Origin of the sequence: Brevundimonas sp. UBA2503, assembly GCF_002341485.1 — a bacterium.
Classification (GTDB): Bacteria; Pseudomonadota; Alphaproteobacteria; order Caulobacterales; family Caulobacteraceae; genus Brevundimonas; species Brevundimonas halotolerans.
In genome coordinates, this window is record NZ_DDOD01000010.1 from 27393 (window position 1) to 139073 (window position 111681).

General features: G+C 66.1%; 111 protein-coding genes, 3 tRNA genes and 2 pseudogenes. 47 read left to right on the forward strand and 69 right to left on the reverse strand.

Annotation, left to right across the window (positions count from 1 at the left end; all coding sequences use genetic code 11):
- Nucleotides 1-522, forward strand: a pseudogene (gene glnA, locus B4K74_RS04840) (glutamine synthetase); the annotation flags it as partial.
- Nucleotides 523-591: 69 nt separating this feature from the next.
- Here the strand turns inward: glnA and B4K74_RS04845 are convergent.
- The 6 genes from B4K74_RS04845 to B4K74_RS04870 form a co-directional block, all read right to left on the reverse strand.
- On the reverse strand, nt 592-831 hold the full coding sequence (locus tag B4K74_RS04845) for a hypothetical protein (RefSeq protein ID WP_286691991.1): 240 nt from the start codon (nt 829-831) through the stop codon (nt 592-594).
- Nucleotides 832-889: 58 nt separating this feature from the next.
- Nucleotides 890-1777, reverse strand: a complete 888-nt coding sequence (gene tatC, locus B4K74_RS04850) for a twin-arginine translocase subunit TatC (protein WP_286691992.1) — start codon at nt 1775-1777, stop codon at nt 890-892.
- Nucleotides 1774-2274, reverse strand: coding sequence for a Sec-independent protein translocase protein TatB (gene tatB, locus B4K74_RS04855; protein WP_286691993.1), 501 nt, complete (start codon nt 2272-2274; stop codon nt 1774-1776). Before tatB ends, tatC begins: the two co-directional genes overlap by 4 nt.
- 29 nt (nt 2275-2303) lie before the next feature.
- Nucleotides 2304-2510, reverse strand: coding sequence for a twin-arginine translocase TatA/TatE family subunit (locus tag B4K74_RS04860; RefSeq protein ID WP_123286613.1), 207 nt, complete (start codon nt 2508-2510; stop codon nt 2304-2306).
- Between the two features lie 94 nt (nt 2511-2604).
- Nucleotides 2605-3000: a type II toxin-antitoxin system death-on-curing family toxin gene (locus B4K74_RS04865; protein ID WP_123286614.1), complete on the reverse strand. Its 396-nt coding sequence runs from the start codon at nt 2998-3000 to the stop codon at nt 2605-2607.
- A complete protein-coding gene (locus B4K74_RS04870; RefSeq protein WP_123286615.1) occupies nt 2997-3224 on the reverse strand; it encodes an AbrB/MazE/SpoVT family DNA-binding domain-containing protein in 228 nt (75 codons plus the stop codon). Before B4K74_RS04870 ends, B4K74_RS04865 begins: the two co-directional genes overlap by 4 nt.
- Nucleotides 3225-3304: 80 nt before the next feature.
- On the opposite strand from B4K74_RS04870, the gene rnhA reads away from it, so the two are divergent.
- The gene (rnhA, locus tag B4K74_RS04875) at nt 3305-3754 is read left to right on the forward strand and encodes a ribonuclease HI (protein WP_286691994.1); all 450 of its coding nucleotides are present in this window, start codon (nt 3305-3307) and stop codon (nt 3752-3754) included.
- Nucleotides 3755-3763: 9 nt separating this feature from the next.
- Here the strand turns inward: rnhA and hutI are convergent, their stop codons facing one another.
- Both hutI and B4K74_RS04885 read right to left on the reverse strand, forming a co-directional pair.
- Nucleotides 3764-4969: an imidazolonepropionase gene (hutI, locus tag B4K74_RS04880; RefSeq protein ID WP_286691995.1), complete on the reverse strand. Its 1206-nt coding sequence runs from the start codon at nt 4967-4969 to the stop codon at nt 3764-3766.
- On the reverse strand, nt 4966-5859 hold the full coding sequence (locus tag B4K74_RS04885; protein ID WP_286691996.1) for an arginase family protein: 894 nt from the start codon (nt 5857-5859) through the stop codon (nt 4966-4968). The genes hutI and B4K74_RS04885 overlap by 4 nt, the downstream gene beginning before the upstream one ends.
- A 24-nt stretch (nt 5860-5883) precedes the next feature.
- Between B4K74_RS04885 and hutU the strand changes: the two genes are divergently transcribed.
- Genes hutU through hutH form a run of 3 tightly spaced genes read left to right on the forward strand, consistent with a single transcriptional unit; the run spans nt 5884 to nt 9987 of the window.
- Entirely contained in the window at nt 5884-7554 is a 1671-nt protein-coding gene (hutU, locus tag B4K74_RS04890; RefSeq protein ID WP_286691997.1) for a urocanate hydratase, read from the forward strand.
- 37 nt (nt 7555-7591) lie between these two features.
- Nucleotides 7592-8464: a bile acid:sodium symporter family protein gene (locus B4K74_RS04895; RefSeq protein ID WP_286691998.1), complete on the forward strand. Its 873-nt coding sequence runs from the start codon at nt 7592-7594 to the stop codon at nt 8462-8464.
- Nucleotides 8461-9987: a histidine ammonia-lyase gene (gene hutH / locus B4K74_RS04900; RefSeq protein ID WP_286691999.1), complete on the forward strand. Its 1527-nt coding sequence runs from the start codon at nt 8461-8463 to the stop codon at nt 9985-9987. The genes B4K74_RS04895 and hutH overlap by 4 nt, the downstream gene beginning before the upstream one ends.
- On the opposite strand, the gene B4K74_RS04905 is transcribed toward hutH, so the two are convergent.
- From B4K74_RS04905 to dusB, 9 genes are all read right to left on the reverse strand, one after another.
- On the reverse strand, nt 9984-10751 hold the full coding sequence (locus B4K74_RS04905) for a hypothetical protein (protein WP_286692000.1): 768 nt from the start codon (nt 10749-10751) through the stop codon (nt 9984-9986). The two genes, hutH and B4K74_RS04905, sit on opposite strands and share 4 nt — an antisense overlap.
- A 52-nt stretch (nt 10752-10803) precedes the next feature.
- Nucleotides 10804-11568, reverse strand: coding sequence for a hypothetical protein (locus B4K74_RS04910; RefSeq protein WP_286692001.1), 765 nt, complete (start codon nt 11566-11568; stop codon nt 10804-10806).
- Between the two features lie 752 nt (nt 11569-12320).
- Nucleotides 12321-13460 carry a GNAT family N-acetyltransferase gene (locus B4K74_RS04915; RefSeq protein WP_286692002.1) on the reverse strand — a complete coding sequence of 380 codons (1140 nt, stop codon included), beginning with the start codon at nt 13458-13460 and terminating at the stop codon, nt 12321-12323.
- A 69-nt stretch (nt 13461-13529) separates the two neighbouring features.
- Nucleotides 13530-14846 (reverse strand): GTPase HflX, encoded by a 1317-nt coding sequence (gene hflX / locus B4K74_RS04920; RefSeq protein WP_286692003.1) that lies wholly within the window; start codon nt 14844-14846, stop codon nt 13530-13532.
- A gap of 91 nt (nt 14847-14937) precedes the next feature.
- Nucleotides 14938-15180, reverse strand: coding sequence for an RNA chaperone Hfq (gene hfq, locus B4K74_RS04925; protein ID WP_286692004.1), 243 nt, complete (start codon nt 15178-15180; stop codon nt 14938-14940).
- Nucleotides 15181-15293: 113 nt separating this feature from the next.
- A complete protein-coding gene (locus B4K74_RS04930) occupies nt 15294-16157 on the reverse strand; it encodes a D-amino-acid transaminase (RefSeq protein WP_286692005.1) in 864 nt (287 codons plus the stop codon).
- Complete coding sequence (locus tag B4K74_RS04935; RefSeq protein ID WP_286692006.1) at nt 16157-17569, reverse strand: sigma-54-dependent transcriptional regulator; 1413 nt, start codon at nt 17567-17569, stop codon at nt 16157-16159. Before B4K74_RS04935 ends, B4K74_RS04930 begins: the two co-directional genes overlap by 1 nt.
- Nucleotides 17570-17578: 9 nt before the next feature.
- Entirely contained in the window at nt 17579-19840 is a 2262-nt protein-coding gene (locus B4K74_RS04940) for a sensor histidine kinase NtrY-like (protein ID WP_286692007.1), read from the reverse strand.
- An 89-nt stretch (nt 19841-19929) separates the two neighbouring features.
- On the reverse strand, nt 19930-20919 hold the full coding sequence (gene dusB, locus B4K74_RS04945; RefSeq protein ID WP_286692008.1) for a tRNA dihydrouridine synthase DusB: 990 nt from the start codon (nt 20917-20919) through the stop codon (nt 19930-19932).
- 63 nt (nt 20920-20982) lie between these two features.
- Here dusB and B4K74_RS04950 point away from each other — a divergent pair, with 63 nt between their 5' ends.
- Nucleotides 20983-22152 (forward strand): bifunctional 2-C-methyl-D-erythritol 4-phosphate cytidylyltransferase/2-C-methyl-D-erythritol 2,4-cyclodiphosphate synthase, encoded by a 1170-nt coding sequence (locus B4K74_RS04950; RefSeq protein WP_286692009.1) that lies wholly within the window; start codon nt 20983-20985, stop codon nt 22150-22152.
- Here the strand turns inward: B4K74_RS04950 and B4K74_RS04955 are convergent.
- Nucleotides 22149-24416, reverse strand: coding sequence for a spermidine synthase (locus B4K74_RS04955; RefSeq protein WP_286692010.1), 2268 nt, complete (start codon nt 24414-24416; stop codon nt 22149-22151). The genes B4K74_RS04950 and B4K74_RS04955 overlap by 4 nt on opposite strands.
- A gap of 78 nt (nt 24417-24494) precedes the next feature.
- On the opposite strand from B4K74_RS04955, the gene B4K74_RS04960 reads away from it, so the two are divergent.
- The gene (locus tag B4K74_RS04960) at nt 24495-24983 is read left to right on the forward strand and encodes a CinA family protein (RefSeq protein ID WP_286692011.1); all 489 of its coding nucleotides are present in this window, start codon (nt 24495-24497) and stop codon (nt 24981-24983) included.
- On the forward strand, nt 24980-25225 hold the full coding sequence (locus B4K74_RS04965) for a sulfurtransferase TusA family protein (RefSeq protein WP_286692012.1): 246 nt from the start codon (nt 24980-24982) through the stop codon (nt 25223-25225). Before B4K74_RS04960 ends, B4K74_RS04965 begins: the two co-directional genes overlap by 4 nt.
- On the opposite strand, the gene B4K74_RS04970 is transcribed toward B4K74_RS04965, so the two are convergent.
- Nucleotides 25191-26141, reverse strand: a complete 951-nt coding sequence (locus B4K74_RS04970; protein WP_286692013.1) for a YihY/virulence factor BrkB family protein — start codon at nt 26139-26141, stop codon at nt 25191-25193. The genes B4K74_RS04965 and B4K74_RS04970 overlap by 35 nt on opposite strands.
- Before the next feature lie 173 nt (nt 26142-26314).
- On the opposite strand from B4K74_RS04970, the gene B4K74_RS04975 reads away from it, so the two are divergent.
- Entirely contained in the window at nt 26315-27649 is a 1335-nt protein-coding gene (locus tag B4K74_RS04975; protein ID WP_286692014.1) for a diguanylate cyclase domain-containing protein, read from the forward strand.
- 179 nt (nt 27650-27828) lie between these two features.
- On the opposite strand, the gene mfd is transcribed toward B4K74_RS04975, so the two are convergent.
- Complete coding sequence (gene mfd / locus B4K74_RS04980; RefSeq protein ID WP_286692015.1) at nt 27829-31266, reverse strand: transcription-repair coupling factor; 3438 nt, start codon at nt 31264-31266, stop codon at nt 27829-27831.
- Nucleotides 31266-31574 (reverse strand): succinate dehydrogenase assembly factor 2, encoded by a 309-nt coding sequence (locus tag B4K74_RS04985; protein WP_241153139.1) that lies wholly within the window; start codon nt 31572-31574, stop codon nt 31266-31268. The genes mfd and B4K74_RS04985 overlap by 1 nt, the downstream gene beginning before the upstream one ends.
- Before the next feature lie 96 nt (nt 31575-31670).
- Here B4K74_RS04985 and recG point away from each other — a divergent pair, with 96 nt between their 5' ends.
- Nucleotides 31671-33758, forward strand: a complete 2088-nt coding sequence (recG, locus tag B4K74_RS04990; RefSeq protein ID WP_286692016.1) for an ATP-dependent DNA helicase RecG — start codon at nt 31671-31673, stop codon at nt 33756-33758.
- On the opposite strand, the gene B4K74_RS04995 is transcribed toward recG, so the two are convergent.
- Genes B4K74_RS04995 through kdsA form a run of 4 tightly spaced genes read right to left on the reverse strand, consistent with a single transcriptional unit; the run spans nt 33704 to nt 38234 of the window.
- Entirely contained in the window at nt 33704-34876 is a 1173-nt protein-coding gene (locus tag B4K74_RS04995; protein WP_286692017.1) for a DUF3089 domain-containing protein, read from the reverse strand. The genes recG and B4K74_RS04995 overlap by 55 nt on opposite strands.
- On the reverse strand, nt 34873-35874 hold the full coding sequence (gene rfaD, locus B4K74_RS05000) for an ADP-glyceromanno-heptose 6-epimerase (protein WP_286692018.1): 1002 nt from the start codon (nt 35872-35874) through the stop codon (nt 34873-34875). The genes B4K74_RS04995 and rfaD overlap by 4 nt, the downstream gene beginning before the upstream one ends.
- Nucleotides 35871-37319 (reverse strand): D-glycero-beta-D-manno-heptose 1-phosphate adenylyltransferase, encoded by a 1449-nt coding sequence (rfaE2, locus tag B4K74_RS05005; RefSeq protein WP_286692019.1) that lies wholly within the window; start codon nt 37317-37319, stop codon nt 35871-35873. The genes rfaD and rfaE2 overlap by 4 nt, the downstream gene beginning before the upstream one ends.
- A gap of 48 nt (nt 37320-37367) precedes the next feature.
- The gene (gene kdsA, locus B4K74_RS05010; RefSeq protein WP_375782288.1) at nt 37368-38234 is read right to left on the reverse strand and encodes a 3-deoxy-8-phosphooctulonate synthase; all 867 of its coding nucleotides are present in this window, start codon (nt 38232-38234) and stop codon (nt 37368-37370) included.
- A 102-nt stretch (nt 38235-38336) separates the two neighbouring features.
- On the opposite strand from kdsA, the gene B4K74_RS05015 reads away from it, so the two are divergent.
- From B4K74_RS05015 to sseA, 3 genes are read left to right on the forward strand one after another with little or no spacing between them, the layout of a single operon-like run.
- The gene (locus B4K74_RS05015) at nt 38337-39782 is read left to right on the forward strand and encodes a cryptochrome/photolyase family protein (protein ID WP_286692020.1); all 1446 of its coding nucleotides are present in this window, start codon (nt 38337-38339) and stop codon (nt 39780-39782) included.
- 36 nt (nt 39783-39818) lie between these two features.
- Nucleotides 39819-41039 carry an SAM-dependent methyltransferase gene (locus B4K74_RS05020; protein WP_286692021.1) on the forward strand — a complete coding sequence of 407 codons (1221 nt, stop codon included), beginning with the start codon at nt 39819-39821 and terminating at the stop codon, nt 41037-41039.
- A gap of 4 nt (nt 41040-41043) precedes the next feature.
- Entirely contained in the window at nt 41044-41871 is an 828-nt protein-coding gene (gene sseA / locus B4K74_RS05025) for a 3-mercaptopyruvate sulfurtransferase (protein WP_286692022.1), read from the forward strand.
- 4 nt (nt 41872-41875) lie between these two features.
- On the opposite strand, the gene B4K74_RS05030 is transcribed toward sseA, so the two are convergent.
- The gene (locus B4K74_RS05030) at nt 41876-43189 is read right to left on the reverse strand and encodes a dicarboxylate/amino acid:cation symporter (protein ID WP_286692023.1); all 1314 of its coding nucleotides are present in this window, start codon (nt 43187-43189) and stop codon (nt 41876-41878) included.
- A gap of 30 nt (nt 43190-43219) precedes the next feature.
- The gene (locus B4K74_RS05035) at nt 43220-44350 is read right to left on the reverse strand and encodes an amino acid ABC transporter substrate-binding protein (protein WP_286692024.1); all 1131 of its coding nucleotides are present in this window, start codon (nt 44348-44350) and stop codon (nt 43220-43222) included.
- A gap of 127 nt (nt 44351-44477) precedes the next feature.
- Here B4K74_RS05035 and B4K74_RS05040 point away from each other — a divergent pair, with 127 nt between their 5' ends.
- Nucleotides 44478-44894, forward strand: coding sequence for a hypothetical protein (locus B4K74_RS05040; protein ID WP_286692025.1), 417 nt, complete (start codon nt 44478-44480; stop codon nt 44892-44894).
- Nucleotides 44895-44924: 30 nt separating this feature from the next.
- Here B4K74_RS05040 and B4K74_RS05045 read toward each other — a convergent pair.
- The 6 genes from B4K74_RS05045 to B4K74_RS05070 form a co-directional block, all read right to left on the reverse strand.
- A tRNA-Arg gene (locus B4K74_RS05045) sits at nt 44925-45001 on the reverse strand.
- 37 nt (nt 45002-45038) lie between these two features.
- Nucleotides 45039-45344: an ETC complex I subunit gene (locus B4K74_RS05050; protein WP_286692026.1), complete on the reverse strand. Its 306-nt coding sequence runs from the start codon at nt 45342-45344 to the stop codon at nt 45039-45041.
- Nucleotides 45345-45432: 88 nt separating this feature from the next.
- Nucleotides 45433-45509, reverse strand: a tRNA-Pro gene (locus B4K74_RS05055).
- A gap of 51 nt (nt 45510-45560) precedes the next feature.
- On the reverse strand, nt 45561-46061 hold the full coding sequence (locus B4K74_RS05060; protein ID WP_286692027.1) for a DUF192 domain-containing protein: 501 nt from the start codon (nt 46059-46061) through the stop codon (nt 45561-45563).
- 4 nt (nt 46062-46065) lie between these two features.
- Nucleotides 46066-46557, reverse strand: a complete 492-nt coding sequence (locus B4K74_RS05065) for a DUF192 domain-containing protein (RefSeq protein ID WP_414630917.1) — start codon at nt 46555-46557, stop codon at nt 46066-46068.
- Between the two features lie 17 nt (nt 46558-46574).
- Entirely contained in the window at nt 46575-47285 is a 711-nt protein-coding gene (locus tag B4K74_RS05070; protein WP_311716671.1) for a cold-shock protein, read from the reverse strand.
- 178 nt (nt 47286-47463) lie between these two features.
- Here B4K74_RS05070 and B4K74_RS05075 point away from each other — a divergent pair, with 178 nt between their 5' ends.
- From B4K74_RS05075 to B4K74_RS05115, 9 genes are all read left to right on the forward strand, one after another.
- A complete protein-coding gene (locus tag B4K74_RS05075) occupies nt 47464-49260 on the forward strand; it encodes a DUF6538 domain-containing protein (protein WP_286692029.1) in 1797 nt (598 codons plus the stop codon).
- An 18-nt stretch (nt 49261-49278) separates the two neighbouring features.
- Nucleotides 49279-50931 carry a terminase large subunit domain-containing protein gene (locus B4K74_RS05080; protein ID WP_286692030.1) on the forward strand — a complete coding sequence of 551 codons (1653 nt, stop codon included), beginning with the start codon at nt 49279-49281 and terminating at the stop codon, nt 50929-50931.
- A gap of 46 nt (nt 50932-50977) precedes the next feature.
- Nucleotides 50978-52273: a hypothetical protein gene (locus tag B4K74_RS05085; RefSeq protein ID WP_286692031.1), complete on the forward strand. Its 1296-nt coding sequence runs from the start codon at nt 50978-50980 to the stop codon at nt 52271-52273.
- Between the two features lie 14 nt (nt 52274-52287).
- Nucleotides 52288-52659 carry a hypothetical protein gene (locus tag B4K74_RS05090; RefSeq protein ID WP_286692032.1) on the forward strand — a complete coding sequence of 124 codons (372 nt, stop codon included), beginning with the start codon at nt 52288-52290 and terminating at the stop codon, nt 52657-52659.
- Nucleotides 52660-52729: 70 nt separating this feature from the next.
- Complete coding sequence (locus B4K74_RS05095; RefSeq protein ID WP_286692033.1) at nt 52730-53638, forward strand: major capsid protein; 909 nt, start codon at nt 52730-52732, stop codon at nt 53636-53638.
- 191 nt (nt 53639-53829) lie between these two features.
- Entirely contained in the window at nt 53830-54351 is a 522-nt protein-coding gene (locus tag B4K74_RS05100) for a DnaT-like ssDNA-binding protein (RefSeq protein ID WP_286692034.1), read from the forward strand.
- Nucleotides 54348-55355, forward strand: a complete 1008-nt coding sequence (locus tag B4K74_RS05105) for a phage minor head protein (RefSeq protein WP_286692035.1) — start codon at nt 54348-54350, stop codon at nt 55353-55355. The genes B4K74_RS05100 and B4K74_RS05105 overlap by 4 nt, the downstream gene beginning before the upstream one ends.
- A gap of 96 nt (nt 55356-55451) precedes the next feature.
- The gene (locus tag B4K74_RS05110; protein ID WP_286692036.1) at nt 55452-55850 is read left to right on the forward strand and encodes a hypothetical protein; all 399 of its coding nucleotides are present in this window, start codon (nt 55452-55454) and stop codon (nt 55848-55850) included.
- Nucleotides 55851-55982: 132 nt separating this feature from the next.
- Nucleotides 55983-56150 carry a hypothetical protein gene (locus B4K74_RS05115; protein ID WP_286692037.1) on the forward strand — a complete coding sequence of 56 codons (168 nt, stop codon included), beginning with the start codon at nt 55983-55985 and terminating at the stop codon, nt 56148-56150.
- Here the strand turns inward: B4K74_RS05115 and B4K74_RS05120 are convergent.
- Entirely contained in the window at nt 56147-56689 is a 543-nt protein-coding gene (locus B4K74_RS05120) for a recombinase family protein (RefSeq protein ID WP_286692038.1), read from the reverse strand. The genes B4K74_RS05115 and B4K74_RS05120 overlap by 4 nt on opposite strands.
- 327 nt (nt 56690-57016) lie before the next feature.
- On the opposite strand from B4K74_RS05120, the gene B4K74_RS05125 reads away from it, so the two are divergent.
- On the forward strand, nt 57017-57448 hold the full coding sequence (locus B4K74_RS05125; RefSeq protein WP_286692039.1) for a hypothetical protein: 432 nt from the start codon (nt 57017-57019) through the stop codon (nt 57446-57448).
- Here the strand turns inward: B4K74_RS05125 and B4K74_RS05130 are convergent.
- Nucleotides 57441-57995 carry a hypothetical protein gene (locus B4K74_RS05130; protein ID WP_286692040.1) on the reverse strand — a complete coding sequence of 185 codons (555 nt, stop codon included), beginning with the start codon at nt 57993-57995 and terminating at the stop codon, nt 57441-57443. The genes B4K74_RS05125 and B4K74_RS05130 overlap by 8 nt on opposite strands.
- 260 nt (nt 57996-58255) lie before the next feature.
- On the opposite strand from B4K74_RS05130, the gene B4K74_RS05135 reads away from it, so the two are divergent.
- The 3 genes from B4K74_RS05135 to B4K74_RS05145 all read left to right on the forward strand — a co-directional run bounded on the left by B4K74_RS05135 (nt 58256) and on the right by B4K74_RS05145 (nt 59913).
- Nucleotides 58256-58774, forward strand: a complete 519-nt coding sequence (locus B4K74_RS05135; protein ID WP_286692041.1) for a hypothetical protein — start codon at nt 58256-58258, stop codon at nt 58772-58774.
- Nucleotides 58775-58867: 93 nt separating this feature from the next.
- Nucleotides 58868-59377, forward strand: a complete 510-nt coding sequence (locus B4K74_RS05140; protein WP_286692042.1) for a hypothetical protein — start codon at nt 58868-58870, stop codon at nt 59375-59377.
- 317 nt (nt 59378-59694) lie between these two features.
- Entirely contained in the window at nt 59695-59913 is a 219-nt protein-coding gene (locus B4K74_RS05145; RefSeq protein ID WP_286692043.1) for a hypothetical protein, read from the forward strand.
- Nucleotides 59914-59974: 61 nt separating this feature from the next.
- Here B4K74_RS05145 and B4K74_RS05150 read toward each other — a convergent pair whose 3' ends face one another.
- Complete coding sequence (locus B4K74_RS05150; RefSeq protein ID WP_286692044.1) at nt 59975-60454, reverse strand: hypothetical protein; 480 nt, start codon at nt 60452-60454, stop codon at nt 59975-59977.
- Nucleotides 60455-61068: 614 nt separating this feature from the next.
- The gene (locus B4K74_RS05155) at nt 61069-61530 is read right to left on the reverse strand and encodes a hypothetical protein (RefSeq protein ID WP_286692045.1); all 462 of its coding nucleotides are present in this window, start codon (nt 61528-61530) and stop codon (nt 61069-61071) included.
- 787 nt (nt 61531-62317) lie between these two features.
- Between B4K74_RS05155 and B4K74_RS05160 the strand changes: the two genes are divergently transcribed.
- Nucleotides 62318-62959 carry a hypothetical protein gene (locus B4K74_RS05160; protein WP_286692046.1) on the forward strand — a complete coding sequence of 214 codons (642 nt, stop codon included), beginning with the start codon at nt 62318-62320 and terminating at the stop codon, nt 62957-62959.
- A gap of 130 nt (nt 62960-63089) precedes the next feature.
- On the opposite strand, the gene B4K74_RS05165 is transcribed toward B4K74_RS05160, so the two are convergent.
- The 4 genes from B4K74_RS05165 to B4K74_RS05180 all read right to left on the reverse strand — a co-directional run bounded on the left by B4K74_RS05165 (nt 63090) and on the right by B4K74_RS05180 (nt 66531).
- Nucleotides 63090-63164, reverse strand: a tRNA-Glu gene (locus tag B4K74_RS05165).
- A gap of 70 nt (nt 63165-63234) precedes the next feature.
- Nucleotides 63235-65046, reverse strand: a complete 1812-nt coding sequence (gene recJ / locus B4K74_RS05170) for a single-stranded-DNA-specific exonuclease RecJ (RefSeq protein ID WP_286692047.1) — start codon at nt 65044-65046, stop codon at nt 63235-63237.
- Between the two features lie 7 nt (nt 65047-65053).
- Nucleotides 65054-66013 (reverse strand): class II fructose-bisphosphatase, encoded by a 960-nt coding sequence (gene glpX / locus B4K74_RS05175; RefSeq protein WP_123286650.1) that lies wholly within the window; start codon nt 66011-66013, stop codon nt 65054-65056.
- A 59-nt stretch (nt 66014-66072) separates the two neighbouring features.
- Entirely contained in the window at nt 66073-66531 is a 459-nt protein-coding gene (locus B4K74_RS05180) for a hypothetical protein (RefSeq protein WP_286692048.1), read from the reverse strand.
- Nucleotides 66532-66625: 94 nt separating this feature from the next.
- On the opposite strand from B4K74_RS05180, the gene phaC reads away from it, so the two are divergent.
- Nucleotides 66626-68587: a class I poly(R)-hydroxyalkanoic acid synthase gene (gene phaC, locus B4K74_RS05185; protein WP_286692049.1), complete on the forward strand. Its 1962-nt coding sequence runs from the start codon at nt 66626-66628 to the stop codon at nt 68585-68587.
- Nucleotides 68584-68958 carry a hypothetical protein gene (locus B4K74_RS05190; protein WP_286692050.1) on the forward strand — a complete coding sequence of 125 codons (375 nt, stop codon included), beginning with the start codon at nt 68584-68586 and terminating at the stop codon, nt 68956-68958. Before phaC ends, B4K74_RS05190 begins: the two co-directional genes overlap by 4 nt.
- Here the strand turns inward: B4K74_RS05190 and msrB are convergent.
- From msrB to B4K74_RS05215, 5 genes are all read right to left on the reverse strand, one after another.
- On the reverse strand, nt 68955-69455 hold the full coding sequence (msrB, locus tag B4K74_RS05195; protein ID WP_286692051.1) for a peptide-methionine (R)-S-oxide reductase MsrB: 501 nt from the start codon (nt 69453-69455) through the stop codon (nt 68955-68957). The two genes, B4K74_RS05190 and msrB, sit on opposite strands and share 4 nt — an antisense overlap.
- A gap of 33 nt (nt 69456-69488) precedes the next feature.
- Complete coding sequence (gene argC, locus B4K74_RS05200; RefSeq protein WP_286692052.1) at nt 69489-70421, reverse strand: N-acetyl-gamma-glutamyl-phosphate reductase; 933 nt, start codon at nt 70419-70421, stop codon at nt 69489-69491.
- 451 nt (nt 70422-70872) lie between these two features.
- Nucleotides 70873-71394 (reverse strand): 30S ribosomal protein S9, encoded by a 522-nt coding sequence (rpsI, locus tag B4K74_RS05205; protein WP_286692053.1) that lies wholly within the window; start codon nt 71392-71394, stop codon nt 70873-70875.
- Between the two features lie 2 nt (nt 71395-71396).
- On the reverse strand, nt 71397-71873 hold the full coding sequence (rplM, locus tag B4K74_RS05210; protein ID WP_286692054.1) for a 50S ribosomal protein L13: 477 nt from the start codon (nt 71871-71873) through the stop codon (nt 71397-71399).
- Nucleotides 71874-72058: 185 nt separating this feature from the next.
- Nucleotides 72059-72454: a hypothetical protein gene (locus B4K74_RS05215; RefSeq protein ID WP_286692055.1), complete on the reverse strand. Its 396-nt coding sequence runs from the start codon at nt 72452-72454 to the stop codon at nt 72059-72061.
- Nucleotides 72455-72693: 239 nt separating this feature from the next.
- On the opposite strand from B4K74_RS05215, the gene B4K74_RS05220 reads away from it, so the two are divergent.
- From B4K74_RS05220 to B4K74_RS05230, 3 genes are all read left to right on the forward strand, one after another.
- A complete protein-coding gene (locus tag B4K74_RS05220) occupies nt 72694-74277 on the forward strand; it encodes a DEAD/DEAH box helicase (protein WP_286692056.1) in 1584 nt (527 codons plus the stop codon).
- A 126-nt stretch (nt 74278-74403) separates the two neighbouring features.
- On the forward strand, nt 74404-75459 hold the full coding sequence (locus tag B4K74_RS05225) for a GGDEF domain-containing protein (protein ID WP_286692057.1): 1056 nt from the start codon (nt 74404-74406) through the stop codon (nt 75457-75459).
- The gene (locus tag B4K74_RS05230) at nt 75443-76276 is read left to right on the forward strand and encodes a lysophospholipid acyltransferase family protein (protein WP_414630918.1); all 834 of its coding nucleotides are present in this window, start codon (nt 75443-75445) and stop codon (nt 76274-76276) included. Before B4K74_RS05225 ends, B4K74_RS05230 begins: the two co-directional genes overlap by 17 nt.
- Here the strand turns inward: B4K74_RS05230 and B4K74_RS05235 are convergent.
- The 12 genes and pseudogenes from B4K74_RS05235 to B4K74_RS05290 all read right to left on the reverse strand — a co-directional run bounded on the left by B4K74_RS05235 (nt 76264) and on the right by B4K74_RS05290 (nt 85006).
- Entirely contained in the window at nt 76264-76656 is a 393-nt protein-coding gene (locus tag B4K74_RS05235) for a HesB/IscA family protein (RefSeq protein WP_286692058.1), read from the reverse strand. The two genes, B4K74_RS05230 and B4K74_RS05235, sit on opposite strands and share 13 nt — an antisense overlap.
- 5 nt (nt 76657-76661) lie before the next feature.
- Nucleotides 76662-77048 (reverse strand): SUF system Fe-S cluster assembly protein, encoded by a 387-nt coding sequence (locus B4K74_RS05240; RefSeq protein WP_123286662.1) that lies wholly within the window; start codon nt 77046-77048, stop codon nt 76662-76664.
- Nucleotides 77049-77050: 2 nt separating this feature from the next.
- Entirely contained in the window at nt 77051-78433 is a 1383-nt protein-coding gene (locus B4K74_RS05245) for an aminotransferase class V-fold PLP-dependent enzyme (protein ID WP_286692059.1), read from the reverse strand.
- On the reverse strand, nt 78412-79434 hold the full coding sequence (sufD, locus tag B4K74_RS05250) for a Fe-S cluster assembly protein SufD (RefSeq protein ID WP_286692060.1): 1023 nt from the start codon (nt 79432-79434) through the stop codon (nt 78412-78414). The genes B4K74_RS05245 and sufD overlap by 22 nt, the downstream gene beginning before the upstream one ends.
- Complete coding sequence (gene sufC / locus B4K74_RS05255; protein WP_286692061.1) at nt 79431-80180, reverse strand: Fe-S cluster assembly ATPase SufC; 750 nt, start codon at nt 80178-80180, stop codon at nt 79431-79433. Before sufC (B4K74_RS05255) ends, sufD begins: the two co-directional genes overlap by 4 nt.
- Nucleotides 80181-80477 carry a hypothetical protein gene (locus B4K74_RS05260; RefSeq protein ID WP_286692062.1) on the reverse strand — a complete coding sequence of 99 codons (297 nt, stop codon included), beginning with the start codon at nt 80475-80477 and terminating at the stop codon, nt 80181-80183.
- A 5-nt stretch (nt 80478-80482) separates the two neighbouring features.
- Entirely contained in the window at nt 80483-80743 is a 261-nt protein-coding gene (locus B4K74_RS05265) for a hypothetical protein (RefSeq protein WP_123286667.1), read from the reverse strand.
- A 38-nt stretch (nt 80744-80781) separates the two neighbouring features.
- Nucleotides 80782-80898, reverse strand: a pseudogene (gene sufC, locus B4K74_RS05270) (Fe-S cluster assembly ATPase SufC); the annotation flags it as partial.
- A 628-nt stretch (nt 80899-81526) separates the two neighbouring features.
- On the reverse strand, nt 81527-81826 hold the full coding sequence (locus B4K74_RS05275; protein ID WP_286692063.1) for a GIY-YIG nuclease family protein: 300 nt from the start codon (nt 81824-81826) through the stop codon (nt 81527-81529).
- Between the two features lie 98 nt (nt 81827-81924).
- A complete protein-coding gene (gene sufB / locus B4K74_RS05280; protein ID WP_286692064.1) occupies nt 81925-83391 on the reverse strand; it encodes a Fe-S cluster assembly protein SufB in 1467 nt (488 codons plus the stop codon).
- A complete protein-coding gene (locus tag B4K74_RS05285) occupies nt 83391-84515 on the reverse strand; it encodes a cysteine desulfurase family protein (RefSeq protein ID WP_286692065.1) in 1125 nt (374 codons plus the stop codon). The genes sufB and B4K74_RS05285 overlap by 1 nt, the downstream gene beginning before the upstream one ends.
- Nucleotides 84512-85006, reverse strand: a complete 495-nt coding sequence (locus B4K74_RS05290; RefSeq protein ID WP_286692066.1) for an Rrf2 family transcriptional regulator — start codon at nt 85004-85006, stop codon at nt 84512-84514. The genes B4K74_RS05285 and B4K74_RS05290 overlap by 4 nt, the downstream gene beginning before the upstream one ends.
- Nucleotides 85007-85166: 160 nt before the next feature.
- On the opposite strand from B4K74_RS05290, the gene B4K74_RS05295 reads away from it, so the two are divergent.
- Complete coding sequence (locus B4K74_RS05295) at nt 85167-85817, forward strand: alpha/beta hydrolase (RefSeq protein WP_286692067.1); 651 nt, start codon at nt 85167-85169, stop codon at nt 85815-85817.
- Between the two features lie 6 nt (nt 85818-85823).
- Here the strand turns inward: B4K74_RS05295 and B4K74_RS05300 are convergent, their stop codons facing one another.
- Entirely contained in the window at nt 85824-87026 is a 1203-nt protein-coding gene (locus tag B4K74_RS05300) for an exo-beta-N-acetylmuramidase NamZ family protein (protein WP_286692068.1), read from the reverse strand.
- Entirely contained in the window at nt 87023-87652 is a 630-nt protein-coding gene (locus B4K74_RS05305) for a DOMON-like domain-containing protein (RefSeq protein WP_123286674.1), read from the reverse strand. The genes B4K74_RS05300 and B4K74_RS05305 overlap by 4 nt, the downstream gene beginning before the upstream one ends.
- 75 nt (nt 87653-87727) lie before the next feature.
- On the opposite strand from B4K74_RS05305, the gene tyrS reads away from it, so the two are divergent.
- The 4 genes from tyrS to B4K74_RS05325 all read left to right on the forward strand — a co-directional run bounded on the left by tyrS (nt 87728) and on the right by B4K74_RS05325 (nt 91385).
- Entirely contained in the window at nt 87728-88984 is a 1257-nt protein-coding gene (gene tyrS / locus B4K74_RS05310; protein ID WP_286712026.1) for a tyrosine--tRNA ligase, read from the forward strand.
- A gap of 10 nt (nt 88985-88994) precedes the next feature.
- The gene (bcp, locus tag B4K74_RS05315) at nt 88995-89459 is read left to right on the forward strand and encodes a thioredoxin-dependent thiol peroxidase (RefSeq protein WP_286692070.1); all 465 of its coding nucleotides are present in this window, start codon (nt 88995-88997) and stop codon (nt 89457-89459) included.
- A gap of 212 nt (nt 89460-89671) precedes the next feature.
- A complete protein-coding gene (locus B4K74_RS05320; protein ID WP_286692071.1) occupies nt 89672-90817 on the forward strand; it encodes a M23 family metallopeptidase in 1146 nt (381 codons plus the stop codon).
- Nucleotides 90807-91385 carry a bactofilin family protein gene (locus B4K74_RS05325; RefSeq protein ID WP_241153142.1) on the forward strand — a complete coding sequence of 193 codons (579 nt, stop codon included), beginning with the start codon at nt 90807-90809 and terminating at the stop codon, nt 91383-91385. The genes B4K74_RS05320 and B4K74_RS05325 overlap by 11 nt, the downstream gene beginning before the upstream one ends.
- 52 nt (nt 91386-91437) lie before the next feature.
- Here the strand turns inward: B4K74_RS05325 and prfB are convergent.
- From prfB to B4K74_RS05340, 3 genes are all read right to left on the reverse strand, one after another.
- Nucleotides 91438-92560 (reverse strand): peptide chain release factor 2 gene (prfB, locus tag B4K74_RS05330; protein ID WP_123286678.1). Its coding sequence is split into 2 segments (ribosomal slippage): nt 91438-92490 and nt 92492-92560, totalling 1122 coding nucleotides; the frame shifts between segments, so codons are not numbered across the junction.
- Between the two features lie 77 nt (nt 92561-92637).
- Nucleotides 92638-95022 (reverse strand): penicillin-binding protein 1A, encoded by a 2385-nt coding sequence (locus tag B4K74_RS05335; protein ID WP_286692090.1) that lies wholly within the window; start codon nt 95020-95022, stop codon nt 92638-92640.
- A gap of 117 nt (nt 95023-95139) precedes the next feature.
- Nucleotides 95140-96381, reverse strand: a complete 1242-nt coding sequence (locus B4K74_RS05340) for an N-acetylmuramoyl-L-alanine amidase (protein ID WP_260155127.1) — start codon at nt 96379-96381, stop codon at nt 95140-95142.
- A 479-nt stretch (nt 96382-96860) separates the two neighbouring features.
- Here B4K74_RS05340 and B4K74_RS05345 point away from each other — a divergent pair, with 479 nt between their 5' ends.
- The 3 genes from B4K74_RS05345 to B4K74_RS05355 all read left to right on the forward strand — a co-directional run bounded on the left by B4K74_RS05345 (nt 96861) and on the right by B4K74_RS05355 (nt 101796).
- Nucleotides 96861-99404, forward strand: coding sequence for an Rne/Rng family ribonuclease (locus tag B4K74_RS05345; protein ID WP_286692072.1), 2544 nt, complete (start codon nt 96861-96863; stop codon nt 99402-99404).
- A 141-nt stretch (nt 99405-99545) separates the two neighbouring features.
- The gene (locus B4K74_RS05350) at nt 99546-100961 is read left to right on the forward strand and encodes a M48 family metalloprotease (RefSeq protein WP_286692073.1); all 1416 of its coding nucleotides are present in this window, start codon (nt 99546-99548) and stop codon (nt 100959-100961) included.
- Between the two features lie 7 nt (nt 100962-100968).
- Complete coding sequence (locus B4K74_RS05355) at nt 100969-101796, forward strand: DsbA family protein (protein ID WP_286692074.1); 828 nt, start codon at nt 100969-100971, stop codon at nt 101794-101796.
- On the opposite strand, the gene B4K74_RS05360 is transcribed toward B4K74_RS05355, so the two are convergent.
- From B4K74_RS05360 to B4K74_RS05370, 3 genes are read right to left on the reverse strand one after another with little or no spacing between them, the layout of a single operon-like run.
- Nucleotides 101793-102575, reverse strand: coding sequence for a HisA/HisF-related TIM barrel protein (locus B4K74_RS05360; protein WP_286692075.1), 783 nt, complete (start codon nt 102573-102575; stop codon nt 101793-101795). The genes B4K74_RS05355 and B4K74_RS05360 overlap by 4 nt on opposite strands.
- 52 nt (nt 102576-102627) lie before the next feature.
- Nucleotides 102628-102825 (reverse strand): sulfur carrier protein ThiS, encoded by a 198-nt coding sequence (gene thiS, locus B4K74_RS05365; RefSeq protein WP_123286893.1) that lies wholly within the window; start codon nt 102823-102825, stop codon nt 102628-102630.
- A 57-nt stretch (nt 102826-102882) separates the two neighbouring features.
- Nucleotides 102883-103734, reverse strand: a complete 852-nt coding sequence (locus tag B4K74_RS05370; RefSeq protein ID WP_286692076.1) for an ion transporter — start codon at nt 103732-103734, stop codon at nt 102883-102885.
- Nucleotides 103735-103926: 192 nt separating this feature from the next.
- Here B4K74_RS05370 and aroQ point away from each other — a divergent pair, with 192 nt between their 5' ends.
- Genes aroQ through aat form a run of 4 tightly spaced genes read left to right on the forward strand, consistent with a single transcriptional unit; the run spans nt 103927 to nt 106968 of the window.
- Nucleotides 103927-104388: a type II 3-dehydroquinate dehydratase gene (gene aroQ / locus B4K74_RS05375; protein WP_123286685.1), complete on the forward strand. Its 462-nt coding sequence runs from the start codon at nt 103927-103929 to the stop codon at nt 104386-104388.
- A 27-nt stretch (nt 104389-104415) separates the two neighbouring features.
- Nucleotides 104416-104919 carry an acetyl-CoA carboxylase biotin carboxyl carrier protein gene (gene accB, locus B4K74_RS05380; RefSeq protein WP_123286686.1) on the forward strand — a complete coding sequence of 168 codons (504 nt, stop codon included), beginning with the start codon at nt 104416-104418 and terminating at the stop codon, nt 104917-104919.
- Between the two features lie 4 nt (nt 104920-104923).
- Nucleotides 104924-106279 carry an acetyl-CoA carboxylase biotin carboxylase subunit gene (accC, locus tag B4K74_RS05385; protein ID WP_286692077.1) on the forward strand — a complete coding sequence of 452 codons (1356 nt, stop codon included), beginning with the start codon at nt 104924-104926 and terminating at the stop codon, nt 106277-106279.
- Between the two features lie 20 nt (nt 106280-106299).
- Nucleotides 106300-106968 (forward strand): leucyl/phenylalanyl-tRNA--protein transferase, encoded by a 669-nt coding sequence (aat, locus tag B4K74_RS05390; RefSeq protein ID WP_286712058.1) that lies wholly within the window; start codon nt 106300-106302, stop codon nt 106966-106968.
- On the opposite strand, the gene B4K74_RS05395 is transcribed toward aat, so the two are convergent.
- The gene (locus tag B4K74_RS05395; protein ID WP_286692078.1) at nt 106935-107636 is read right to left on the reverse strand and encodes a DUF2155 domain-containing protein; all 702 of its coding nucleotides are present in this window, start codon (nt 107634-107636) and stop codon (nt 106935-106937) included. The genes aat and B4K74_RS05395 overlap by 34 nt on opposite strands.
- Nucleotides 107633-108043: an NADH:ubiquinone oxidoreductase subunit NDUFA12 gene (locus B4K74_RS05400; protein ID WP_123286690.1), complete on the reverse strand. Its 411-nt coding sequence runs from the start codon at nt 108041-108043 to the stop codon at nt 107633-107635. The genes B4K74_RS05395 and B4K74_RS05400 overlap by 4 nt, the downstream gene beginning before the upstream one ends.
- A 149-nt stretch (nt 108044-108192) precedes the next feature.
- On the opposite strand from B4K74_RS05400, the gene B4K74_RS05405 reads away from it, so the two are divergent.
- Together B4K74_RS05405 and B4K74_RS05410 are read left to right on the forward strand one after the other, a co-directional pair.
- Complete coding sequence (locus B4K74_RS05405) at nt 108193-108705, forward strand: pentapeptide repeat-containing protein (RefSeq protein ID WP_123286691.1); 513 nt, start codon at nt 108193-108195, stop codon at nt 108703-108705.
- Nucleotides 108706-108767: 62 nt separating this feature from the next.
- Entirely contained in the window at nt 108768-109742 is a 975-nt protein-coding gene (locus B4K74_RS05410; RefSeq protein ID WP_286692079.1) for a pentapeptide repeat-containing protein, read from the forward strand.
- 9 nt (nt 109743-109751) lie between these two features.
- On the opposite strand, the gene aspS is transcribed toward B4K74_RS05410, so the two are convergent.
- Complete coding sequence (gene aspS / locus B4K74_RS05415; protein ID WP_286692080.1) at nt 109752-111593, reverse strand: aspartate--tRNA ligase; 1842 nt, start codon at nt 111591-111593, stop codon at nt 109752-109754.
- Nucleotides 111594-111681 lie beyond the last annotated feature (88 nt).

Sequence of the window (111681 nt, forward strand, 5' to 3'; positions counted from 1 at the left end):
TGGTACATCGGCGGCATCATCAAGCACGCCAAGGCCATCAACGCCTTCGCCAACTCGACGACCAACAGCTACAAGCGCCTGGTCCCGGGCTATGAAGCCCCGGTCAAGCTGGCCTATTCGGCCCGCAACCGCTCGGCCTCGATCCGTATTCCGTGGGTCAGCTCGCCCAAGGCCAAGCGTATCGAAGCCCGCTTCCCCGATCCGATGGGCAACCCCTATCTGACCTTCACCGCCCTGCTGATGGCGGGCCTCGACGGTATCGAGAACCGCATCGATCCGGGCGCCCCGGCCGACAAGAACCTCTACGACCTGCCGCCGGAAGAGCGCGGCAATATCCCCGAGGTCTGCGGCAGCCTGAAGGAGGCCCTGGACGCGCTCGACAAGGACCGGGCCTTCCTCAAGAAGGGCGGCGTCATGGATGACGACTTCATCGACAGCTATATCGAGCTGAAGATGGAAGAGGTGATGCGCCTGCAGCTGCATCCCCACCCCGTCGAGTTCGACATGTACTACAGCTGTTGATCAGCAGGCTGAATTGACGACGGCCCCGGCGAGCGATCACCGGGGCCGTTTTCATGTCTGGAGACCGACCTAGCGGTTGGTCGTTTCGACCTCGATACCGTCCGGACCGGCGCGGACGGTGGTAGAGTCCCCGGCCTCGCGTTCGACCACGACCGGGGGCGGCGCTTCACGCTCTACGACGACCGGCACTTCCTGGACGACCGTGCGGGTTTCAGGCTCCGGGGTCGGTTCGGGCTCGGCGGGGGAGCAGGCGACGGCACCGGCCATCAGGGTCGCGGAAGCCATCAGGCTGAAGGTAAGGCGGGACATGGACGTCTCCTGTGGTGAAAGGTCCACGACTAACGGCCCCACTTCTCGTCGGTTCCGGTCAGGCGGTCAGGCCGTCCTCGACATCACGCTTGCGTCGACGCATCTCGATCAGCCGCACACACCAGATCGAGACCTCGTAGAGCAGCACCAGCGGGATCCCCAGCATGATCTGGCTGAGCGGATCCGGCGGCGTGACAAAGGCGGCGACCACGGCGATGGCGACGATGGCGTATTTGCGCCCCTTGGCGAGGGCGCTGGAGCTGACAATCCCGGCCATGCCCAGCAGGGTCATGACCACCGGAAGCTGGAAGCAGAGGCCAAAGGCCAGCAACAGGGCCATCACCAGGTTCAGATAGTCGGAAACGCGCGGCAGCAGCTCGGCCGATATACCGCCGCCGGTCACCTGCTGGCCCAGCGAGAACAGCATCACGAAGGGCAGCATGACGTAATAGACCATCGCCGCGCCGAGCAGGAACAGCATCGGGGCGGCGACCAGGAAGGGCAGAAAGGCGCCCTTCTCGTTGCGATAGAGGCCGGGTGCCACGAACCGGTAGACCTGAAAGGCCAGCACCGGGAATGTGACCACAACCGCGCCGAAGGCCGCCAGCTTCATCTTGGTGATCAGGAATTCGAGCGGCGCCGTGAAGATCAGATTCACGGTCTCGCCGTCACCCCGGGGCACGGGGACCAGCCCGGCCGTCCCGAGGATCAGGTCGAACGGTGACACACTGCCGCCGGGCCCGGCGGCCTCGCGGAACTGGGCCGCCACAGCGAAGGGCTGGACCAGAAAGACATAGATCGGGTCGGCGACGATGAAACAGCCGATGAAGCCGACGATAAAGGCCGCGACGCAGATCATCAGCCGCCCGCGCAACTCGATCAGGTGATCCATCAAGGGAGCGCGGGACGATTCGATCTCGTCTTCGTCGCGATCAGGACGGCTCACAGGTCCACCGCCTTCTTGCGGGTGACCCTGGCCCGGGTCGGGGTGGCCGCCTTCGTTGCGGGAGATTTGGCGGCCTTCGCCCGGGGCTTGCGGGCCGCCTTGGGCTTGGTGGCGGCCCCGGACGCTTTCGCTTCAGGCTTCGGAAGAGCTTCTGGCTTCGCCTCCGGAACCGGCGTCGGCACGGACGGCGGGACAGCCAGCGGTTCCTTCAGGCTCTTGTCGATGTCGCGGAAGGCTTCCTCGGCCTCGGCGCCCAGCGGCACGGCCTGGGCGTTTCGCAGGGCCTCGACCTCCTTGCGCAGTTCGTCCAACTCGGCCTGCCGGGCCATTTCGTCAAAGCTGGAGCGGAACTCGGAGGCCATGGCCCGGGCCCGAGCCAGAAACTGGCCCACCTTGCGCATCATCAAGGGCAGGTCCTTAGGGCCGACCACGATCAGGGCCAGCAAACCGATTACAAGGATTTCCAGCCCGCCGATGCCGGGACCCAGACCACCCATGGATCACACGCTTCCGTTCTGAAGGACGTTCAGTGCTTCAGATCTTCTTTTTCAGCATCGGTGCGGGGCAGAACGCTCTCACCGGTCGACTTGTCGTCTTCACCCTTCAGGCCTTCGCGGAATGCGCGGATGCCCTTGGCGGCATCGCCCATCAGGCCGGAAATCTTGCCGCGTCCCCCGAACAGCAGGAGGGCCAGAGCAGCGATAAGAAGAATTTGCCAGATGCCGGGCTGCATGATTCCACGTCTCAACACGAAGGGCGGCGGGATTGCCGATGATCTTTGATCACAGCCCATATAGGCCTTGTAATGGCCATGCGCCAAGCGCCGGTTAGGTCTTGCTGCTGTTTGCCCTGATCCACCGAGCCAATGGATCAATGTCGATCTGCCCCGCCGCCACCGCCCGCATGGTCAGGGTGGCGTCCACGCTATCCGCCTGTAGAGGCTGCCCATTCAGTGCCAGAAACAGCAGTAGCGCCTGATAGGCCGCGCGTTTGTTGCCATCGATAAATGGATGATTGGAGGCAATGCCCACGGCATAGGTCCCGGCAAGCACCGAAAGATCAGTTACCTGTTGATACAGGAACCGATTGATTGGCCGCTGCAGAGCAGACTCAAGCAGCCCCTCATCGCGTATCCCGGCAGGGCCGCCATGAAGCGCGAGAGTGCGGTCATGCAAGGAAACCAGAGCTTCCCTGCGAATCCAGACCGGCTCGCGGGCTGTCATTTTGCCAGGGCGCGGAAGACGTCTCGATTCTGATCCATCAGTTGCTCTCCCAGTTCAATCTGGCGCCGGACCTCGTCATCATATGCCGTGACACGCATCGACCCATCCGGCCCCTTGGTCAGATACAGGGTGTCGCCCTTGGTCACACCGAGCTCGTTCAAGGCCTCTTTGGGAAAGACGGCACCGACCGAATTGCCGACCTGGGTCAGTTTGATTGCGATCATCACTGGTCTCCTTGCGCGCCTCCTGTATAACAGATGTTATAACGTCTTACGAGCCCCCTGCCCTTTTGAGCCCTCCCCCTGTGTCAGACCTCTCCCATGTCATCATCCACACTGACGGGGCCTGTCGGGGCAATCCCGGCCCGGGAGGCTGGGGCGCGATCCTGCAGACCGGGACGGGACAGAGCCGCGAGTTGAAGGGGGGCGAACCCCGCACCACCAACAACCGCATGGAGATGACGGCTGCCATCATGGCGCTGGAGGCCCTGAAACGGCCCTGCCGCGTCGATCTGCACACCGACAGCCGCTATGTGATGGACGGCATCACCAAATGGATCAGCGCGTGGAAATCCCGTGGCTGGAAGACAGCCGACAAGAAGCCGGTCAAGAACGAGGACCTGTGGCGCCGTCTGGACGAGGCCCGGGCGCGTCATCAGGTGAAGTGGCACTGGGTCAAGGGTCACGCAGGCCATGAGCTGAACGAGCGGGCGGATACCCTCGCCAATGAGGGCATCGACGGCCTTAAAGCCTAGGGCAGGCGCTCAGCAGCCGCCGACATACCGGCGGTTGAGCAGCGGCTTGCCGAGCCAGTAGGACAGTTCTGCGGGGCGGGTCACATCCCAGACCGCCAGATCGGCGGCCTTGCCGACCGCCAGCGTGCCGACCTGATCGGCGATGCCGAGGGCCTGGGCGGCGTGGCGGGTGGCTCCCGCAAGCGCCTCCTCTGGCGTCAGGCGGAACTTCATACAGGCCAGCGCCATGGCCAGCGTTACGGAGGCCAGCGGTGAGGTGCCGGGATTGCAGTCGGTCGCCACCGCCATGGGGACGCCCGCGTCGCGGAAGGCCTGCACCGGCGGCAGTTGCGTCTCGTCCAGCATGACGAAGGCGCCGGGCAGCAGGACGGCGATGACACCGGCCTTGGCCATGGCGGCCACGCCGTCATCTGAAATGTATTCGACGTGGTCGGCGGACAGGGCCTGATACCGCGCGGCGAGCGCTGCCCCTCCCCCGTCGCTGAGCTGGTCGGTGTGCAGCTTGACCGGCAGGCCCAGCTGTCGCGCCTTGTCGAACAGCCGCGCGACCTCCTCGGTCGTGAAGGCGATCGGCTCCAGATAGGCGTCGACCGCATCGACCAGCCCCTCGGCTTGGGCGGCGGGCAGGATCTGATCGACCATCAGATCGACATAGGCCGCACGCTGGTCGGCGAACTCGGGCGGGATGGCGTGCAGGCCGAGGAAGGTGGTCCGGACGCGGACCCCGCCGGCCCACTCCAGCCCCTTGGCCACGCGCAGCATGCGCAGCTCGGTTTCGGCATTCAACCCATAGCCGGACTTGATTTCGACGGTCGTGACGCCGCTGTCGGTCAGGGCGTTCAGTCGATCCAGCGCGCTATCCGTCAGTTCGGCATCAGTCGCAGCGCGTGTGGCGCGGACGGTCGAGGCGATGCCGCCCCCCTCTCGGGCGATCTGGGTGTAGGGCACGCCGGTCAGGCGGCGCTCATACTCGCCCGAGCGGTCGCCGCCGAATACCAGATGGGTGTGGCAGTCGATCAGGCCGGGCGTGACCCAGCGGCCGTCCAGCCGGTCGACCTCGGTGGCCTGATGCTCCGGCAGGTCCGCCCGCGTGCCGATCCAGACGATGCGTCCGTCCCGGATCAGGATGGCGCCGTCCTCGATCGCGCCATAGGGCTCGCCGCCGGGGGCCATGGTGGCGAGGCGGCAGTCGGTGATCAGCCGATCGACCTTCATCGGGTCTCGAACCCGGCCAGCAGTTCGCAGAACCAGCGGCCTGCGGTGAGCGAGCCCAAGTCCCCGACCTCAAGCGACGGATCGTATTCGGTCAGGTCGACGGCCCGGACCTTGGGACAGGCGCCGATGACCCGCGTGGCCTCGAAGAAGGCGTGGACGCCGATCCCGCCCGGGCGGGCGCCGGGGCTGGCCGGCCACTGGCTGCGGTCGATGACGTCGATGTCGACATCGACATAGATGCGGTCCACCCGCGCGCTGAGCCGCTCCAGTTCCTGGGCCACGACCTCGGCAAAGCCCGTTCGGTGGCACTCGCCCGCCGTGCGTACCGAAATGCCGGCCGCCTTCGCCTTGTCGTGGGCCCGCTTGGTATTGGCGAAGGGGGCAAGGCCGATCTGGCTGATCAGGGCGCCGTCCATGCCGTCGTCCAGCAGGGCCTGGACCGGATTGCCATTGGTCAGGCCCTGATCGGTGTCGCGCAGGTCGAAATGGGCATCGAGCGTCAGCAGACCCGTGCCCTTGAGGCCGAGGCCGTGCAGACCCGGGCGGGTGACGGCATTGTTGCCGCCGATGATGACGGTTAGACGCCGCCCGGACTGGGCCGCGACGGCATCGCGCAAGGGCTGGAAGGCTGCGTCGGGCCCGAGGGCCTTTAGCGCCACATCGCCGGCATCGTGGACCCGCGTCTCGAGCGTGCGGCCCGTCTCGACGTCATAGGTGGAAAAGCGCGGCAGGACGGCGCGAAAGGCGCGCGGGCCGACGTCGCACCGTCCCGGTGTCAGCGAGCGTTCGTTGAGCGGCGCCCCGATCAGGGCCACCGCCGCATCCGGGTGATCGCCGATCAGATCGGCGACCGACCGCCAGCCCAGGGCCTCTGAGTCTTCCATCGTCATGGAGGGGAACGTAGAGACGGGATCATGACGACTCAACCGATCTCGAACACCCGCATCATTCGTAGCCCGCGCGGTCCGGAAAAGACCGCCGCCACCTGGGCCGCCGAAGCCGCCAAACGCATGCTGATGAACAACCTTGACCCCGAGGTTGCCGAGCGTCCGCAGGATCTGGTCGTCTATGGCGGGATCGGCAAGGCGGCGCGCGACTGGGCGTCCTTCGACAGGATCGTCGAGACCCTGGATGCCCTGGCCCCGGACGAGACCCTGCTGGTGCAGTCGGGCAAGCCGGTCGGGGTGTTCCGCACCCATGCCGATGCGCCGCGCGTGCTGATCGCCAACTCCAATCTGGTGCCGAAATGGGCGACCTGGGAGCATTTTGACGAACTCGATCGCAAGGGGCTGATGATGTACGGCCAGATGACGGCCGGGTCGTGGATCTACATCGGCACCCAGGGCATCGTTCAGGGGACCTATGAGACCTTCATGGAGGCTGGCCGGCAGCACTATGGCGGCGACTGGTCCGGCAAGTGGATCCTGACTGCCGGGCTGGGGGGCATGGGCGGCGCCCAGCCGCTGGCGGCGACCATGGCGGGGGCGTCGTGCCTCGCCGTCGAATGCCAGGCCAGCCGGATCGAGATGCGGCTGAAGACCCGCTACCTTGACGTCATGGCCGAGGATCTGGACGACGCCCTGTCGAGGATCGAGGCGGCGAAGGCATCGGGCAAGCCGGTCTCGGTCGGTCTGCTGGGCAATGCGGCCGATGTGCTGCCCGAACTGGTGCGGCGCGGGGTGCGCCCCGATCTGGTCACCGACCAGACCAGCGCCCACGATCTGGTCAACGGCTATCTGCCCAAGGGCTGGACGGTGGCCCAGTGGGAAGACCGCCGCCAGTCCGATCCGGAGGCGGTCAGGACCGCAGCCAAGGCCTCCATCGTCGACCATGTGAAGGCCATGCTGGACTTCCAGCGGATGGGGATCCCGACCACCGACTACGGCAACAACATCCGGCAGGTGGCGCTGGACGAAGGGGTCGAGGACGCCTTTGCCTTCCCCGGCTTTGTGCCCGCCTATATCCGCCCCCTGTTCTGCCGGGGCATCGGGCCGTTCCGTTGGGCGGCGCTGTCGGGCGATCCGGAGGACATCTTCAAGACCGACCGGGCGATGAAGCGGCTGTTCCCGGACAATGCCGGCCTGCACCGCTGGCTGGACATGGCGGGCGAGCGGATCGCCTTTCAGGGCCTGCCAGCGCGGATCTGCTGGATCGGGCTGGGCGACCGGCACCGGGCGGGCCTGATGTTCAACGATATGGTGGCCTCGGGCGAGCTGAAGGCCCCCGTCGTGATCGGGCGCGATCATCTGGACTCGGGCTCGGTCGCCAGTCCCAACCGCGAGACCGAGGCCATGCTGGACGGCTCGGACGCCGTGTCGGACTGGCCGTTGCTGAACGCCCTGCTGAACACGGCCTCGGGCGCCAGCTGGGTGTCGCTGCACCACGGCGGCGGGGTCGGCATGGGCTATTCCCAGCATTCGGGCGTCGTGATCGTCGCCGACGGCACGCCGGAAGCGGCGAGGCGGCTGGAGCGTGTGCTGTGGAACGACCCGGCGAGCGGCGTCATGCGCCACGCCGATGCCGGGTATGAGATCGCGAAAGACGCCGCTCGTAAGAACGGGCTGAACCTGCCAAGCCTGCGCTGACCTGACCCCGACGACCTTCGCCCCCTGAGGACCCCGCATGGAATTCGCCGCCGTCGCCCTGCCCCTCGCCCTCGGGATCATCATGTTCGGCCTCGGGCTGGACCTGACGCCCGCCGACTTTGCCCGTGTGGCGAAACAGCCGAAGGCCGCTGCGGTCGCCCTGGCCTGTCAGTTGCTGCTGCTGCCGGCGATCTGCTTTGCGCTGGTGTTGCTGTTCCGGCTGCCGCCGATCCTAGCGGTCGGGATGATGCTGCTGGCAGCCTCGCCGGGGGGCACGACGGCCAACCTTTACAGCCATCTGTTCCGGGGCGATGTGGCGCTGAACATCTCGCTGACCGCGATCAACTCGGTCATCGCTGTCGTCACCCTGCCGATCCTGACCAATCTGGCCATTGCGTATTTCCAGCCGGGTGACCTGAGCGTGGGTCTGCAGTTCGCCAAGACGCTGGAGGTCTTCCTGATCGTCCTCGTCCCCGTGGCGCTGGGGATGACCGTGCGCAGGCTGAGCCCCGGGTTCGCTTCGGCCATGGACAAGCCCGTCCGCATCGCCTCGGTCGCCATTCTGGTGCTGGTCATCGCCGGATCGGTGGCGAGCAGTTTCGACCTGCTGGCCGCCAACTTCCTGCTGCTGGGCGGTATCTCTACCGTCTTCTGCGTGCTCAGCCTGACGGTCGGCTATGTCGTGCCGCGCCTGATGAAGATCGAGAAGCCACGGGCCGTGGCCAGCGCCTTTGAGGTCGGGATTCACAACGCCACCCTCGCCATCGTCATTGCCCAGGGCGTGCTCGGCCGGCCGGATATGTCGTTGCCGGCGGCCGTGTACGGCGTGCTGATGTTCCCGATCGCGGCCCTGTTCGGGCTGTGGGTGAGTCGACGAGGTCCCGCACGGGAGGATAAGGGGAGCGCATGACCCTGACCCTCGGACAATCCCCCCTGACGCTCGCCCAGCTTCGCGCCGTGCTGGACGGCCCTGTACGGCTGTCGCTGACCGATGCGGCGTGGAAGGCGGTAGACCGGGGTGCAGCGACGGTGGCCGCCATCGTGGCCGAGGGCCGCACGGTGTACGGCGTGAACACGGGGTTTGGTCTGCTGGCCAATACCTCGATCAAGCCGGAGGATCTGGAGACGCTGCAGCGCAATCTGGTGCTGAGCCATGCCTGTGGGGTGGGTCCCGATCTGGAAGACCGGGTCGTGCGGCTGATGATGGTGCTGAAGGTCGCCAGCCTGTCGCGCGGGGCCTCGGGCATCCGGCGCGAGACGCTGGAGATGCTGATCGCCCTGCTGGACGCCGAGGTTCTGCCCTGTGTGCCGTCCAAGGGATCGGTCGGAGCATCGGGCGATCTGGCCCCGCTGGCGCATATGAGCTGCCTGTTGCTGGGGGTCGGTGAGGCCCGGGTGAAGGGCGAGCGGATGGCCGCCACCGAAGCGCTGGCCACGGCGGGGCTTCAGCCCCTGACGCTGGGGCCCAAGGAGGGTCTGGCCCTGCTGAACGGGACCCAGTGTTCGACGGCCCTGGCCCTGACCGGTCTGTTCGCGACCGAAGACGCCTTTGCCGCCGCCCTGGTGGCGGGAGCGATGTCGGTCGACGCGCTGAAGGGGTCGGACGCGCCGTTCGATGCCCGCATCCACGCCCTGCGCGGCCAGCCGGGGCAGATTGCGGTAGCCGAGACCCTGCGCGATCTGATGGCGGGGTCGGCGATCCGCGACAGCCACCGGACGGATTGCTCCAAGGTGCAGGACCCCTATTCGCTGCGCTGTCAGCCGCAGGTGATGGGGGCGATCCTGGACCTGATGCGGTCGTCGGCGACGGTACTGGAATGCGAGGCCAATGCGGTGACCGACAATCCGCTGGTATTCGTCGAGGAGGGCGACGTCATCTCGGGCGGGAACTTCCACGCCGAGCCGGTGGCGTTTGCCGCAGACCAGCTGGCCATGGCCCTGTGCGAGATCGGCAATCTGTCCGAGCGGCGCACCTCCATTCTGGTGGACCCGAAGATGAGCGGCCTGCCCGCGTTTCTGGTGCGGGAGTCGGGGCTGAACTCGGGCTTCATGATCGCCCAGGTGACGGCCGCCGCCCTGGTGGCCGAGAACCGGATGGTCGCCCATCCGGCCAGTGTCGATACCGTGCCGACCAGCGCCAATCAGGAGGACCATGTGTCCATGGCGACGCATGGGGCGCGGCGGCTGCTCGACATGGCGCAGAATACGGCGACCGTGGTCGGGATCGAGCTGCTGGCGGGGGCCCAGGGTCTGGACTTCCACCGCCCGCTCACGTCGTCGCCTGCGCTGGAGCGGGCCTGGGCGATCGTGCGGGAAGCCGCGCCGGAATATGCGTCCGACCACTATTTCGCGCCCGACATCGCGCGGGCGACCGACGGAGTGACCGCCGGTCGCTATCGCGACATCGTGCCGGGCCTGTTGCCCTCGGCCTAAAGGCCGGAGGCGCCGAGGCAGGCGGCGCGGGTGGGCACCGGCGGCAGCTGGGCCATGGCGTCGGGATCCTGAATGAGCCCGGCCGCCAGCTCGGCGATCTCGTTGTTCACATCGTCCGAGGACTTGCCGAGGGCCGCGCCGGACTGTTCGGCATTCGTCAGCAGGGTGTAGTTGTCCGAGAGGAGCTTTTGCAGCTCTGCATCACTCATTTCCTGCTGCATCAGCTCGATCATGCCGAGAGTGCCGAAGGCCGCGCAGGTCAGGTCGAAGTCGTAGCGGTCGTCCGCCTCTCGCGGCCGGGTCAGATTCGGGACCTGGGCGGCTGACGTGGTGGTGCCGCGCTCCGTGACGATCAGGCGGTAGGCGCCGGTCGCGCCTGCCGCGTAGCTGTTGGCGAGGATGAAATAGTCGCCGCCCGAAGAGGTGAAGATCAGGCGCGAATTGGTGTTGTCCTCGCTGATGTCGTCATTGGTCTGCTCCACCGGCGGCTGGCAGGCCCGACCTGGCCCCATCCCGATGAAGGTGTCAAAGTCGCTGGACGTCAGATCAATGGCATAGGACTGCCCCGCCCGGGTCGAGACGATGTAGCAGTCATAGTTGCTGCCATCGACCTCCATGACGGGATCGCTGGCGCTCAGCGTGCCTCTGACCGGCTCGCCGAGGCGGATCGCGGTCTGGGCCGAGGCCGTCGTCGAGACGGCCAGGGCCGCCATCAGGGCCGTCGCGGCCACAGCGCCCGTGCGGACCAAAATTTTCGGGGACATGAACATGGACTCCTGTCGGGGCGACACGCCCCCGGTTAAACACTGAGGAAGCTTAGCGGAACCGCGTTACCGGTGTGAAGCCATTGGCCCGGTCGCAGTCCGCCACGGCGGTCAGATAGTCCGAAACCTGCTGGGGCAGATTATCGATGAAGCCGTTGAGCGTGCTGAGCACAAAGGCGCTGGACATGAAGTCGGCCGAGCCTTCCTGGGCAGGGGACAGACGAGACGAGACCCGACGATTGCGGTCGGCATAGTCGATCGAGCCGACATTGCCGTAGCGGGTCAGATACTGGCGCAGCTCCCCCATGGCGCGGTAGGCGCCGGCGCAGACATAGGCGTCCGTGCCCCATTCATTCTCGACTTCCGGCAGGGCATCCATCGATCCTTGCGCGGTCTCGGACTCGACCACCCCGGCGGTGACCTTGACCCAGTAGTTGCCACCTTCACCCGCGTTGAAGGCGTTGGCGCGGATCAGCAGGCGGGGTTCGTTGAAGGTGCCGCTGAGCCGGGCATTGGTGTTGTCGCCGCTGTCGTCATCGGCGGCGAGCGCGGTCATATTGTCCCCGCAGTCCCGGCCCGTGCCGACTACCAGAAAGGTATCGAAGAAGCCGCTCATCAGGTCGATGGTGATCGGCTGACCATTGGTCTCGACCACCCAGCACTCATAGGAACTGCCGTCCGCCAGTTTGGGCGACTGGGCATTGAGGGTTGAGCCGGACTGTTCGCCGACGGCGATCCGGGTCTGGGCCGAGGCGGTGCCGGCGGCGGCGACAAGCGCGAGGCCAACGGCCGTGGCGGTAACGAAGCGTGCGAGCATGGGAGTCCCTCCAGATGTGTGCGGCACCCTAGACCCGAAGCTGCAGCAAGGCTTCTGACAGAGTCTGACGTGACGCGGGTTGGCGACGAGAGCGGGAACGCCAAAGCCCCTCTCGCCCGGGGGGCAGAGGATATGGAGAGGCGGGCGGCGCATGGGCCGGGGGCCCGGAACCGTATGCTCCCGTGCTTTCGCCGTCAGGGAGCGTGTGTGATTTTCGGCCCCGTAGCCTGGCGCCGCCCCGGTCGGTTCACGCGAGCGCCTGGGGGGACTGTCTCTTCCGCCGGGGGTCGGGCACCCGGATGCTTGTGCGCCCGACTTCGCCTGTCCCGGTTCGACAGCAGGTCCCAGTCTCTCGGCCCGCGACGGGCGAGGCGTCCAGAAACGCCCCGGACCCCGGGGTTTCGCCCCGGGCAGTCCCGCTCGACCGGCCCCCGCCGCCGCTTCAGTGCCTGGGTCCCGAGGCGCCTCTCCTGCGACGGAGACGGGCAGAGGGTGGCACACCGCTGCACCTGGTCGGGAAGAACGGTAAGAGAAACGGTGGGGGCGTTGAAAGGGTTGGGAAATTTGCGGGCGGCTATCGCACTATCTGTCTCCTCCCTAGCAAAGCTGGAGAGGTGGATCGGATGCGAAGCAGCCGAGACGGAGGGGCTCTTGAGGGCGTGCCTGTGGTGGAGAACCCCTCCACCGCCCCGCGGTCCCTCTCCCCATCATGGTGGGGAGGAGACGGAAAAACTTCCCTCGCAGGAAGCCGCTCAGCCCTCGATCGGGCCGGAGGGGGACAGCCGGCGGGGGATGGCGCGCATGGCGTGGACGAGGGCGAGGGCGCGGCCGGCGGGGGTGGGGTCGATGGCGGCGATGTGGTCGAGGCGGCGGCGCACCTTGGCCAGGGGGGCATCGGCGCCCGAGGCCCAGTCGGTCGAGCCCAGGGTCATCAGTCCCCTGCCCTGCCCCTCGACGAGGGTCAGGCCCACGCCGACCTGTTTGCGGATCGAGGCCCAGGGCTGTTTGTAATGGTCGTGGCCGGGACCGAGATCATAGGCGGCGATTCCCAGCCGGGGCATGGCGCGGATAGCCTGATCAAGGAAGGCATTCCCGGGCGACACATGGGCCAGCGCCGGATTGGTCGAGGCGATCCACGGATGATAGGTGCCCTGTCCGAACACGCCGAAATGGCCGCCCACCAGCGTATCGCCGGCGTGCAGGGTCAGCATCAGGCCACGGAAATGGGGCGTGTCCGCCTCGAACAGGTCTGACATCAGGGCGCGCACCCAGAGCGGGCGCAGCACGTCCTGAAGCCCGGTGCGCTCGAACTGCTCGGACTTCCACGACAGCAGGGCGTCGAGGTCGTCACGGGACTGGCTCTGGTCAAAGCGCAGGGGGCCAAGCTCGGCGAGGCGGTTGGACAGCCGTCGCCAGTTCTTGAACTTCTTGGGGCTGACGGCGCGCATGGACTCGAGGTGGGCCTCGGGACCGTCGGGCGTCTCGATGGCAAAAGCGTCCGGCCCGGTACCGACCGGCGGGAACAGGCCATAGGGATCGACCAGACCGATGTGTCGGAAGGCGCCGATGCCCGCCAAGGTCAGGGCCTGCGGGCCATCCATGCCGGGCGCAGGCCCGGTGATGAGAGCGTGATAGTCGGAAAAGGGGGCGCCCAGCGGGCGGGCAAAGCCGCCGGGACGCCGGTGCAGGCCGAGGAAGCCGACGATCTCGTCTCCCCGGCGATAGGTAACGACCTCGGCATCGTCGCGGACCCGCCCGATGGCGCGGGCGAAGTCCGGCCCCATCAGCGGATTGGCAAAGGCCGTCTGCTGTCCCTGAAAGGCACGCCAGACGTCGGCTTCCCGGTCGGGAAGGTCCGTCGCGGGACGGCGGGTGGCGATGATCTGTGCCATTGCGGGAGGCTTTCAGGGCAAACGGTGGACGCTGGCCCGCCCCCTGCAAGACCCTGACCGAAAGCCGGCTCAGTTCAGAGCGAACAGCCGCTGGTACCGACCGAGAGCGGGCTCGGAGAGGCGCACGCTGATCTCGAGGCGGCCGTCGGCATCTTCGGTGCGGGCGGTGATGCGGCCGTGCTCATAGAGCCAGGCGAGGGCCTCGCCGTCCTGGGGTTCGAGCGTCAGGTGGATTTCGGGGTCGGTATCGATGCGTTCGGCGATGGCCTGACGCAGGGCCTCAAGCCCCTCGCCCGTCAGGGCCGAGACGGCGACCGCGCCCTCGGTCCGGGCGCGGGTGACCATGGCGGCGTGGGTCTCGGGATCGAGGCGGTCGATCTTGTTCCAGACCTCGAGGGTGCGGACCTGAAGCGAGGCCTCCTCCTCGCCCTCGGCGGGGGTGATGCGGGCCAGAACCTCCTCGACGTCCTTGGCCTCGGCGTCGGTCTCGGGGCTGGAGATATCGCGGACGTGCAGGATCAGATCGGCCTCGGCGACCTCCTCGAGGGTGGCGCGGAAGCTCTCGACCAGTTCGTGCGGCAGGTCGGAAATGAAGCCCACGGTGTCGGCGATCAGGGCCGACCGCCCCTGCGGCAGGCGGATCATGCGCTGGGTCGGGTCGAGGGTGGCAAACAGCAGGTCCCTTGCCACCACCTCGGCCCCGGTCAGGTGGTTGAACAGGGTCGACTTGCCCGCATTGGTGTAGCCGACCAGGGCGACGGTCGGGAACGGCACCTTCTTGCGCGCGGTGCGGTGCAGTCCCCGGGTGCGACGGACGTCCTGGAGGTCGGTCCTGAGCTTGACGATGCGGTCGGCGATCAGGCGGCGGTCCAGCTCGATCTGGGTTTCGCCGGGACCGCCGGTCGAGCCCGTGCCGCCGCGCTGGCGTTCCAGGTGGGTCCAGGTGCGGACGAGGCGCGAGCGCTCGTATTCCAGCCGGGCCAGCTCGACCTGCAGCCGGCCTTCCCGCGTGCGGGCCCGCCTGCCGAAGATCTCGAGGATCAGGCCGGTGCGGTCGATGACCTTGGCCTCCCACGCTTTTTCCAGATTGCGCTGCTGGACCGGGGTCAGGGCGTCGTCGATGACGACGACCTCGGCCTCGGCCGCGCGCACGAGGGCGGCCATTTCGTCGACCTTGCCCGAGCCGAACAGGGTGGCCGGCGTGGTGCGGCGAAGGGCGATGACCTCCTGGCCGCGGACGTCGAGGTCCAGCGCCTGGGCCAGACCCACGGCCTCGTCCAGCCGATCCTGTGGACGGCGGCCCCCTGCCCGGCCAGCCGAGCGATCAGGGTGGAGCACAAGCGCCCGAACGGGCGGAGCGGTATGGTCGATCAGCGGTGAAGACACGCAGGTTCCGGGCTTTGAATGGACGAAAGCGTCCCGTCCGCGAACGCACGGACAGGACCACAGGCTCCCTCAGCGCTCCGGACCAGACGGATCAGTCCTGATCTTCCGGCTCGCGCAGATCGACCGGAGCCGAGGGCATGATGGTGGAGATGGCGTGCTTGTAGACCAATTGCGACTGGCCATCGCGACGCAGCAGCACGCAGAAATTGTCGAACCAGGTAACGATGCCCTGCAGCTTGACGCCGTTGACGAGGAAGATGGTCAGCGGGGTCTTGGTCTTGCGGACCGTGTTGAGGAAGGTGTCCTGAAGGTTCTGACGCTTGTCTTGCGGCATGGCAGGTTGATCCTGTTCTTGCTTGTTGTCCGGCAGGGGGAGCGCCGGAGCCGCGATGTGCCGCGACGGGGCGACCTTAGTCACCGGCATCGGCGACGGCAACCGCGTGCGGGTTAAACCGCGCCGTCGCGGGCGGCGTCGAGATAGGCTTCGCGGAGGCGGCGGGTGACGGGGCCGGGCTTGCCGGTGCCGATCTTTGTGCCATCGATGGATATGGCGGGCAGGACGAAGGCGCCGGCGGCGGTGAAGAAGGCCTCCTGGGCCGCCTTCGCCTCCTCGACGGTGAAGGCGCGTTCCTCGAACGGAATGCCCTCGTCCTTGATGATCTGCATCAGGGTCGAGCGGGTGCAGCCGCGCAGGATGTTGGCCTGGGTGTCGCGGGTGCGCAGGACGCCCTCGGCATCGATGATCCAGGCATTGGTCGAGGTGCCCTCGGTGACCAGACCCAGCTCGTCGACCAGCCAGCATTCATAGGCGCCGACCTCGCGTGCGGCCTGTTTGGCCAGCACATTGGGCAACAGGCCGACGGTCTTTATGTCACAGCGGCCCCAGCGCAGGTCCGGGCGGGTGACGACGGCCACGCCCTTTTTCGCCACGGCTTCGGCCTTGGCCTGATCGACTCGGCGCGAGGTGACGATGACGCTGGGCGGGGTGTCTGCGGACGGAAACGGATGGTCGCGGCGGGCCGTGCCGCGCGTGATCTGCAGATAGACGATGCCGTCGTCGACACGGTTGCGGCGGATGGTTTCCTTGAGGACGATGGTCAGGGCCTGGGGCGTCATCGGCATGCGGATACGCAGTTCCGACAGGCTGCGCTGCAGGCGGGTCATATGGCCCTCGAAGTCGGCCAGCCGACCGTCGAATACGGACCAGACCTCATAGACGCCGTCGGCGAACTGGAAGCCCCGGTCCTCGATATGGACGAGCGCCCCGGTGTGGGGCAGGTACTGGCCGTTGACGTAGGCGGTGCGGGACATCAGGCGTCGCTCGCCTCGATCTCGTCGTCGCCACCGCGCGCGGGCGAAACCCCCAGCGACTTGAGCTTGCGGTGCAGGGCCGAGCGCTCCATGCCGATGAAGCCTGCCGTGCGCGAGATATTGCCGCCGAAGCGCATGATCTGGGCCGCCAGATATTCGCGTTCGAACACCTCACGGGCCTCGCGCAGCGGCAGGGCGATGATTCGCTCATTGCCCATCGACAGGGTGGCGTTGTCCGACGGGCCGTCCTGGGGAAGCATGTCGGCGGTGATCGGCTCGGATGGGTCGCCGGTGGCCAGGATCAGCAGGCGCTCGATGTTGTTGCGCAGCTGGCGGACGTTGCCGGGCCAGGGGTTGACCTGCATGACCGCGACCGCGTCGTCGCCGATGCGCCGGCGGGGCAGACCCTGGGAGATGCAGATGCTCTCGGTGAAATGCTCGATCATTTCGGCGATGTCCTCGCGGCGCTCGGTCAGGGGCGGGACGCGGATCGGCACGACGGCGAGGCGGTGGAACAGGTCCTCGCGGAAGCGGCCCTCCTCGATCTCCTGCTTCAGGTCGCGCGAGGAGGAGGTGATGACGCGGACATCGACCTGGACGTCCTGCTCGCCGCCGATGCGGCGGAAGCGCTGTTCGACCAGCACGCGCAGGATGCGGCTCTGACTCTCGCGCGGCATGTCGGCGACCTCGTCGAGGTAGAGGGTGCCGTTGTGGGCGCGCTCGAACACACCGATCTTGCTGGGGCGGCCGTCGACGCCCTCCTCGCCGAACAGCTCGAGGTCGAGGCGTTCGGGGGTCATGCCGGCGGCCGCGATGGCCACGAACTCGGACTTGCCGCGCGGGCTGGCCTCATGGATCTGGCGGGCCACCAGCTCCTTGCCGGAACCGGGCGGGCCCGAGATCAGCACGCGGCTGTTGGCGGGGGCGACCTTGGAGATGGTGTTGCGCAAGGCGACAGCAGCGGCCGACTTGCCGATGATGCCGGTCGGCGTCATGGCCTGGGCGCGCAGCTGGCGGTTTTCGCGTTTGAGCGAGGCGGCCTCGAGCGCGCGCTGGATGACCACCACCAGCCGGTCGGACTTGAACGGCTTTTCGATGAAGTCATAGGCACCGCGCTGCAGGGCGCTGACGGCGGTCTCGATATTGCCGTGACCCGAGATCATGACGACCGGCAGGTCGGGGTCGATGGTGCGGATGATGTCGAGCAACTCCAGCCCGTCGATGCCGCCCCCCTGCATCCAGATGTCCAGCAGGGCCAGCGACGGCTTGCGCGCGCGAATGGCAGCGAGGGCCTCGTCAGAATTGGAGGCGGTGCGGATCGAATGCCCCTCATCTTCGAGCAGGCCGGCGACCAGGTCGCGGATGTCGGCCTCGTCGTCGACGACCAGTATGTCGGCTCCGTTGCTTTTCATGAGCTCTCTCTATTCAGCCGCGGGGATGGTGGAGGGGGAAGGGGTGGCAGGCACGGTCCCGGTCCGGGACGGGGCCTTGAGCGGGAAGACCAGACAGACCCGGGCTCCCCTCAGCGTTTCGGCATCGGCCAGTTTCAGCTCGCCGCCGTGGTCCTCACAGATACGGCGGACGATGGCGAGGCCCAGCCCCGTGCCCTTGTCGCGCGTGGTGACATAGGGCTCGGTCAGGCGGTCGCGGTCCTTTTCAGGTAAGCCGACGCCGTCATCCTCGATGACGAAGGTGATCGTGTTCGGCTCGAGGTCCAGCCAGGCGAGGATGGCGGTGCCGGCGTCCGTGTCGCCGGTCATGGCGCGGCGGGCCTGCACCGACTCCCCGGCGTTCTTGAGGATGTTGGTCAGGGCCTGGCCGACCATGCGGCCGTCGCACTGAAGCTCGGTCCTGGGCAGGCCGCGCTGGAGGTCAATGGCGGCGTCGGGCACCGCCACGCGCTGGGCAAAAACCGCCTGACGCAGCAGTTCGGCGGGGTTCTCGGGCGCAAAACGAGGCGCCGGCATGCGGGCGAAGGAGGAGAATTCGTCGACCATGCGGCCGATGTCGCCGACCTGACGGATGATGGTCTCGGTGCAGCGATCAAAGACCTCGACATCATCAACCACCTGCGAGCGGTATTTGCGGCGCAGACGCTCGGCCGACAGCTGGATCGGGGTCAGGGGGTTCTTGATCTCATGGGCGATGCGGCGCGCGACGTCGCGCCAGGCGGCATTGCGCTGGGCCGTGACCAGCCGGGTGATGTCGTCGAAGGTCAGCACCATCTCGCCGCCCAGACCGCCCTCGATCCGGACGCGCAGGCGGCGGGTCTCGCCGTCGCGGGTGACGTCGATGTCTTCCTCGATGTGGGCCTCGGCCCGCTTGAGCAGCTCGCTGAGCTCCGGCGAAAAGGCCGCCAGTTCGCGACCTGTCAGGTCAGCATCGGGCAGGCCCAGCAGTTCGATGGCGCTGGCGTTGATGGCGGAGACGCGGCCCTTGCGATCCAGACCGATGACCCCGGCGCTGACGCCGGACAACACGGTTTCGATGAAGCGACTTCGGCCCTGGGCATCCTCGCTGGCGGCTTTCAAGGCCTCTTGCTGCGCCTGAAGATCGCTGGTCATGCGGTTAAATGCATTGGACAAGGCCGCGATTTCGTGAGGTTCTTTATCGACCGCAACGCGGGCCGAGAGGTCGCCGTCCGCGACCTGATCCGCGGCCTGTGCCAGACGCCCGATCGGCACCGAAATGGCGCTGGCGGCCGACATGCCCAGCCAGACGGCGCCCACGAGAACCAGCAGGGCGGTCTCGAGATAGCTGAGGGCAAAGGCGGTCTGGATGCTGGCGCGGCTTTCCTGGGCCTCGCGATAGGCCTGGATGGACTGCTCGCTGTTGCGCATCTGCGAGATCAGCCCGGGCTGTAGGGGACGGACGGCATAGAGGTAGGCGTCGCCATACCCGGACAGCGGATAGAGGGTGCGGATGGTGTCGGGGTTTTCGGTGACGCCGCTTGGGGCGATTTCGCCCTGCGCCGCCATTTCAAGATCGCTGCGGGGCGGTCCGACATAGGCGGGAGCGCCCGGCAGTTCGCCGCTGGCCAGAACCCGCCCCTGACCGTCGAGGATATAGAGGGCGGGATAGCCGAAGATGTCCGCCGTCTGGGCCAGAAGGCCGGAGAAGCGGATGCGGCTGGTCTGGAAGTCCGCGCGGGCTTCGGGGGCCGTCAGCTCATTGGCCATGGTCGCGAGGTCGGATTCGAGTTCGAGGCTGACATCGCGGACATAGGCGCGACCGATGTCAGCGCCGTTTTCGACCGCCGCGCTGACGTTGACGCTGAACCACTGGTCCACGCCGCGGTTGACCAGCACGCCGAACACCAGGGCGATCAGGATGGCGGGCACCACGGCCACCAGCGAGAACAGGGTCACGAACCGGAGGTGCAGGCGCGCGCCGGCCTGTTTGCGATTGCGGACCAGATCCAGCACCTGGATGCCAACGCCGGACGCCAGTGTCAGGATCAGGACCAGATTGCCCAGAAGAATGTAGAGCACCGCCCGGCTGGTCGCTGCCCGGGCCCCCTCCTCGCCGCCTGCCTCGGGCGCGACGGCCACAAGCCAGATGGCCGCGACGGTGATCAGGAAGGCGACGGCATAGGCCACACCGAACACGGGACGCCCGGCCGGGGTCGAGATACCGGCCCGCAACGCGCCGAGCGCCGCATCCAGCGGCCGGCTTTTAGGCATTTCATCTGCTGTCACAGGGCCGGTCATGCGTCCGGCACCATCCGATACCTGTGGCCGATGATCAACAGGTTAGTTGCGAATATGCGGCACTACGCCGTCCAGAGCTCCGACAGGGACCGGGCCACGGCCTCGGGATCGTCCATACGGCACAGGCGTGCCTTGGCGGCGCGGCGGTCGGCGGGGTCCGCAGGCCAGGGGGCCTGTTCGATGTACCAGCCGAGGTGTTTGCGGAACATCTTCAGCCCCAGCGGATAGCCATAGAAGTCCAGCGAGGCCTGCATATGGTCGATGACCAGCGTCAGACGGTCGGCGCGGTCGGGAGCATCGGGACCGGTGTCGCCGTTCAGGCCGGCCTCAAGCCGGGCCGCCAGCCAGGGCCGGCCATAGACCCCGCGCCCCAGCATCAGGGCATCGGCGCCCGATTGCTCCAGCGCGTCGCGGGCGTCTTGCAGCGTCAGCACGTCGCCATTGACGACGACGGGGATGGAGACCGCGTCCTTGACCTCACCCACCGCCTGCCAGTCGGCCTTGCCGGTATAGAATTGCTTGCGGGTGCGGCCATGCACGGTGACGGCCTGGACGCCGATCTGTTCGGCGCGCCGGGCCAGGGTTGCGGCATTGCGGTCGGTGTCGTCCCAGCCCAGACGCATCTTGACGGTGACCGGGCGGCTGACGGCCCCCACGACCGCCTCCATGATACGGCAGGCGAGATCAGGCACCCGCATCAGGGCCGACCCTGAGGCCGAGCCGGTGACCTCCTTGGCCGGACAGCCAAAGTTGAGGTCGATCAGGTCAGCGCCCGCGCGCTCGGCCATGCGCGCGCCCTCGGCCATGGCCTCGGGATCCCGCCCGACCAGCTGGATGACGGTCAGGGGCAGGCCATCGCCCACCGCCGCCCGGCGGACGACATCGGGGCGACCGCGAGCCAGCTCGGCCGAGGCGACCATTTCGGTGGCGACATAGGGCGCACCGAGGCGCGAGGCCACGCGCCGGAACGGCAGGTCGGTGATCCCCGTCATGGGGGCCATCAGCACCCGGCCGGGAACGGTCACATCGCCGATGGTCAGGGAGGAAGCCATCGGCCCCTATCTTCGCCCCGCCCCCCTCTCGTCAAGTCTGCGACCGCGCCCTAGAAGAGCGGCATGAGATTTCAGGCGGTTGTTGTGGCGGCGGGCTCGGGCTCTCGCGCCGGTGTGGAAAAGCCCTGGGCGGCGCTGGCGGGTGTGCCCGTGCTGCGCTGGTCGGTGCGCGCGCTGCTGGACGCCGGGGCCGCTGACGTCGTGGTCGTGGTGGGCCCTCATCGTCTGGCTGATGTGGGGGACGCGCTGGCAGGCCTGACCGGCTGGCGGGCCGTTGAGGGCGGCGCGACCCGCGCGGAGTCGGTCATGCGGGGGCTGGATGCCATTGAGGCGGGCGATCTGGCGGGCGCGGATACGCCGGTGCTGATCCACGATGCGGCGCGGCCGTTTCTGGAGCGGGCCGTGATCGACCGCCTGATCGATGCGCTGGGTGATGCCGACGGAGCGGTCCCTGCCCTGCCCGCCGTCGACAGCCTGCGGCGGGGCGATGAGGCCGGGCTGGGCGACAGCGTCGATCGCGACGGCCTGTTCCGGGCCCAAACGCCGCAGGCCTTCCGGCTGGCCACGGTGCGGGCGGCCCTGACCGACTGGCCGGGCGAGACGCCGCCGACCGATGAAGCCGAGGCCGTGCGTGCGGCGGGCGGCCGGGTTGTGCTGGTCGCCGGCGATCCCCGCCTGTTCAAACTGACCTATCCCGAGGATTTCATCATGGCCGAGGCGCTCGCTGCCGGACTGAACCCGCCGTCCATAACGCGCGTCGGACAGGGGTTCGATGTGCACCGCTGGGGACCGGGGACGTCGGTGTGGCTGTGCGGCGTCGAGATTCCACACGACCGGACCCTGATCGGCCATTCGGATGCCGATGCGGGCCTGCATGCCCTGACCGACGCCATTCTGGGTGCCATGGGGGACGGCGACATCGGCGACCATTTCCCGCCCTCCGATCCGCAGTGGAAGGGGGCATCGAGCGACCGGTTTCTGGTGCACGCCGTCGAACGGCTAACGGCGCGCGGGGGGCGGCTGATCAATGTCGATGTGACCCTGATCTGCGAGGAACCGAAGATCAAACCGCACCGTCAGGCGATGCGCGAGCGGATGGCCGAGCTGTGCGGCCTTCCGCTGGATGGGGTCAGCGTCAAGGCGACCACGACCGAACAGCTGGGCTTTACGGGGCGCGGTGAAGGGCTTGCCGCGCAGGCGGTGGCCACGATCACCCTGCCCGCTTCACGCTAGAAGTTGGCGCGGACCAGGGCGCCCCACAGATTGACGTAGTCGTCGGTCCATGGGCGGACCTCGGTGTCGGCGAGGACACGCCAGTCCGGATCGTCCACGAAGTCGGCCAGGCCTTCCTCGGTGGGGGACATGATCAGCACCTCGGTCGAGGCCTCGGCCATGTCGGGCTGGTCGGGACGCTCGAAGAAGATCCGGTGGCGCTCGGCAGCGCCCAGCTGACGCGCGGCAGCGACCGTCGGCAGGGTGATGTCGAGGTTGCGGTTCGACACATGCAGGACCACCATCCCGGTCGGTCCGACCAGCCGCAGATAGTCTGCCAGCGCCTCGACCGTCAGCAGGTGCGTCGGCACGACGTCGGAGGAGAAGGCGTCGATGACCAGAAGGTCGAAGGCGGCGTCGGGCTGTTGCGCCAGGGTCAGGCGGGCATCGCCGAGGACGGTCTGGACGGGGCCTGCGGCACAGTCCGAGATATAGGTGAACCAGCGCGGATCGCGCGCCATGCGGTCGACCATGGGGTCGATCTCGAAGAAGGTCAGGGTGTCGCCGGGCCGCTTGTAGGCCGCCATGGCCCCGGCTCCGAGCCCGACCACCCCCATGCGCACCTCGGGCGAGCGAGACTGGACCTCAAGGGCCGCGAGGCCGATCGGGGTGGAGTAGGCATAGTACATGGTCGGGTTGCAGGCATGGTCGGGATGGCGCGCCTGGGCCCCGTGCAAGGTGGTGCCGTGCATCAGCACATGGACCGGGCCGCCCATGCCGGAGTCCTCGATCTCGGCCACCCGCATGACTCCGAAGAAGCTGCGCTCGGTCAGGCTCCAGTCATAGCCGCGGGCCACATGCTGGGCCGACAGGGCGATCATCAGCAGGACGCCGGTGAAGACCAGCGCCTTGTCCCGCACCAGAAAGGCGCAGATGGCCGCGCCGCCGAGGATGATCGAGGCCAGCTTGAGGGTGGTCAGGTCCTGCACATAGGGCCAGAGCGACGGGGTCCGGGCGATCACCTCCATCACCACATGCGGCATGACCGACAGGAAGGCGGCGCCGAGCAGGAAATAGCCGTGACGCAAGGTGAAGGGGCCGCCCCGGGGCCGGGCCAGACCGACGGCCACCAGCACCAGCGGATACTCCCACACCATGTTGAAGATGACGGGCGCGATCAGGGCGTTGAACACCCCGCCCAGCATGCCGCCGACCGACAGCAGCAGGTAGAATTCGGTCAGCCGGTCGGGCGGGGGGCGACGGCCCGCCAGAAGCTGGTGACACAGCAGGGCCGTGAAGAAGAAGGTCGTCAGATGAACGACGAGGATCAGCATCCAGCTGGAACTGCGGAAGGCGACCATGCTGACGGTCACGGCCAGCAGGGCCGACTGGACGATCAGGGTGATCGGCAGGGGGATCCACGGCCGGCTCTGGAAGGCGATGACGAAGGTCAGCAGATAGAGGGCCAGCGGCAGGACCCAGAGGAAGGGCGCCGAGGCGACATCGGTCGTCAGGTGGGCGGTCACGCCCAGCATCAGGCTGGACGGCGCGGCGGCCAGCAGCACCCAGATGCCGCGCTCGCGCCAGTCGATGGGCGAGGTGCGGGCCAGCGGGGGCGGCTCGACGCGCGTCAGGGCCCGGGCGCGCCAGACGGTCAGGCCCAGCGCGACGATCATCAGGACGAAGACGCCATAGCCCACACTCCAGCCCCAGCGCTGACCGGACAGGGAGCTGAGCGGCTCGATCAGGACGGGATAGGCCAGCAGGGCGAGGAAGCTGCCGAGATTGGACGCGGCATAGAGGACATAGGGGTTCTGGCCATCGGCGTGCCCCACGCGGACGCGGGCGTACCAGGCCTGAAGCAGGGGGGCGGTCGCCGACAGGATGGCGAACGGCAGACCGACCGAGATGGCCAGCGTCGTCAGCAGCCAGCCGATCGGTGCCGAGGGGTCCGGATCCCCCAGCAGGCCATTGACCCGGAGCGGCAGGAAGATGGCCGCGATCAACAGCAGGATCAGATGGATGCCGACTTGAAGGCGCAGGGAGGCGACCTTCTGAAGCAGGTGGGCATAGGCATAGCCCGCCAGCAGGCCCGTCTGGAAGAAGACCATGGCCGTGTTCCAGACCGAGGGCGATCCCCCCAGCACCGGCAGGACCAGTTTGGTGATCATGGGCTGGACGGAAAAGACCAGCATGGCCGAGGTGAAGATCGCCAGACCGAAGATCAGCGGGGTCAGGCGGACGCCGAGCGGCTCGACCCCGTCGGTCACGCTGGTCTGGCTCATGCATGCTCCATCGACAGGCGGGCATCGGCGCGGCACCCTGTGGGCCACCGTAAGGCTGACTCGCCAAGGCTTAAAGCCATGTTTACTCCCGATCTGATGACCTTGGCCGAGGCGGTCGTGGCGCGCGCGCAGGCGCGGGGGATGACGCTGGCCACGGCCGAGAGCTGTACGGGCGGTCTGGTCGCGGCCCTGATCACCTCCGTGGCGGGATCCTCGGCGGTGCTGGAACAGGGGGCGGTCACCTATTCCAATGCGGCCAAGACGCGGATGCTGGATGTACCGGCGGCCCTGATCGAGGCGCATGGCGCGGTGTCTCAGCCTGTGGCGGAAGCCATGGCGACCGGGGCGCGAGCCCGGGCGGGTGTAGGTCTGGCGGTCTCAATCACCGGGGTCGCCGGGCCCGGTGGCGGGTCAGCCGAGAAGCCGGTCGGACTGGTCCATTTCGGGCTCGCGACCGCAGACGGTGTGCGGCATCTGGAGCGCCGCTTTGGCGAGGGCGACCGTCAGGCGATCCGACTGGCGGCCACCGAGCAGGCGCTGAGGCTTTTGCTGGACGGGCTGGCGTGAGCCCTGCCCCGATCCTCGTCGATGCCCGCGGTCACCGGTGTCCGGTGCCGAGCCTGAGGCTGGCGCGCGCGCTGGAGGCGGCGGCGCCGGGTGAGACGATTGTACTGATGGCGACGGACCCGATGGCGCGCATCGATGTGCCGCACATGCTGGGCGACGGGCCGCACAGGCTGATCGGGATTGAGGACGCAGAAGGCGTCCTGCGGATCACTGTCGAGACTGGCGCCGCGCCGTCAGGCTGACGACCTTCGGCGTCTGCATCAAGGCTTCCTCGGCCTCGACGATCAGGGCTTCGTCGCGGGCGCGCGCGACGATCTCCATCTCGGTGGCGAAGGCCCCGCCGTAGAAGATGGCGTTGACGTTCCACGACAGCCAGATCAGCAGGACCACGACCGCACCGACCGAGCCATAGGTCGCGCCCAGCACGGCGATCTGCTCGACATAGACGGCGCACAGCCACGACGAGATCATCGACAGCAGGGTGGCGATCACCCCGCCGGTGATGGCGGGCCGCCAGGCCACGCGCGACTTGTGCGACATGGCATAGCGGTAGAGCAGGCTCAGGCCGAACGACAGGCCGGCTGCGGGCAGCAGGACGTCCAGCGGCATATAGCCCCCGCTGGAGGCGCCGGTCGTTGCGGCCGATCCGGCGTGGGACATCAGCCGGGCCGTGACCACGGCGCCGGACACGACGGTGAACAGGCCAAAGGCAAACAGGGCGACGAAGAAGGCCAGCAGGTTGAACCTGAGGAAGCCATGCGGCTCGGCTTCGTCATGGATGAGGTTAAGACCGGCCAACAAGGCCTTGAAACCCCTGTGCGCAGCATAGGCACCGATGATCAGGGCGAAGGCGCTCTGCGTCGACACGGTGCGGGCCGAGGCATTGGTCAGCCGGCTGATTTCCTCAAGGAAGATGCTGCGCGCGGCGGCCGGCATGACGTCGGCGAGCGCCGTGGCCTGGGCGCTGACCTCACTGATCGACAGACCGACCTTGTAGAGACCGATCAGGATGGCGATCGCGGGGAATACGGCCAGCAGGGCGAAGAAGGACACCCCGCCCGTGTAGAGCATGACATCGCGGCCCCAGCTGCGGGCAAACGCGCGTCCGGACAGCCTGAGCCAGAAGCCGATCCGGCTCCGGAGAGAGTCAAAGGTCAAAGTCATCCTCGCCACAACCCGGCGCGAAACTAGACTTTTTTGTGACTTTGCAAACCCTCTTGCGTGAAGCGGTCATGGAACCGGTTGCGGGGGCGCCGGGGGGCTGTCTATGGTCCGGCACCATCGGGCTGGTCTCCGGATCGCAGAATCCGGGCTGAAGGGGGCGTACCGTTTTGGATTTCGATCCGCGTATTCTGGTCGTTACCGGCGATGAGACCGAGGGCGAGGCCCTGTGCCGTCAGCTTGATTCGGAAGGCTGGACCACGATCACCGCACCCTCGCCCGAGGCTGCGTCGATTGTGCTGGAAGATTTCCCGATCGAGGCGGCAATTCTGGTGGCCGGTGAGGCCGATGCCGATATCTCGGCGGTGGCGGCGCGGCTGAAGGGGCTGGCCTCGCCGCGATACCTGCCTGTCATCGCCCTGATGGGACGCGCGCCGACGCCCGAGGAATCCACGACCGTCGATCTGGCCATGACCGCTCCGGCTCATCCGGTGCAGCTGCGCATCCGGCTGGAACAGCTGGTCCGGGCAGCGCTGGCTGAAGAAGAGCTGAACCTGCGGATCGATACCTTCCGCCAGCAGGGTCAGGCCATCGACCTGCCGGCCACGGATCTGACTCCGGTGCGGGTGCTGGCGGCGGGCAAGCCGGATCGCCGGTTCCTGGCGCTGTCGAACGCCCTGGCGGAGGATGGCGCGGAGGTGGTGGCGGCCCCCACCCCCTACACCGCCTTTGACTATCTGCACGAAAGCCCGTTCGACGCCGCCGTGCTGTGGGGGGCGGAGGACCATGCCCCGGCGCTGTCGATCGCCTCGGGCATGAAAAGGAATACAAGGCTCTACCACATTCCGGTGATGCTTTACCTGAACGATGGCGCCCAGATGGACGCCTCGGATCTGTTCGGACGGGGCTTTGCCGATGTGGCTGCCGCGGACACGGATGAGCGCGAGACGGCGCGGCGACTGCTGGCCATGGCGCGCTTCCACCGTCGCCAGACCGGGGTGCGGCGCGCGCTGGAGTCGGTGCGGGGCTCAGGCCTGACCGATCCCGACACGGGCCTGTTCACCCGCGACCTGTTTGCCCAGCACCTGGGCCGGGTCAGCGAGGCGTCCCGCAAGCGTCGGCGGCCCCTGTCGCTGTGTGTGCTGAAGGTGACCATGACCGAGCCGGTCGAGGAGGCGCGCCGCGATGGCTGGCTGGCCCGCGCCCTGCCCCAGATCGGCACCATGGTGTCGCGTCTGATCCGCACCGAGGATACGGCGGCGCGCCTGTCCAGCGAGGTCTTCGCCCTGGCCCTGCCCGGCACGACCGAGGCCCAGGCCCGGATCGCGGCCCAGCGGATCGTGGCCGTGATCGGCTGTACCGCCTTTGAGGCCGGCCCCGGGCGCTCGCCCTTCGTGGTCGACTTTGAGCTTGGCGTGGCCGAGCAACGCAGCGGCGAGGCTCCCGCCCGGACGCTGGAGCGGGCCTCTGCGTCGCTGGCCACCGACACCCGCGTCGCGAGCTGAGCCCCGCGAAGCCAGTGCCGCTCATCCCCGCGAAAGCGGGGACCCAGAGTTTTGGGCGATCCGGGCTCTCCATCGGCTCCCAGCGGTCATCCCAAGCGGCATGTGCAGGGAAAGAACTGGGTCCCCGCTTTCGCGGGGATGAGCGGAAAGTGTGAAAGGTAACCTCGCTTGAGCGAAGTCTAGCTCTCGAGCGCCGCCACGGTTGCCAGCGAGTCGGTGATGCGCTCGGCGGCCTTGAGGCGTTCTTCCGGATTGGCCCATTCGCCCATGACCACGATCTTCTGATCCGGGCGCAGTTTCCACACGCCGGCATTCTTCTGGATCAGGCCGACCAGCCCGAGCGGGTTGGGAAAGGCGTTGTTGCGCAGGGTCAGGACCGCGCCCTTGGGCCCCATGTCGATGCGCTCGATCTGGGCCTTGCGGCAGGACGACTTGATGCCGACGATGCGGAGCAGCTGGCGGGCTTCGTCGGGCAGCGGCCCGAACCGGTCGATCAGTTCGGCGGCCAGGGCCTCGCGATCCTCGCCCCGCTCGGCATCCGACAGACGACGATACAGGCTGAGACGCAGGTTGAGGTCCGGCACATAAGACTCGGGAATCAGGACCGCCGCGCCGACATTGATGGTCGGCGACCAGTCGCGGTCGCGCAGGTCGCCGCCCTGCTCGCGCATCTCGGCCACGGCGTCTTCCAGCATCTGCTGATACAGTTCGACACCGACCTCGCGGATATGGCCCGACTGTTCATCGCCCAGCAGATTGCCCCCGCCCCGCTGGTCGAGGTCGTGGCTGGCCAGCTGGAAGCCGGCGCCGAGGTTGTCGAGCGACTGCAGCACCTGCAGCCGCCGTTCGGCCGACAGGCTGAGTGGGCGTTTGGGGTCGGTGGTCAGATAGGCGAAGGCACGCGCCTTGGACCGGCCGATGCGGCCGCGGATCTGGTGCAGCTGGGCCAGGCCGAACATGTCGGCCCGGTGCACGATCAGGGTGTTGGCCGTCGGAATATCGAGGCCGCTTTCGACGATGGTGGTCGATAGAAGCACATCATATTCGCCTTCATAGAAGGCGCTCATCACCGCCTCGAGCTGGGTCGGTGACATCTGGCCGTGGCCGACGACGGCCTTCACCTCGGGCACCTGTTCGCGCAGGAACTGTTCGATATCGGGCAGGTCGGCCAGACGAGGGGCGACGTAATAGGCCTGACCGCCGCGGTATTTCTCGCGCAGCAGGGCCTCGCGCACCATGACGGCGTCCCAGGGCGCAACATAGGTGCGGACCGCCAGACGATCGACCGGCGGAGTGGCGATGATCGACATCTCGCGGATGCCGGACAGGGCCATCTGCAGGGTGCGCGGAATGGGGGTGGCGGTCAGGGTCAGCAGGTGCACATCGGCGCGGAGGCTCTTGAGCTTCTCCTTGTGCTTGACGCCGAAATGCTGCTCCTCGTCGACGATTACGAGGCCGAGATCCTTGAAGCCGACCTGTTCGCTGAGCACCGCGTGGGTGCCGACCACGATCTCGAAACTGCCGTCCTTGAGGCCCGCGCGGGTCTCATTAGCATCCTTTGCCGTGACCATGCGCGACAGGTGACGGACGGTGATCGGCCAGCCGGCGAACCGCTCGCTGAAGGTCTTGAAGTGCTGACGCGCCAGAAGCGTGGTCGGGCAGACGATGGCCACCTGCTGGCCGGTCATGGCGACGACGAAGGCGGCCCGGAGTGCCACCTCGGTCTTGCCGAATCCGACATCGCCACAGATCAGCCGGTCCATGGGCGTGCCCTTGGCCAGATCGGACAGGACGTCGCCGATGGCGTTCAGCTGGTCGTCGGTTTCCTCATAGGGGAAGCGGGCACAGAATTCGTCGAACAGCCCCTGCGGCGGGACGACGACCTCGCTCTCGCGCAGGGCCCGTTTGGCGGCGAGCGCGATCAGGCCCTCGGCCATTTCACGCAGGCGGGCCTTGGCCTTGGCCTTGCGGCCCTGCCATCCGGCGCCACCCAGCCGGTCCAGCTGCACCCCATCGCCCTCGGCCCCGTAGCGGGTCAGAAGGTCGATGTTTTCGACCGGCAGATAGAGTTTGGCATCGCCGGCGTAGGCCAGTTCCAGACAGTCGTGGGGGGCCTCCTGAATGTCGAGGGTGCGCAGCCCCTCATAGCGACCGATGCCGTGGTCGAGGTGGACCACCAGATCGCCTGTGGTCAGGGCCGAGGCTTCGGCAAGGAAGTTGGAGGCACGGCGCTTCTTGCGCGGGCGGGCCAGCCGGTCGCCGAGGATGTCGGTCTCGGTGATGACGACCAGATCGTCGGTCTCGAACCCCGTCTCGACCGGCAGGACGGCGCGCAGATAGAGGGTGTCGGTCGCCGCCTGCACATCGGCCCAGTCGCGCACCGGCACGACGGGTTCCAGCCCGTGATCGGCCAGCATGGAGGCGAGGCGTTCCGACGAGCCCTCGCTCCAGGAGGCGAACAGCACCTTGCGACCGTCCGCGCGACGAGCCTTGGCATAGGCGGCCACCGCCTCGAACAGATTGACGCTGTCCTGCGCGCGCTCGGCCGCGAACGACCGCCCCAGCCGGCCGCCGGCATCCTCGCCCGGCCCCGAGAGCGGGCTGAGCTGGATGACGGGACGGGAGGCCAGCGCACGGGTCCAGTCGTCGGGCGACAGATAGAGGGCCTCGGGCGGCAGGGCGCGGCCGCTCTGGACGCTGCGACCGGGGCTGGCCTGTGCGGCCTCGCGCCGGGCCTCGAAGGCATCGACGGTCAGGTCCCAGCGCTCGGAGCGGGCCTTGTCGGCCTGGCTGTCCAGCCAGACGGTGGCGTCGGCCGGCAGATAGTCGAACAGGGTCTCAAGGTGCGGATAGAGCAGCGGCAGCCAGTGCTCCAGCCCCTGACGGCGGGCGCCTTCGCTAACGGCGGCATAGAGGGGATCGTCCCCCGCCGTGCCGAACCGGTTGAGATAGCCGGTGCGGAAGCGTGAAATGGCCTCGGGATTCAGCAGGGCCTCGGACACCGGGGCCAGACGCACGGCGGCCCTCTGGCCGGTCGAGCGCTGGGTGGCCGGATCGAAGGTGCGGATCGACTCCAGCTCCTGACCGAACATGTCGAGGCGCACGGGCTCATCAAAGCCCGGCGGGAAGACGTCGATGACCCCGCCCCGCACGGCATATTCGCCGCGTTCCGACACGGTCGAGGCGCGGACATAACCATTGGTGGCGAAATAGGTCTCGAGGGCCGCGGTATCGAGCTCGCGGCCGACGTGGGTCTCGAAGCCGGCGCTGGCGGTGATCTCGCGCGGCGGAGTGCGCTGCAGGGCGGCACCGACCGTGGCGACGATCAGCAGGGGTTTGTCGGGGGCCTTGCCGGCGGCGAGACGGCTGAGCGTCGCCATCCGCTGGGCCGAGACCGAGGACGACGGGCTGAGCCGGTCATAGGGCAGACAGTCCCAGGCCGGATAGGAGACGACCTCGATCCCCTCGGCGAAGAAGCCGACGGCGTCGATGAACTGGGCGGCGCGTGAGGCGTCGCGGGCGATGAACAGGGCGGTGCCGCCCTCGCCCAGCCGTTCGGCGACGCGCAGGGCGTCCAGACCCTCGGGCGCGCCGCTCAGCGTAAGGGGGTCCGCCATTACCCAATGCCTCGCGCCACCTCGGACGAGACCGACTCGGCGACGAACCGGCGGATGCGGTCCATCAGCGGCCCTTCCCATTCGGGCGGCGTGGGCGTCGAGCCCTTGATCCAGCCGTAGAGGGTGTGGTCGTCCTCATCCAGCAGGGCCTCGAACAGGGCGAGGTCGGCTTCGTCCAGTTGCGGCGCGACCTGTTCCGAGAACGGACCGAGGATCATGTCGGCCTCGCGGAAGCCCCGACGCCAGGCGCGGAAGCGGATGCGGTTCAGCCGGGTCGTCATTTCGGCGCGTGCGATGTCTTCGGCCACAAGAAGTCTTGCCCGGTCAAAAAGGAATGGAGCCGTGTCAGATAGCGGTCGCGGGTCCATTTCGCCACCCGTCCTGTCCGGCTATCGTGACGCATCATGCGGCCCGAGATTCTGTTTCCCCTGTTCGTCGCGGTCGAAAGCCTGAAGGGCGTCGGCCCGCGCATGGCCCCGGCGGTGCACCGGCTGGCCGGGCCGCTGGTGCGTGACCTGATGTTTCTGGCCCCCACCGGCCTGATCCGCCGGCGCGAGATGACCGTGCAGACCGCGGTCGCCGGTGAGGTGGGCATCTTTGACCTGATCATCGGCGGCCTGACCAAGCCGGGGCGGCCGGGCCTGCCGTTCAAGCTGCGGGCCAATGATGAAACGGGCTTTCTGACCTTGGTCTGGTTCGGCGGATCGGAGGCTTGGATCCGCAAGCAATGCCCGGACGGGGAGCGCCGAATCGTCAGCGGCAAGGTCGAGACATTCAATGATCTGGTCCAGATCGCTCACCCGGATTATGTGGTGCCTGCGGACAAGCGGGACGAGATTGTGCTGGTCGAACCCGTCTATCCCGCTACCCAGGGGATCACCTCGCGGCAGGTGCGCAAGCTGGTGATGACGGCGATGGAGTCGCTGCCGGACCTGGCCGAATGGCAGGATGCGGCGTGGCTGGCGAAACAGGCCTGGCCCTCGTGGCCGGACGCGATGAAGGCCCTGCACGCCCCCGAGAGCGAGCTCGATCTCGATCCGCAGGCCCCGGCGCGGGCACGGCTGGCGTTTGACGAGCTGCTGGCCCACCAGCTGGCGCTGGCCCGGAGGCGGCGGAACCGGCAGGCGGTGCGGGCACCTCGGCTGGCACCCGGGGCGGCGGCAGAGCGGTTGCTGGCCGCCCTGCCCTTCACCCTGACCGGTGCGCAGCAGCGGGCGGTGGCGGACATCCGGCGCGATCTGGCCCATGGCGAGCAGATGGCGCGTCTGCTGCAGGGCGATGTCGGCTCGGGCAAGACGGCGGTGGCCGCGCTGGTGCTGGCGGATGCCGTCGACAGCGGCTTTCAGGCGGCCCTGATGGCCCCGACCGACATTCTGGCGCGCCAGCATCATGAGCGGCTGGCGCCCCTGTTTGCCGAGACGGGCGTGGCCTGCGCCCTGTTGACCGGGCGAGACCCGGCCAGTGTGCGGCGGCCGGTGCTGGAAGGACTGGCGGGCGGGCGGCTGCCGCTGGTGATCGGCACCCACGCCCTGTTTCAGGACAGTGTGCAGTTCCATCGGCTGGGGCTGGCGGTCATCGACGAACAGCACCGGTTCGGGGTGCGCGAGCGTCAGCGGCTGCTGGACAAGGGTGGAGCCGACGGGGCCGTACACCTGCTGACCATGTCGGCGACGCCCATCCCGCGCACGCTGGAACTGACGCAATATGGCGAGCTGGACGTCTCGCGGCTGGATGAGAAGCCGCCGGGGCGTCGGCCGATCAAGACGGCAGTGCTGCCGCTGGACCGGCTGGGCGAGGTGGCGGTGCGACTGAAGGCGGCGATCGAGGGTGGGGCACAAGCCTACTGGATCTGTCCGCTGATCGAGGAGTCCGAACACATCGACCTGGCCGCCGCCGAGGACCGGGCGCGAGATCTGGGCAAGCTGATGGGGCGTCCGGTCGGGCTGGTGCACGGACGGATGCCGGGTCCGGAGCGCGAGACGGTCATGCAGTCGTTTCTGGATGGGCATCTGCCGCTGCTGGTGGCGACGACCGTGGTCGAGGTCGGCGTCGATGTGCCCAATGCTACGCTGATGGTGATCGAGCACGCTGAACGGTTCGGGCTGGCGCAGCTGCACCAGCTGCGCGGGCGGATCGGCCGGTCGGACAAGCCCAGCGCCTGCACCCTGCTGTACGGCCAGTCAGAGACCGGGCTGGGCAAGACGGCGGTCGAGCGGCTGGATATCCTGCGCCGGACCGAGGACGGGTTCGAGATCGCCGAGGCGGATTTCCGGATCCGGGGGGGCGGCGACCCGCTGGGACTGAAGCAGAGCGGCTTTCCGGCCTATCGGTTTGCCGATCCGATGGCCCATGCAGGGCTGATCCGGGCGGCGGCGGATGATGCGCGCCTGATCCTGGGGCGAGACCCGGGACTGACCTCCGACCGCGGGCGGGCGGTTCAGGTGCTGGAGGCGCTGTTCGACTGGCGCTCGGGACGACCGTCCGGCGACTGATCGACCGGCGTGTCCGGCGCGTAGCGCGCGGTCCAGACGGCCAGGCGCTCCTGCACATCATGTTCAATATCGCCGTAGAACAGATTGTAGGGACGTGATTTTCTACGGTCTGACCAGTTACCGGTTTCGCGGAAGGATTCCATGTCCGGCTGGGTGTGACGCAGCAGGCCATCCTTGCACACGGTGGCGACAGAGCGGGCGATCAGGGCCGGGCGGGCGCCCCATTCCAGCCCCGTGGCATTGGTGGCGCCCAGATGCACCCGGGCCGGAATCTCAACCTCGTCCGTCGAACCGTTGACCGGGTTGACGCAAACGGCAGCCCGATCGCCCAGATCGACCAGGCGCCCCCGGCTATCCCAGACGAGGGCGCGACGAAGCCGGCGGCGGGCGGCGCCGTCGTTGTCGTCGGTGACCGGAGAGAAAGCCACGAGACAGGCCGTCTGGTCGCGAGCGCTGCAAGGCGGCAGGGACGGCGTCGCCGGGTCAGCCGCCAGAATGGTATCCATGGCATAGACGGCGACGATCCGGCGACGCAGGGCGGCGTCACCAACGATCCGCTCGCGCACCAGCCGGTCGGCCAGTTCGCCCCCCTGCTCCACCCCGGCGATGACGATAGGCCCGGACGGATGGCGGGCCAGAAAGGCCTCGAAGGCCGCCTCGATGTCCCGGTACGCGAAGGCGCGGGCTTCACGCGCGTCATCGCGCAGGGTCAGACGGGTGTAGAGGCTGCCCTGACGGTAGCGGGGAATGCTGAGCCGACCGGAGCGCGCGAAGGGCACGGCATAGTTGGGAATGACAACCCGGAGCAGATAGGCATCGGCGTCGGCGTCGCCGATCGGGCCGTTCCATTCCTCGCCGCCATCGTAGGTTGTGGAGTGGATGAAGAAGACGGCTGCAGGGCCTGACCCTGTGATCCCCCTGTCCTGCATGGCCCAGGCCGAGGCCTGCTGATAGTCCGGCGCCGGCGGCGGGTCATAGGTCTGGAAGGGCACCTCGGGGTCCATGCCCGCCTGCAGGATGTCCCCCCGCCATACGGCCGCGGCAGCCAGGATCAGGAACACCAGGGCAAAGCCAGCATAGCCGATCAGGGTCCTGAGGCTGACCGCGCGAGGCTTCATCGATACGGGTCTTCCGTTGCCAGATACGACTGGACGTAGCGGCGCACGCCCTCCTCCAGCGGTGTCGACTGGCCGTCAAAGCCCAGCGCCCGGACCCGGTCCATGCGAGCCTGGGTGAAATACTGATAGCGGTCGCGGATCACCTCGGGCATGTCGATATAACTGATCTGCGGCTCCTTGCCGGCCGCATCAAAGGTGGCCCGTGCGAGGTCGGCGAACGAGCGGGCCTGTCCCGATCCGGCGTTGAAAACGCCTGAGATCTCCGGCTTGCCGAGCAGCCAGTCGATCACATCGACCACGTCATCGACATGGACGAAGTCGCGCAACTGGCCCCCGTCCGCGTAGTCCGGGTGATGGGAGCGGAACAGCTGGACCGGCTCGCCCGCCTGAACCCTCGGCCAGATCTGGGCCACAACCGACTTCATCCCGCCCTTGTGATATTCATTCGGGCCATAGACGTTGAAGAATTTCAGCCCTGCCCACTGGGTCGGGGCGCGGCCCCGGTCCGCCTGTTGACGGGCATAGACATCAAACAGGTATTTTGAATAACCATAGGCATTTAGCGGACGAAACTTGTGCAAAGACGCAAAGTCGTCCTCGTCATCAAAGCCTTCGTGACCGTCGCCATAGGTGGCCGCCGAGGAGGCATAGACAAGCCGCACACCGCGTCGCACGCACCAGTCCCAAAGGTCGCGGGACAGGGCAAAATTGGTCCGGAGGATCAGGTCGGCGTCCGGCTCGGTCGTCGAGGAGATCGCCCCCATGTGGATGACCGCCTCGATGCGATCGGCGTTCGCCTCCAGCTTTTCAAACATCTCTTCCGGCCACCAGAAGTCGGCGACCGGATGTTTGGCCAGATTCTTCCACTTGCCGAGGTCGGCCCCTTCCAGACGGTCGCAGACGACCACATCGTGACGACCCGCGGCACAGAGGCGGGCGACGATGTTGGAGCCGATGAAGCCGGCGCCGCCGGTGACCACGATCATGCGGCGCGTCATTGGCCCTCGCCTTTCGCCAGTTTCTGGATGGTGGCCGTGGTCGAGTGACCGGGCGAGAATTCCGCCAGCCGCACCTCTCCACCCCAGGATTCGACCTCGACGGCGCCGACGACGGTGTCGCGCGTATAGTCCGCACCCTTGATCAGCACATCCGGTCGCAGGGCCTTGATCAGGTCGAGCGGTGTTGCCGTATCGAAGGACGTCACCCGATCCACGCTGGCCAGGCCCCCGATGACCGCTGCCCGGCTGTCCAGATCGTTGACGGGGCGGCCGTCGCCCTTCAACCGGCGCACAGACTCATCCGTGTTGAGCGCCACCACCAGCCGGTCGCACCAGGCCCGCGCCTGGGCCAGATAGGCGACATGGCCGCGGTGCAGGATGTCGAAACAGCCGTTGGTGAAGCCGACCTTGAGCCCCGCCGCCTTCCACAGGTCGACCTGATCGACCAGGGTCTCGACCGGCACGATCCGACCGTGATCGATATCCATGGCGCCGGTGAGCTCGGCCTCGAGCAGTTCGGGAGGCGTGACCGTGGCGGTGCCGCTTTTGCCCACCACGACGCCGGACGCCAGAATGGCAAAGGCCGCCGCATCCGGCAGGTCATGCCCGGCGGCCAGCGCGAGGCCGAGGGCCGCAAGGCCCGTATCACCGGCACCCGACACATCGAACACTTCGCGGGCGCGGGCGGGAATGTGCTGGACCGCACCGCCGCGCCGCATCAATGACATGCCCTTGCCCGCGCGGGTGACGATCACAGCCTTGGCCGTCGTCTGATCCAGCAGGGCCGAAAGCGCGCGCTCGACCTCGGCGTCGGTGTCGGTCGGCAGGCCGGTGGCCCCCGCCAGTTCGGCGGCATTGGGCTTGATCAGGTCGACCGCGCCATAGCGGGCGAAGTCGCGGCCCTTGGGGTCAACGATGACCGGCACCCCGGCCTGTGCGGCATGGGCGAGCGCCGCCGCGATCAGGGCGTCGCTGACCACGCCCTTGGCATAGTCCGAGATCAGGATGGCGTCCGCGCCCTCGAACACGCCCTCGCCTGCATAGTCAGTGTCGAGAGTGTCTTCCTCGTCGAGACGCAGCAGCTGCTGGCCCGCGGCGACATAGCGGGTCTTGACCACGGTGCGGGCCGTATCGGTGTAGCGCACGGCGTCGGTCAGGCCGGGCTCGGCGGCCAGAAGATCGGCCAACGCCCGGCCCTCGACATCCTGTCCCGCGACCGAGCCGAGGGTCACGCGAGTGCCCAGCGAGGCCAGATTGCGCGCCACATTGCCGACGCCGCCCGGCATGGAGACCGAGCGGTGGGTGCGAAGGACGGGCACCGGGGCCTCGGGCGAGATGCGGCTGACCTCGCCATAGACGAACCGGTCCAGCATCAGGTCACCGACGCAGGCAAGGGTCAGGGACGGCGCCCGGGCGAGCAGGCTTTGAAGACCGGCGAGGTTCATGCGTCGGAGCTATCCCACAGGACCGGGCACGTCCAGTCGCGGACCGGTTCAGGCCGCGCGCTTGATGCCCTGGGCGATGACCAGATCGTCAAAGGCGATCAGTTGACCGGCGAGGGATTCGAACTGGTCCAGCGGCACCATGTTCGGGCCGTCCGACGGGGCATTGTCGGGGTCCTGATGGGTTTCCATGAAGACGGCATCCACGCCGACCGAGACCGCAGCGCGGCCCAGAACCGGCACGAATTCGCGCTGGCCGCCCGAGGACGTCCCTTGCCCGCCCGGCTGCTGGACACTGTGGGTGGCATCGAACACCACCGGGCAGCCGATGTCGCGCAGCACCGGCAGGGCGCGCATGTCCGAGACCAGGGTGTTGTAGCCAAAGCTGGCGCCCCGCTCGCAGGCCATGACGTTGGGATTGCCCGCGCCCACGACCTTGGCGATGACATTCTTCATGTCCCACGGGGCGAGGAACTGGCCCTTCTTGATGTTGATCACCTTGCCGGTGGCAGCAGCGGCCAGCAGCAGGTCGGTCTGGCGGCACAGGAAGGCAGGGATCTGGATGACGTCGACGGCCTGGGCGGCCTCGGTGCATTGGGCCTCGGAGTGGACATCGGTGAGGACCGGCAGGCCGACGCTCTCGCGAATCTCGGCAAAGATGGGCAGGGAGTCCCGGAGCCCAAGCCCCCGGGCCGCGTTGGCCGAGGTGCGGTTAGCCTTGTCAAAACTGGTCTTGTAGATGATGCCGACGTTCAGACGCTCGCCGATCTCCTTGAGCGCGTTGGCCATTTCCAGCGCGTGCTGGCGGCTTTCCAGCTGGCAGGGGCCGGCGATGAAGACGATGCGGCGACCGCCGCCGATGGTGACCGGACGCTTGAGACCTTCGGAGATTTCAATGACGGCGTTGGGACGGCTCACGATATTCACTTTCGACAGGATGGGAGCCTGGGGCTCAAATCAGACAGGACGTCATATGGGGTGGATGATTTTGGATAACAGGTTTTCCGACGGGATGCGCGCATGAGCGGGACGGATGCGCCGGTGATCCTGTGGTTCCGGCGGGACCTGCGGCTGGCGGACAACCCGGCCCTGACCGAGGCGGTGGCCAACGGGCGGCCGGTCATGCCGCTGTATGTTCTGGATGAGGCGGCGGAGGGACGCCCCCTGGGCGGAGCGTCGAAATGGTGGCTGGAGCGCTCGCTGCAAGCGTTGGCCGAGGCGCTGGACAAGGCCGGGGCGCCGCTGATCCTGAAACGCGGCCCGGCCGAGGCGGTGCTGCGGGCGCTCATTGAGGAGACCGGGGCGAAGACGGTGTTCATGAATCGCCGGTTCGAGCCTGCGGCCTTCGCCGCGGATGCCGACATCGCCCACGCGCTGAAGGCTGAAGGCATCGAATGTCGCGGCTTCAACGGGTCGCTGCTGGCCCGGCCGGGATCGGTGCTGACCCAGGCCGAGAAGCCCTACAAGGTCTTCACCCCCTTCTATCGCGCGCTGATGGAGGCGATCGAGCCGCCGCCCGCGCGCCCGGCGCCGGAGCGGATTGCCGGCGTGAAGGGCGTCGCGTCTGATCCGCTGGAGGACTGGGGCCTGTATGAGGCGCGCCCCGACTGGGCCGCCCGGTTCGACGCGAAGGCCCCGGGCGAGGCGGCGGCGTCGAAGCGACTGGCCGACTTCATCCGCCGGGATCTGGCGAACTATGGGGTGATGCGGGACCGGCCCGGCAAGCCCGGGACCAGCCGGCTGTCGGCGGCGCTGCACTGGGGCGAGATCAGCCCCTGGCGCGTGGTTCTGGATGTGCGCGCCGCGGTCGAGGCCGGCACGGTCACCGAACAGCAGGCCGAGGCCTTTGTGCGCGAGATCGGCTGGCGTGAGTTCTCGGCCCATCTGCTGCACCAGTTCCCGACCCTGCCGGACCGGAATTTCCAGCCGAAGTTCGACGACTTCCCCTGGCGGTCGGACGGCGCTGGCCTGAAAGCGTGGCAGGCGGGCCAGACCGGCTATCCCATGGTCGACGCGGGAATGCGCGAGCTGTGGACCACGGGCTGGATGCACAATCGGGTGCGGATGGTGGTCGCCTCGTTCCTGGTGAAACACCTGCGAATCGACTGGCGCGAGGGCGAATCCTGGTTCTGGGACACGCTGATCGATGCCGATCTGGCCAGTAATTCGCAGAATTGGCAGTGGGTCGCGGGATCCGGAGCCGATGCCGCGCCGTATTTCCGTATCTTCAACCCGGTGTCGCAGGGCACCAAGTTCGATGCGGATGGTGAGTATGTTCGACGTTGGGTGCCGGAGCTCAAGAAGCTTCCCGATCGCTGGTTGCACAGCCCGTGGGAGGCTCCGGCCGAAGTCCGTGCCGATGCGGGTGTCCAGCTGGGCAAGACCTACCCCCGTCCGATTGTCAATCACGCCGAGGCGCGCGACGCGGCGCTCGCGGCCTTCAAGAGTCTGGGCAATGAGGGGTAGACTGCCGGTCCTTGCCCTCTCCTGTGGAGGTCTGTGATGACGACGACCACCCTGAGCGACATTCAGGCCCCGGCACATGCGCCGCGTGGATTCGGCCTGTTCCTGCGCCTGCTGGCGGCGAACTGGACCTGGGGGCGGCTGACGCTGAAGCTGCCGGACGGGGCCATGCACGAACTGGTCGGCAAGGTTCAGGGCCGCAGCGCCGTGCTGGACATCCGCGACTACAACGTCGCCCGCCGGGTGCTGGCCAATGGCGATATCGGCTTTGCCGAGGGCTATATGGCCGGAGAATGGGACAGCCCCGATCTGGCGGTCCTGCTCGAGGTTCTGGTCGAGAACTACGACCACATCCACAGGCTGTTCAATGGCTCCCTGCCGATGAAGGTCATCAACTGGGTCAGCCACCGACTGCGGCGCAACAGCCGCCGGGGCGCGCGCAAGAACATCCACGCCCACTATGACCTGGGCAATGAATTCTATGCGTCATGGCTGGACGAGACCATGACCTATTCCTCGGCGCGCTATGCGGCCAAGGACGAGGCGTTGGCGGTGGCCCAGGCGCGCAAATACGAAAGTCTGGCCCGGCGCATGGACCTGCAAGCCGGGCAGTCGGTGCTGGAAATCGGCTGCGGCTGGGGCGGGTTCGCCGAATATGCCGCGCGCGAGGTCGGGGCCAAGGTCACGGCCATCACCATCTCGCAGGAACAGTATGATTTTGCCCGCCAGCGCATGCAGCGGGCGGGGTTGGGCGAACAGGTCAACATCCAGCTGGTCGACTACCGCGATGTGACCGGCCGGTTCGACCGCGTCGCCTCGATCGAGATGTTCGAGGCCGTGGGACAGGAATACTGGCCGACCTATTTCAGCAAGATCGCCGAGGTGCTGGCGCCGGGCGGCCGGGCGGCCCTGCAGATCATCACCATTCAGGACGCCCTGTTCGAGGAGTATGCGGTCCGGACCGACTTCATCCAGAAATACATCTTCCCCGGCGGGATGCTGCCCAGCGAGGAACGGTTGAAGCCGGTGATCGAGGCCGCGGGCCTGAACTGGCAATCGGTCGAGCGCTTCGGTCAGGATTATGCCGACACTCTGGCCGCCTGGGACCGCCGCTTCCAGTCCAGCTGGAGCGACATCCAGCGCATGCAGAGCTTCGACGAGCGGTTCCGGCGGATGTGGCGCTTCTATCTGGGCTATTGCGAAGCCGGGTTCCGGTCGGGCCGGACGGATGTGATCCAACTGGCGATCGGCAAGGGGTGATCCGATGTCGCCGCTCATCGAAGCCCGTGACCTGCTGGCTCTGATACGCGAGGGGGCCGTTCGGGTCGTCGATGCCGGGTGGCGACTGGACGGGACCGATACGCGGGCCCTGTTCCGGGAGGCGCATATCCCGGGGGCGGCGTTCTTCGATCTGGAGGCGGTGTCCGACCCGACCTCGCCCCTGCCCCACACCCTGCCGGACGCCGCGCATTTCGGGCGGGCCATGGGGGCGCTGGGCCTGTCAGAGGGCGACCGGATCGTTGTGTATGAGGCCGGGCCGATGTTCTCGGCGCCGCGCGCCTGGTGGATGCTGAGGACCTTTGGTGCCACGCAGGTGCAGGTGCTGAACGGGGGGCTGGACGCGTGGACGCGGGCCGGGGGCGAGACCGAAGGCGGGGTTGCCCGTCCCCTGCCCGCTCGCTTCGATGCCCAACTGGACCGGGATACAGTGGCCGACATCGAGGTCGTACGTCAGGCCCTGAACGAGGGCACCGCCCCGGTGCTGGACGCGAGAGGTGCGGTCAGGTTCCGGGGCGAGAGCGCCGAGCCTCGCCCCGGAGTGCGGCCCGGCCATATGCCGGGAGCGCGGAACCTGCCCTATGCAGCCCTGGTCGATGAGGCGGGGCGTCTGCGAGACCTCGCCGACCTTGAGGCCGCATTCGAGGCGAGCGGGCTGGACGATGGGGCTGTGCCGATCACCACCTGCGGCTCGGGCGTGACCGCGGCCATTCTGGTGCTGGCTCTGACCGTGCTGGGCCGCCCGGCGCGGCTCTATGACGGGAGCTGGGCCGAATGGGGGAGCCACACGGACACCCCCATCCAGACCGGCTGACGCCTCAGGACGTCGGAGGCGCGACGGGCAGTGGTCCCGAGACCTCGGCCGGGATGTCCTTCTCCCCGCGCGAGACCACGGTGGCGGCCACCAGATCGCCGGTCACGTTCAGCGTGGTCCGGCACATGTCGAGGAAGCGGTCGACGCCCAGGATCAGGCCGATACCTTCGGGCGGAACCCCGACCATTACCAGGATCAGGGCCACCACGGGCAGGGAACCCGCCGGCACACCGGCCGTGCCGATACCGCCCAGAATACAGACCAGCATGACCACCAGCTGCTGCTGGAGGTTGAGGTCGATACCGAAGAACTGGGCCAGAAACAGCACCGTCACCCCCTCGAACAGGGCGGTGCCGTTCTGGTTGGCCGTGGCCCCCACCGTCAGGACGAAGCGCGAGATGCGCTTGGGCAGTTTCAGCTGCTCCTCGGCGGCCTTGATGGCGACCGGCAGGGTCGCGTTCGAGGACGCGGTCGAAAAGGCCACCACAAAGGGCTCGCGGACGCCCCGGGCGAACTTCAACGGGTTCATGCCGCCGAAGATCATCACCAGCAGCGGATAGACGATGAACATGTGGATCGCCATGGCGCCGACGGCCACGCCCGCATAGGCTCCCAGACGGATCAGCAGATCCCAGCCGAACACAGCGGCCAGATTGAACATCAGGGCGGCGATGGCGATCGGGGCCAGTTTGATGACGGCGTTGATCAGTTTCATCATCACTTCCAGCAGACCCTGCAGGGTCTCCTGAAGCTGGTCGGTGGCCCTGGACTTGGCCATCACCATGCCGATGCCAAAGATCAGGGCGAACACCATGACCGGCAGGATCTGGTTGTCGGCGGCCGCCGTGATGACGTTCGACGGGATCATGTCGAGGAAGAACTGGCCGGCCTCGATGCTGGTGGGCGCATTGCCGACGATGGCGGCGGCGCCGTCGCGGCCGTCCTCCAGCAGTTGCGCGGCCAGCGCCGGATCAACGCCTGCGCCCGGCTGGAAGTAGTTGACCATGACCAGGCCGATCCCGACCGCGATGGCGGAGACCATGATGGTAAAGACCAGCGTCTTGAACCCGACCCGGCCCAGCGACTTCAGGTCGCCCATCTCGGCTACACCGACGGCCAGCGCCGCGAACAGCAGCGGAATGACCAGCATGAACAACAGGCGCAGGAAGATCTGCCCGACCGCCTGGATCAGTTCCATGACCCATGGAATGACCACCAGATCATTCAGATTGACGTAGAGACCGCCGCCAAGGCCGACGGCAAAGCCGAGCAGCATCCAGAGATAGAGCGGCACACCGCCGCGTTTGGTCGTTTCCATGAGTCCCCCGGGGGTGTCCGTTCTTGTCGTTTACCGGATCGGCAGGCCGTAGATCAGCCCGCCCGGTGTTGCGTTCCACTGTGCATTCAGGCCGCGGGCAAGGTCCAGTGCCGAATCCGATCCCAGATTGCGGGCGAAGACCTCGCCATAGTTCCCCACAGCAGAAATCGCCTGATACGCCCAGCGGTCCGACAGGCCCAGCCGCGTGCCGAACTCGCCCTCGACGCCCAGCAGACGGCGGATGCGCGGGTCGCGGGCCTCCTTTGCCTGATCCGCAACGGTATCGCGGGTGACGCCATATTCCTCGGCCAAGATCAGGGCATTCAGAGTCCAGCGGACCACCCGGGTCCAGTGGGGATCCTCGCGACGCACGATCGGACCCAGCGGCTCCTTGGAAATCACATCGGGCAGAATGGCGTGCTGTTCGGGATTGGCCAGGGTCGTGCGGGCGGCGGCCAATGCCGACACGTCGGCGGTGAAGGCATCGCAACGCTCCTCCCCATAGGCACGCCGGGCCTCTTCCTCGGTGGCCACCACCACGGCCTCATACTCCAGCCCGCGCAGGCGGAAATAGTCGGCCAGATTGAGCTGGGAGGTCGACTCGGCCTGAACGCAGATCCGGGCCCCGTTCAGCTCGGTCGCGCTGCCCAGATTGAGCGCGCGCCGCACCATGAAGCCCTGACCGTCGTAATAGTTGGTGCCGGCAAAGGAGACATCCTCGGTCACGTCGCGGTCCATGGTCCAGCTGGTGTTGCGCCACACCACATCGACCCGTCCCTCGCGCAGGGCGTCGAACCGCTGGGCGGTGGTCAGGGGCACGAACCGCACCGCATCCGGATCATTGAATATGGCGGCCGCCATGGCCCGGCAGAAGTCGACGTCAAAGCCGCGCCATTGGCCCCGGTTGTCGGTATAGGCAAAGCCGACCAGACCCTCATGAACCCCGCAGTTCAGACGCCCTCGACGGCGAACGGCGGCCAGGGTCGGGCCGATGGTGCCGGGCGCGGTCGCCTCGACCGGCGGCAGACCGGCCAGATCGTCATCCGGGGTGGCGGCCTTCTTGGCATCGTCACCGCCGCAAGCGGCCAGCACCAGCGCCGCCGCAAGGGCGGTCCCGGCGGCAAGCAGGCGATGAAAGCGTGACGGCGTGCGGTTCGTCATGACCGCCTTATAGACGGTATCCGCCCCCGCTTCGCAACCGCCCGGGCGAGGAAAGGCGGGGACGTGGTGACCGCCGTTGCGAGGCTTTCACGGCAATGCAATCCTGAGCCTCATGAAGGCATACCCCATGAAAGCGGTGATCAGCGGATTAGTTCTGGCCGGATCGGCTGCAGCCTGCTCAGCTCCTCGCGAGCCTGTGACTCTCGACATCGATCTCGGCGAGGGTCTGGCCGGACGTTGCGTGATCATCTATGAGCTTCAGCAGCGCGCCCGTTTCGGCCTGGCGACGTACTGGCCTGTGCACGTCGAAGAGTCCGGAGACGCCCGTATCGTGCGGGTGTCGAAATCTCTTTGCCCGGACCTGATGATCGAAACTCCGGGACGGTTCGCCGAACTCCTGAAACATGATGGGGGCAAAGCAACCGTCGACTTGACCGGTGCCCAAGGTTACGGGCGCTGTGATGCAATGGAGCCTAGCTCGCGCCGCGATCTCCTCGAGGAGCAACTCGCAACTGCAGGAACAGCAAGATGCGCCGGATGGTAAGCCGTGGGTAAGCTTCAGATCTGGAAACCGTGGCGCGCCCTGCAGGACTCGAACCTGCAACCGTCCGCTTAGAAGGCGGGTGCTCTATCCGGTTGAGCTAAGGGCGCCTCGGGTTCGCCGCAGAGCGGTGGCATGCGCCAGGGCTCAGTGCGTCCAGGGCTGTTTGCGGTGGGTGGCGAAATTGTCGGCATAGGCCTTGAGGATCAGCGGGGCCTCGTGCGGCTCCTGCAGACGGAAGGCGATTCCGTGGCGCTCGGCATAGGCGACGGCCTCGTCCCGGGTGTCAAAGGTCAGGCGAACCTGGCCGTTCATGTCGGTCGAACCGGTCCAGCCCATCAGCGGATCGATAAAGCGCGCAGACGCCGGCATGAACTCCAGAATCCAGGCGGCGGTCTTGGCCTTGCCCGACTGCATGGCGGTTTTCGCCGGTCTGTAGATACGCGCCAACATGTCCGTCTCGTTCGCCTCAAAGGGGCCCTCGCCCCGCGCTGACCCTCGTTTAGCGAGCGTCGCCCCGGCGGTCCAGCCGCCCGGCCCTTGGTCGGGGCGAGAGGATTCGAACCTCCGACCCTCTGCTCCCAAAGCAGATGCGCTACCAGGCTGCGCTACACCCCGACATCAAGGGACGGCTCTCATGCCACGCCCCCGCCCGGCCCGCAACGCGGATCAGCGATCGCAGGGCGCGTCGGTATCAAAGAAGGGATGGCGGACCCGGTCGCCGGGCTGCGCGCCGATCTCGCCCATGCGCCCGGCCCGGACCTCGAGCACGCCGTTGGCGGCGCCGCGCGAGGGATATGTGGTCTCGGTATAGGGGGTGGTGTGGGCCGCGATCGAGATGATGCAGCCCTGCGGATCCAGATAGACGATATCCAGCGAGCTGGGGGTGTTCAACATCCAGAAGCCGCGCTCGGCCGCCTCGGGATACTGGAACAGCATGCCCCGGTCGTCGGGCAGCGGAGGACGGTTCATCAGGCCCCGCTGGCGCTCTTCGAACTCGTCCGCGATCTCGACCTCGAAGTCGAAACTGCCCTTGGCGGTGACCACCGTCAGCGGCTCGACCGGCAGGGACTGCCCCCCGCTGCCCGTCACCGCGTCCTGGGCGCAGGCGCCGGTGAACAGCAGTGCCGCAAACAGGGCGGCGACGGGCAGGCTGCGGGTGAACGTCATCAGATCAACTGCAGGGCGTCTGGGTGTCGAAGAAGGGATGGCGGACCCGGTCGCCCGGCCCGGCCCCGATTTCACCCATGCGTCCGGCCCGGACCTCAAGCACGCCCTTGGCGGCGCCGTTCGAGGGATAGGTGGTCTCGGCATTGGGGGTGGTGTAGGCCGCGATCGAGATGATGCAGCCCTGCGGGTCCAGATAGACGATGTCGAGCGAGCTGGGGGTGTTCTGCATCCAGAAGGCGCGCTCGGCCGCATCCGGGAACTGAAACAGCATGCCCTTGTCGTCTTCGAGCGGCGGGCGGTACATCAGCCCCCGCGCCCGCTCGGCCTCGTCGTCGGCGATCTCGACGTCGAAGTCGAAACTGCCCTGATCCGTAACGACGCTGAGGGTTTCGACCGGCAGGGTCTGGCCGTCAGCCGAGCCGTCATCCTGGCTGCAGGCACCGGTGAACAGAAAGGCCGCCATGATCGCGGCTGCGGGAAGATAACGCTTCAACACCTGTTCCACCTCTTTCGTCAGGCGGACTGGTCTCCGCCCATTCTGATTTCCGCGACGACCAGGCCCTTGGGGCCCTCGGCGAAGCGAACCTGAACCGGATCGCCGGGCAACAGATCCTCGATGCCACACCGACGCAGGGTCTCGACGTGGACGAAGATATCGCCCTCGGCCTCATCGCGCACCACAAAACCATATCCCTTGGTGCGATTGAACCATTTCACGACGGCGGGTTGAAGCGGGAGGCCGGACAAGGGCTCGGCCGTGGCCGTCGACGGCGCATGGCCAAGGGCCCTCAGGCCATCATATCCGCTGCGCGTCGCGGGCGGATCGGCAGCCTCTTCGTCGTCGGATAGATCGAGTACCTCAAGCACCTGCCAGCCCTTGGGGCGGCGCACGCATTCGCAGCGGATGGACGCACCTTCGGGCGCGCTGTCCCGACCGGTGTCGCGCAGGCTGCTGATATGCAGCAGAACATCCTTGAGGTCCGTCATGTCCGGATCGTCCGGAACGATGAACCCGTATCCCTTTCCGGGATCAAACCACTTGACCTTGCCGACGATCTCGATCGTTCCCGGCGTATCAAGCCCCTCTAGGTCAGACACAGCAAAACACCCCCGCCCGCGAACAGCAGACACGGCCATGCTTAACACGGTTCTGTGAAGCCTGTGGAGTGCGAAAACGCCGGTTTTACGCCGCAGGTTGCCGCTGCGACGCAGTTGCAGGACCATCCCCGTCTCGAATCCGAACGGATGGCGCAATAAATTTCCGATGGGGGAAACCCCGCGTGGCAGTCCCTAGGGGAGCTTCTGGACCCTCACGACAACGCACTGACCCTATTGCTTTTTCCAATGAACACGGCCACTTAGCCGAAGGTCGTAGAGCAACTCGTAGAAATAACCGTAGAAAATGGCCCTCCGCGCGAGCCGCAAATCTAGGAAGCTTAACCCCGGCGTGTATGCGCGCCCGGACGGCAAACTTCAGGCCAAGATCGCCATCCCCGCTGATGTTCAGTTCGCATACGGACGGACCAGCGTCACCCGCTCCTTAAAGACGGATGACCCGGACGAAGCTAACCGGCGTCACGCCGAAATGGTCGCGAGCTTCAATGCAGGCTTCGACCTGATCCGACGTGGAACGGCGTCTAAGGCTTTCGAGGCGTTCGCTCTGAAGCTTCACGGCTCACAGTCAGAGGTTATCAGCGACCGCGCGGACAGGGGGTCGTTCACAGACGGGGCAAATCACTACCTATCGCCGACGTGGCGTCAGCGTCTCGACAGCGACAATCCGGAAGAGCTGGCGGCGACAGTCGGATGGGCGGCGGATTGGTTTTATGCGGAACAGCTAGGCTTGGACCCGGACGACCTCCCGCGCGAGCTGCGTGAATCTCACGCATATCGCCAAGTGATGCGGGAATGCGCCGAAATCCTGAAGGACTCTTGGCGCGCGGGCGTCGAGGCGGCGGAAGGTCGGACCATTACCCCTCCCCGCTATCCTGCCCTCAAATCCAAGGCCGATGAATCGGCGGACGGAAACCGTGCGCTGAACGACCGGGCGACGCTCCCGGTGTCCCGCTATTTCGAAGAGGTCTATTGTCCGGCGACGCTGGGCGAGCTGGGCGACACGGCGCTGAAGAACAAACGGCAGTCGATAGACCTCTTCACCGCGCTGATCGGTGACCCTGCCGTCTATCTCACGACGCGCGCCCAAGTCGGCGACTTCCAAGAGGCGCTGAAGCACCTTCCGGATGGCCGAAGGGTGACGGGCGACTTGGCAAACAAATCCAAGATTGAACTCGTAGCGATGCAACGGGCGGGGACGCTGAATCTCCCCCGGCTGGGCGCGACGACCATCGATAAGCACGTTCAGAACATCAAAACGCTGCTAGGCCACGCCTTTAAGAAGGGCCATGTCCGCATGAACCCGGCACTCGGGATCGAAGGCGTAAAGCCTACGGAGGCCAACGCGAAGACAGAGCGTCGTCCATTCACCCGCGCTGAAATCGAAACGATCTTCCGCCAGCCGATGTTCGCGGGCTGCGCTGCTGACACCGACCGGGGCGTCTATCAGCCCGGCAAAGTGATGATCCGGGATGAGCGGTTCTGGATTCCTGTGCTGCTGTTCCTCACCGGGGCACGGGCGAGCGAGGTCGCGGGCCTCGAAAAGGCGGACGTGAAGGTCGCAGACGGGACAGCTCGCATCGTTTTCCGATACTCGGCCCTCCGTCGCCTGAAGAACCGGGAGTCCGAACGAGTCATCCCGTTGCACCCTTGGGCGCTGAAGATGGGCTTCGCCGAATACGTCACGTCACTCCCGGAAGACACGCCCTATCTCTTCCCGAAAGTTGTGAAGGAAGGCCGCGATCCGAAGACCGGGAAGCTGACCGAAACCTCGCTCGGAGGAACATCGGTGTTCCGCAAGTTCAATCGGACCCTCTTGAAACACGTCGGCTTGGCCGCCGACCCAAGCGCAACACTCCATTCGTTCAGGCACGTCTTCGAAGACGCCATGACCGGGCGGGACATTCCGGAAGAGGTCATGTTCCGGCTGACGGGACGGACCATTGCGGGGAGCCGCCGCATCTATACGAAAAGCCTTCCACACGGAGAGGAAGCTCGCGACCTACGCGCCGAAGACTATATGCGACACGTAGAGCGTATAGATTTTGGCGGGGCCAACATTTCTTGGCTGTTTGCTAGATCGTAATATGTTACAATAGCCACGATGACTTCAGCGGAGTTGGTGGCTAGTTGGAAAGAAGGCAGTAAAGGCTTCTTCAAGTTTCTGGACGATGTAAAACCCGTCGTCCGGTCGTCGCATGGCGGCTTTATTCCATTCGTTCCGGGTCCGCGCGAGCAAGCCGAGATCGAACGGGCATTGGACGGGGATTACTCGACCCTCGTCTTCTCTTGGCCGCGTCGCCACGGGAAGACCGCGACCAGCGTCATGATAATCCTGTGGCGCTTTGTGACCCGGCGAACCGAAAACATTGCCATCGTCGCCAACTCCGAAAAGCAGGTCGTGGACACAGCCTTCCGGATGCTCCGGGACGCATTCGAGAACACCGCTTTCCTGAAGCGCCTCACCGGCTCCGGGAGCATCGACGTAGGGATCGATACAATCCGCTTCCCGGCCATGTCGTCCGTCATTCAAGCCTTCAGCGCGAACCCTTCAGCCCTATGGGGTAAGAAGCTGACGGCGGCGCAGATCAGCGAGCTTCACGCGGCCAAGAGCGACGACGTTCTGACCGCCCTCACCGGCTCTCTGATCGACAGCGCCGGGTCCGTCCTGCTGATCGATTCCACGGTCGGCCCCATGTCGTCGCCGCTCTATGCGCTCTATCAGGCGCACCAGCAGGGCGACGACCCGTCCCTCTTCTTCAGTCATGTCCAATACGCGGACCTAGATGACGCTTGCGCCAATAGCCCGCCGTGGATCGATCCGGTTCGCCTTCGCGCGGCCTCGCGCCGGATGCTCCCCCGGACCTTTGGCCTCTATCACCTGAACCGCTGGGGCGACGCTTCGAACCTCTTGCTGGACGAAGAGACGCTGAAGCAATGCACGGCTGAAACCTACCTCTCCGATCCGAAGGCTCTGTCGGCGGGCGCGAGCTATGTCGTTAGCGCCGGACTGGACAGAGCGTTCGGCGGCTCGAAACATGGCGACGCGACCGTGACGACGTGCGTCGTGAAGACGACCGTGGACGACGAAGAACACTACTACGTCCTCGATAGCGACGTGGTGCTGTTCTCCCGCCTCGGAGGCATCAAATCCAACTTCCGGCGCTATCATCGGGAATGGGGGATGACCCGGCTTGGCCTCGAAACCTACGGAGCGCAGGACGTCTTCGATTGGGCGCAGCTAGAGCCGTTCGCGGACGGGACGGAGCTTATTACCCCCTCTAGGAAGGCGCAGTATCAAGCCTTCACCACGCTGGCGACCGCTGCCGCCGAAGGGCGGCTTCATATTGATCCCCGGTTCTCGCGCCTCATCGAAGAGCTGAAGACGTTCGAGATCACGGAGGACGGCAAGGAGACGGTCGGAAACGAAGCCCTCCCGAAGTTTGGTCACGCGCGGGGCAAGCATGACGACGCCGTCTACAGCTTGGCTTGGGCCATTCACGCCCAACGGGACGTCACCCTGAACCCCTATGAGATCGCGGGCATCCGATGCACGGATACGGGAGCTTCACGACGCATTTGCGCCCTTAACGGCGGGAACGTGGTCCCGCTCTGCGCCAGCTCTTGCCGGTCGATGCGCCACGCATACGAGCTTTTCGACCAGTATGCGGGCCGGACCCCGTCCAATAACCTCCCATTCGAGGTATTCGCACGCGAAAAGCTGAAGAATGTGGGTAGCCATACTATAGCACGGTAGATTTTGCTGTTGCTGTATAGCCATTTCGTGATAGAATATACACTTCATGATTTGGCTGGACAAGGAGAAGAAGGAGTTCATCGATCTTGTTAAATCCTCGCAAGCGAGGAAGGATCGCGCACGTGAGGCTCTTAACTTCTTCGACGACCAGCAAGACGACACCACGCTAGCCCTGATCCGGAAGCGTTTCGCTTCGTCAGAAAGCTTCCGCGTCTTCACCGTCAATATGGTCCGCAAGGTCGTTTCGCGACGCGCGACGGCCTATCGCATCCCACCCACTCGCACGTTCGAAGGCTGGGATCAGCAAGCGGGCAACGCACTCTATCAAGCTGCCAACGTGGACGCCGTGATGAAGCGGGCGTCCAAGCTGACCAAGCTGCTGAAGACGACGGCTCTACAGGTCCGCTATGGCGACCACGGCCTTTCCCTGTCGGTTCTGACCCCGCACATTCTGGACGCTGTCTATGATGAGCCGGAACATCCTTCCCGGCTGATCGTCACCCACAGTTCGCCGGACACGAACCGCACCACCTACAGCGATTGGACGGCCACCGGCTTTCGTCGCCGGGACGCCCAAGGCCGACCGATCACGGTCCCCGGCAACGCCGGAGGCGTAAACCCCTACGGCACCCTCCCCTTCGTTCCGCTCTTCGACCGGCTTCCGGACAGCGCCTTCTTCCTTCCGGGTGGCGACGACCTGATCGGATCGCAAAAGGCGTTGAACGTCGGTCTGGTAAACCTCTTCCGGTCGATTGAGCTACAGGCTCACGGACAGGCGGTGGCGAAGGGGCTCCCGGTTGGCGATCCCATCGCGACCGGCCCGGACAAGGTGATCTTGCTCCCCCCGGACGGGGAGTTCAGCTACGCCGCGCCGAACGCGCCTATCGCGGATATCCTCGCTGCCCTTGAGTTCCTGATGCGCCAGACCGCCGCGTCGAACGACGTCGGGGCTGACGTATTCGACCTGTCGAAGCGGGCGGAATCGGGAAGCGCAAAATCCGTCGAACGCCTCGATCTCCGGGAGGCTCGCCAAGACGATATTGCACTGTGGCGGCAATACGAAACCCGGCTCTTCGAAGTCATCAAGCGCGTCGTGAACACCCACGCTCCCGGCACCATCCCGGAAGGGGCGACCGTCCGCGTCGATTTCGGGGAGCTTCAGGACAACCTCACCGAAGCCGAGCTTCTGGAAAATCTGAAGGTCAAAGCCGAGCTGGGGGTTTCCTCACCGGTAGACGCCATCCTCGCCCTGAACCCGGACGGCTTCGCATCCCGCGAAGACGCCTACCGGGAACTGCTGCGCCGTAAGGCCGAAACGCAAGAGCTACTGCTAACGCTCTGAAAGGACTCATCCCCATGACCGATGCGACCGACGCTACGCCCTCCGAACAAATCGATGGCAAGCCCGATGTCACTTCTGAGATCGCCCGCATAGACAAGGCCCTCGCTTCGCTGGAACACGACTCCCAAGCGTTCCGAAGTTCCTTCGATTACGACGGTCTGATCGCTGAACTGGACACGCTCATTCCGGAAGATCAGCGGAAGGATGCCCCCGCAAACGCTTCAGCAATCGACCGCGTCTTTCACAAGATGACGGCGGCGCTGGCGGCGGCGAAGCGTCCGGTCGTTCCGGTGACGGACACCGCCAAACCTTCCCTCGAAACCCCGGCTGAAGACCTCTCGTGTCTGCCTCCCCACGTCCGTATCGCGCGGGGCTACGCGGCCTGATCGCCGCTCTCTGACTGACCAAACAACGGCGGACCCAAGTGTCCGCAGAAAGGATTTCCCGTGACCCTAAATGCTGACGCAGGTCGAATGGTCCAAGCTTAACCCCACCCCTCTCCAATCTGGCGTAGTCGAGGTTTTCGCCCAAACCTCCCCCATCCTCGCCCTCTGCCCTTTCCAGAGCATCGCCGGTTCGGCTTACGCCTATAACCGCGAAGAAAGCCTCCCCGGTGTCGAGTTCCGCACGTGGAACGAAGCCTATTCGGAGAGCACGGGCGTCGTCTCCCCGCATACCGAAGTCCTCACCATGCTGGGCGGGGATTCGGATTACGACACCGCCGCGATCGCCATGCAGACGGGCGATAACGCGACGCGAGCCATCTACGACACACTGAAGTCGAAGGCGCTGGCGCAGAAGTGGACGCGCACCTTCTTCGGCGGCGATGCGACCGCCAATCCGAAGGAGTTTGACGGCCTCGAACGCCGCCTGATCGGCGATCAAATCATTTCGGCTGGCGCGAACGGCGGCGCTCTGACGTTCGCCATGCTGGATGAACTGGTGGATGCGGTCCAAGGGACGCCGTCCGCGATCTTCATGCGGAAAGGGACCATCCGGGCCTATCGCTCGCTGCTGCGAACGGCGGGCGGCATCACTCCGGAACACATCATGGTCCCGGAGTTCGGTCGCGCGGTCCTCGCGCACAATGGCGTCCCGCTGCTGGCCATCGAAGAAGACACGGCGGGCAACCAAGTCCTGTCCGGAGAGGAAACCCAAGGCACGAACGATGAGACCTGTTCGGCCTATGCGATCCGCTTCGGCCCGGACGCGCTGCACGGCATTCAGACCGCCCCGGTGAGCGTCCGCGACTTGGGCGAGATCGATGAGAAGCCCGCTCTGCGGACCCGCATCGAATGGTTCTCCGGACTGGTCCTGAAGAACGGTCGCTGCGCCGCCCGCCTGAAGGGTCTGACCAACGTCTAAGGAAACCGTCTCCGGCCTTCCAAGTGACCGGAGACGCGAGCGGCCCGCCGAACTTTAGCAGAGGCACGGCGGGCCTCTCAAAACGCGACGGATGCCCCGGTCATGGAAAACATGGGGCCTCCGTCATGCGGACGGCGAGCCATTGGAAATCTGAGTTCCGATGGCTCGCCTCACCCGCCCGGAACATCACCATGCCCGACTATTACGCGGATGACCTGTCGTCAGACCAAAGCTACGTCACGCTGGAACGCGCTGACGAAATCCTGTCGCAGACCCTTACCGGAAAGACGTGGACCGAACGTGCGGCCCGCGACCGCCAGCTTGCCAATGATGACCCGGAGCACGTCCCGCAACGCGAGGATGACAAGAACGCTCTACGCGACGCCACCGCCGTCCTAGACGACCTCGCATGGAAGGGCAGACCGGTAGCGATCAACCAGCCCCTCGCCTTCCCTCGTCGCCTCCACGACGCTCAAGGACGCCTGATCGCTGGCGTCCCGTTCGGAGTCGAAAAAGCAACGGCACTTCTTGCGGCTCACCTTCTAGAGACCGAAGGCCAAAGCATCACGCCCGACCTCTTCCAGAGCTATCGCGTCGGCGAAAGCAGCGGCGTTTTCCGCGCAAAGACGCCCGACGCCCTTCCCAAACACGTCCGCGCCGTCCTCACGGGACTAGTCGAAGGAGCGACGTCCTGGACGCCGGTTCGCCCGTGACGGAGATCCCTGACTATTTCGATGAGCGCGCTGCTGAACTCGAAGCCGAGATCAGGGCGGCTCTTGTTCGGGCCTATGACGCTACGGCGGCCGGAATCGATATCGACAAGCTGGCCGACGCCATCGCGACCGGCGACGACATCGCAATCGCTGAAGCCCTGAAGATGGATGAAGGCCTTTTGTCTGTCCTCGACTACCAGCTCGGGGCGGGCCTCTTTTACGTCCTGCTAGGCGGGATGATCCTCGCCATGAAGGCATTCGCCACGCGCTACCGGAGCCGGGTGGATACCTCCTCGCACGTCCCGCGACTGAGAGAAGAGCTGCGCCGGAACGTCGTCACGGCACTCGCCCGCCGTGGACGTGACGCGGCCTTGGAGACGATCCGCGTTCTATCGAGAGCTGGACTGGACCCTCGCCAGATTGCCATTGCGACACGCCAGAACATCGGCCTGTCTCCCGCCCAAGCGAAGTCCGCAGCCTATTTCTATCGCGCGCTTCAGGCCGCCCTTACGCATCCGCAAGCGGTGAGGACGAAGAACGGCGTCACTCTCCCGGAGCGAGCCCGCCGGTCGATCCGCGACCTCGCCCATCATTCGCTGAATGCCGCCCAACGCTCGGTCCTGACGAAAGCCATCAGCGGCGAACTCACAGAGAAGGAAGTCGCGCGTCTGGTTACCCGACACGCTCGCGTCCTGACGGACTATCGCCAGCGGATCATCGCACAACAGGAAGCAGCCCGGACCATCCACGCGGGAGAGTATCTTGCCTTCAAACAGGGGAAGGCGAACCGAAGCCTGCCCCGCGACGCACGACGCTTTTGGATGACCATGGGCGACGAAAGAGTGCGCCACAGTCACGCAATGATCCCCGGAATGAACCCCCAAGGAGTGGACGCAAATCAGCCGTTCCAAACACCCTTGGGCCCGATCCTCTATCCGCCTTTGGAAGAGAACTGTCGCTGTCGCGTGGTCGTTCGGAACGGGGAAGCGGAGGGGGTCAGATAAGTCCGGGAGGGACCGGTCTCATAGAAGCGGCCCGCTCTCCCCTCCCCCTCAAACCTACATGCCAGACACGGCCCGCCCGGAAAGGAGGGCGACACTATGGACGACTACGAAAACCAGCTCACCAGCCCGGCGCTATCGACGATCTACAGCTTGGAAATCGCGGGCCGAAAAGTGGACGGACGGACCCTGTCCGCCCGCGCCTTCAAGGTGATTGCGGGGGACTTGCTTCACCAGCTCGCTCGGCTTCCAAAACCTTCTGAGGCGATCCTTCTGAGACAGGCGGCGACCCTCGCCTTCCTTTGCGACCGGGACACCGCTTGCCTGATGGCCGGTGAGCCCTTCGACGAAGAGAACTATCGCCGGAATGCACAAGCGTTAGGCGCTGTCCTCATCAAACTAGGCATGGCGCAAAAGAGCCGGGACGTGACGAAGGGCGGATCGAAGGGCAGCGATCCGTTCGCCGATGCGATCAACGCGACGTATCGAGAGACTTGAAATCGCCCCCCACCCCCCTAACGTCGTCAGTAACAGTCGGGAATGGGGATATCGATGCTACTGCGTTTAATGCTGAGTGGTTCTGCTGTGTTAGAGACAACTTCCGATGTAGTCCCGCCGCCCGGCAGCTCCGTGAGCTTCCAGATGAGGGTGGCGAAAGAGGACTTCGCGGCTGGCACCACCGTTTCTGCCGTCGTTTCAGATGACCTTCCGCCCCATTTCGAATGGAAAAATGGCACCGCTATCTGTGAGGTAGAAATCGGCGACGTGGTGGATTTCGGCAGCGACGCCGACGACTAGGATAACAGTCGATAAACAGAAGCGCGCCCCATACCGAGCTTCTTCGCTATCTCTGTCGCGCCCATCCCTTGCGCCTTCAGCTCCGCAACGCGATGGGCGGGGAGCTTAGCCGGGCGTCCCTTGTAGACGCCCTTGGCCTTAGCCTTCTCGATACCCTCGCGCTGTCGATCCTTCCGGAGATCGGTTTCGAACTCTGCGAAGGCCGCAAGCATATTGAGCATCAGGCGACCGTTGGCCGTCGTGGTGTCCACAGTGGCTTGATCTAGCACCTTGAAGCCGATCTCGCGCTTGGTCAGGTCCGCGACAATGGCCGCAAGGTCAGCTACGGAACGGGCAAGGCGATCCATCCGCGTCACAATGAGAACGTCACCACGGCGGGCGAAGCGGAGCGCAGCCGTCAGTTCCTCGCGCCCATCCGTTGAAGTGCCTGATCGCTTCTCCGCAAAGATTTCTTCAGCGCCCGCCGCCTTCAGCTTTTCGAGCTGAACTTCCAAGCTTTGCCCGGCGCTGGACACCCGCGCATATCCGATGATCGCCATTTGGCCTCCGGTGTATCGTTTAGTTCTAGACCCTATCATCTAGCACCGGATTTCTTTCTAAGACAACCAAATAAGACGCCCAATCGACCTATTTCGTGGATCGTGAGACGTTTTCTATGGGTATAGCCAAACGACACATTCTGTTTGACAGATTCGGCGGCTTGAGGTAGGGTCAGAGGGTAGAGTTCGGAGACGTGGCACCTCCTTTTGGAGGGCAGAGGCGGGGCAGACCCACCCACTCCGGAACAGAATGGCGCTCCCCTGAGCGAGCGCCGGTTGATCCCCAATCGAAAGCCGGGCTTACTCCGCTAGAGAGAGGGAGCGGCGATGTTCGGTTTTGCAGACAAAGAGACGCCGGAAACGGCACGGCTCATCTTCCTTCGGTCGCAGGAGATCGGGCGTCGGTTCCTAGACTTGCCGTTCGATGAAGCGGGCGAACTGGTCAAACGCAACTTTGCGCCAGAACACTGCTACGTCACCTACAACCATATCGGCATGACTTATGCCGAACTCCCAGACTTTAGCTTCAACATCATGGACATGGTCGGAAGCAACAGCCTGACAATCTTCGGCGGCGGCAAATACGACGGCTTCATGCTTCAGAGGGACGCCAGCGGCGACCGGCTACATATCGACGTGGAGAAGCCGATCTCTCGCCCGCTCGGCCCCAAGGCAGTGAAGCTAGCTACGTTTTTTCAGAAGAACTACGGTGCGACCAATCCTCGGGAGACAGTCAAGCGCGCCCTCGGCGTCAGGTAGACTCCCCTTCTTCGTCTGCCTGCCCCGCCAGATGATGCGCCCGGAGAAGCGCGGTCGTGAAGTCACCCTTAAGCAGCCAGCCCCCGATGTCAGTCAGGTAGGTAAGCGTGACTTCCGGATCGGCGTCGTGATCCGGGACAGGTAGACCCATCCGCTCGGCATCGATCATCACCATGTCTAGGCTCGCCATGGCGTTTCGCTGATCTTGAGCGGAACGTGACCACCTCTGAAGCTGCGAAATCTGATGGGTTAAGTGCAGCATCCGGACGCCTAGAGCCCTCTCTTTGGAATGGGGCGGCTTGGTGTTTCGGCTTAGGAACGAACGGACTTTCAACGCGGCCAAGCCGATCAATAGCCCTAGAACGAATGTCGCTATGACTAGGACCGCAGGCCGCTCGACGAACGCAAGGATCGCGTTGGACGGGGCAGCATCGGGAACAAGCTGATCCAGCTTGTGCGCTTTCGCCACCCGCTCAATGTTCAGCGCAACAATGGTCGTCGCCACTAAGGCAACTAGCCACGCCGACGCCCTGCCGATCAGCTTCATACCGATGCCTAAGAATCACCTGTGCCGCCAATATACATCCGGGCAAATCGCTTAGGGCGAAAAGGGCGAGGATGGCCGGTCTCGGCTCAATCTAGCCTGTGGAGATATCGGCCACCCCCGGATTGGCAGCTCCGGACCTCAGTTCATAGTATTGCGTTCGAAAATCGGACGCTGTTCGAAAATCGAACACTTAGACTATGTGGCCCGTTACTTATTTTATGATTGATATACGGTGCAGCAACGCATACAATAGTGTCGTTATGACAGAACTGGCAATCCAACCCGTAGAACCCAAGCGGAAGATGATGGCGCTTCCGATTCCCACACACAAACTCGTCAGCCGCATCGCCGCCCTTCGCGGACAATCGATTAGCGACACGCTCTACACCGTCTTCCGGGAAGAGCTGCGCCGTCAGCAAGACGGCACCCCTTGGGCGCTCTGCCCCGCCCCCTTCAGTATCAAACCGACCTATCTCGAAACCGGCTGCGGCGTTCTGGTTTGGCACCCGCAAATCGAAAGCCTGATCTTGAACCGGCGTGAGGCAACCGACCTTGCGGAAGCCATCAGCGCCGCCGCTGTCGGCACCAATCCCCGCTTCAAGCTCAAAACTGAACTGAATGGCCGAAACGTCAGGGTCATCCTCGGTGGGCGCTATGTCGGCCTGTCGGTTGATGGCGAGTCCGCGACCATGACCTTCCCGACCGCAATCGACGTTGCCGACGCCCTGAAATCGGCAAGCGTCCACGCCGGGCCGATCCCGGTTGGCGAGACGCACTAAGTGTCCCGCGAAAGGCTTATCAGCGAACTTGAAGACTGGCGTGTCCGGCACAATGCCGGATGGGCGTTGACGCTCTCTCTAGGCGTATCGCCCATGGGTCGCTTCGATCCGGACGTCAGCCTCAAGCCGCATCTAAGGAAGCTCTTCCGCAATCTGGAACGCGAGGTTTTCGGCCTAAGCCGTCGCGCCAGTGAGCGTCAGGATCGCGACGCCGCATTCTTCTTCGCAGGCCTCTGTGAGAGCCACGACAAGTTCGGACGGCCTTGGCCTCACATCCACGGCGCGATTGCCCTTGGCGGGCATTCTGAAGCCCTCTTGAGGGGTGTTCTCCGGGATCGCTGGGGCAAGGACGAAAACCCGGAGAAGGCGGCTGTAATCGCCTCTGAGGGCATTGCCGTCCACTGCCCGTCTCGGGAGATCGCGCCCCGTGGCGTGGTCAACCGCCCCACCTATCGCCCATCGTTCTGCCTGAAGCCGCTCTTCAGCGACTATTGGCTGGGCGTCTATTCAATCAAATCGATGCCGACCACGAACGCTTCACTCTGGCCCGCTTCCTACATCCTCAATCTAAGCACTCCGAAACCACTTCCAATCGCCGCATAGACGACACCACGCATCGCCGAACAACAGAACAAGAAGTCCCCATAGATCACCGTCGCCGGGGCAGGATCACGGCGTAGCTAGTCCACGTCGCCAGACCGACAATCAGACCGACCACACCGGGAGCTTTTGAAAGGCGGCTCACCGGAATGGTGAAGCATTGCCTGAACCCCGGTCACTCGACCGGCCACCCAACCAAATCAAATCATCAATCGAGAAACAGAGCGCGGGTTACCGGAGCGAAGCGAAGGCAAGCCCGCTCCGGGGAGCCGCAGGCGACCCGCCATCCATCATCCCATCATCAAAGCTCGGGGAAGCAAATGACCACGAAAGCCGAACTGATCGATCTCGATCACTACTGCGAACTCATGGATCAATCAGTCATGATCGAGATCGTTCAGGACGGGGAGCTGAACCTCCATTTCCTGAAGCATCCTGATCGCGGCTACCTCACCGCTGTTCAGGCCGGGAATGGCGTTCTGATCGTCTCCGGTGAGTATGTGGACCTTCGGGAGCGCGTCTTCAGGGTCGCGGCATAGCGTCCGCTTTCCGGCAAAGCGCCCATGTCCGCTCTCGACCCAAAGCGGACATCGGACTGTTTCAGGCGACGCCATTGCAGCGGGCTGAAAGCACGCGACGGCTTTCATAGTCGATTGAGAGCGTCACGACTGAGCAGCCACCATCAAAGATGACGGGGAATGGCTCCTCAATGTGGATGTCACGACGACCGCGCCGCAGAGCCTCCTCGGACGGCTGTGGGGTCGGTCCCAAGTCCTCCATACCATTCGCCGTGTAACGGGAGGTCCGCCAGTCGGATGGGTGAAGCTCGATAGGCGGTGCAAAAACCGCTTCGACAATCGCCCTCCCATCAAGCTCGACCATTCGGTAGTAGCGAGCATACTCGCTGACTGGCTTGGGATCGCCGCTGCGCATGGGGTCTGTATCGTCCAGAGCCGCGCGCAAATCGAGTGCGCCTTCGAAATGTTGAGCCCATTCACGGGTCACGGTCGGGGATTGAGCGACAACAACAGTCTGCCATGCGGCTGCTGCCAAACCACCCAACAACATCACTATGGTCAAAGACCTCATCGGTTAAACAAAGCGCGCATCGGACCGGAGCGCAAGTTCGCTTCCCACCCTGAGGCGACGGTCCGCTACCGACCCATTGCGGACATTCCAGACCCAACTGCTTTATTTGATCACTGCGAGGGGCTCCAAAGTCCCACTTCTGTCGGCACACGCCGCAATAATGCCCGTAGATGGGTCGCTGATACAGGCATCGCGAAATCGAGCGCGCAGGACGATCTGTCCGGGTGCGTGTTTACGCGCGACGGAGTCGAACCAAGCACTTCGCCCGATACCAAGATAATAGGGGAAGTCGCTGTCAACCTCTTCCGCTGACCCGAATATGCCGCAAGAGAGAGGCTGGCAGGACTCAAGCCAGCCAGCCACCGTGACTTCTTGACCGTCCAGCGTCCGGGCGTTTTCAACTATTTCACGCACACTGAGCGTGCGCTCGCCGCTGACGCCGACACACCCGGCGAGCAACAAGAACGCGAATGGCAAAAGGCGGATCATAACGCCAACGTTACGCTTAGGCCGGCCGGCCCGCAATGTCCGCTTCCCACCCATAGCGGACATTCCGCGAGTCCGCTTCGGGACTGAAGCGGGGCCTTTCGACCCCGCCATTGCGATCAGCTGAACGTCGTCGGGGGCTCGCCCTTGGGAAGGGCCCCATACCGAGCAGTCAGCTCTTCAAGAGTCGATGCTTCAGACCCCACAAACCACTCTTCAAGCTCCCCGGTATGAGGGTTGAAACACGCTGCAATGCCATTCCAAAGGCTCCGAACCGTCGCTGACTTCGGGTCGCCTTTGCCCTCAAGATACAGAGCCCAACGCTCGGCGCGATCCCTCTCGGCCTTCAAGACGCCCGTGACTTCGCCGATGTCCGGATCGCACTTCGGATTGGCGGAGGTGTTCGCACGCCATGCCCGCCAGACGAGCACTTTGAGGACTTCGTCCTCATCGTAGGCTTCTTCGATATAGGTGTTGAGGTCGTTCAGCGTGGCCTTCGGGGCATCATCGCCGGTATCGCTCACGCAACTCGCGATCACTTCCCACGTAGGGGCAAAATGCGAGGGGACGTTGTTCTTCATATCTTGACGTTCTCCGCCCCACTGAGCGGCCAGAGCGACCGCCCTTCCGGGAGCGGCTATCCATCTATAAGACCCGGACGAGAATGTCGCATGGCGAATGTCGCGCTATATTATGCTTTAAAACCTGTCTGTTATGGGGCTTTTTGACCCGCCAGAGGGCCGATCTTGCCTTCAGGCTCAAATCACGCTCGTCTTTCCCAATGCCAAGGAAATACGCACCTCGCCGGGATGACGACCGCGCCGTCTTTATCGACTGCTTCCTTTGCCGCCAGCCGTTTCGTTTCGGCGCGCACATCTATGACGGGCGGGGCATCGGCGATTGGGGAGTAACCTTCTGCCGAACTTGCATCAGCGGGAACCACGACGGGATCGTGCTGGAGAGCCATCCTCGCCTTGTCGCCCATCTGAAGGAGCGCGGGATTGAGATTCGTCTCAACGCACGTGGTTGGCTCGACATCCCGAGCTAAAATGCGGGATCGGCTCTATCCCCCGGGGAATGACGTCGTGGACGTAACGAAACAACAAGCTAGGCTAGATCGAAAGGGAGATCAGACTTGCTATCCACGGAAGGCCCGCTCGGCGAAGTTAGGGCAAAGCGACATGACGGAACCCCCGTCTTCATCAGCGTCTATCGGAAGCGTGGCTCGGTCTATCTGAGCTTGGGCGGAAAAAGTCACCCGGTTCACCCTTCCAACCTTCGCCGGGAAAACGGCTACGCCTTGGAGGCTATGCTGGTCTTTCACGTGACGGACCCCGAATATCACCCGCTCTAGGGACGATAAAATCCATGTGCCCTCTGATCTGGTCCAGCTTCAGTTGGGAGGCGTTCGCCACGATCTTCGCGGGCGTCCTCGCGTTCATCGCCGGAGGCGGGGCGATTATTGGCGCGATCATAATCGGAAAGCGACAGGCGGCGATCCTAAAAGAGCAGACGGCGATCCAAGCCCGTCAGGCCCTAATCGCTGAGCGGGCGCTCGATATCGAAGAGCTGAAGGTCCGCACCGAACTCTTCAAGGATCGCTTCGAGGTCTACCAAGCGACTCGGGAATGGCTGAACTTCATTGTCATGTATGCCCGCCTTCCCGGAACCGCCGGTCAAGATATCGATCCCGTAGAGGGCGAGCGAGAAATGCACGCCGCGTTCTTCCAACAGCTCGACAGGGCGCGGTTCCTATTTCGACCATCCGTCTATGATCGACTGAATGGAATCGTCGATCAGGGTTGGGCGATGCGGCTTAGTCAACGGAAGGCTTCGCGGGCGAAGGATGACGAGGCCAGAGTGAAGTTTATCGACGCCGAGCACGATGCCTTGAACAGCTTGAGCCAAGCCCATTCCGAGCTGAGCGCCATCTTCGGTGAAGAGCTGAACTTGAGTAGCCACGGAAGCGTTCACGGCGACCTTCCGACGCCTCCCGCCGACGCCAACTGAGCGACTGGTCCATTGGCGAATGGACCGGGGCGATTCCCCCAAATAGATGCAAAAAGTTCGTAGAAAAAACCGTAGAAAACTGCGCCCCAAGTGGGGTGTAACTACTTGATTTTAAGGGAAAATCCCGCGCTGGCAGTCCCTAGGGGAATCGAACCCCTCTTTTCAGGTTGAAAACCTGACGTCCTAACCGATAGACGAAGGGACCGCTGCGCGGGAGGACGGCGATATAGCGGGCGATTCCGGCGCTTGCAACCCTCTTTGGCGAACTGAATCGATCAGGCGCGTCGCGGGTCGGCGACATCGTCGATTTCGAACTGGACGCCGCGTCGGCCATTCCAGTCGTCGGGCTTGAGACGACCGACGATATTCAGGGCGTCACCCGCCGCCAGGGCCTGACCGCTCTCCTGATCGGCACAACGCCAGGCGACCGCGCGCAGCGACCGGCCATCGGCCCCGCGCAGCAGACAACGCAAATGCCCGCCCTTCATGGGTCGCACGTCAACGGCCCGGACCCGCTCGAGCGCGAAGACCGGCTCGGGGTTACCGGGACCGAAAGGCGCCAGTTTCTCGAACGACTCGAACAGGGCCCGATCCGCCGCACCCGGCTCGATCAGGGCATCGATCAGGACAGCGTCCAGCGCGCGCGCCGCCTCGGTGTCGGTCTGGGCCGAAAGGGTCTGGTTCAGATAGTCGCGCAAGGCATCAATGCGGTCGATGCGCACCGTCAGCCCCGCCGCCATGGCGTGCCCGCCCCCCGCCAGCACTACGCCCTCGTCAAAGGCCTGCTGGACGGCACGGCCCAGGTTGTATCCCGCTTGCGACCGGCCCGAGCCCTTGCCGATGCCGTTGATGGTGTCCAGGCCGATGACCACCACGGGCTTGCGCCAGCGTTCCCGCAGACGCCCGGCGACGATGCCAACCACGCCGGGATGCCAGCCCTCGCCCGCGATGACGGCGGCAGCAACGGACGGATGCTCGACACCCATGGCCTCGCCCTGACGGACGGCGGCCTCGGTGACTTCGGCCTCGACCTCGCGCCGGGCGATATTCAGCGCATCCAGCTCGCGGGCCAGGGCCATGGCCTCGGTCGGGTCGTCGGTCGACAACAGGCGCGCGCCCAGATCGGCCCGACCGATCCGCCCACCGGCATTGATGCGCGGGCCAAGGATAAAGCCCGCATGATTGCTCTTGGCCTCGCCGGGTTCGCTGCCGGCGACGTCCAGCAGGGCCTTCAGCCCGGGGTTGGCCCAGGAGGACATGACCTGCAGCCCCAGCCGCGCCAGCGCCCGGTTGAAGCCCGTCAGGGCGGTAACGTCGCAGATGGCGCCCAGCGCCGCGAGATCCAGCCAGCGGCGCAGGTCCGGTTCGCTCCGCTCCTCGAACAGGCCGCGCCTGCGGGCCTCACGATTGAGCGCTGCCAGAAGGACGAAGACCACGCCCGCCGCCGCCAGATTGCCCTGTCCCGAGCGACAGTCGGCGCGGTTGGGGTTGACCACGGCCAGACAGGCTGGCGCCTCGCCGCGCATCAGGTGGTGGTCAATGACCACGACGCCGAGCTGGATGTCAGCCGCATGAGCCAGGGCGATTTCGGCCGCCGCGCCGCAGTCGACGGTAATGACCAGATCGGCCCCGGCGGCCTTGAGCGTGTCGAACGCCCGGGGACTGGGGCCATAGCCCTCGGTCAGGCGGTCGGGGACATAGAGGGGCAGGTCGTGGCCCATCTCGCGGAACCAGCGGACCAGCAGGGCCGCGCTGGACGCACCGTCCACGTCATAGTCGGCAAAGACATGGATGTTGGCCCGACGCTCCAGCGCATCGACGATGGCCGAGGCCGCGGCGTCCATATCGGCAAAGCTGGACGGATCCGGGAACAGGGCGCGCAGGGTCGGATCAAGGAAGTCGGCCCCCTCCTCCGGCCGGACCCCGCGTGAGGCCAGGGCACGGGCCAGCGGCTCGCCCAGACCCAGCGACTGGGCATGGGCCCGCGCCACGGCCGGGTCATAGGGGCGCTCGCGCCACTGGCGCCCGGACAGCGAGCGTTCGACCCCGAGAAAAGCCGGTGTGTCAGAAGGTGCGGACCCGTCCACCGTTCCGTCAGGCCGGGCGCGAGGTGCGGATGCGGCGCACCGTGCGCGTAAAGGAGTCCATCACCAGCGTATGGGTTTCGATCCGCCCGCCGACATGACGGACTCCATCCAGCATGGCGCCCTTGGTGACGCCCGTGGCGACGAAGATGGCATCCTTCGACACCAGCTCATGCAGGTCATAGGTGCGGTCAAAGTCGGTGACGCCGGTGCGCTCGGCGCGCGCGCGCTCATCGTCGTTGCGGAAGATCAACCGGCCCTGGAAATGGCCGCCGACGCATTTCAGGGCAGCTGCCGCCAGCACGCCCTCGGGCGCCCCGCCGGATCCGAGGTACAGGTCGATCCCGGTCTCGGGCTCGGCCGTATGGATGACGCCTGCCACGTCGCCGTCGGTGATCAACAGCACCCGGGCCCCGACCTCGCGCAGGGCGGCGATCAACTCGGCGTGGCGCGGACGGTCCATGACACAGACGGTGATGTCGGATGGGCTGACCCCCTTGGCCGAGGCCAGCGAGCGGACATTGTCCTGCGGCGACATTCCCAGATCGACCGTGCCCGGGGCATAGCCGGGGCCAATGGCGATCTTGTCCATATAGGTGTCGGGCGCGTGCAGCATGCCGCCGCCCGGCGACATGGCCAGCACGGTCAGGGCATTGGCCATGGCCTTGGCCGTAAGCGTCGTGCCTTCCAGCGGGTCCAGCGCGATGTCGATGGCCGGACCTTTGCCGGTGCCGACTTTCTCGCCGATGTAGAGCATGGGGGCTTCGTCGCGCTCGCCCTCGCCGATCACGATCTTGCCGTCGATATCGAGCGCGTTCAGGGCCGTGCGCATGGCGTCGACCGCCAGTTGATCGGCGGCCTTTTCGTCGCCGCGCCCGATCTGGGCATAGCTGGCGATGGCGGCCAATTCGGCGACTTCGGCGGCCTCGAACGGCAGGCTGGCGGCGTAGGGTTTGGCGTCCTGGGCCATGGGTGTCTCCTGAGGGTGCGTGACCCCTGCGGTCCGCGCCAGTTTCTTGGTGTCAGATGTCAGCGTCTGGGAACGGGCGGAGGGGCGCGGCCCCGGTCGCGCAGACCCTGGGCGAAGGCTTCGACCTCCCCCCGCGTCTGGAGGGTCGCCGGGGCGATGGGCCGCGAGGCGATGTCCTCGGCGATCCGGCGGGCGAAACCTTCGGGATCGTCGAGCGTCCAGTCGATGGCGGCGACGTCGGCAGCCGTGGCCGCCGAGGTTGTGTTGAGCGCCGCGACCTGGACCGAGACAGCGGCCGCGTCGGGGGCAGCTGTGCCCTGGCGCGGAAAGTTTCGCCATTCCGGATAGCGGCGATTCTCGTCGACGAGGGCGACGATTCGCGGCGAAAGCGGCGCGACCGTGCTGTCCGTGACGGGATCCGGCGTGGCGCAGCCGACCGCTCCTGCGGCCAGCACAGTGCCGAGGCCGACCACCGTCCACTTTTTCGTCCGCTGCGCATTCATCTCGGGCACGGTCATATGCCATGATCCCCCCGCAAGAAAGGGCAAGGACGCGATCCGGCACGCCGTTGTGATGTGCCCCTCGTGACGCCGTGCCCGACGAGAGGATCCCATGGCCAAACGCCCGACCGACTCCACGACGCCCCCGAAGACCGCAGGCAAGACGGCACCGGCGCGGGCGCCGCGCAAGTCGGGGCGACCGACCTCGGCCAAGCGCCCGGCGAAGCCACGCGCCGCCAAGGCCAAACCCGAGGCGGCCCCGAAGGTGGAGGCCGAGGCCAGGGCTGCCCCCTCCCCCGCAGCCGCGCCGGATGAAGCCCTGCCTGATCTGGAGGCCCTGTCGATGAACCTGGCCCGGGCCGCGATGATGGCCCAGGCCGCCATGGCCGAATCGGCGATGAGCCAGGCGGGACGGCCGCCGTCGCTGAACCCCGACCCGTTCAATGTCGGCCCGGCCATGGCCTCGGTGATGAGCGGGCTGGCCGCGCGACCGGACAAGCTGTTCCAGGCCCAGGCCGATCTGTTCTCGCGCTATATGGACCTGTGGTCCTCGACCGCCAGCCAGACGCAGGGCGTGCCCGCCGCCGAACCGCGCCCCGACAAGCGGTTCAAGGACCCGGCGTGGAGCGAGAACCCGACCTTCGACATCATGCGCCGGTCCTATCAGCTGTCGGCCGACTGGATGAATGAGCTGGTGTCGTCGGTCGAGGACATCGATCCCCGCACCAAGCGCCGGGCCGAGTTCTTCACCCGTCTGCTGACCGATGCCTTCTCGCCCTCGAACTTCCTCGCCTCCAACCCCGCCGCGCTGAAGGCGCTGGCCGAGAGCAATGGCGAGTCACTGGTGAAGGGGATGCAGAACTTTGCGGCCGACATGGAGCGCGGCGGCGGCACGCTGAAGATCAGCCAGGCGGACTATGGCCGGTTCAAGGTCGGCGAGAACGTCGCCACCGCCCCGGGCCAGGTCGTCTGGCGCGATGATCTGTTCGAGCTGATCCAGTACGCGCCGGCGACGGAACAGCAGCACCAGATCCCGCTGCTGATCTTCCCGCCCTGGATCAACAAATTCTACATCCTGGACCTGCAGCCGGCCAATTCCATGATCCGCTGGCTGTCGGCCCAGGGGTTCAGCGTGTTCGTGTGCTCATGGGTCAATCCCGAGGCGGACAAGGCCAGCTACGGCTTTGACGACTATCTGGAGAAGGGCCTCTATCGCGCCATCGACAAGGTGCGCGAGCAGTGCGGGACGGAGACGGTCAACACGGTCGGCTACTGCATCGGCGGGACGCTGATGGGCGCGGCGCTGGGCCATATGGCGGCGACGGGGCGCAAGGATGTGGGCGCTACCACCTTCTTTGCCGCCCAGCACGACTTTGCCGAGGCCGGGGACCTGTTGCTGTTCACCGATGAGCATTGGCTGGAAGAGATCGAGCGCCAGATGGACGAGGCGGGCGGCGTGCTGCCCGGCAGCGCCATGGCCGACACCTTCAATGCCCTGCGGGCCAACGATCTGATCTGGTCCTTCTTCGTCTCCAACTATCTGATGGGCAAGGACCCGCCGGTGTTCGACCTGCTGTTCTGGAATGCGGACCAGACGCGGATGCCCAAGCGGCTGCACATGGACTATCTGCGCTCGATGTACGGCCGAAATGCCCTGACGGCGGGCGAGTTCGAGCTGGGCGGGGTGCGGATTGATCTGTCGAAGGTGACGATCCCGCTCTACTTCCAGGCCAGCCGCGAGGACCATATCGCCCCGACCCGGTCGGTCTATCGCTCGGCGCGGGCCTTCTCGGGCGCCGATGTGACGCTGACCCTGGCGGGCTCGGGGCATATCGCCGGCGTGATCAACCCGCCGTCCGCGAAGAAGTATGCCCACTGGACCAATGACGCCCTGCCCGGGACGTTCGACGACTGGATGGCGGGGTCGAAAGAGCATCCGGGCAGCTGGTGGCCGCACTGGGCCGAATGGCTGGCGGAGCGGTCGGGGGCAATGGTCGCCGCGCGCGATCCGGAGAAGGGCCCGCTGCCCTCGCTTGAGCCCGCCCCCGGCAGCTATGTGAAGGTGCGCTCGTGAGGTCGGTGGGGCCCAATCTGCTGCTGGCGATCACCACGGGCACGGCCTATGCGCTGCAGGTGCTGACGACCTCCGTCTATGGCCGGACGGACCAGACGCTCAAGTACGTCCTTCTGGCCCTGCTGGTGCCCGCCCTGTTCGTCGTCATGAACGGCTGGCTGCTGAAGCGCATGGGACGGGCGCCCCTGCCGCTGGTCCATATCGATACGCCCGGCACGGCCATGTGGGCGCTGGTCTTCCCGCTGCTGACCCTGATCGGGGCGGCCATTCCGGTGTTTGTCCCCGGCTATGACTACGGCCTGCTCATCGTCATCGCCGGGGTCTGGGTGGGCCTGACGGTCCAGTCGGCGCTGGCGGCCCGCAAGGCCTAGGCCGGCCGGAAGGTCAGGGCGACGCCGTTGTTGCAGTAGCGTTTTCCGGTCGGGCGCGGGCCGTCGTTGAAGACGTGGCCCTGATGCCCCAGACAGCGGGCACAGTGGTATTCGGTGCGCGGCACGCCGATGAGGTAGTCGGTCTTGGTGCCGATGTTGCGGGACATGACGTCCCGGAAGCTGGGCCAGCCGGTGCGGGAATCGTACTTCCAGCGCGACTCGAACAGCGGCAGCTCACAGCCCCGGCACAGGAAGGTGCCCGAGCGGCTCTCGTCATCCAGCGGGCTGCTGTAGGGGCGCTCGGTCGCCTCCTCGCGTAGCACCGCATAGGACAGGCCCGGCAGGCGCGCCCGCCACTGCGCCTCGGTCAGGCGGCGAAAGGGCGAATCGGCAAAGCGCGGATCGCCCGCGCTGGCGGTCTCGGACGAGCACCCCGCAAGGGTCAGGCCGCCGAGGCCGGCCAGCAGGGATCGACGGTGAAGGATCGGGTGGGTCATGTTCCGATATACGACGGGCCGATCCGAAAGGTTTCAGGTCAGGCCGGTGCCCTCCTCAAGGCCGAGCATCAGATTGAGGTTCTGGACCGCCGCGCCCGAGGCGCCCTTGCCCAGATTGTCCAGCAGGGCGACGAGCCGCGCCTGATGGCCGTCGCGGTCGCCAAACACGTGCAGGCGCAGGCGGTTGGTGTCGTTCAGCCCCTCGGGCGTCAGGCCGGCCATGGCCTCGGTGTCCTCCAGCGGGGCTACCTCAACAAACCGTGCGCCGTCATAGGCCTCAACCAGCGCGCCGTGGATGACCTCGATCGACGACGGGAACGGCAGGGCCGACAGGTGCAGGGGCACCTCGACCAGCATGCCCTGGCGGTAGTTGCCGACCGCAGGCGCGAACAGCACAGGACGAGAAAGTCCTGCATGTTTCGTCATTTCGGGCACATGCTTGTGCTTGAGGGTGAGGCCATAGGCGCGGAAGGGCTCGGCCGCCCCGTCTTCGAACTCCGCGATCATGGCCTTGCCGCCGCCGGAATAGCCCGAGACGGCGTTGACGCTGACCGGCCAGTCGACGGGGATCAGGCCCGCCCGCACCAGCGGCGCGACGAGGGCCAGGAAGCCGGTCGGATAGCAGCCGGGATTGGACACGCGTGTCGAGCCGGCGACGGTCTCACGCTGGCCGGGGCGCAGCTCGGGAAAGCCATAGGTCCAGCCGGGCGCGACGCGAAAGGCGGTCGAGGCATCGATCACCCGGACCGCCGGGTTCTCGACCATGGCCACGGCCTCGCGCGCCGCATCATCGGGCAGGCACAGGATGACGGCATCGGCGCTGTTCAAGGCCTCGCGCCGGGCCTCGGGATCACGCCTGCGGTCGCCCAGCAGGATCAGTTCGAGGTCGGATCGCCCCTCAACCCGCTCGCGGATCTCAAGGCCCGTGGTGCCGGCTTCGCCATCGATGAACAGGGTGTGGGTCATGAGAGGGTTCTAACGCGTGGCGGCGGATTTGGGACTCGGGAAAAACAGGGTCTGGATGGTCTGAAGGGTCTGGAATGGCGCCTGCGCTGGTCGGGGCATCGGCAACCGGACAGTATGGCCGACACCCGGACCCGGGCGGGAAGAACGGTGCGGGAAATGCTGGGGGCTTTGAGCGGGCTGGTGTTTTGCACGCGAGGTATCGCAGTAGGAGCCGCCGGGTCAGCGATCCTTCTCCCCTTGCGGGAGAAGGTGGCAGGCGAAGCCTGACGGATGAGGGGTGGCACAGGGCGGGGGTGCGGCTCATCACTTCATGCGGCAGCGTAACCCCTCATCCGCCCCCTTCTCAGGGGGCACCTTCTCCCGCAGGGGGAGAAGAGGAAGGCGACGCCCCAACAAAAAACGCCCCGGGTTTCCCCGAGGCGCCTTTTGTAGACCGGATTGCGATCGCGGTTTAGCGCTTCGAGAACTGGAAGCTGCGGCGGGCCTTGGCGCGGCCGTACTTCTTGCGCTCGACGACGCGGCTGTCGCGGGTCAGGAAGCCGTGGGGCTTCAGAACCTTGCGCAGCTCGGGTTCGTAGTGCGTCAGGGCGTGCGACAGGCCGTGGCGGATGGCGCCGGCCTGGCCCGACAGGCCGGAGCCCTGGACGGTGCAGACCACGTCGAACTGGGTGGTGCGGTCGGTGACGGTCAGCGGCTGGGCCACCATCATCTGCAGCACGGGACGCGCGAAGTAGGCGTTCAGCTCCTTGCCGTTGACGGTGATCTTGCCCGAGCCGGGCTTGAGCCACACGCGGGCAATGGCGTTCTTGCGCTTGCCGGTCGAATAGGCGCGGCCCAGCGAGTCCAGTTCCTGGACATAGACCGGAGCGGATTCACCTTCGGAACCCATGCCCTTCAGGGCATCGAATCCGGTGGCGGCGGGCGTGTCGGCCGGGGCGGCGGTGTCGACTTCGGTATTGGTCGCGTCGGTCATGATCAGACGGTCCGGGTGTTCTTGGAGTTGGCCGACTTGAAGTCGATCGTTTCCGGCTGTTGGGCTTCGTGGGTGTGGGCGCTGCCGACGAAGAGGCGCAGGTGCGTCATTTGCTTGCGGGCCAGGGGGCTTTCCTTGGGCAGCATGCGCTCGACGGCCTTTTCCATGACGCGCTCGGGGAAGCGGCTGTTCAGGACCTTCTCGGGGGTGGTTTCCTTGATCCCGCCCGGGTGACCGGTGTGACGATAGTAGACCTTGTCGGTCGACTTCTTGCCGGTGAACACCACCTTGTCGACGTTGGTCACGATGACATAGTCACCGCAATCGACGTGCGGGGTGTAGTCGGGGCGGTGCTTGCCGCGCAGGCGGTTGGCGATGAAGGTCGCGAGGCGGCCCACCACGACGCCTTCGGCGTCGATGTGGATCCACTTCTTCTCGACATCGGCCGGCTTCAGCGAAGCCGTGGTGCTCTTCAGCATGTCTGGAGGTCCTGATGGTCGGTCGGGGCCCCAGAGATGCGGAGCGCCGGAATGAAGGCGGGCTGCTACAGGACGCCAGCTCGCTCGTCAATCCCCATTGCGACGCCCATAGTGAGTTATAGCATTGATTTTATTCAACAATATATATACGGTATTAAATTACCGCATAAACCAGGCTGAATTGTTCAGCTCCGGCCCCGGACCAGGGTGTTGCGGACCCGCCGGCCCAGCGGATCGCGGGCCATCCAGCTGTCGCCGATCCCGGCCTCGACGATGTCGCTGCAGAAGCGGGGCAGCATGAAGCCGGGGCGGATGCGGCTCAGGCAGACCTTGTTGCGCTCGACCTGCCAGCGGGCGGTGATGCGGGTGCCGTCCGAGAACCGGCCCTCATAGCTGCCGTCGCGATTGAACCAGTGCTTGACCCAGCCGCCGTCCGGATAGTGGGACATGACCGTATTGTCGAAGGCCACGGCCATGAAGGGCGGCACATCGTCCGTGCGGACATCGCCTGCCTGCAGGCCCGTGCCCGACCCCAGAACCAGACCCATGGCCATGACGACCAGCAAAAGCGGCTTGCGCATGCGCGGCCCCCTCCCCCTTGCAACTTCCCCGGACGGACTATTAACGATCTGTTAGGTTTTGCAAGACCGTTGGCAGGTCAAATACTTGACTTCGCCGTGTGGATATCTATATCCGGCCCTCGTGTTCGGAACAGGAACGGCAACGGGGCCGCCCGCACGCCCAGTGGGGCGGTTTCGCACACAGTCGGCTCCCGACGGGGGCCCGCTCTTTCTCCTGTTCCCGAACATGCAAGGTTTGAATGACCGACTTTACCCAGCTGGGCCTTTCGCCCACGACGCTGCAGGCCGTAATCGATACCGGTTATACGACCGCCACCCCCATCCAGGCCCAGGCCATTCCGGTCGCCCTCGCCGGGCGCGACGTTTTGGGGATAGCCCAGACCGGCACGGGCAAGACCGCCGCCTTTACCCTTCCGCTGATTGAACGTCTGGCCTCGGGCCGGGCCAAGGCGCGGATGCCGCGCGCCCTGGTGCTGGCGCCGACCCGCGAACTGGCCGACCAGGTGGCCGAAAGCTTTGCCAAATACGCCAAGGGCACCAAGCTGAACTGGGTGCTGCTGATCGGCGGCGTGTCGATGGGCGACCAGGTCGCGGCCCTGAACAAGGGCGTGGACGTGCTGATCGCCACGCCGGGCCGTCTGCTGGACCTGTTTGATCGCGGCAAGATGATGCTGAACGGCGTCGAGATCATGGTCGTCGATGAAGCCGACCGCATGCTGGACATGGGCTTCATCCCGGACATCGAAAAGATCTTCAAGCTGACGCCGCCCAAGCGCCAGACGCTGTTCTTCTCGGCCACCATGCCGCCCGAGATCACCCGGCTGACCACCCAGTTCCTGAAAGACCCGACCCGGATCGAGGCCTCGCGCCCGGCCATGACGGCCGAGACCATCACCCAGTATCTGGTGCGCATTCCGGGCTCTGACCCCAAGCTGAAGCGCGAGGCGCTGCGCGCGCTGGTCGGGCGCGATGATGTGAAGAACGGCATCGTCTTCTGCAATCGCAAGTCGGAAGTGAACGTCGTCGCCAAGTCGCTGAAGCAGCACGGCTTTGACGCTTCGCCGATCCATGGCGATCTGGACCAGAGCCTGCGCACCAAGACGCTGGCGGATTTCCGCTCGGGTGCGCTGAAGATCCTGGTGGCCTCGGACGTGGCCGCGCGCGGGCTGGACATTCCCGACGTCAGCCATGTGTTCAACTATGACGTCGCGCACAATGCCGATGACTATGTGCACCGCATCGGCCGCACGGGGCGTGCCGGCAAGACCGGCCAGACCTTCATGATCGTGACGCCGTCGGATGACCGCTCGCTCGACAAGGTGTTGAAGCTGATCAAGATGACGCCGGAAGAGCTGACGCTGGACCTGTCGTCGGGCGGCAAGGCCCGTCCGGCGAAGACGGAATCGGCAAAGGCCGCTGATGAGGGCGCCGCTGTAGAAAAGCCCACTCGGTCGCGTCGTCAGGCCAGCCCTGCCGTTGCTGAAGAAACCTCCGGCGAGGCCCCTGCCCGCCGGTCACGGTCGCGTCGCAAGCCCCTGAGCGAAACGGCCGAGGTGGAGACGGAAACGGCTCCGGTCGAGGTCCGGCCTGTCGACCAGCCGATTGAGGCACCGAAGCCGGAAGCCTCCGATGCCGAGCCGCGCAAGCGCTCGCGCTCACGCGGTGGACGGGGTCGCAAGTCTGATGGTGCGCCGGAGGCCCGAAGCGACACGAACGCTCGCAAGGACAACGACGCCCGCAAGGACTCCGCGCCGATCAAGGCGTCGGACAGTTCGGCCTTCGGCAATGACGGCGTGCCCGCCTTCCTGCGGCGTCCCATCTGACGTCGGGCTTGATCCCCCTCACGAATCCCGGTTCTTCGACCCCGCTTAACCCGCTGTTACGCTTCGGCGGTTAGGCTTTCTAGCGTCGATCCAGAACGGGTCGGGGTGCCCGGGGGGACAGGACGCATGACGGAAAAGGTCGACACCACGGTGCGGGGGCCGGACGCCTATGGCCTGGCCCGGCGCGTGCTGGACGACATGGAAGCGGCCGGCGTCTGGCCGACCCCCGTCAATTTCGAGCTGTGGCTACACTATGTCGGCGATCCGGAGGGCGCGCTGGGCCGTGAAATCCGGCGCATCCTGGCTACCAAGGAGCCCTTTTCGGAGTCGACCTCCGAGATGCTGGCCTCGGAATATCTGCCGCGCGGCCGCCTGAGCGAGGAAATCCGCGATGCGGGTCGGCTGCTGGACAAGGAGTTGTCCTCGGTCGCCAGCACCATCGCCAATGCCCACAAGTCGCAGGCCGAATACGGCGCGACCCTGGCCGACGCCTCCGGCAAGATGGACGGGGTCGAAAACGCCGAGAGCCTGAAATCACTGGTCAGCACGCTGGCCGACGCGACCCACAAGGCGCAGACCCAGAACAGCACGCTGGAAAAGAAGCTGGAAAGCTCGACCCGCGAAGTGGCCAAGCTGCGCGAGCACCTGGAGCAGGTGCGGCGCGATGCCATGACCGACGCCCTGACCAATCTGGCCAATCGCAAGGCCTTTGACGAACATCTCGAAGGCTCGGTCGACGCGGCCCATGCAAACGGCAAGGCCCTGACGCTGGCGGTCATCGACATCGACCATTTCAAACGCTTCAACGACACCTGGGGTCATCAGACCGGCGACCAGGTGCTGCGCTATGTGGCCAGTGTGCTGGGCCGGACGGCCAAGTCACCGCGCCTCGCCGCCCGCTATGGCGGGGAAGAGTTCGCCATCATCTTCCCCGACGAGAACACTGCGGCCGTCGAGAAGGCGCTGAACGGGGTGCTCAAGGAAATCTCGTCGCGCGCGCTGCGACGCCGGTCGACGAATGACGAGCTGGGGGCGGTGACCATTTCGGCCGGCTTTGCCCGCCTGCGTCCCAAAGAGACCGCCGCCTGCCTGCTGGAGCGGGCCGATGCGGCCCTCTATGCCTCCAAGCGAGGCGGCCGGAACCGGGTGACCAACGCGGATCAGCTTGAACAGGCTGCCTGATATTCCCGCCGATGGGCACCTTGCCCCGTTCAGCCGCCCGCGCAGCCTCGCCTTCGCGGCGGCCTATTGGACCCTGTCGATCGTCTATTGCCTCGCCGCCGTGATCGCAGCCGTGCTGCCGGGGCGCAAGGCGACCGGCTGGATCATCCGGCGCTATGTGCGGCGCATGGTGCAGGCCATGCGGCTGCTGGCCGGGATCCGAACCGAGGTGCGCGGGCGTGAGCGCCTGCCCGACGGCGGCTTTATCGTTGCGGCCAAACACCAGAGCTGGGGAGACGGCTATACGGTCTATGACCAGTTTCCGGACCTGGCCTTCGTCACCGGCGACCACCTCGAGAAATTCCCGCTGATGAGTACGGTGCTGCGCAAGCTGGGCGCCATTGTGGTCAACAACTGCGGCGGCCACGAAGCCCGGGCGGCGCTGAAGCGGCGGGCGGCGGACGCCCATGCCGAGGGCCGCCGGATCCTGATCTATCCCGAGGGCAATCTGGCCAAGGTCGGCGAGAAGTTCCGGTACCGGTCAGGCGTCTGGCACATGTACCGCGACTTCGACATGCCGGTCGTGCCGGTGGCGACCAATCTGGGTCTGTTCTGGCCGCAGGAGCAGTTCCTGAAACGGCCCGGCACGGCGACGATCGAATTCCTCGAGCCCCTGCCGACCGGTCTGGCCAAGGAGGAATTCATGGCCCGGCTTGAGGCGGCCATCGAAGGTCGCACCGCCGACCTGGTGGCCGAGGCGAGCGGTCAGCCGGTCACGCCCGCCGTGCAGGTGCCGACCCCGGACGAGGTCCGAAAGGCCGCCGCTCAGGCGTCCTGAGCCACCGGCGTGATCGTCACGCTCTCGCCGCAGCCGCAGGCGTCGGTCTGGTTGGGATTGCGGAACACGAATTTCGAAGCCAGGTCAGTGACCTGAAAGTCGATCTCGCTGCCGATCAGGAACAGGATGGCCTTGGGGTCGATCAGGACCGTGGCGCCCTTGTCTTCCACCACCTCGTCCAGCGGTTCGACGCGTTCGGCGTACTCGACCGTATATTCCTGACCCGCGCAGCCGCCGTTCTTGACGCCGATGCGCAGGCCCGCGCACGGGCCCGAGGCCGCCTCGGTCAGCTGGCGGATGCGGTCAGCCGCAGCCTCGGTCAGGCGAACGGCCTGCGGGCGGGGACGACGGGCGGGGCGTGTGGTGGTCAGGTCGGTCATGATACCTAGAACATATTGAGGGCCAGTTTGGCCTCATCGCTCATCTTGGAGGGATCCCACGGCGGGTCGAACACCAGATTGGCCCTGGCCGAGCGAATGCCCTCGACGGTCATGACGGCGTCCTCGACCCAACCGGGCATTTCGCCGGCCACCGGACAGCCGGGCGCGGTCAGGGTCATTTCGACCAGCACGTCCTTGTCGTCCGAAACGTCGACCTTGTAGATCAGGCCCAGCTCATAGATGTCGACCGGGATTTCGGGGTCGAACACGGTCTTGAGCGCCGTGACCAGATCGTCGGTCAGGCGGTCGAGCTCGGCCTGGCTGAGGGCGCTCTTTTGCGGGGCGTCCCAGCTCTCGGCGAAATCGGCGCTTTTGGTGATGGCGTCGTCCATGACTAAACGAAAAATTCCCTGGCCTTGATGAGAGCGGCGGCGAAGGAGTCGGCGTCCTCCACTGTATTATATAGGGCGAAACTGGCGCGCGTGCTCGAGGTCAGGCCGAATCGGGTGGCCAGCGGCTCGGCGCAGTGCAGACCGGCACGCACCGCCACGCCGTAGCGGTCCATGATCTGGGCGATGTCGTGGGCGTGGGCGCCGTCGACCGTAAAGGTAAAGATCGCCCCCTTGCCGGGCGCCGTGCCGATCTCGGTCAGCCAGTCGAGGCCCGACAGGCGCTCGCGCACCCGCTCCAGCAGGGCAGCCTCATGCGCCTGGACCGCTGCCCGGTCGTAGGCGGAGTACCACTGCAGCGCCGCGCCCAGACCGATGGCCTCGAGGATCGGCGGCGTGCCGGCCTCGAACCGCTGGGGCGGCATTGCATAGGTGACGCGGTCCTCGCTGACCGACTGGATCATCTCGCCCCCGCCCTGATACGGCGGCAGGGACTCCAGCGCTTCGGCGGTGCCGTACAGGGCGCCGATGGCGGTCGGGCCGAAAAGTTTGTGGCCGGTCAGGACATACCAGTCACAGCCCAGCGCCTGAACGTCCGGCGTCGCATGGACCGCGCCCTGGCAGCCGTCGACCAGCACCCGGGCCCCGGCAGCGTGCGCCATCCTGACGATGTCGGCCACCGGATTGAGGGTGCCCAGCACATTGGACATGTGGGTGACCGCGACGATCCGGGTCTTCGGGCCCAACAGCTCGGCATAGGCGTCCATGTCGAGGGTGCCGTCGTCCTTGACCGGGATCCATTTCAGCACCGCGCCGCGGCGTTCGCGCAGCATATGCCAGGGCACGATGTTGGAGTGGTGCTCCATCTGGGTGACGAGGATCTCGTCGTCGGGCAGGAGGGACTGGCCAATGCCGGCGGCGACCAGATTGATCGCCTCGGTGCCGCCCCGGGTCCACACGATCTGGTCGGCGGAAGGAGCATTCAGATAGCGGGCGACGGTCTCGCGGGCGGCCTCGAAGGCCTCGGTCGTTTCATTGGCCAGGGTGTGCAGGCCGCGGTGGACATTGGCATAGCTACCCTCCATCGCCGCCGTCAGGGCGTCGATCACCGCGCGCGGCTTTTGCGCCGAGGCGGCCGAGTCCAGATAGACCAGCGGCTTGCCGTTCACCTGCCGCGACAGGATCGGGAACTGGGCCCGGACGGCGTGGACGTCGAAGTCTACTGATCCTCCCCTGCTTGCGGGGGAGGGGGACCGCGAAGCGGTGGTGGGGGCGGACCCAGCGGCGGCGTTTGAAGTCGCCCCCTCCACCGCCGTTCCGGCGGTCCCCCTCCCCCGTTCCGCTGCGCTACCCGGGGGAGGAGCCATCACGACCTTTCCATCAGCCATGTGCGGACCTCCTCTCGCGCGCCCTCATGCTCGATGCGGTCGACGACCTCGAACAGGAAGGCGCGGGTCAGAAGCGCCCTCGCCTCCTCTGCCGACAGGCCGCGCTGCTGCATGTAGAACAGGGCGCTCTCGTCCAGATTGCCCACCGTATTGCCGTGGGCGCACTGGACGTCGTCGGCATAGATGATCAGCTCGGGCTTGGCGTCGACCTCACCCCGTTCGGACAGGATCAGGGCATTGTGCGCCATGCGGGCATCGGTGCCGTCGGCTCCGCGCTCGACCACGATCCGGCCCTGGAAGACGCCACGTGCCGTGTCGGTGACGACGCCCTTGGCCAGTTGCGAGGTCAGACCGTCGGGGCCCGCGTGGGTGACGACGCTGGTCAGGTCCACATGGCGGCTGTCGGTCAGCCGATAGAGGCCGTCCAGACGCACATCGGCGCCATGGCCGGCGTGATGCACGTGAGTCTCCAGCCGCTGAAGGCGGCCGCCGGTTGCGATCAGGGTCTGGTGAAACACGGCACCCTCGCCCACCGTAACCTCGGCCTGGGTGATCGACAGGCTGTCGGCCGGTTCGTCGGTCAGGACGATCCGGTGGACGGCGGCACCCGACGGGACGTCGATGCTGAGCCGGTTGTGCGCGGCATAGGCCGCCCCCTGGCCCTCATGGCTCTCGAGCAGCAGCAGGGTCGAGCCCGGACGGGCGGAAATGCGGGCGGTGGCCGTGTGGCCGGTGCCGCTGGCATCCGAGATGAAGCGCAGGCGCAGGGTGTGGTCCCCGAAGGCGACATAGGCGTCGGCGCCCACGGCCCGGCCGTTGACGAACACCAGGCCGTCGCCACCCAGCTCATAGAAGGGCCCCGCGCCTTCCACCCGGCCCGGCGGAGACAGCGGCGGCGCATCGCGCATATAGCGACGCACGTCGCTGTACTTCCACGCCTCGGCCCGCCGCGAGGGGAAGGTCGCCGGGTCGCTGAGATTGAAGGCGGCGGAATGGGTCACGCGGCCTCGCCCACATAGCGGTCATAGCCCTCGGCCTCGAGCTGGTGGGCCAGCTCCGGACCGCCCGAGGCGACGATCTTGCCGGCGGCCAGCACATGGACCTTGTCCGGTTTGATGTAGTCCAGCAGGCGCTGATAGTGGGTGATGACCAGCATGGACCGCTCGGGGCCGCGCAGGGCGTTGACGCCATCGGCGACGATGCGCAGGGCGTCGATGTCGAGGCCGGAGTCCGTCTCGTCGAGGATCAGCAGCGACGGCTCCAGCAGGGCCATCTGCAGGATCTCCATCCGCTTCTTCTCGCCGCCCGAGAAGCCCACATTCAGGGGCCGCTTCAGCATGTCGAAGTCCATCTTCAGGGCCTTCGACGCCGCCTTGACCTGCTTCAGGAATTCCGGCGCCGAGACCTCGGCCTCACCGCGCGCGCGCTTCTGGGCATTCAGCGCCGTGCGCACAAAGGTCAGGGCCGGGACACCGGGGATCTCGATCGGATACTGGAACGACAGGAAGACGCCCTTCGCCGCCCGCTCGGCCGGGTCGAGACCCAGCAGGTCCTCGCCGCGCCAGGTGACGGTGCCCTCGGTCGCCTCATAGCCGGGACGGCCCGAGACGGCATAACCGAGCGTCGACTTGCCCGCGCCATTGGGGCCCATGATGGCATGGACCTCGCCCGCCGGAACGTCGAGCGTCAGGCCCTTGAGGATGGGGGTGTCACCAACGGCGACGTGGAGATTGGAGATGGAGAGCATTCAGTGGGACTCGGGTAAGGGAAAAATTCGGGCGAGGTCCTGACGGGCGTCGTAGAACGACACGATCACGACCTCATCCTGCAAAACCTGAAAAACGACGATCTTGTGCCAGCGTAGCAGGCTGGCCTCGCGCAAGCCTTTCCAGCGGGACGGACGATAGGAGAATGGATGTGCGCCGGTCCTGAGCGACAGGGCCTCGCTTTCCGAGAGGGCGCGATCGGTCAGGCGTGTGTCCTGGGCCTCCAGTCCATCCAGCCAGTCGCGTTGCGCGCTGCGAGCTTCCTGCGACCATCGCACGCGCCTCATCGCTTGTAGCGGGCCTTGAGCTCATCAAAGACCTCTGAATGATCATAGAGACGACCGGCCGCAACATCCTCCAGTCCACGCCTTATGGAAGCCGCCTGCTCTTCGGTCAGCGAGGCCCCGGCCTGCCCCTCATGGTCGGCGGCAACCTGCTCTGCCGCCGAGGCAATGAACTCTTCGAGCGACATGCCGATCTCGGCCGCCGCACGCTTCAGACGATCCGCAGCGTCAGCATCAAAGGGAATGGCTATGGTTTCCATCAGACAGTCCTCCGGTGACGCAGCACCTTATCATAGTGGCCCCCAACCGTCGGCCCCCTGACCGCGTTCATCTCGCCCGCCGGAACGTCGAGCGTCAGGCCCTTGAGGATCGGGGTGTCGGCGACAGAGACGTGGAGGTTGGAGATGGTGAGCATTCAGTTTTCCTCGGCCCAAGCCATACAGCCCTCAATGAAGGAGTTACTCCGTCCATCACAATCGTCGGGCTCGGTGATGCCGTGCTCCGCAGCCCACTCGTAGCCCGCCTCATGCCCTGAACAGTCTACGGTGCAGTCATAGCCTCGGAAGGTGGCCGGAGGTGCTGGCGCAGTGGACGGTCTATAGGGGGTCATTGCCGCCGCCTCGCGCGCAGCAATCGTAGCGGTTTCAGCTGCAGCTCGCGCTTCTGCTTCTGCAGACTCGTAGGCTGAGGAGAGTACCGGATCGACGGCCGTAACTCGCTGGTCAGTCACAAGCGCCGCTTCAAAGTTCGACTGCGCTACGCATTGACCGAGACCCAACCCAATGATCAGAGATGCCAGTGACGCGATAGCGACATCTCTTGCGACAAACGTCCGCCCCTTTGCTCGCTCACTCACCCCACGCTCCCTTCAAGGCTGATCGCCATCCCAGAACCCGTCATCCTCGGGCTTGTCCCGAGGACCCATGGGTCAGTAATCTCTGCGCCGGGCCGCGTGGGCTTGATGGATCGTGCCAAACTCAACCCATGGGCCCGCCGGAACGATAGGCCCTCGGGACTAGCCCGAGGGTGACGGAGAGTTTGGGTTACGTTTCTTCCGGCCCATGTTTCCACACGGGGGATCGATCCCAGGCCAGCGACAGGTCCTCCCAGTGTGGATTGTCCCGTTCGATCAGATTGATCTTCCAGTCGCGCAGATACCGCTTCAGCGATTTCTCTTTCTGGATGGCGTCGGTGATCCGCTCGAAGGGCTGATACCAGACCAGTCGTTTCAGGCCGTGCTTCTTCGTAAAGCCCTCGACCGCCCCGATACGGTGCTGCCCGACGCGGGCGTAAAGGTCGCTGGTCGCACCGACATAGAGCGTTCCATAGGGTGCGTTGGTCATGATGTAGGTCGCGATGAACGGGCGTTCTCTCACCATAGGATACAGCCTGGTCCACTATGGGTCCTCGGGACAAGCCCGAGGATGACGGGGAGTGATGATTAGCCAACGCTTCCCTCCAATGAGATCGCCACCAGCTTCTGGGCCTCGACGGCGAACTCCATCGGCAGTTTCTGCATGACGTCGCGGACGAAGCCGTTGACCAGCAGGGCCACGGCTTCTTCCTCCGACAGGCCGCGCTGCTGCGCATAGAACAGCTGGTCGTCGGACAGGCGGGTGGTGGTCGCCTCGTGCTCCAGTTGGGCCGAGCCGTTCTTGGCCTCAATGTACGGGATGGTGTGCGAGCCGCAGTCCTTGCCGATCAGCAGGCTGTCGCACTGGGTAAAATTGCGCACGCCGGTCGCCCTGGGGTGCACCGAGACCAGGCCGCGGTAGGTCGAGTCCGACTTCCCGGCCGAGACGGCTTTGGCGATGATCCGGCTTTTCGAATTCTTGCCGAGGTGGATCATCTTGGTGCCGGTGTCGGCCTGTTGGTGGCCGTTGGTGATGGCGATGGAATAGAATTCGCCCGAGCTCTCCTCGCCCTTGAGGATGCAGGACGGATATTTCCAGGTGACGGCCGAGCCGGTCTCGACCTGGGTCCAGCTGACCTTGGACCGGTCGCCGCGACAATCGGCGCGCTTGGTGACGAAGTTGTAGATGCCGCCCTTGCCCTCGGCGTCGCCGGGGTACCAGTTCTGGACGGTCGAATATTTGATCTCGGCGTCGTCCAGCGCCACCAGCTCGACCACGGCGGCGTGCAGCTGATTCTCGTCGCGCATCGGGGCGGTGCAGCCCTCCAGATAGGAGCAATAGCTGCCCTTGTCGGCGATGATCAGGGTGCGTTCGAACTGGCCGGTCTGGCTGGCGTTGATGCGGAAATAGGTCGACAGCTCCATCGGGCAGCGCACGCCCGGCGGGATGTAGACGAAGCTGCCGTCCGAAAAGACCGCGCTGTTCAGGGCGGCGAAATAGTTGTCCGAGACGGGCACGACCGAGCCCAGATACTGGCGCACCAGATCGGGGTATTCACGCAGGGCCTCGGAGATCGGCATGAAGATGACGCCGACCTTGGCCAGCTCGGCCTTGAAGGTGGTGACCACGCTGACGCTGTCGAACACGGCGTCGACCGCGTAACGCGGCGCGCCCTCGACGCCGGCCAGCACGGCTTGTTCCTTCAGCGGGATGCCCAGCTTTTCGTAGACGGCCAGCAGTTCGGGATCGACCTCGTCGAGGCTCTTCGGCCCCTCCTTCTTTTTCGGCGCGGCGTAGTAGAACAGCTCCTGATAGTCGACCGGCTCATATTTGACCGAGGCCCAGGTGGGTTCCTCCATGGCCAACCAGCGCTCATAGGCGGCCAGGCGCCACTCCAGCATCCAGTCCGGCTCGCCCTTTTTCTCCGAGATGAAACGGACGATGTCGGCATTCAGGCCACGCGGGGCGTATTCGGTGTCGATGTCGCTTGTGAAGCCATGCGCGTATTTTTCCAGCGCGGCGACGGCGTCGACGGTTTCCTTGACGGCGGCCATCAGGCGATCTCCCCGACGGGTTGGCGGGCGCGCAGGCGGGCGCGGGCCTCGCACCAGGCGTCGGCAAAGGTCTGCCAGTCGCTCTCGACCGTGCCCCAGCCGCCCGAGACGCGGATGGCGAAGGTGGCCAGCGGCTCCAGCCCCATGGCGACCATGGTTTTCGACGGTTTGGTCTTGCCCGAGGAACAGGCGCTACCCGCCGAGACCATGACGCCCTTGAGGTCGAGGCTGATCAACTGTTGCGGGCTGTCCCAGCCGTCCGTGGCGACGAACAGGGTGTTGGGCAGGCGCGGCGCGCCCTCGCCTACCACCACCGCGCCCTCGGCCTTGAGGCGTTCGGCGGCGGCGTCGCGCCAGGCGCTATGGTCGTGCGCGAGGTCACGCGCGGCGCATTCGGCGGCCACACCAAAGGCGGCGATGCCGGGGACATTTTCGGTGCCGGCGCGCAGGCCGCGCTCCTGCCCCGCGCCGTGCAGGATGCGCACGGCGCTGCGGCCCGGGGCCAGCACCAGGGCGCCGACGCCCTGCAGTCCGCCCAGCTTGTGCCCGGACAGGGTCAGGGAGTCTGCGGCCAGGTCGGCCATGGAGACCGCGATCTTGCCCGCCGACTGGATGGCATCGACGTGCAGCCAGCCGTCGGCGGCGGCGACCAGCGCCCTGGCCTCGGCGATCGGCTGAAGGACGCCGCTTTCGTTATTGGCGTGGTGGATGCCGACCATGGCCCGGCCCGGACGTTTCAGCGCCCCGGCCAGCCATTCCAGATCGACCTGACCGTTGGCATCGACCGGCAGGGTCTCGACCGGGACCGACGACATGGCCGCGGTCTCGGCGACGCAGGGATGTTCGGTGGCCGAAACGATCAGCCGCTCACAGCCCGCCGCGATGGCGCTGGCGAGCGCCTGGGCGTTCGACTCAGTGCCGCCGGAAGAGAAGATCACCGCGCTGGTGTCGACCCCGACCAGATCGGCGACGCGGGCGCGGGCGGTCTCGATATGGGCGCGGGCGCGGCGGCCCCGGGCGTGGACAGCGTTGGGATTGCCACCCTCGGCCATGATCTGGGTGACCAGGGCCTGGACCTCGGGCCGGATCAGGGCGGAGGCGTTATAGTCGAGATAGACGGTCATGCGGCGGCTCCCACGCCGGGCGCGGATACAGACGGAGAGCAGGCAACACGACGGCGGCTGCCGGTGCGGTTCAGGACCACATCTTCCAGCGACACCCCGGCCAGATAGGCGTGAATCTCGGCGCCGAGGTCTTCCCAGAGGTTATGGGTGATGCAGCGCTCGCCCGAGGCCATGCAGCCGCGCGGCGAGGCGTGGGCGACGCAGCGGGTGGCGCGGATCGGCTCATCGACGGCCAGCACGATATCGGCGACGACCGTCTCGTCCGCCGGTTTGGCCAGACGATAGCCGCCACCGGGCCCGCGTACGCTATTCACCAGTCCGCAGCGGCGCAAGCGGGCGAACAGCTGTTCCAGATAGCTGAGGGAAATCTCTTGCCGCTGGGCGATTTCGGACAGGGAGACAGAGCGGTCAGACCCGTCGAGCGCACGACCGTTGCGGGCCAGATCGGCCATCGCCATCACCGCATAGCGTCCCTTCGTCGACAGTCGCATCCCGCACCTTCAAAAATACCGCGCAGAGGCGACGAGGTATGTTAGAACCCGCGCCTTCGCCGCCGCGCCCATGGGGTACCGGCACTTAGAAAGTCCCACTACAGCAGTCAAGTATTCCTCGGCCTGCTGTGACCTTTTGAACCGGATGGTTTGAAGACACATGCCTGAAGTGATTTTGCCGGGTGCCTCCGGTCGTCTCGAAGCCCGCTACTCCCCCGGCAAGCGCCCCGATGCCCCGATCGCGCTGATCCTGCATCCGCACCCCAAGGCCGCCGGCCATATGAACAATCCGGTGGTGGTGACGCTGTTCCAGCTGTTCCAGCAGCGGGGCTTTGCCACCCTGCGCTACAACAGTCGGGGCGTCGGCAAGTCGCAGGGCGAGTTCGACTCGGGCATCGGCGAGCTGGCGGACGCCGCCACCGCGCTGGACTGGCTGCAGAGCGAGAACCCCGCCGCCAGCCAGACCTGGGTCGCCGGCTATCAGTTCGGCGCCTATATCGGCATGCAGCTGTTGATGCGCCGTCCCGAGACCGACGGCTTCATCTCGGTGTCGCCGCCGTCCAACATCTATGATTTTTCCTTCCTGGCCCCCTGCCCGGCGTCTGGCCTGTTCCTGCACGGGACAGCCGACACCATCGTGCCGCCGGTCGAGGTCGAGCGCGTGGTCAACAAGCTGCGCACCCAGAAGGGCATCGTCATCGACTATGAGCTGGAGGACGGGGCCACCCACTTCTGGCAGGACCATATCGACGCTGTCGACCGCCGCGTCGCCGCCTATCTGGACAAGCGACTGGAAGAACGGCCGGCATAAGGCCGCTCAGTAGATCAGGAAGGCCTTGCGCGTTTCCGCCCACGCCGCTTCATCCGGCGTGGCGATGGCGTCGAGGTCGCCCGCCTCGGCTCCCGCGTCGTCCACCCACTCCCTGAGCGACGGGCCGCCGTTGATCACATCGATCGGTAGCTTGCCGAACGCATATTCGTACGGAAAATCCCGCCACAGGTCGTAGTCGGGATAAAGGGCGCGGATGGCCTTGAAGCCCAGCGCCTGGACCCGCCAGGGGCGGAAGGCGGCGTGGTCATAGTGCGGGCCTTCGACATGGATCTGCACCCCGTGGCACAGCTGGCCAACGTGTTTGTGGAAGGTCGGCTGGAACCACATTTCGCGGAGGGTACACCCGGTCAGCCAGTCGGGGGCTCGGCGCTGCATCTCGGCAATCACGGCGCGGGCGTCGATGTCGGGGGCGCCGAACAGTTCCAGCGGGCGGGTGGTGCCGCGCCCTTCGGACAGGGTGGCGCCCTCCAGCATGACTGTGCCGGCATAGGTGCGGGCCATGCTGAGCGTCGGCGCATTGGGGCTGGGGTTGATCCACGCCCGCTCCAGCAGCGGCCAGCCGTAGCCGGGCGCGGCGTCAATGGCATAGCCCTGCATCTCGATGACGCGGTAGTCCACGCCGAGCTTGAAATGGTCGATGAACCAGTGGCCCAGCTCGCCCATGGTCAGGCCGTGGCGCATGGGCATGGGGCCGGCCCCGACGAAACTCTCATAGCCGGGCTGAAGCAGGGTGCCCTCGACCGGGCGGCCAGCGGGGTTGGGGCGGTCCAGCACCCACACCGTTTTGCCGTGCTTCTGCGCCGCCTCCAGCACATACAGCAGGGTCGTCACATAGGTGTAGATGCGACAGCCAAGGTCCTGCAGGTCGATCAGGATGACGTCAAAGGTGTCCATCCATTCGTCCTTCGGACGGCGGACCTCGCCATACAGGCTGAACACCGGAAAGCCGTGCACCGGATCGCGATAGTCCGGGCTCTCCATCATATTGTCCTGCAGGTCGCCCTTCATGCCGTGCTGGGGACCGAAGGCGGCGGTGATGTCGATGTCCGGGCAGGCGACCAGGGCGTCGATGGCATGGGTCAGGTCCTCGGTCACCGAGGCCGGATGGGCCAGCAGGGCCACGCGCCGGCCCTTGAGCGGGGTACGCAGGTCCGGTTCGGACAACAGGCGGTCGAGACCGGTCTTCATGAGAGCTCCAGCACGAACGAGTCGGGATGATGAAAGTCGGGCTTATCCGACGGATGCGCCAGCGCCCAGTAGCTGAGCGAGCCATCGCTCGCCTCGATCACGGCGGAGAGGGCGATGCGATCAATGTGGGGCCATTCGGGCCAGTGGAGGATGGCGTCCAGCTCGAACGCGCCACCTGCCTGTTCCGACCGGATCACCTGGACATGACCATCAAGGTTCCCCCCCCCTTCACGATAGCTGCTGAAGTGGTAGGCAGCCCACTGCCCTGAGGGCGAGATGTTGAATTCGGCGTAGCTGCCGTCACGAAGCTGCGCGAAGACCTCAAAGCAGGTCGTGCGCCAAAGCCCGTCGGCTCGCCCAAGATCAGGGTCCGACGCCGTCAGCGGGTTTGCCTTCTTGCCATTTCTGTTTGCGACAAAGGCTGCCGCATAGTCAGCGCTTCGCCGAGCATGGGTGGCTGCAATCGAGTCCAGCCATTCCGGAAGCACGACCTGGCCTCCGAAACCGCTCAGCCGAAAGCTGACATGGATCCAGCTCCGCCCTTCGATATCGAACTCAACCGTGATCGCTTCCGAGTTATGAAAGCCGGACGCACCGAAGGCGGACAGGGCAGCATTCAGGATCATGGTTGCGCGCTCGGTTCGCCTAGCCAGATGTCCGTGCTACACGCCCCTTCCCTTTCCCGCCAAGCCTTAAGCCCCATGACCGATCACGCCTTTCAGTCCGACTTTCTCAAGACGCTGCGGGATCGCGGCTATATCCACCAGATCACCCATCCGGACGAGCTGGATGCGGCAACGCGGTCGGGCGTGGTGTCGGGCTATATCGGGTTTGACGCGACGGCCCCCAGCCTGCACGTCGGCTCGCTGATCCAGATCATGATGCTGCGCCGGCTGCAGCAGGCCGGGCATCGCCCCGTGGTGGTCATGGGCGGCGGCACGACCAAGGTCGGCGATCCGACCGGCAAGGATGCCTCGCGGCCCCAGCTGACCGACGAGACGATCCAGTCGAACATCGCCTCGATCCGCACGGTGTTCGAGAAATTCCTGACGTTCGGCGACGGGCCGACCGATGCGGTCATGATCGACAATGACGACTGGCTGTCGACCTATGGCTACATCCAGTTCCTGAGGGACTACGGCACCCATTTCACGGTCAACCGCATGCTGGCCTTTGACTCGGTCAAACTGCGGCTTGAACGCGAGCAGCCGATGACCTTCCTCGAGTTCAACTACATGCTGATGCAGTCGGTGGACTTTTTGGAGCTGAACCGGCGGCTGAATGTGACGCTGCAGATGGGCGGCTCGGATCAGTGGGGGAATATTGTCTCGGGTGTCGATCTGGTGCGGCGGGTGGACCAGAAGGCCGCCTTTGGCCTGACCACGCCGCTGTTGACCACGGCATCAGGCGGCAAGATGGGCAAGACGGCCCAGGGTGCGGTGTGGCTGAACGCCGAGCAGCTGAGCCCGTACGACTACTGGCAGTTCTGGCGGAATGTGGATGATGCGGATGTGGGCAAATTCCTGCGCCTGTTCACCGACCTGCCGCTGGACGAGATCGCGCGGCTGGAAGCGCTGGACGGCGCGGCCATCAACGACGCCAAGAAGGCTCTGGCCGATGCCGCAACGACCATGCTGCACGGCGCCGGCGAGGCGGACAAGGCGCGCGCTGCGGCCGAGGGCGCGTTCGAGCGGGGCACGCTGTCTGCGGACCTGCCCACGGTTGAGCTGCCGCAGGACGAGGTGATTGGAGCGATGATCGCGGCCGTGACGACGCGGGCCGGCCTGACGGCCTCCAACGGTGAGGCCCGGCGTCTGGCCCAGGGTGGCGGGCTGCGGCTCAATGATGAACCGGTTGCCGATGGAGCCCGCCTGATCGAGGCGGCGGATATCAATGCAGACGGTGTCCTGAAACTGGCCGCCGGCAAGAAGAAGATCGTTCTGGTGAGACCTGTCTGAGGAGACGCAGATGTCCGAGCTTGAAGGCAAACCCGTTCCGGCATTTGACATGCCGACCGCCGACGGGGACCGGGTCAGTGACGGGGCGCTGAAGGGCCGGCCCTATGTGCTCTACTTCTATCCGAAGGCGGACACGCCCGGCTGCACGACCGAGGGCAAGGACTTCTCGGCGCTGATGGACGAGTTTACCGCAGCAGGAGCCCGGGTGATCGGCGTGTCGAAGGACACGGTGAAGAAGTTGTCGAACTTCAAGGCCAAGCACGACCTGACCGTCACCCTGGCGGCGGACGAGGATGAGAGCGTCTGTGCGGCATTCGGCACCTGGGTCGAAAAGTCGATGTACGGCCGGACCTATATGGGCATCGAGCGCGCCACCTTCCTGATTGATGCCCAGGGCGTGATCCGCCACCAGTGGCCCCGGGTGAAGGTCAAGGGCCATGCCGAGGAGGTTCTGCAAGCTGTTCGCAGCCTGTAGATTCGCAGTCCGGCCTGCGGGACCGACAACTGTCCGAGAGCTGACGGGTCGTCACCGAAAGCCAGATTCGCGGTTCGCGTGACAGGCGAAATCCAGTCTTGCCGAGCAGCGTTATTCTCCGAATACGATTCCAAAGAGGGTTAATGCTTCCCTAACAGGGTTGAAGCTTCACCGTCGCTGGCGCATAAAGCGTGCGTTCGGGGGTGTAGCGTATGCGCGACGAGGCAGAAACGACCCGGACAGGATGGCTCAAGCGGTGGTTTCCTGTCCGATACATCTATCTTCGCACGGGCGATGAGGTTCAGGCCTACGCCCTGACGGCCCGGCGTCAGATCCTGATGGGCGCGATGGCCGTAGTGCTGATCTGCTGGGGCGCGATCGCCAGCTGCGGCTTTATCCTCGACATGATCGGCGTCAGTCAGGCCGAACGCGCCGTGGCCCAGGCCCGCGCCACGTCCGAACGCGTCAATGCCGACCTGCAGGCCCGGCTGGAGACCGCCGTGGTGCGGATGACCGCCAGCACCGGCTCGCTGGAAGAAATGGCCCAGATGGTCGAGCGGCGCCACGCCGCCCTGACCCAGGTCATGGGCACCTTCCGCGGCGTGGACGGCGCCGAGCTGGAGCTGCAGCCCGTCGTCATGAGCGACTCCGACAGCCGCACGCCGGTCGAGCGCATGGCCGCGGTGCGCATGGATCAGGAGCGTCTGATCGCCCGCGCCGAACAGTTTGCCGAGACCCGCGCCGAGCGGCTGCGGCTGGCGTTCCGGCTGGCCGGCCTGAACCCCGCCGCCTACATCGGACAGGGCACGTCGCTGGGCGGACCGCTGATCCAGGCGGACGATCCGAGCGCGCTGGCGGCCATTCTGGATGTGGATGAGCCGTTCGCCGCCCGCATCCTCAGCGCGACCAGCAATCTGGGCGATATGCGCGCCCTGACCGACGCGTCCGGCGGCCTGCCGTTTGCCCGGCCGACCCAGGCGCGCACGACCTCGGGCTTTGGCGTGCGGTTCGATCCGTTCAACGGTCGCCCTGCCCTGCATCAGGGTCAGGACTTTGCCGCGCCGCTGAATACGCCGATCTATTCGACCGCGCCGGGGGTGGTGTCTTTTGTTGGCGTTCGTTCAGGGTATGGCAACACCGTTGAGATAGACCACGGAGGCGGTTTCAAGACGCGCTATGCCCATCTCAACTCGGCGTCCGTTCAAATCGGGCAGCGGGTCGCGCTGGGCCAAAGAATCGGGGCCATGGGTTCGACCGGACGGTCGACCGGTGTGCACCTGCACTATGAGGTCTGGATGAACGGCCGCGCCCAGAATCCAGCCCGCTTCATGAAAGCCGGAGATTATCTTGTTCAATAAGTCGAAGTCCCCCGCCAAGCCGTCGTCGGTGCCGTCGATCCCGCCGCTGCCCGACATGCCGCAGGCGCCCCAGGCATCGCAGGCGGCACAGGCCCCCTCGTCCCAGCCGCGCCAGCCCGCGCCGCAACAGCAGTCGTCGGGCCGCAATCTGTCGACCCTGTCGGCGGACCTGCGGTTTGAAGGCAATATCTCGGGCTCGGGCGACCTGCAGGTCGACGGCCAGATCAAGGGCGACGTCAAGGTCGGTCGCCTGATTGTCGGCGAGACCGGCGCCATCGAAGGCAGCGTCAATGCCGACTATGTCGAGGTGCGCGGCCGGATCGTCGGTGCCGTCTCGGGCAAGCAGGTCAAGCTGATCTCCACCGCCTACGTCGACGGCGACATCACCGCCGAACAGCTGTCGATCGACATCGGCGCCTATTTCCAGGGCCGCTGCATCCAGGGCAGCCGAAACGCCGCGCCGGCCTCGGCCCCGCGCCCGTCGGCCCAGCCCGCCGTCGCCGCCCAGGCCCCGCAGCCGGTGCCCCAGGCCGAAACACCGCAACGGATCGACATGTCGTCGAACTAACAGACGATTTCGACATGACGTTGAACGGGGCCTTGCGGCCCCGTTTTTCGTATCAGCTGTCGGCGCCGTCGCGGGTCTCGCCCACCCGGGCGGCCAGGGCCGCGCCCATGAAGGCATCGAGGTCACCGTTCAGCACGCCGTCGGTGTCGGAGGTTTCGACATTGGTCCGCAGGTCCTTGACCATCTGATAGGGCTGCAGGACGTAGGAACGGATCTGGTGGCCCCAGCCGATGTCGGTCTTGGCGTCGGCCAAGGCCTGGGCCGCGGCCTCGCGCTTTTGCAGTTCCAGTTCGTACAGACGGGCGCGCAGCATCTTCCAGGCCTGTTCGCGGTTCTGGTGCTGGGATCGGCCGGCCTGACAGGCCACGACGGTGTTGGTCGGTACGTGGGTCAGGCGGACGGCCGAGTCGGTCTTGTTGATGTGCTGACCGCCGGCGCCGGAGGCCCGATAGGTGTCGGTACGGACATCGGCCGGGTTGATGTCGATCTCGATGGTGTCATCCACGACGGGCGATACCCCGATCGAGGCGAAGCTGGTGTGGCGCTTGGCCGCCGCGTCATAGGGGCTGATGCGCACCAGCCGGTGCACGCCCGATTCCGATTTCAGCCAGCCATAGGCATTGGGCCCCTCGATCAGGAGGGTGGCCGATTTGACTCCTGCCTGCTCGCCGGACTCCTCGGCCTCGATCGTGACTTCATAGCCGTGGGCCTTGGCCCAGCGGCTGTACATGCGCAGCAGCATGCCAGCCCAGTCATTGGACTCGGTGCCACCGGCGCCGGAGTTCACTTCCAGATAGGCGTCATTGCCGTCCGCCTCGCCGGACAGCAGGGCTTCCAGCTCGGCGCGCGCGGCGCGGTCCTTGATGGTCTTCAGGGATGCGACGGCTTCCTGATAGGTGGCCTCGTCGTCTTCCTCATCGGCCATTTCCGAGAGCATGATGCCCTCTTCCAGACCGGTCTCCATCTCGCGCACCGTGCCGATCCGGGCTTCCAGCTGCGAGCGTTCGCGGCTGACGGCCTGGGCCTGGTCGGGGTCATCCCACAGGGTCGGGTCCTCGACCCGGGCGTTCAGCTCATCCAGTTTCCGTAGGGCGACATCCCAGTCAAAGACGCCTCCTGAGCAGAGCCACGCTCTGCTCGATGTCAGCCTTCAAGGCCTCGACATCCGCTCTCATCGCCTACTCCTGCGATCTGATGAAAAGGCGCACCCGACCGTGAGGCCGGATGCGCGACAAGCAGCGTACCTAGAGGGTCAGTAGAGCCCGCTCAAGTCCTCTGCCGGTTCCTTCTTGGGCGGAGGCGGCGTGGTGGCCGGGGGCGCAGTGGCCTCCTGACGCGTCTTTTCTTCCTGCTCGCGCCGGATGATGTCGTTGTAGTTCTGCGGCCCCGTCGGCGTTTCGGGCTCACGCGTGGGCTCGGGGATGCGGCGCTCGGTGCCGGGCCGGAAGGCTTCCTCGATGCCGTTCACCGTGCGGAAGACGGCATGCCGGGGCTTGAGGAAAGGCCGCGCCGGATACTCCTTGAGGGCTTCCTGCATGAAGGCATTGAAGATGGGCACGGGCGTCGCCGCACCGGTCTCGCCCCGTCCCATGGGGCGGTTGTCGTCAAAGCCGATGAAGACGCCCACGACGATGTCGGTCGTGAAGCCGACGAACCAGGCCGAACGGTATTCATTGGTGGTGCCGGTCTTGCCCCCGACCCAGCGGCCAAGGCCACGGGCGCTGGCGCCGGTGCCGCGCTGGATGACGCCTTCCAGCATCGAACTGACCTGATAGGCGGTGATGGGGTCGATGACCTGTTCGCCGCGCGGCTCGAGACGCGGCGACTCCTGACCGCTGAAACCCCGGCTGCACTCACGGCAGGCGCGGCTCTCGGCGTTGAAAACGGTCTCGCCGTTCCGGTCCTGGATCAGTTCGATCAGATAGGGTTCGATCCGGCGTCCACCGTTGACGAAGGCGGCATAGGCGGCGGTGAGGTCATAGGGCGTGGTCTCGCCCGCCCCCAGCGACACCGACAGATTGGGCTGCAGGTCGTCGGCCACACCCATGCTCTCGGCCAGATCGACGATCTTGCGCATACCGACCTGATCGGCCAGCCGGACGGTCATGACGTTGCGCGACAGCTCCAGCCCCCGGCGCAGGGTCTGCGGGCCATAATATTCGCGGCTGTAATTTTCTGGCGTCCAGCGGGTGCCGTTCGGACCACCGGCAAAGCTGATCGGCGCGTCCAGTACGATCGAGGCCGGGGTGAAGTCGCCCTCCAGCGCGGCGGCATAGACGATCGGCTTGAAGGCCGAGCCGGGCTGGCGTCGGGCCTGGGTCGCGCGGTTGAAGCTGGACAGGGCGTAGGAGTAGCCGCCGACCATGGCCAGTACCCGGCCGGTCTGGGGGTCGATGGCAACCAGGGCGCCGTTGACGGCCGGAATTTGTTTCAGCGCGAACTGGTCGCCACGCGGCTCGACAAAGATCAGGTCGCCCCGCTGCAGCCGTTTGTTGGCATTGGCCCAGGCGGCATCTGCCGGGACCAGAGCGCCAACACCGTCACTGACGGCCAGACGGATGCGAACGGTGTTGCCCGATACGCTCTCGACCGCCGCCGCCTGCCAGTTCCGCCGTTCAGGGGGCGTGGTTTTCTTCCGGGCCTCCTCCTGCCAGCCGTCTGCGAAGTCTGTGGTGCCCCAGGGGCCGCGCCAGCCGTGGCGGCGATCATAGGCCTCCAGCCCGGTCATCAGGGCGTTGCGGGCGGCCGTCTGGAGGGTCGGATCAAGGGTGGTGCGCAGGTAATAGCCGCCTGCATTGATGGCCTGGGCACCGTATTCGGCAATGGCCCGGCGGCGAGCTTCTTCCACGAAATAGTCGGCGTCGCGGTACTGGGCCCGCATCGGCGCGTCCTGGGTGATCAGGGGTTTGGCGCGCGCGGCAGCCAGCTCCTGCTGCGTCAGGGCCCGGTTGTCGGCCATCTCGCCGAGAACCCAGTCGCGCCGGGCCTTTGCGGCTTCGGGATAGCGTTTAGGGTGATAGTTGGTCGGTCCCTTGGGCAGGGCCGCGAGGAAGGCGGCTTCTTCAGGCGTCAGCTGCTCCAGCGACTTGCCGAAATAGTTGTAGGCCGCCGAAGCGATGCCATACGACCGATAGCCCAGATAGATCTCGTTCAGGTACAGCTCGATGATCTGTTCCTTGCTGAGAGTCGCCTCAAGCCGGCTGGAAAGGATGGCCTCCTTCAGCTTGCGGTTCACGCTGGTCTCATTGGTCAGCATGATGTTCTTGGCGACCTGCTGGGTGATGGTCGATCCACCCTCAAGCCTGCGCCCGGTCGCCACGTTGAAGATGTTCTTGAACATGGCCCGGCCGAGGCCCGAGACATCGACGCCGCCGTGGCTGAAGAAATTCCGGTCTTCGGCGGCCAGAAACGCCTGGATCACGACGGGCGGGATCTGGTCGTAGGACACATAGATTCGGCGTTCTTCGGAAAACTCGCCGATCAGGGTGCCGTCACCGGCATAAACGCGCGTGGCCGTCGCCGGCCGGTAATCGGCCAGCTCGGTCGCATCAGGCAGGTCATGGAAAAGCCACGCCGCGTAAACGGTGACCACCAGGCCAGCCAGGGCAATCGCGCCCAAAAGGCCGATACCCGCCATCACGAACCAACGTTCGGCTATCTTCACCGCTCACTCCGACAGGACCTGTCCTGAGGGTTTAGCCCGCGTCGCCGCCCCGCGAAAGGGTCTGTAACGTCACGGCGGGGCATTGGCCGGTCAGGGGGTGCCACCGGCCTGTGGCGTCCCGGCATAGCGGGTCGGGCTTTGCAGCGCCTGGAAATAGGCGTCGATGCCCGCCACCACGCCCCGCATGAGGTCGCGACGGCGGCGCTCGTCCAGCAGGATGCGTTCGTCCTCAGGATTGGTGACGAACCCCATCTCCAGCAGCACCGCCGGAACATCGGGGGCCAGCAGGACCGCCAGACCGGCATCACGGTGGCTGCGCCGCAGCATGGGGTGGCCGGTGCGCTCGATCTCGCCCAGCAGCGACCGCGCGAACCAGGCCGAGCGATTCTGGGTCGAACGCTGGGTCATATCCAGCAGGATGCGGTCCACCGACGGGTCCTGGCCGGGCAGATGCAGCTCGCGGTGCCAGTCATCGCGAACGGTAAACTCGCGTACGGCCCGCCCGGCGCCCTGTTCGGACAGGGTATAGACGCTGGCGCCGCGCGTGGCCGGATCGGCCCCGGCGTCGGCGTGCAGGCTGATGAACAGGTCCGCACCCGCCTCGCGGGCGATCTCGACCCGGCGCGGCAGGCCGACATAGACATCGGTCGAACGGGTCATGAGGACGCGATAACGGCCCGTGCGCTCCAGTTCAGCCTTGAGCGCCAGACCGGCGGCAAGGGTTATGGCACTTTCGCGCGACTGCTGGCCTGATGCGCCGGGGTCTCGCCCGCCATGACCGGGGTCGATGACGATCAGGGGCCGCTGATCCCCGCGCCGGCCACGCGCCGGTGTGGCGGCGCCCCGGGGCGGCGGCGTCGCCATGGCGGTCGACGCCTCGCCTGTGGCCTTCAGATCGATGACATAGCGATAGTGCTCGACGCCATCGCCGGGCGACAGCAGGAAGCGACGCTCGACTTCGACCCCCGACGCCAGGGCCAGTTCGATTCGCGAGCGGCTGCCGGCCTGGGCGACGCGATAGGTGCGCACCAGCCCCATCCCCGGCCCGCTCTGGCCACGACCGGCGCGAATATTGTCCAGATCGACGACCAGTTGGCCGCTACCTCCGGCCTCGACGAGGGTGCCGCGCGTCGAGGCGTCCAGATCAATGACCACGCGGGTGCGCTGGGCATCCCCGCCGAAGCGCACCCTCAGGACATCGCCGTCGGCTCCGAGAGCCAGCCCGCGCGTGGCGGTCAGCAGCAAGGTGCAAAGCACGACAAGGGCCAGGGCGGTCATGGCCCATTCCTTCGCCCCCCACCGGGCCAGATCGAATTTCAGTGTCGCGCGCATTCTGTCGTAACCGCAGGTATTCACAGGACCGATTTTCGGTGATGCCACACCTGACACAGGCCTCTGTGGATTCCGTTAAGGCCAAGTCGCTTTCAATTCGCGCACGGGCTGCCTATTGTCTGTGTGCTGCGGTCGCGGCCCGTTTCGTGCGGGCCGTGCGGCCATCAGCCCCGATCCCACCCTTCTGACGCCCGCACGGCCTGACCGACGGACGACAGGGCGGAACCGGCCCCACGGATGAAAGACCCCCGACGAAAGGGATGTCTGGCAGCCACCGGGCCGCGTTTCAGGAACACGCACGACCATGGGCCTTTCGACCCGCTCGAATCTGGAGATCGAACCTGTTCGCACAGCCGACGGCCTGACCGTCTGCGCGGGGTTCATCCGGGTCCATGCCCCTCATTCATTCAGGCGAGCCGCTCGACCGGTCGGGACACGTCCCGACGGGCGGGGACCGGCGCGCCCAGGAAAGATCCTTCATGTCCAAGACAATGCTTATCGACGCGGCCCATGCCGAGGAGACCCGCGTCGCCATCGTAGAGGCGCGCCAGGTTGAGGAATTCGACTTTGAATCCCGCGCCCGTCGCCAACTTCGCGGCAACATCTATCTGGCCAAGGTCACACGGGTAGAGCCCAGCCTTCAGGCCGCCTTCGTCGAATACGGCGGCAATCGCCACGGCTTCCTGGCCTTCAACGAAATCCACCCGGACTATTACCAGATCCCGGTCGCCGATCGCGAGGCGATCATGGCCGAGTTGTCCAATTCGTCATCCGATGACGACTCTGAGCACGACGATCTGGGCCGCGAGAGCGACGACGGTGAGTCGGAAGGCGGGCTGGCCGACGAGGAACGTCTGAAGCGGCGCCTGATGCGGCGCTACAAGATCCAGGACGTTATCCGCCGTCGTCAGATCCTGCTGGTGCAGGTGGTCAAGGACGAGCGCGGCGCCAAGGGCGCGGCCCTGACCACCTGGCTGTCGCTGGCCGGCCGCTACTGCGTGCTGATGCCCAACACCGGCAAGGGCGGCGGCATCTCGCGCAAGATCACCCAGGCCACGGATCGCAAGCGCCTGAAGGCGGCGGCAGCGGCACTGGACGTGCCCAAGGGCATGGGCCTGATCATCCGCACGGCCGGCGCCAAGCGCACCAAGGCCGAGATCAAGCGTGACTATGAATATCTGCTGCGACTGTGGGAGACGATCCGCGAGACCACCCTGGGCTCGAACGCGCCCAGTCTGATCTACGAAGAAGAAAACCTTGTCCGCCGCGCCGTGCGCGACATGTTCGACAAGGATTTCGACGGCATCCAGGTCGAGGGCTATGAGGGCTGGAAGCAGGCCCGCGACTTCATGCGCGTGCTGATGCCCGCCCATGCGAAGAAGGTGCACCTGTATACCGGCTCCAAGCCGCTGTTCGCCGCCCACGGCATCGAGGATCTGCTGACCCAGATCCACCAGCCGACGGTGCCGCTGAAGTCCGGTGGCTATCTGGTGATCAACCAGACCGAGGCGCTGGTCGCCATCGACGTCAACTCGGGCCGCGCGACCAAGGAACGCAACGTCGAGCAGACAGCCTACAAGACCAATCTGGAAGCCGCCGTCGAGGCTGCGCGCCAGTTGCGGCTGCGCGATCTGGCCGGGCTGGTGGTCATCGACTTCATCGACATGGATGAGTCGAAGAACAACCGGTCGGTCGAAAAGACCATGAAGGATGCGCTGGCCAAGGATCGCGCCCGCATCCAGATGGGCCGTATCTCGGACTTTGGCCTGATGGAAATCAGCCGCCAGCGTCGTCGTCTGGGCGTGATCGAGGGGGCCACCGAGGTCTGCCCGCACTGCCAGGGCGCCGGACGGGTTCGCTCGGCGGAGTCGGCGGCGTTGATGATGCTGCGCGGCGTCGATATCGAAGCCGGCAAGAATGGTGCCGGGACCATCGGCCTGAAAGTGCCGCTGGACGCAGCCCTGTACATCCTGAATCACAAGCGCGCCTATCTGGACGCCATGGCGCGGATGCGCGGCGTGGTGGTTATGGTCTCGGTCGACGAGAGCCTGGCACCGGGCGACTATGCCATCGAGCGGCTGACCACGGATCCCGAGTTCGTCGCCCCCGAGGCCGATGCCCTGCCGGTCGATGACATGCCGGTCGACGATCTGGCCTTTGACGAGGACTATGAGGACGAAGACGAGGATGAGGACTTCGACGTCGCGTCCGAGGATGCCGACGAAACCGTTCAGGAAGACCGCGCACCGCGCGACCGGGGCCGTCAGCGCGCCCCGGCTCCGGAGGCCTCGGACGACGACAGCGAGGACGGGGGCCGCCGCCGCCGTCGGGGTCGTCGCGGCGGACGTCGCGTCCGCGAGGACAGCGAACGGGACGGCTTCAACTGGGTGCGCGGTCGCACACCCTCGCTGACCGACCCCTATGTCTGGTTCGATCCGCTGAACCCCCATGCTGATACGGACTCGACCGAGCCCCGGCCTGTGCAGGCTGACAAGGCCGACAGCCATCCTGCCAATGATGACGGCGAGAACGAAGGCGAACGCGAGGGCGGTGGCCGTCGCCGTCGTCGCCGTCGTGGACGCGGACGGGATCGGACCGGTTCCGACGAGGCCAGCCCGCGCGCCGAGGCTCGCGCCGCCAATGAAGGCATGATCGACGAAGAGCCGGTCGATACCGCCGTCACCGCTTCGGCCGAGGCGGAAACGTCGGTGCCTGTGACGGAAACGGCGGACGTCGAGCCCGCTCCGAAACGCCGCCGCGTGCGTCGTAAGGTCGTCACCGAAGCCACGGACGATCAGGTCCCCGTCGAGGTCGAAGCCGAGACGACCCTGCCGCCGACGCCGGTCGAACCGGAGGCCCCTGGTGAACCGGCACCTGTTGCCGAGGAACCTGCGGACGATGTCGTCGTCAGCAAGCCTGCTTCCGCGCGCAAGACGGTCGATGTCGAGGAAATCCTGGCCAGCGACCCGAACCAGATCACGGCCCCTCCGCCCAAGCCCAAGCGCGGGTGGTGGCGCCTTTGACCTGACGCCCCATCATGGGGGATGATCACGGTGACCGGTCATGCCGGGCGGGACGGCCATTGTTTGGCCTTGTCGCCCGGCGACCAATGACGATCCCGGAAAAGGGTGACCGGGCCGGTCGCCGTCGGACAGGAGCGTACCTTGAGCTGGCTTAAGCGATCTGTTTCCCGCATCACCGGTGTAGCTGTCGCCATCGCGGCGCTGCTGGCGCTGCCGGCGCATGCCCAGGCCCAGAGCATCATCCGTGACACGGAGATCGAGGGGATCATCCACAACTGGTCCGCGCCGGTGTTCACGGCCATGGGTCTGGAGCCGGACGAGATGACCATCCTGCTGGTCAATGATCCGTCGCTGAACGCCTTTGCCACGCGCGGCCGGATCATGGGGCTGAACACCGGCCTGATCCTCGAGACCGACAATCCCAACCAACTGCTGGGCGTCATCGCCCATGAGGGCGGCCACATCCGCAACCGCCACACCCTGCGCGACGGGGTGCAGAACGCGGGCATGCAGCCGTTTCTGATGACCATGGCGCTGGGCGCGCTCGCCGCCGTGGCCGGTGCGCCGGACGCCGCCGCCATGCTGGTGGCCTCCAGCCAGTATTTTGGCACCCTGGGTGCGCTTCGGTATATGCAGAGCCAGGAGGGCGAGGCCGATATCACCGCCGCCCGAGCACTGGAGTCAGCTGGTCTTTCCGGTCGGGGCCTGATCGAATTCTTCGAGAATTTCCGCTCGCAGGAAGTCTTCTCCGAAGCCCGCCGCTTTCCCTATTTCCGCAGCCACCCCCTGTCCTCGCGCCGCATCGAGAACCTGCGCGGCCCGGTCGAGTCCTCCCCCTATTACGACGAGGTCGACAGCCCTGAGCGGATGGCGGAGCACGCCCTGATCATCGCCAAGATACACGCCTTCATGGATCATCCGGGCATTACCCTGCGCGAATATCCCGAGAGCGACACCTCCCTGCCCGCCCGTTATGCGCGGACCATCGCCTGGTTCCGCGACGGTCAGACCGACCGGGCGCTGGCTGCCGTGGACGCCCTGATCGAGGAACAGCCCGACAACCCCTTCTTCTGGGAGCTGAAGGGCCAGATCTATTTCGAGGAAGGCCGTCCGGTCGAGGCCATCGAGGCGCACCAGCGCTCGGTCGAGCTCATGCCGGACGCGCCGCTGCTGCGGATCAATCTGGGCCACGCCCTGCTGGAATCGCGCGATGATGACCTGCTGGAACGGGCTGTCACCGAGCTGAAACAGGCCACGGTGCTGGAGCACGACAACCCCATGGCCTGGCGCCTGCTGGGTCAGGCCTATTCCCAGCTGGGGCGTGAGGGCGAGGCGCGGCTGGCCTCGGCCGAATACCATTACGCCATCGGTCAGGTTGATCAGGCGACCCAGTTCGCCCTGCGCGCCCGCGACATGCTGGAGCCCGGCTCGATGGAATGGCGGCGCGCCATGGACATCATCCTCGCCTCCGGAGCGACCATGGATGATCTGCGGGTGCTGGACGAATCGACGGCGAGGCGCCCAACAGGGGTCCTGCCTCCGGAACCCGTGAACTAGAGCCCGCATGACCGACACACCGCCCGCCCCCAAGCGCCGCGCCGCGCGCAAGCCTGCGCCTGAGGCCGTCCAGCCGTCTCCGGCTCCCACGCCGGTTCCGCAACCCGGCTGGCTGGCTCGCTATGGCGTGCAGGCCGCGGTGGCGGTGTCCGTGATCGCGCTCGGTCTGGCGGCCTGGGCCAACTTTGGCGGTGGCTTTGAGACCCGTGTGCGAACCTATCTGGTCGAAAACCCCCAGATCCTCGACGAAATGGTTCAGGCCCGCGACCAGCAGGCCGCCAGCCAGAGGATCGAGCGGCTGAACGCAGGCATCGCCGCCCTGCCCCAGGTGCTGGAGCCCGGGCCGGGCGAGCCGGTGTTCGGTCCGCCCGACGCGGCGGTGACCGTCGTCGAATATTTCGATTACCGCTGCCCGTACTGCAAGACGGCCGCACCCGGTGTGATGGAGCTGATGCGCGCCCATCCCGACGTCCGTTTCGTGTTCCGCGAATGGCCGATCCTGGATGCCGGCACCAGCACCGTCTCACAGCACGCGGCGCGCGCCGCTCTGGTCGCCCACAGCCAGGGCAAGTATCTGGCCGTCCATCAGGCCCTGATGGCCGAGGGCGCGTTGTCGCACGAAGTCATCGACCGCATCCTGTCCGAGAACGGTGTCGACACGGGCCCGGACGGCGCGGCCCTGAACGCCCCGTCGGTCAGCCGCATTCTGGCGGATGTTCAGGCGGGGGCCGGCGCGGTCGGCATGGACGGCACGCCGACCTTCTTCATCAACGGCCGGGCCAGCGCCAGCAATGCCCCCGCGGCCATCGCCCAGGCCATCGCAGCGGCCCGCTAGATCAGCCCACTGAGCGGCGACGAGGCGCTGGCGTAGCGGCGCTTGGGCATGCGCCCGGCCAGATAGGCCTCGCGCCCCGCGATCACCGCATGCTTCATGGCGCGCGCCATGCGGATAGGGTCCTTCGCCTCGGCGATGGCGGTGTTCATCAGCACGGCGTCGCAGCCCAGTTCCATGGCGATGGTGGCATCCGATGCCGTGCCCACCCCGGCATCGACCAGCACCGGCACCTTGGCCTGTTCGACGATCAGCCGCACATTGACCCGGTTCTGGATGCCCAGACCCGAACCGATCGGGGCGGCGGCGGGCATGATGGCGGCGGCGCCGGCCTCTTCCAGATGGCGGGCCATGACCACGTCATCGGTGCAATAGACCATGACGTCAAAGCCGTCCTTGACCAGCAGCTCCAGCGCGCGAAGCGTCTCGGGCATGTCGGGATAGAGGTGCGGCGTATTCGACAGCACCTCCAGCTTGACCAGATTCCAGCCGCCCGCCTCGCGCGCCAGCCGCAGGGTGCGGACCGCATCCTCGCCGGTGAAACAGCCGGCCGTATTGGGCAGATAGGTAAAGCGGTCGGGCTTCACATGATCGACCAGCATCGGCTGGCTGGGATCGGACAGATTCACCCGTCGCAGGGCCACGGTGACGATCTCCGCCCCCGCCGCCTCGGCCGCCGCCGCGTTCTGGGCATAGTCGGCATATTTGCCGGTCCCCACGATCAGCCGCGAAGAAAAGGTGCGACCGGCAACGGTCCAGGTGTCGGAGTGTGGATCAGTCATGGGCGACACCTAGGCCTCCCGCGCACCCGGCAAAAGAGGCGTGAAGCGAAATTCACCCCCCGCCGACGAACTGGACGATTTCGATGCGGTCGCCGTCGGTCAGGGTGGTGGTGGGGTGGAGGGACTTCGGCACGATCTCGAGGTTGCGCTCGATGGCGACCTTGCGCGGGTCGAGGCCCAGTTCCTCGACCAGGGCGGTCAGGGTGGTCGCGGTGACGTTGCGGTCTTCGCCATTGACCTGGATATGCAGCACGGCAGCGTCCTTCCTCGGCAGGCCGCCCGCCTAGCACAGGGGCGCGGCTTCCATCTAGCCGGGGCGGCGCGTCAGGCTGGTGGTGAGATCAGTCATGGCCTGTCTCAGCTCGGCCAGTTCGCCGCGCAGGGCCGCCATGTCGGCGACGTCCTCGGCATGGGCCTTCTGGCGTTCCTCGCTGGCCAGACGCAGGTCCTCTTCCAGCTTGTGCCGCTCGGCTTTGGCCTCTTCCTCGTGCTCGGCCTGCATGGCGTTGACGACGATGCCGATGAACAGGTTCAGCATGGTGAAGGTGGTGCACAGGATGAAGGGCACGAAGAACATCCACGCGTAGGGATGCACCTCCATCACCGGCCGGACGATGCCCATCGACCAGCTCTCCAGCGTCATGATCTGGAACAGGGAATAGGCCGAGGCCGGGATCGAGCCGAACCACTGGGGGAAATCCGCCCCGAACAGCTTGGTCGCCATGACCGAGGCCACATAGAAGATCAGCCCCATCAGCAGCACGATCGAGCCCATGCCCGGCAGGGCGCTGATCAGGGCGCCGACCACCCGCTTCAGCGACGGCACAATGGTGATCATGCGCAGCACGCGCAGGATCCTCAGGGCGCGCAGCACCGAGAACGGGCCGGCCGCCGGCACCAGGGCGATGGCCACGACGCCGAAGTCGAACAGGCTCCACGGGTCCTTGAAAAAGGCCAGCCGGTGCACCGCGATGCGGGCCACCACCTCGACCACGAAGATGGCCAGCACGATCTTGTCCAGCACCAGCAGCACCGGGCCGATGCGGTCCATGACCCACGAGCTGGTCTCCAGCCCCAGGGTGATCGCATTCAGGATGATCAGGGCGAGAATGAATCGCTCGGTCCGGGGCGACGTCACAATCTGTCTGAGGCGGTCCAAGGCAGTCTCCGGCGGAGGGGATTTGCCCGCCCCCTTGCCGCATTCCGAAAGGGGACGCCAGAGGCCCGGACGACGCGCTCTGCCGCGCCGGTTGCCGCAGGGGCAATCTTTCACGCGCGCGGTTTGATAACCGCCCCGCCTCGGCTAAAAGGCAGGTCCGATTCCGGTCGGACCGCCCTTTTCATGAGCGCAATGCCCGAGACCCTCGCCCTCCACGTTCTGAACGGCCCGAACCTCAACCTGCTGGGAGAGCGTGAGCCGGACATCTATGGTCGCGAGACGCTGGCTGACATCCAGTCCCTGTGCGAGGCGGCGGCAGGCGACGTGCCGGTGGTCTTTCGCCAGTCGAACCACGAAGGTCAGCTGGTCGAATGGATTCATGAGGCCCGGAGCAGCGCGCGGGCGCTGGTCATCAACCCGGCGGCCTTCACCCACACCTCGATTGCCCTGCTGGATGCGCTCAAGACCTTGGACATTCCGGTCGTGGAGTGCCATCTGAGCAATCCGGCGGCGCGGGAGGAGTTCCGGCGCCATTCCTATGTCTCGCTGGTGGCAACCGGCGTCATTTCGGGCTTTGGCCCCCATGGTTACGAGCTGGCGGTCAAGGCCGCGCTCCGGCTGGCGCAGGAACGCGCTGACGTCGCGGCTCGTTGAAGAATGAACAAGAAGGTCCCTTCCCCTATGGCTGTGAAGAAATTGCCGAACGACGCCGAGATCGACACCACCCTGGTTCGCCAGCTGGCGGACATCCTGAAGGAAACCGAGCTCTCGGAGATCGAGGTCGAGCGCGGTGAACTGAAGATCCGCGTGGCGCGCGAGCTGACGGTCGCGGCCGGCCCCGTCACCTATGCCGCGGCCCCTGCACCGGCGGCCGCCCCGTCCCCCGCAGCCGCTGCCGCGCCCGCCGCGCCGATGCCCAGCGATCCGGCCACCATCGTCGCCCGCTCGGGCGAAGAGGTGAAGTCGCCGATGGTCGGCACCGTCTATCTGCAGGCCTCGCCCGAGGCTCCGCCGTTTGTGAACATCGGCGACAAGGTGAAGAAGGGCCAGACCCTGCTGATCGTCGAAGCCATGAAGACGATGAACCCGATCCAGGCCCCGCGCGACGGCGTGGTCGCGGATGTGTTGGTGGGCGACGCCCAGCCGGTCGAGTTCGGCGAACCCCTCGTCCTGCTCGAGGCCTGAGCCGGTGTTTAGCAAGGTCCTGATCGCCAACCGGGGTGAGATCGCCCTGCGGATCCACCGTGCCTGCAAGGAGATGGGCATCTCCACCGTGGCCGTGCACTCGGAAGCCGACCGTGGCGCCATGTGGGTGCGGCTGGCCGACGAAAGCGTCTGCATCGGCCCGGCCCCGGCCGCCAAGTCGTATCTGAACATTCCCTCGATCATCGCGGCAGCCGAGATCACCGGTGCCCAGGCGATCCACCCCGGCTATGGATTCCTGTCGGAAAACGCCCGTTTCGCCGAGATCGTCGAGGCCCACGGCATGACCTTCATCGGGCCCAAGGCCGAGCACATCCGCATCATGGGTGACAAGATCACGGCCAAGCAGACGGTGCTGGATGCCGGCATTCCCTGCGTGCCTGGGTCTAAGGGCGAGGTCGAGACCATCGAGGCGGCCATTGCGGCGTCGAAGACCATCGGCTTCCCCCTGATCGTCAAGGCCGCAGCCGGCGGCGGCGGACGTGGCATGAAGGTGGCCCTGACCGCCGACGACCTGGTCGAGGCCGTCCAGACGGCTCAGTCCGAGGCCAAGGCCGCCTTTGGCAATGGCGCGGTCTATATGGAGCGCTACCTGCAGAAGCCGCGTCATATCGAGCTTCAGGTCGTGGCCGACAGCCACGGCAATGTGGTGCATCTGGGCGAGCGGGACTGTTCGTTGCAGCGGCGCCACCAGAAGATCCTCGAAGAGGCCCCCTCGCCCGCCCTGTCGGCGGCTGAACGCGTCGCCATCGGCGAGACCGTCAACAAGGCCATCGCGGCCATCGGTTACCTCGGTGTCGGCACCATCGAATTCCTGTGGGAGGACGGCGAGTTCTTCTTCATCGAGATGAACACCCGCCTGCAGGTCGAGCATCCGGTGACGGAAATGATCACCGGCGTCGATCTGGTGCGCGAACAGATCCGCATTGCCGCCGGAGAGCCACTGTCGTTCACCCAGGACGATGTGAAATTCACCGGCCACGCCATCGAATGTCGCATCAATGCCGAGAATGCCGAGACCTTTACCCCCTCGCCCGGCACCATCACCGACTATCACGCGCCCGGCGGCCTGGGGGTGCGCATGGATAGCGCCATCTATGCCGGCTATACGATCCCGCCCTATTACGACAGCCTGATCGGCAAGCTGATCGTGCACGGTCGCGACCGCGAGGCCTGCCTCGCACGGCTGAAGCGCAGCCTGAACGAGATGGTCGTCGGCGGCATCGACACCACCATTCCCCTGTTCCAGAAGCTGTTGAACGAGCCCGATATCCTGTCCGGAGATTACGACATTCACTGGCTGGAGAACTGGGCCAAGCGACAGAAGGGTCCGGCCAGCTGAGCGAGGCGGTCTCCACGCCCATCGAGCCGGAGGCGCTGACCGCCGACTATCTGCTGCACGCCTATCGCCATGGGTCGTTTCCCATGGCGGACAGTCGGGACGACGACGCCCTGGTCATGATCCGCCCGCACTTTCGCGGGGTGATCCCGCTGGACCGGTTTCACATCCCGACGCGCCTCGCCCGGACGGTACGCAACACGGACCTCATCGTGCGGGTGAACGGCGACTTCCCCGGTGTCATCGCCGGATGCGCCGCGGTCATCCGTGACCGGTGGGACACCTGGATCAACCGCCGCATCGAGCAGGCCTACACCGAGTTGCACGATCGCGGGCATGCCCACAGCGTCGAATGCTGGGCGGGCGATACGCTGGTGGGCGGGCTCTATGGAGTACAGATCGGCGGGGCGTTTTTCGGCGAGAGCATGTTTACCCGCCAGCGCGACGCCTCAAAGGTGGCGCTGGTTCATCTGGTGGCGCGCCTCAACCGGGCGGGCTTCGCCCTGCTGGACGCCCAGTTCGTCAACGATCACCTGAAGCAGTTCAACATCGTCGACGCCCCGCACCGGCTTTACATGCGGGCGCTGCAGCCGGCGTTGGAGCGGGCGCCCGACATGGCGGCATTCAAGGCGGAGATGACGGGCCAGCAGGCCCTGGACTATGCGCGGCAGTCGACCAGCCAGGCGTCATAGACGGGGTGTTCCAGCACGCCGAGGCCCGGCGATGAGGCGAACATCCAGCCCCGGAACAGCTGACGCGGCTCGGCCCCGGTGATCACGCCGCGCGGTTGCAGGCTGATTTCGAGATAGCCAGCCGCTTCCTGATCGCGTTCTCCCTCGGTCGAGACCTCGCAGGCCCGCACCCGGAAGATCAGCTCGCGCTTGAAGGCGACCGGGCGTCCGCCGACCTCGACCTCGAAGCGGATCGATTCCGCCGTGACCTTGTCGACCGCCTGGACCACGGCGACGCGGCGGCGCTGGCGCGGGGGCGGAGGTCCTTCGGGTTCGGTCGGAGCCTGGACAACCTCGACCTCTTCTTCCTCGTCCTCTTCCTCGGCGGGGGGCGCGATCTCGTTCAGAGCCTCGCCTTGCCGGGCCCGATTCAGGGCGGCGGTGCTTTCCTCGGGCGTCGGCGGAACGGGCACGGGTGCGGCCGGGGCCGGCTGGGCATTGGGCGCAGTCTCGGTCGGGCCGAGGCTATTGGTCTGAGCCGGGTCCTGGGCCGGGGCGGGATTGGCCGGCGGGTCCTGGATCGGGCGCGCGTCCTCGGGGCGGTCGTTCAGTGCGGCGGTCACACCGACCCCGCCCACCGCCATGGTGGCGGCCACAACCAGTCCCAGGATGCGGGCCGGGCGCTTCATTCGGGCTTCCAGGCCTCATAGTCGCCGGTGGCGGCGGGGCGCTGGCCCTCGGTCAGGACCGAGCCCGGCGGACGCCAGGCCATGGGCGTCCCGCTCATATTGGGCATATGGTCCTTTTCCCAGCTCTGGCGGTGCAGGGCGTCCTCGGTCGGCGGTTCGTCAAAGGTGTAGTGCAGCCAGCCGTGCCAGTCGGGCGACACCTTGGTCGCCTCGGCATAGCCCTCATAGATCACCCAGCGCCGGTGCCGCCCGTCATAGCTCTGGGTGTCGCGCGATTCGTAATAGCGGTTGCCCAGGGCGTCCGTTCCAACCAGACGACCGCGCTTGGCCACTGTGAACAGCGTGCCGATCGTCGCACCACTCCACCAGGAAAACAGTTTGGCCAGCACGTCTCGGAACCCAGTCATGACAGAAGGCGCGGACCTGTGCGCGCCGGTGGCATCATACGAACCGGCACCGGGCGCGTCCAGCGGTGGATCGTCCCATGCCGAGGCTCTCGTCGCGGCGCGAAACTTGCAAGGCGGGGCGCGACCTATCACCGCCTGGGACGCCCTTGATGACCCGACCATTCCTCGCCACCGCCCTCGGGCTGTCCGCCGTCATTCTGGTGCTGGCCGCCGCCCTGCCCGAACCGGCCCTGGCCCAGAACGCCAGCCAGATCGCGCGGGTCAGGGCGGGCCAGAGCTGCCCGGGCTGCAACCTGTTCCAGGGCGACTTTTCCTACATGGAGGCGCGCGGTCTGAACCTGTCCGGGGCGCGGCTGCGTCAGGCGAACCTCAGCCTGTCCGTGATGAACCGGACGCGCTTCACCAATGCGGACCTGCGCGATGTCGACGCCTATGGGGCCGTGTTTTCCAGCGCCCGATTCGGCGGGGCCAATCTGACCAACGCCAGTTTCGTCGGGACCTTTCTGGAAGGCGCCGACTTCTCCGGAGCCCGACTGGACGGCGTGAATTTCTCCGGCGCACAGATGCAGGGCGCCACCGGACTGACCCAGCGCCAGCTGGACCGGGCCTGCGGAGACGCGGCCACCCGCCTGCCGGGATCGCTTCGCATTCCCGCCTGCTGATGGTCTCCATCCTTACGGCGAATTAAGTAGGGATTTGTGGGCAATGACGGCATGGAGAAGGCGTGAAAAGTCTTGTGATCCCCTTTGCGAAGCCTGAGCCGAGCGGTCGGACCGCCCTGGTCGGACTGGCCCTGTTGACGGCCCTCGTCGCCACGACGGCGCGCGCCGGGGACACCGATGCCCACACGGGCCGTCAGGAGTCGCGCTTCACGCGCCAGATCCAGGACGTGCTGCCGGTCCAGGACGGCACCTTCCAGATTTACCCGCAGGATCCGGACGTCGCCCGCGTGGTCTCGCTGGGCGGCACCTGCCATCGCTGCGAGCTGTCCGGTCGCAACCTGTCCGGCGCCACCTTTACGGCCGCCACCTTCATTGGCGCCACTCTGGTGGAAACGGACCTGCGCGGGTCCGAGCTGGTCGGCTCGAACTTCTCGGGCGCCGACTTCACCCGGGCCGACCTTCGCGGGGCCACGCTGGTCGCCGCCAATTTCACAGGGGCGGTCTTCACCGACGCGCGCCTCGACGGTGTCGAGGGCCTCGGGTCGGTGTTTGTCCGGGCCGACATGTCCGGGGCCAATCTGTCCGGTGCGGCCTTGGGCGGTGCCAATATGAACGGCGCCATTCTGGTGCGGGCCAATCTGAGCGGGGCCGAGCTGTTCGGCGTCACCCTGGCCAATGTGAATGCGCGCGGGGCCGATTTCCGCAATGCCGAGGTCACGGCCTCAAACCTGTCGAACGGCAACTTTGCCGGGGCAAATTTCCGCGGCGCGGAGTTGAACGGGGCGCGACTGACCGGCGGATCGTTCTCGCGGGCCGACTTCACCGGCGCCTCGCTGGACCGGACCGATATTCGCAGCACCGACCTCAGCCTGTCGCGCGGCCTGACCCAGTCCCAGATCAGCGAAGCCTGTGCCGACTCCTCGACCCGCCTGCCGGGCGGCTTGACCGGACGCAGCTGCCGCAACCTGTCGCGGGTCCAGCCCCCGGCCGCGCCCCGGCCGCCGGCCCCGCCCCGCGTGGTGGTCGCGGGGCGCTAGGCCCGGATATCAGACCTTGATCGGCGGTGCCGTCCGGATGTGGACGTCCTTGAGCTGACGCTCGGCGGCCTCGGTCGGCGCGTTCATCAGCAGATCCTCGCCCTGCTGGTTCAGCGGGAAGGCGATGACCTCGCGAATGGCCGTCTGGTTAGCCAGCAGCATGACGATCCGGTCGATGCCGGGGGCCAGACCGCCGTGCGGCGGCGCGCCATAGCGGAAGGCGTTCAGCATGCCGCCGAACTGGTCCTCGACCACCGAGGCGTCATAGCCGGCGATCTCGAAGGCCTTCAGCATGATCTCGGCCTTGTGGTTCCGGATGGCGCCCGAGCACAGCTCATAGCCGTTGCAGACGATGTCGTACTGATAGGCACGGATGGTCAGGGGATCCTGGGTCTCCAGCGCCTCCAGCCCGCCCTGCGGCATGGAGAAGGGGTTGTGGCTGAAGTCGACCTTCTTCTCTTCCTCGGACCATTCGAACATCGGGAAGTCGACGATCCAGCAGAATTTGAACTGGGCCTCGTCGATCAGCTTCAGCTCGGTGGCCACGCGGGTGCGGGCCAGACCGGCGAATTTGGCGAAGACCGACGGCAGGCCGGCGGCGAAGAAGGCGGCGTCGCCTTTGCCCAGACCCAGCGCGGTCATCAGGGCGTCGGTCGGCTCCTGACCCAGATTCTTGGCGATCGGCCCGCCCCAGGCCTGCTGGTCGTCGGACCAGAAGATGTAGCCGAGGCCGGGCTGGCCCTCGCCCTGGGCCCAGCTGTTCATGCGGTCGCAGAAGGCGCGCGAGCCGCCGGTCGGGGCCGGGATGGCCCAGACGGCGTTCTTCTGGTCGGCACCGAGGATCTTGTTGAACAGGCCAAAGCCGCCGTCGCGGAAGTGGTCCGACACGTCCTGCATCTTGATCGGGTTGCGGGTGTCCGGCTTGTCGGTACCGTACCACTTCATCGACTGTTCGTAGGTCAGGCGCTCGAAGCCCTTGTGCTCCAGCGTCTGGCCAAAGTCGTTGGTGAAGGTCTGGGGCTGGTCGATCGGAGACACCGGCTTGCCGTCGGCGAACTCCTCGAACACGCCATGCATGACCGGTTCGATGGCCGCAAAAACATCCTCTTGCGTGACGAAGCTCATCTCGACGTCCAGCTGGTAGAATTCCAGCGAGCGGTCGGCACGCAGGTCTTCATCGCGGAAACACGGCGCGATCTGGAAATAACGGTCGAAGCCCGAAACCATCAGCAGCTGTTTGAACTGCTGCGGGGCCTGCGGCAGGGCGTAGAATTTGCCGGGATGCAGGCGCGACGGCACGAGGAAGTCGCGCGCACCTTCGGGGCTGGAGGCCGTCAGGATCGGGGTCTGGTACTCAAGGAAGCCCTGATCGACCATCCGGCGGCGGATCGAGCTGATCACCTTCGAGCGCAGGACGATATTCTTGTGCAGGGTCTCGCGGCGCAGATCGAGGTAGCGGTGCTTCAGGCGCAGCTCCTCCGGATATTCCGGCTCGCCAAACACCGGCAGGGGCAGTTCGGCGGCTTCCGACAGGACCTCGACGGCCTTGACCTGGATCTCGATCTCGCCGGTCGGCAGGTTGGCATTCTTCGTTTCGGCCGAGCGGGCCACGACCTCGCCGTCCACGCGGATGACGCTTTCGGCCCGCAGGCGCTCGACCGCCTCAAAGCCCGGCGTCTCGGGGTGCAGCACCAGCTGGGTCAGGCCGTAGTGGTCCCGCAGGTCGATGAACAGCAGGCCGCCGTGGTCGCGCTTGCGGTGGACCCAGCCCGACAGACGGACCGTCTTGCCCGCATCGTCGCCGCGCAGGGCGCCGCAGGTGTGGGTACGATAAAGATGCGTCTCGGCCATGGGTCTGGATCGGTCGTCAAAGGGGGAGAATTCGGGAGGGCGGAAGGGCGCATTATCGCCGCTGAAAGTCAAGCGTGCGGGTGATCCG

Excerpts from the sequence above, each read along its gene's own strand:
- B4K74_RS04845 (WP_286691991.1), bottom strand. The coding sequence starts at position 831 with ATGTCCCGCCTTACCTTCAGCCTGATGGCTTCCGCGACCCTGATGGCC.
- tatB (WP_286691993.1), bottom strand. The coding sequence starts at position 2,274 with ATGGGTGGTCTGGGTCCCGGCATCGGCGGGCTGGAAATCCTTGTAATC.
- B4K74_RS04860 (WP_123286613.1), bottom strand. The coding sequence starts at position 2,510 with ATGCAGCCCGGCATCTGGCAAATTCTTCTTATCGCTGCTCTGGCCCTC.
- B4K74_RS04865 (WP_123286614.1), bottom strand. The coding sequence starts at position 3,000 with ATGACAGCCCGCGAGCCGGTCTGGATTCGCAGGGAAGCTCTGGTTTCC.
- B4K74_RS04870 (WP_123286615.1), bottom strand. The coding sequence starts at position 3,224 with ATGATCGCAATCAAACTGACCCAGGTCGGCAATTCGGTCGGTGCCGTC.
- hutI (WP_286691995.1), bottom strand. The coding sequence starts at position 4,969 with ATGAAGGTCGATCGGCTGATCACCGACTGCCGCCTCGCCACCATGGCC.
- B4K74_RS04885 (WP_286691996.1), bottom strand. The coding sequence starts at position 5,859 with ATGACGATGGAAGACTCAGAGGCCCTGGGCTGGCGGTCGGTCGCCGAT.
- hutU (WP_286691997.1), top strand. The coding sequence starts at position 5,884 with ATGACGACTCAACCGATCTCGAACACCCGCATCATTCGTAGCCCGCGC.
- B4K74_RS04895 (WP_286691998.1), top strand. The coding sequence starts at position 7,592 with ATGGAATTCGCCGCCGTCGCCCTGCCCCTCGCCCTCGGGATCATCATG.
- hutH (WP_286691999.1), top strand. The coding sequence starts at position 8,461 with ATGACCCTGACCCTCGGACAATCCCCCCTGACGCTCGCCCAGCTTCGC.
- B4K74_RS04905 (WP_286692000.1), bottom strand. The coding sequence starts at position 10,751 with ATGTCCCCGAAAATTTTGGTCCGCACGGGCGCTGTGGCCGCGACGGCC.
- B4K74_RS04910 (WP_286692001.1), bottom strand. The coding sequence starts at position 11,568 with ATGCTCGCACGCTTCGTTACCGCCACGGCCGTTGGCCTCGCGCTTGTC.
- B4K74_RS04915 (WP_286692002.1), bottom strand. The coding sequence starts at position 13,460 with ATGGCACAGATCATCGCCACCCGCCGTCCCGCGACGGACCTTCCCGAC.
- hfq (WP_286692004.1), bottom strand. The coding sequence starts at position 15,180 with ATGCCGCAAGACAAGCGTCAGAACCTTCAGGACACCTTCCTCAACACG.
- B4K74_RS04930 (WP_286692005.1), bottom strand. The coding sequence starts at position 16,157 with ATGTCCCGCACCGCCTACGTCAACGGCCAGTACCTGCCCCACACCGGG.
- B4K74_RS04935 (WP_286692006.1), bottom strand. The coding sequence starts at position 17,569 with ATGAAAAGCAACGGAGCCGACATACTGGTCGTCGACGACGAGGCCGAC.
- B4K74_RS04940 (WP_286692007.1), bottom strand. The coding sequence starts at position 19,840 with ATGCCTAAAAGCCGGCCGCTGGATGCGGCGCTCGGCGCGTTGCGGGCC.
- dusB (WP_286692008.1), bottom strand. The coding sequence starts at position 20,919 with ATGGCTTCCTCCCTGACCATCGGCGATGTGACCGTTCCCGGCCGGGTG.
- B4K74_RS04950 (WP_286692009.1), top strand. The coding sequence starts at position 20,983 with ATGAGATTTCAGGCGGTTGTTGTGGCGGCGGGCTCGGGCTCTCGCGCC.
- B4K74_RS04955 (WP_286692010.1), bottom strand. The coding sequence starts at position 24,416 with ATGAGCCAGACCAGCGTGACCGACGGGGTCGAGCCGCTCGGCGTCCGC.
- B4K74_RS04960 (WP_286692011.1), top strand. The coding sequence starts at position 24,495 with ATGTTTACTCCCGATCTGATGACCTTGGCCGAGGCGGTCGTGGCGCGC.
- mfd (WP_286692015.1), bottom strand. The coding sequence starts at position 31,266 with ATGGCGGACCCCCTTACGCTGAGCGGCGCGCCCGAGGGTCTGGACGCC.
- recG (WP_286692016.1), top strand. The coding sequence starts at position 31,671 with ATGCGGCCCGAGATTCTGTTTCCCCTGTTCGTCGCGGTCGAAAGCCTG.
- B4K74_RS04995 (WP_286692017.1), bottom strand. The coding sequence starts at position 34,876 with ATGAAGCCTCGCGCGGTCAGCCTCAGGACCCTGATCGGCTATGCTGGC.
- rfaD (WP_286692018.1), bottom strand. The coding sequence starts at position 35,874 with ATGACGCGCCGCATGATCGTGGTCACCGGCGGCGCCGGCTTCATCGGC.
- rfaE2 (WP_286692019.1), bottom strand. The coding sequence starts at position 37,319 with ATGAACCTCGCCGGTCTTCAAAGCCTGCTCGCCCGGGCGCCGTCCCTG.
- B4K74_RS05015 (WP_286692020.1), top strand. The coding sequence starts at position 38,337 with ATGAGCGGGACGGATGCGCCGGTGATCCTGTGGTTCCGGCGGGACCTG.
- B4K74_RS05020 (WP_286692021.1), top strand. The coding sequence starts at position 39,819 with ATGACGACGACCACCCTGAGCGACATTCAGGCCCCGGCACATGCGCCG.
- sseA (WP_286692022.1), top strand. The coding sequence starts at position 41,044 with ATGTCGCCGCTCATCGAAGCCCGTGACCTGCTGGCTCTGATACGCGAG.
- B4K74_RS05030 (WP_286692023.1), bottom strand. The coding sequence starts at position 43,189 with ATGGAAACGACCAAACGCGGCGGTGTGCCGCTCTATCTCTGGATGCTG.
- B4K74_RS05035 (WP_286692024.1), bottom strand. The coding sequence starts at position 44,350 with ATGACGAACCGCACGCCGTCACGCTTTCATCGCCTGCTTGCCGCCGGG.
- B4K74_RS05040 (WP_286692025.1), top strand. The coding sequence starts at position 44,478 with ATGAAAGCGGTGATCAGCGGATTAGTTCTGGCCGGATCGGCTGCAGCC.
- B4K74_RS05050 (WP_286692026.1), bottom strand. The coding sequence starts at position 45,344 with ATGTTGGCGCGTATCTACAGACCGGCGAAAACCGCCATGCAGTCGGGC.
- B4K74_RS05060 (WP_286692027.1), bottom strand. The coding sequence starts at position 46,061 with ATGACGTTCACCCGCAGCCTGCCCGTCGCCGCCCTGTTTGCGGCACTG.
- B4K74_RS05070 (WP_311716671.1), bottom strand. The coding sequence starts at position 47,285 with ATGGTCCTGCAACTGCGTCGCAGCGGCAACCTGCGGCGTAAAACCGGC.
- B4K74_RS05075 (WP_286692029.1), top strand. The coding sequence starts at position 47,464 with ATGGCCCTCCGCGCGAGCCGCAAATCTAGGAAGCTTAACCCCGGCGTG.
- B4K74_RS05080 (WP_286692030.1), top strand. The coding sequence starts at position 49,279 with ATGACTTCAGCGGAGTTGGTGGCTAGTTGGAAAGAAGGCAGTAAAGGC.
- B4K74_RS05085 (WP_286692031.1), top strand. The coding sequence starts at position 50,978 with ATGATTTGGCTGGACAAGGAGAAGAAGGAGTTCATCGATCTTGTTAAA.
- B4K74_RS05090 (WP_286692032.1), top strand. The coding sequence starts at position 52,288 with ATGACCGATGCGACCGACGCTACGCCCTCCGAACAAATCGATGGCAAG.
- B4K74_RS05095 (WP_286692033.1), top strand. The coding sequence starts at position 52,730 with ATGCTGACGCAGGTCGAATGGTCCAAGCTTAACCCCACCCCTCTCCAA.
- B4K74_RS05100 (WP_286692034.1), top strand. The coding sequence starts at position 53,830 with ATGCCCGACTATTACGCGGATGACCTGTCGTCAGACCAAAGCTACGTC.
- B4K74_RS05110 (WP_286692036.1), top strand. The coding sequence starts at position 55,452 with ATGGACGACTACGAAAACCAGCTCACCAGCCCGGCGCTATCGACGATC.
- B4K74_RS05120 (WP_286692038.1), bottom strand. The coding sequence starts at position 56,689 with ATGGCGATCATCGGATATGCGCGGGTGTCCAGCGCCGGGCAAAGCTTG.
- B4K74_RS05125 (WP_286692039.1), top strand. The coding sequence starts at position 57,017 with ATGTTCGGTTTTGCAGACAAAGAGACGCCGGAAACGGCACGGCTCATC.
- B4K74_RS05130 (WP_286692040.1), bottom strand. The coding sequence starts at position 57,995 with ATGAAGCTGATCGGCAGGGCGTCGGCGTGGCTAGTTGCCTTAGTGGCG.
- B4K74_RS05135 (WP_286692041.1), top strand. The coding sequence starts at position 58,256 with ATGACAGAACTGGCAATCCAACCCGTAGAACCCAAGCGGAAGATGATG.
- B4K74_RS05140 (WP_286692042.1), top strand. The coding sequence starts at position 58,868 with ATGGGTCGCTTCGATCCGGACGTCAGCCTCAAGCCGCATCTAAGGAAG.
- B4K74_RS05145 (WP_286692043.1), top strand. The coding sequence starts at position 59,695 with ATGACCACGAAAGCCGAACTGATCGATCTCGATCACTACTGCGAACTC.
- B4K74_RS05155 (WP_286692045.1), bottom strand. The coding sequence starts at position 61,530 with ATGAAGAACAACGTCCCCTCGCATTTTGCCCCTACGTGGGAAGTGATC.
- B4K74_RS05160 (WP_286692046.1), top strand. The coding sequence starts at position 62,318 with ATGTGCCCTCTGATCTGGTCCAGCTTCAGTTGGGAGGCGTTCGCCACG.
- glpX (WP_123286650.1), bottom strand. The coding sequence starts at position 66,013 with ATGGCCCAGGACGCCAAACCCTACGCCGCCAGCCTGCCGTTCGAGGCC.
- B4K74_RS05180 (WP_286692048.1), bottom strand. The coding sequence starts at position 66,531 with ATGACCGTGCCCGAGATGAATGCGCAGCGGACGAAAAAGTGGACGGTG.
- phaC (WP_286692049.1), top strand. The coding sequence starts at position 66,626 with ATGGCCAAACGCCCGACCGACTCCACGACGCCCCCGAAGACCGCAGGC.
- msrB (WP_286692051.1), bottom strand. The coding sequence starts at position 69,455 with ATGACCCACCCGATCCTTCACCGTCGATCCCTGCTGGCCGGCCTCGGC.
- argC (WP_286692052.1), bottom strand. The coding sequence starts at position 70,421 with ATGACCCACACCCTGTTCATCGATGGCGAAGCCGGCACCACGGGCCTT.
- rpsI (WP_286692053.1), bottom strand. The coding sequence starts at position 71,394 with ATGACCGACGCGACCAATACCGAAGTCGACACCGCCGCCCCGGCCGAC.
- rplM (WP_286692054.1), bottom strand. The coding sequence starts at position 71,873 with ATGCTGAAGAGCACCACGGCTTCGCTGAAGCCGGCCGATGTCGAGAAG.
- B4K74_RS05215 (WP_286692055.1), bottom strand. The coding sequence starts at position 72,454 with ATGCGCAAGCCGCTTTTGCTGGTCGTCATGGCCATGGGTCTGGTTCTG.
- B4K74_RS05220 (WP_286692056.1), top strand. The coding sequence starts at position 72,694 with ATGACCGACTTTACCCAGCTGGGCCTTTCGCCCACGACGCTGCAGGCC.
- B4K74_RS05225 (WP_286692057.1), top strand. The coding sequence starts at position 74,404 with ATGACGGAAAAGGTCGACACCACGGTGCGGGGGCCGGACGCCTATGGC.
- B4K74_RS05235 (WP_286692058.1), bottom strand. The coding sequence starts at position 76,656 with ATGACCGACCTGACCACCACACGCCCCGCCCGTCGTCCCCGCCCGCAG.
- B4K74_RS05240 (WP_123286662.1), bottom strand. The coding sequence starts at position 77,048 with ATGGACGACGCCATCACCAAAAGCGCCGATTTCGCCGAGAGCTGGGAC.
- B4K74_RS05245 (WP_286692059.1), bottom strand. The coding sequence starts at position 78,433 with ATGGCTGATGGAAAGGTCGTGATGGCTCCTCCCCCGGGTAGCGCAGCG.
- sufC (WP_286692061.1), bottom strand. The coding sequence starts at position 80,180 with ATGCTCTCCATCTCCAATCTCCACGTCGCCGTTGGTGACACCCCCATC.
- B4K74_RS05265 (WP_123286667.1), bottom strand. The coding sequence starts at position 80,743 with ATGGAAACCATAGCCATTCCCTTTGATGCTGACGCTGCGGATCGTCTG.
- B4K74_RS05275 (WP_286692063.1), bottom strand. The coding sequence starts at position 81,826 with ATGACCAACGCACCCTATGGAACGCTCTATGTCGGTGCGACCAGCGAC.
- sufB (WP_286692064.1), bottom strand. The coding sequence starts at position 83,391 with ATGGCCGCCGTCAAGGAAACCGTCGACGCCGTCGCCGCGCTGGAAAAA.
- B4K74_RS05285 (WP_286692065.1), bottom strand. The coding sequence starts at position 84,515 with ATGACCGTCTATCTCGACTATAACGCCTCCGCCCTGATCCGGCCCGAG.
- B4K74_RS05290 (WP_286692066.1), bottom strand. The coding sequence starts at position 85,006 with ATGCGACTGTCGACGAAGGGACGCTATGCGGTGATGGCGATGGCCGAT.
- B4K74_RS05295 (WP_286692067.1), top strand. The coding sequence starts at position 85,167 with ATGCCTGAAGTGATTTTGCCGGGTGCCTCCGGTCGTCTCGAAGCCCGC.
- B4K74_RS05300 (WP_286692068.1), bottom strand. The coding sequence starts at position 87,026 with ATGAAGACCGGTCTCGACCGCCTGTTGTCCGAACCGGACCTGCGTACC.
- B4K74_RS05305 (WP_123286674.1), bottom strand. The coding sequence starts at position 87,652 with ATGATCCTGAATGCTGCCCTGTCCGCCTTCGGTGCGTCCGGCTTTCAT.
- tyrS (WP_286712026.1), top strand. The coding sequence starts at position 87,728 with ATGACCGATCACGCCTTTCAGTCCGACTTTCTCAAGACGCTGCGGGAT.
- bcp (WP_286692070.1), top strand. The coding sequence starts at position 88,995 with ATGTCCGAGCTTGAAGGCAAACCCGTTCCGGCATTTGACATGCCGACC.
- B4K74_RS05320 (WP_286692071.1), top strand. The coding sequence starts at position 89,672 with ATGCGCGACGAGGCAGAAACGACCCGGACAGGATGGCTCAAGCGGTGG.
- B4K74_RS05335 (WP_286692090.1), bottom strand. The coding sequence starts at position 95,022 with ATGGCGGGTATCGGCCTTTTGGGCGCGATTGCCCTGGCTGGCCTGGTG.
- B4K74_RS05340 (WP_260155127.1), bottom strand. The coding sequence starts at position 96,381 with ATGCGCGCGACACTGAAATTCGATCTGGCCCGGTGGGGGGCGAAGGAA.
- B4K74_RS05345 (WP_286692072.1), top strand. The coding sequence starts at position 96,861 with ATGTCCAAGACAATGCTTATCGACGCGGCCCATGCCGAGGAGACCCGC.
- B4K74_RS05355 (WP_286692074.1), top strand. The coding sequence starts at position 100,969 with ATGACCGACACACCGCCCGCCCCCAAGCGCCGCGCCGCGCGCAAGCCT.
- B4K74_RS05360 (WP_286692075.1), bottom strand. The coding sequence starts at position 102,575 with ATGACTGATCCACACTCCGACACCTGGACCGTTGCCGGTCGCACCTTT.
- aroQ (WP_123286685.1), top strand. The coding sequence starts at position 103,927 with ATGCCCGAGACCCTCGCCCTCCACGTTCTGAACGGCCCGAACCTCAAC.
- accB (WP_123286686.1), top strand. The coding sequence starts at position 104,416 with ATGGCTGTGAAGAAATTGCCGAACGACGCCGAGATCGACACCACCCTG.
- B4K74_RS05395 (WP_286692078.1), bottom strand. The coding sequence starts at position 107,636 with ATGAAGCGCCCGGCCCGCATCCTGGGACTGGTTGTGGCCGCCACCATG.
- B4K74_RS05400 (WP_123286690.1), bottom strand. The coding sequence starts at position 108,043 with ATGACTGGGTTCCGAGACGTGCTGGCCAAACTGTTTTCCTGGTGGAGT.
- B4K74_RS05405 (WP_123286691.1), top strand. The coding sequence starts at position 108,193 with ATGACCCGACCATTCCTCGCCACCGCCCTCGGGCTGTCCGCCGTCATT.
- aspS (WP_286692080.1), bottom strand. The coding sequence starts at position 111,593 with ATGGCCGAGACGCATCTTTATCGTACCCACACCTGCGGCGCCCTGCGC.